The sequence below is a fragment of the Paracoccus sp. SY genome (assembly GCF_002901215.1).
In the GTDB taxonomy this organism is placed as follows: domain Bacteria; phylum Pseudomonadota; class Alphaproteobacteria; order Rhodobacterales; family Rhodobacteraceae; genus Paracoccus; species Paracoccus acridae.
On the sequence record NZ_NWMQ01000005.1, the window covers coordinates 1 to 110803 of the forward strand.

The 110803-nt window shown below is 66.6% G+C and carries 111 protein-coding genes and 1 tRNA gene (1 of these 112 cut by a window edge); 66 read left to right on the forward strand and 46 right to left on the reverse strand.

The genetic code is table 11. The features are described 5' to 3' along the window. The 12 genes from CK944_RS05950 to recO all read left to right on the forward strand — a co-directional run. The coding region (locus tag CK944_RS05950) for a tetratricopeptide repeat protein (RefSeq protein ID WP_371411648.1) at positions 1-1816 on the forward strand (1816 nt) is incomplete at its 5' end. A 3-nt stretch (positions 1817-1819) separates the two neighbouring features. Next, positions 1820-2644, forward strand: a complete 825-nt coding sequence (locus CK944_RS05955) for a 4-(cytidine 5'-diphospho)-2-C-methyl-D-erythritol kinase (protein WP_371411649.1) — start codon at positions 1820-1822, stop codon at positions 2642-2644. Between the two features lie 29 nt (positions 2645-2673). Further along, positions 2674-3408: a pyridoxine 5'-phosphate synthase gene (locus CK944_RS05960; protein ID WP_103172300.1), complete on the forward strand. Its 735-nt coding sequence runs from the start codon at positions 2674-2676 to the stop codon at positions 3406-3408. After that, positions 3405-3851, forward strand: a complete 447-nt coding sequence (locus tag CK944_RS05965; RefSeq protein WP_103172142.1) for a hypothetical protein — start codon at positions 3405-3407, stop codon at positions 3849-3851. The genes CK944_RS05960 and CK944_RS05965 overlap by 4 nt, the downstream gene beginning before the upstream one ends. A 28-nt stretch (positions 3852-3879) precedes the next feature. Continuing rightward, complete coding sequence (gene acpS / locus CK944_RS05970) at positions 3880-4290, forward strand: holo-ACP synthase (RefSeq protein WP_103172302.1); 411 nt, start codon at positions 3880-3882, stop codon at positions 4288-4290. A 73-nt stretch (positions 4291-4363) separates the two neighbouring features. Beyond that, positions 4364-5158, forward strand: coding sequence for a signal peptidase I (gene lepB / locus CK944_RS05975; RefSeq protein WP_103172143.1), 795 nt, complete (start codon positions 4364-4366; stop codon positions 5156-5158). Beyond that, positions 5155-5844, forward strand: coding sequence for a ribonuclease III (gene rnc, locus CK944_RS05980; protein WP_103172144.1), 690 nt, complete (start codon positions 5155-5157; stop codon positions 5842-5844). Before lepB ends, rnc begins: the two co-directional genes overlap by 4 nt. After that, the gene (gene era / locus CK944_RS05985) at positions 5841-6761 is read left to right on the forward strand and encodes a GTPase Era (RefSeq protein WP_103172145.1); all 921 of its coding nucleotides are present in this window, start codon (positions 5841-5843) and stop codon (positions 6759-6761) included. The genes rnc and era overlap by 4 nt, the downstream gene beginning before the upstream one ends. Then, positions 6754-7089 (forward strand): DUF1491 family protein, encoded by a 336-nt coding sequence (locus CK944_RS05990; protein WP_103172146.1) that lies wholly within the window; start codon positions 6754-6756, stop codon positions 7087-7089. The genes era and CK944_RS05990 overlap by 8 nt, the downstream gene beginning before the upstream one ends. A 42-nt stretch (positions 7090-7131) precedes the next feature. Continuing rightward, positions 7132-8043, forward strand: coding sequence for an EamA family transporter RarD (gene rarD / locus CK944_RS05995; protein ID WP_103172147.1), 912 nt, complete (start codon positions 7132-7134; stop codon positions 8041-8043). A gap of 52 nt (positions 8044-8095) precedes the next feature. Continuing rightward, entirely contained in the window at positions 8096-8533 is a 438-nt protein-coding gene (locus CK944_RS06000; protein WP_103172148.1) for a VOC family protein, read from the forward strand. Further along, complete coding sequence (gene recO / locus CK944_RS06005) at positions 8533-9270, forward strand: DNA repair protein RecO (protein ID WP_103172149.1); 738 nt, start codon at positions 8533-8535, stop codon at positions 9268-9270. Before CK944_RS06000 ends, recO begins: the two co-directional genes overlap by 1 nt. On the opposite strand, the gene CK944_RS06010 is transcribed toward recO, so the two are convergent. Both CK944_RS06010 and CK944_RS06015 read right to left on the reverse strand, forming a co-directional pair. Further along, positions 9264-9743: an META domain-containing protein gene (locus tag CK944_RS06010; RefSeq protein ID WP_103172150.1), complete on the reverse strand. Its 480-nt coding sequence runs from the start codon at positions 9741-9743 to the stop codon at positions 9264-9266. The genes recO and CK944_RS06010 overlap by 7 nt on opposite strands. A gap of 78 nt (positions 9744-9821) precedes the next feature. After that, positions 9822-11420 carry an acyl-CoA dehydrogenase family protein gene (locus CK944_RS06015; protein ID WP_239985983.1) on the reverse strand — a complete coding sequence of 533 codons (1599 nt, stop codon included), beginning with the start codon at positions 11418-11420 and terminating at the stop codon, positions 9822-9824. A 169-nt stretch (positions 11421-11589) separates the two neighbouring features. On the opposite strand from CK944_RS06015, the gene CK944_RS06020 reads away from it, so the two are divergent. Genes CK944_RS06020 through rnr form a run of 4 tightly spaced genes read left to right on the forward strand, consistent with a single transcriptional unit; the run spans position 11590 to position 16160 of the window. Next, positions 11590-12354 (forward strand): sulfite exporter TauE/SafE family protein, encoded by a 765-nt coding sequence (locus tag CK944_RS06020; RefSeq protein ID WP_103172303.1) that lies wholly within the window; start codon positions 11590-11592, stop codon positions 12352-12354. Position 12355: 1 nt separating this feature from the next. Then, a complete protein-coding gene (gene dapE / locus CK944_RS06025; RefSeq protein WP_103172152.1) occupies positions 12356-13492 on the forward strand; it encodes a succinyl-diaminopimelate desuccinylase in 1137 nt (378 codons plus the stop codon). Then, a complete protein-coding gene (locus CK944_RS06030) occupies positions 13489-13905 on the forward strand; it encodes a GNAT family N-acetyltransferase (RefSeq protein ID WP_103172153.1) in 417 nt (138 codons plus the stop codon). The genes dapE and CK944_RS06030 overlap by 4 nt, the downstream gene beginning before the upstream one ends. 11 nt (positions 13906-13916) lie before the next feature. Further along, on the forward strand, positions 13917-16160 hold the full coding sequence (rnr, locus tag CK944_RS06035) for a ribonuclease R (protein WP_103172154.1): 2244 nt from the start codon (positions 13917-13919) through the stop codon (positions 16158-16160). A gap of 59 nt (positions 16161-16219) precedes the next feature. Here rnr and CK944_RS06040 read toward each other — a convergent pair whose 3' ends face one another. Together CK944_RS06040 and CK944_RS06045 are read right to left on the reverse strand one after the other, a co-directional pair. Further along, a complete protein-coding gene (locus CK944_RS06040; protein WP_371411652.1) occupies positions 16220-17551 on the reverse strand; it encodes an HlyD family type I secretion periplasmic adaptor subunit in 1332 nt (443 codons plus the stop codon). Positions 17552-17724: 173 nt separating this feature from the next. Further along, complete coding sequence (locus tag CK944_RS06045) at positions 17725-19476, reverse strand: type I secretion system permease/ATPase (protein ID WP_103172156.1); 1752 nt, start codon at positions 19474-19476, stop codon at positions 17725-17727. Between the two features lie 132 nt (positions 19477-19608). Here CK944_RS06045 and CK944_RS06050 point away from each other — a divergent pair, with 132 nt between their 5' ends. Together CK944_RS06050 and CK944_RS06055 are read left to right on the forward strand one after the other, a co-directional pair. Continuing rightward, a complete protein-coding gene (locus CK944_RS06050; protein WP_239985978.1) occupies positions 19609-20373 on the forward strand; it encodes a VacJ family lipoprotein in 765 nt (254 codons plus the stop codon). After that, positions 20363-20965, forward strand: a complete 603-nt coding sequence (locus tag CK944_RS06055) for a phospholipid-binding protein MlaC (RefSeq protein WP_103172158.1) — start codon at positions 20363-20365, stop codon at positions 20963-20965. The genes CK944_RS06050 and CK944_RS06055 overlap by 11 nt, the downstream gene beginning before the upstream one ends. 18 nt (positions 20966-20983) lie before the next feature. Here the strand turns inward: CK944_RS06055 and CK944_RS24285 are convergent, their stop codons facing one another. The 5 genes from CK944_RS24285 to CK944_RS06075 form a co-directional block, all read right to left on the reverse strand. Continuing rightward, positions 20984-21961: a calcium-binding protein gene (locus CK944_RS24285; RefSeq protein WP_371411653.1), complete on the reverse strand. Its 978-nt coding sequence runs from the start codon at positions 21959-21961 to the stop codon at positions 20984-20986. After that, complete coding sequence (locus tag CK944_RS24190) at positions 21850-22437, reverse strand: hypothetical protein (protein WP_371411650.1); 588 nt, start codon at positions 22435-22437, stop codon at positions 21850-21852. The genes CK944_RS24285 and CK944_RS24190 overlap by 112 nt, the downstream gene beginning before the upstream one ends. Positions 22438-22815: 378 nt before the next feature. Continuing rightward, positions 22816-25068, reverse strand: coding sequence for a transglycosylase domain-containing protein (locus CK944_RS06065; protein WP_103172160.1), 2253 nt, complete (start codon positions 25066-25068; stop codon positions 22816-22818). Positions 25069-25227: 159 nt separating this feature from the next. Continuing rightward, positions 25228-26631 (reverse strand): ammonium transporter, encoded by a 1404-nt coding sequence (locus CK944_RS06070; protein WP_205049010.1) that lies wholly within the window; start codon positions 26629-26631, stop codon positions 25228-25230. 241 nt (positions 26632-26872) lie between these two features. Further along, positions 26873-27874: a polyprenyl synthetase family protein gene (locus tag CK944_RS06075; protein ID WP_103172162.1), complete on the reverse strand. Its 1002-nt coding sequence runs from the start codon at positions 27872-27874 to the stop codon at positions 26873-26875. Positions 27875-27949: 75 nt separating this feature from the next. Between CK944_RS06075 and CK944_RS06080 the strand changes: the two genes are divergently transcribed. Genes CK944_RS06080 through CK944_RS06090 form a run of 3 tightly spaced genes read left to right on the forward strand, consistent with a single transcriptional unit; the run spans position 27950 to position 29135 of the window. Beyond that, positions 27950-28159, forward strand: a complete 210-nt coding sequence (locus tag CK944_RS06080; protein WP_103172163.1) for a DUF2007 domain-containing protein — start codon at positions 27950-27952, stop codon at positions 28157-28159. Next, a complete protein-coding gene (locus CK944_RS06085; RefSeq protein WP_103172164.1) occupies positions 28152-28910 on the forward strand; it encodes a tRNA1(Val) (adenine(37)-N6)-methyltransferase in 759 nt (252 codons plus the stop codon). Before CK944_RS06080 ends, CK944_RS06085 begins: the two co-directional genes overlap by 8 nt. A gap of 60 nt (positions 28911-28970) precedes the next feature. Then, positions 28971-29135 (forward strand): YdcH family protein, encoded by a 165-nt coding sequence (locus CK944_RS06090; RefSeq protein ID WP_103172165.1) that lies wholly within the window; start codon positions 28971-28973, stop codon positions 29133-29135. A 72-nt stretch (positions 29136-29207) separates the two neighbouring features. Here the strand turns inward: CK944_RS06090 and CK944_RS06095 are convergent, their stop codons facing one another. The 3 genes from CK944_RS06095 to CK944_RS06105 form a co-directional block, all read right to left on the reverse strand. Next, the gene (locus CK944_RS06095) at positions 29208-29933 is read right to left on the reverse strand and encodes a beta-ketoacyl-ACP reductase (RefSeq protein ID WP_103172166.1); all 726 of its coding nucleotides are present in this window, start codon (positions 29931-29933) and stop codon (positions 29208-29210) included. Positions 29934-30019: 86 nt separating this feature from the next. Then, a complete protein-coding gene (locus tag CK944_RS06100) occupies positions 30020-31192 on the reverse strand; it encodes an acetyl-CoA C-acetyltransferase (protein WP_103172167.1) in 1173 nt (390 codons plus the stop codon). A gap of 100 nt (positions 31193-31292) precedes the next feature. Next, positions 31293-32063, reverse strand: coding sequence for an EAL domain-containing protein (locus CK944_RS06105; RefSeq protein ID WP_103172304.1), 771 nt, complete (start codon positions 32061-32063; stop codon positions 31293-31295). Between the two features lie 150 nt (positions 32064-32213). Here CK944_RS06105 and CK944_RS06110 point away from each other — a divergent pair, with 150 nt between their 5' ends. Beyond that, on the forward strand, positions 32214-32792 hold the full coding sequence (locus tag CK944_RS06110; protein WP_103172168.1) for a DNA-3-methyladenine glycosylase I: 579 nt from the start codon (positions 32214-32216) through the stop codon (positions 32790-32792). Here CK944_RS06110 and CK944_RS06115 read toward each other — a convergent pair. Next, positions 32767-33315, reverse strand: a complete 549-nt coding sequence (locus CK944_RS06115) for a TlpA disulfide reductase family protein (protein WP_103172169.1) — start codon at positions 33313-33315, stop codon at positions 32767-32769. The two genes, CK944_RS06110 and CK944_RS06115, sit on opposite strands and share 26 nt — an antisense overlap. Positions 33316-33338: 23 nt before the next feature. Here CK944_RS06115 and argH point away from each other — a divergent pair, with 23 nt between their 5' ends. The 4 genes from argH to CK944_RS06130 are packed head-to-tail and all read left to right on the forward strand — an operon-like array spanning position 33339 to position 38694. After that, positions 33339-34742: an argininosuccinate lyase gene (gene argH, locus CK944_RS06120; RefSeq protein ID WP_103172170.1), complete on the forward strand. Its 1404-nt coding sequence runs from the start codon at positions 33339-33341 to the stop codon at positions 34740-34742. Further along, on the forward strand, positions 34739-34888 hold the full coding sequence (locus CK944_RS23605) for a hypothetical protein (RefSeq protein ID WP_188713847.1): 150 nt from the start codon (positions 34739-34741) through the stop codon (positions 34886-34888). The genes argH and CK944_RS23605 overlap by 4 nt, the downstream gene beginning before the upstream one ends. Next, positions 34889-36154 (forward strand): diaminopimelate decarboxylase, encoded by a 1266-nt coding sequence (lysA, locus tag CK944_RS06125; protein WP_103172171.1) that lies wholly within the window; start codon positions 34889-34891, stop codon positions 36152-36154. After that, entirely contained in the window at positions 36145-38694 is a 2550-nt protein-coding gene (locus CK944_RS06130) for a DUF4175 domain-containing protein (RefSeq protein ID WP_239985979.1), read from the forward strand. The genes lysA and CK944_RS06130 overlap by 10 nt, the downstream gene beginning before the upstream one ends. Here CK944_RS06130 and CK944_RS06135 read toward each other — a convergent pair whose 3' ends face one another. Further along, complete coding sequence (locus CK944_RS06135; protein ID WP_103172173.1) at positions 38695-39408, reverse strand: zinc-ribbon domain-containing protein; 714 nt, start codon at positions 39406-39408, stop codon at positions 38695-38697. Between the two features lie 83 nt (positions 39409-39491). On the opposite strand from CK944_RS06135, the gene CK944_RS06140 reads away from it, so the two are divergent. The 3 genes from CK944_RS06140 to CK944_RS06150 are packed head-to-tail and all read left to right on the forward strand — an operon-like array spanning position 39492 to position 41865. Further along, positions 39492-40166 (forward strand): cell division ATP-binding protein FtsE, encoded by a 675-nt coding sequence (locus tag CK944_RS06140; protein ID WP_103172305.1) that lies wholly within the window; start codon positions 39492-39494, stop codon positions 40164-40166. Continuing rightward, positions 40163-41089 (forward strand): ABC transporter permease, encoded by a 927-nt coding sequence (locus CK944_RS06145; protein ID WP_103172174.1) that lies wholly within the window; start codon positions 40163-40165, stop codon positions 41087-41089. Before CK944_RS06140 ends, CK944_RS06145 begins: the two co-directional genes overlap by 4 nt. Further along, positions 41086-41865, forward strand: coding sequence for a 1-acyl-sn-glycerol-3-phosphate acyltransferase (locus tag CK944_RS06150; protein ID WP_103172175.1), 780 nt, complete (start codon positions 41086-41088; stop codon positions 41863-41865). The genes CK944_RS06145 and CK944_RS06150 overlap by 4 nt, the downstream gene beginning before the upstream one ends. Positions 41866-42292: 427 nt before the next feature. On the opposite strand, the gene CK944_RS06155 is transcribed toward CK944_RS06150, so the two are convergent. From CK944_RS06155 to CK944_RS06165, 3 genes are all read right to left on the reverse strand, one after another. After that, positions 42293-43255 carry an acetyl-CoA carboxylase carboxyltransferase subunit alpha gene (locus CK944_RS06155; RefSeq protein ID WP_103172176.1) on the reverse strand — a complete coding sequence of 321 codons (963 nt, stop codon included), beginning with the start codon at positions 43253-43255 and terminating at the stop codon, positions 42293-42295. Positions 43256-43388: 133 nt separating this feature from the next. Then, a complete protein-coding gene (locus CK944_RS06160) occupies positions 43389-43928 on the reverse strand; it encodes a murein L,D-transpeptidase family protein (RefSeq protein ID WP_103172177.1) in 540 nt (179 codons plus the stop codon). Next, on the reverse strand, positions 43925-45124 hold the full coding sequence (locus CK944_RS06165; protein WP_103172178.1) for a MalY/PatB family protein: 1200 nt from the start codon (positions 45122-45124) through the stop codon (positions 43925-43927). Before CK944_RS06165 ends, CK944_RS06160 begins: the two co-directional genes overlap by 4 nt. Before the next feature lie 76 nt (positions 45125-45200). On the opposite strand from CK944_RS06165, the gene def (CK944_RS06170) reads away from it, so the two are divergent. From def (CK944_RS06170) to fmt, 3 genes are all read left to right on the forward strand, one after another. Then, the gene (gene def / locus CK944_RS06170; protein WP_103172179.1) at positions 45201-45725 is read left to right on the forward strand and encodes a peptide deformylase; all 525 of its coding nucleotides are present in this window, start codon (positions 45201-45203) and stop codon (positions 45723-45725) included. After that, positions 45722-46222: a peptide deformylase gene (def, locus tag CK944_RS06175; protein WP_103172180.1), complete on the forward strand. Its 501-nt coding sequence runs from the start codon at positions 45722-45724 to the stop codon at positions 46220-46222. Before def (CK944_RS06170) ends, def (CK944_RS06175) begins: the two co-directional genes overlap by 4 nt. Positions 46223-46286: 64 nt before the next feature. After that, entirely contained in the window at positions 46287-47195 is a 909-nt protein-coding gene (gene fmt, locus CK944_RS06180; protein WP_103172181.1) for a methionyl-tRNA formyltransferase, read from the forward strand. 41 nt (positions 47196-47236) lie between these two features. Here the strand turns inward: fmt and secA are convergent, their stop codons facing one another. Then, positions 47237-49954 (reverse strand): preprotein translocase subunit SecA, encoded by a 2718-nt coding sequence (secA, locus tag CK944_RS06185; RefSeq protein WP_103172182.1) that lies wholly within the window; start codon positions 49952-49954, stop codon positions 47237-47239. A 195-nt stretch (positions 49955-50149) separates the two neighbouring features. Here secA and CK944_RS06190 point away from each other — a divergent pair, with 195 nt between their 5' ends. The 3 genes from CK944_RS06190 to mutT are packed head-to-tail and all read left to right on the forward strand — an operon-like array spanning position 50150 to position 52634. Further along, complete coding sequence (locus tag CK944_RS06190) at positions 50150-50986, forward strand: peptidylprolyl isomerase (protein ID WP_103172183.1); 837 nt, start codon at positions 50150-50152, stop codon at positions 50984-50986. Beyond that, complete coding sequence (argJ, locus tag CK944_RS06195) at positions 50986-52239, forward strand: bifunctional glutamate N-acetyltransferase/amino-acid acetyltransferase ArgJ (protein WP_103172184.1); 1254 nt, start codon at positions 50986-50988, stop codon at positions 52237-52239. The genes CK944_RS06190 and argJ overlap by 1 nt, the downstream gene beginning before the upstream one ends. Continuing rightward, a complete protein-coding gene (gene mutT, locus CK944_RS06200) occupies positions 52236-52634 on the forward strand; it encodes an 8-oxo-dGTP diphosphatase MutT (protein WP_103172185.1) in 399 nt (132 codons plus the stop codon). The genes argJ and mutT overlap by 4 nt, the downstream gene beginning before the upstream one ends. Before the next feature lie 332 nt (positions 52635-52966). Here the strand turns inward: mutT and infB are convergent, their stop codons facing one another. From infB to pip, 5 genes are all read right to left on the reverse strand, one after another. Continuing rightward, complete coding sequence (gene infB / locus CK944_RS06205) at positions 52967-55546, reverse strand: translation initiation factor IF-2 (RefSeq protein ID WP_103172306.1); 2580 nt, start codon at positions 55544-55546, stop codon at positions 52967-52969. A gap of 8 nt (positions 55547-55554) precedes the next feature. Further along, complete coding sequence (locus tag CK944_RS06210) at positions 55555-56175, reverse strand: RNA-binding protein (RefSeq protein WP_103172186.1); 621 nt, start codon at positions 56173-56175, stop codon at positions 55555-55557. An 18-nt stretch (positions 56176-56193) separates the two neighbouring features. Next, positions 56194-57813, reverse strand: coding sequence for a transcription termination factor NusA (nusA, locus tag CK944_RS06215; RefSeq protein WP_103172187.1), 1620 nt, complete (start codon positions 57811-57813; stop codon positions 56194-56196). A 3-nt stretch (positions 57814-57816) separates the two neighbouring features. Further along, positions 57817-58443: a ribosome maturation factor RimP gene (gene rimP / locus CK944_RS06220; protein ID WP_103172188.1), complete on the reverse strand. Its 627-nt coding sequence runs from the start codon at positions 58441-58443 to the stop codon at positions 57817-57819. Between the two features lie 124 nt (positions 58444-58567). Continuing rightward, entirely contained in the window at positions 58568-59554 is a 987-nt protein-coding gene (gene pip, locus CK944_RS06225) for a prolyl aminopeptidase (RefSeq protein ID WP_103172189.1), read from the reverse strand. A 48-nt stretch (positions 59555-59602) separates the two neighbouring features. Between pip and ubiG the strand changes: the two genes are divergently transcribed. Beyond that, a complete protein-coding gene (gene ubiG / locus CK944_RS06230) occupies positions 59603-60331 on the forward strand; it encodes a bifunctional 2-polyprenyl-6-hydroxyphenol methylase/3-demethylubiquinol 3-O-methyltransferase UbiG (RefSeq protein ID WP_103172190.1) in 729 nt (242 codons plus the stop codon). On the opposite strand, the gene CK944_RS06235 is transcribed toward ubiG, so the two are convergent. The 3 genes from CK944_RS06235 to CK944_RS06245 all read right to left on the reverse strand — a co-directional run bounded on the left by CK944_RS06235 (position 60328) and on the right by CK944_RS06245 (position 61956). Then, positions 60328-60801: a MarR family winged helix-turn-helix transcriptional regulator gene (locus CK944_RS06235; protein ID WP_103172307.1), complete on the reverse strand. Its 474-nt coding sequence runs from the start codon at positions 60799-60801 to the stop codon at positions 60328-60330. The two genes, ubiG and CK944_RS06235, sit on opposite strands and share 4 nt — an antisense overlap. 114 nt (positions 60802-60915) lie before the next feature. Then, positions 60916-61185 (reverse strand): glutaredoxin 3, encoded by a 270-nt coding sequence (gene grxC, locus CK944_RS06240; protein ID WP_103172191.1) that lies wholly within the window; start codon positions 61183-61185, stop codon positions 60916-60918. A 33-nt stretch (positions 61186-61218) separates the two neighbouring features. Then, positions 61219-61956 carry a double zinc ribbon domain-containing protein gene (locus CK944_RS06245; protein WP_103172308.1) on the reverse strand — a complete coding sequence of 246 codons (738 nt, stop codon included), beginning with the start codon at positions 61954-61956 and terminating at the stop codon, positions 61219-61221. A 31-nt stretch (positions 61957-61987) separates the two neighbouring features. On the opposite strand from CK944_RS06245, the gene CK944_RS06250 reads away from it, so the two are divergent. The 3 genes from CK944_RS06250 (at position 61988) to CK944_RS06260 (ending at position 64515) form a co-directional block, all read left to right on the forward strand. Beyond that, positions 61988-62827, forward strand: coding sequence for an SAM-dependent methyltransferase (locus tag CK944_RS06250; RefSeq protein ID WP_103172192.1), 840 nt, complete (start codon positions 61988-61990; stop codon positions 62825-62827). Beyond that, on the forward strand, positions 62824-63852 hold the full coding sequence (gene hemH / locus CK944_RS06255) for a ferrochelatase (protein ID WP_103172193.1): 1029 nt from the start codon (positions 62824-62826) through the stop codon (positions 63850-63852). Before CK944_RS06250 ends, hemH begins: the two co-directional genes overlap by 4 nt. A gap of 93 nt (positions 63853-63945) precedes the next feature. Next, the gene (locus CK944_RS06260; RefSeq protein WP_103172194.1) at positions 63946-64515 is read left to right on the forward strand and encodes a hypothetical protein; all 570 of its coding nucleotides are present in this window, start codon (positions 63946-63948) and stop codon (positions 64513-64515) included. Positions 64516-64605: 90 nt separating this feature from the next. Here CK944_RS06260 and CK944_RS06265 read toward each other — a convergent pair whose 3' ends face one another. Further along, positions 64606-65268 (reverse strand): L,D-transpeptidase, encoded by a 663-nt coding sequence (locus CK944_RS06265; protein ID WP_103172195.1) that lies wholly within the window; start codon positions 65266-65268, stop codon positions 64606-64608. A 221-nt stretch (positions 65269-65489) separates the two neighbouring features. Here CK944_RS06265 and CK944_RS06270 point away from each other — a divergent pair, with 221 nt between their 5' ends. Continuing rightward, positions 65490-66002: a CAP domain-containing protein gene (locus CK944_RS06270; RefSeq protein WP_103172196.1), complete on the forward strand. Its 513-nt coding sequence runs from the start codon at positions 65490-65492 to the stop codon at positions 66000-66002. 57 nt (positions 66003-66059) lie between these two features. Here the strand turns inward: CK944_RS06270 and CK944_RS06275 are convergent, their stop codons facing one another. The 6 genes from CK944_RS06275 to CK944_RS06300 form a co-directional block, all read right to left on the reverse strand. Continuing rightward, on the reverse strand, positions 66060-66575 hold the full coding sequence (locus tag CK944_RS06275; RefSeq protein WP_103172197.1) for a murein L,D-transpeptidase family protein: 516 nt from the start codon (positions 66573-66575) through the stop codon (positions 66060-66062). A 62-nt stretch (positions 66576-66637) separates the two neighbouring features. Continuing rightward, positions 66638-67876, reverse strand: coding sequence for a class I SAM-dependent RNA methyltransferase (locus CK944_RS06280; RefSeq protein WP_103172198.1), 1239 nt, complete (start codon positions 67874-67876; stop codon positions 66638-66640). Continuing rightward, entirely contained in the window at positions 67873-69717 is a 1845-nt protein-coding gene (locus CK944_RS06285; RefSeq protein ID WP_103172199.1) for an ABC transporter ATP-binding protein, read from the reverse strand. The genes CK944_RS06280 and CK944_RS06285 overlap by 4 nt, the downstream gene beginning before the upstream one ends. Then, entirely contained in the window at positions 69714-70847 is a 1134-nt protein-coding gene (locus CK944_RS06290) for a CCA tRNA nucleotidyltransferase (protein WP_103172200.1), read from the reverse strand. The genes CK944_RS06285 and CK944_RS06290 overlap by 4 nt, the downstream gene beginning before the upstream one ends. Further along, positions 70844-71437, reverse strand: coding sequence for a CoA pyrophosphatase (locus CK944_RS06295; RefSeq protein ID WP_370463821.1), 594 nt, complete (start codon positions 71435-71437; stop codon positions 70844-70846). The genes CK944_RS06290 and CK944_RS06295 overlap by 4 nt, the downstream gene beginning before the upstream one ends. Further along, complete coding sequence (locus tag CK944_RS06300; RefSeq protein WP_103172201.1) at positions 71434-72447, reverse strand: Hsp33 family molecular chaperone HslO; 1014 nt, start codon at positions 72445-72447, stop codon at positions 71434-71436. Before CK944_RS06300 ends, CK944_RS06295 begins: the two co-directional genes overlap by 4 nt. A gap of 144 nt (positions 72448-72591) precedes the next feature. Here CK944_RS06300 and CK944_RS06305 point away from each other — a divergent pair, with 144 nt between their 5' ends. Continuing rightward, entirely contained in the window at positions 72592-73035 is a 444-nt protein-coding gene (locus CK944_RS06305; RefSeq protein ID WP_103172202.1) for an NUDIX domain-containing protein, read from the forward strand. Here the strand turns inward: CK944_RS06305 and CK944_RS06310 are convergent. Continuing rightward, positions 73032-74333, reverse strand: a complete 1302-nt coding sequence (locus CK944_RS06310; RefSeq protein ID WP_103172203.1) for a PP2C family protein-serine/threonine phosphatase — start codon at positions 74331-74333, stop codon at positions 73032-73034. The genes CK944_RS06305 and CK944_RS06310 overlap by 4 nt on opposite strands. A 40-nt stretch (positions 74334-74373) precedes the next feature. Further along, positions 74374-75648 carry a threonine ammonia-lyase IlvA gene (ilvA, locus tag CK944_RS06315; RefSeq protein WP_103172204.1) on the reverse strand — a complete coding sequence of 425 codons (1275 nt, stop codon included), beginning with the start codon at positions 75646-75648 and terminating at the stop codon, positions 74374-74376. 114 nt (positions 75649-75762) lie between these two features. Between ilvA and CK944_RS06320 the strand changes: the two genes are divergently transcribed. The 3 genes from CK944_RS06320 to CK944_RS22845 all read left to right on the forward strand — a co-directional run bounded on the left by CK944_RS06320 (position 75763) and on the right by CK944_RS22845 (position 78391). After that, positions 75763-76989 carry an argininosuccinate synthase gene (locus tag CK944_RS06320; protein ID WP_103172205.1) on the forward strand — a complete coding sequence of 409 codons (1227 nt, stop codon included), beginning with the start codon at positions 75763-75765 and terminating at the stop codon, positions 76987-76989. Between the two features lie 100 nt (positions 76990-77089). After that, a complete protein-coding gene (gene mog / locus CK944_RS06325) occupies positions 77090-77626 on the forward strand; it encodes a molybdopterin adenylyltransferase (protein ID WP_103172206.1) in 537 nt (178 codons plus the stop codon). A gap of 306 nt (positions 77627-77932) precedes the next feature. After that, positions 77933-78391, forward strand: a complete 459-nt coding sequence (locus tag CK944_RS22845; RefSeq protein ID WP_146038613.1) for a hypothetical protein — start codon at positions 77933-77935, stop codon at positions 78389-78391. 123 nt (positions 78392-78514) lie between these two features. On the opposite strand, the gene CK944_RS06330 is transcribed toward CK944_RS22845, so the two are convergent. Further along, entirely contained in the window at positions 78515-79231 is a 717-nt protein-coding gene (locus CK944_RS06330) for an LrgB family protein (RefSeq protein ID WP_103172207.1), read from the reverse strand. After that, complete coding sequence (locus CK944_RS06335) at positions 79224-79604, reverse strand: CidA/LrgA family protein (protein WP_103172208.1); 381 nt, start codon at positions 79602-79604, stop codon at positions 79224-79226. Before CK944_RS06335 ends, CK944_RS06330 begins: the two co-directional genes overlap by 8 nt. Before the next feature lie 141 nt (positions 79605-79745). Between CK944_RS06335 and CK944_RS06340 the strand changes: the two genes are divergently transcribed. From CK944_RS06340 to CK944_RS06355, 4 genes are all read left to right on the forward strand, one after another. Next, positions 79746-83198: a chromosome segregation SMC family protein gene (locus CK944_RS06340; RefSeq protein WP_103172209.1), complete on the forward strand. Its 3453-nt coding sequence runs from the start codon at positions 79746-79748 to the stop codon at positions 83196-83198. A gap of 48 nt (positions 83199-83246) precedes the next feature. Further along, positions 83247-83702 carry a RidA family protein gene (locus tag CK944_RS06345; protein WP_103172210.1) on the forward strand — a complete coding sequence of 152 codons (456 nt, stop codon included), beginning with the start codon at positions 83247-83249 and terminating at the stop codon, positions 83700-83702. After that, positions 83702-84454 carry a glycerophosphodiester phosphodiesterase family protein gene (locus tag CK944_RS06350; RefSeq protein ID WP_103172211.1) on the forward strand — a complete coding sequence of 251 codons (753 nt, stop codon included), beginning with the start codon at positions 83702-83704 and terminating at the stop codon, positions 84452-84454. Before CK944_RS06345 ends, CK944_RS06350 begins: the two co-directional genes overlap by 1 nt. A 142-nt stretch (positions 84455-84596) precedes the next feature. Then, positions 84597-85724, forward strand: coding sequence for a GNAT family N-acetyltransferase (locus CK944_RS06355; protein ID WP_103172212.1), 1128 nt, complete (start codon positions 84597-84599; stop codon positions 85722-85724). A 28-nt stretch (positions 85725-85752) separates the two neighbouring features. Here CK944_RS06355 and CK944_RS06360 read toward each other — a convergent pair whose 3' ends face one another. Beyond that, positions 85753-86238: a peroxiredoxin gene (locus CK944_RS06360; protein ID WP_103172213.1), complete on the reverse strand. Its 486-nt coding sequence runs from the start codon at positions 86236-86238 to the stop codon at positions 85753-85755. Between the two features lie 89 nt (positions 86239-86327). On the opposite strand from CK944_RS06360, the gene CK944_RS06365 reads away from it, so the two are divergent. From CK944_RS06365 to CK944_RS06375, 3 genes are all read left to right on the forward strand, one after another. Beyond that, on the forward strand, positions 86328-87530 hold the full coding sequence (locus CK944_RS06365) for an NAD(P)/FAD-dependent oxidoreductase (RefSeq protein WP_103172310.1): 1203 nt from the start codon (positions 86328-86330) through the stop codon (positions 87528-87530). Positions 87531-87600: 70 nt separating this feature from the next. Then, on the forward strand, positions 87601-88167 hold the full coding sequence (gene rsmD / locus CK944_RS06370) for a 16S rRNA (guanine(966)-N(2))-methyltransferase RsmD (protein ID WP_103172214.1): 567 nt from the start codon (positions 87601-87603) through the stop codon (positions 88165-88167). An 89-nt stretch (positions 88168-88256) separates the two neighbouring features. Next, positions 88257-88619, forward strand: a complete 363-nt coding sequence (locus tag CK944_RS06375; RefSeq protein ID WP_103172215.1) for a DUF305 domain-containing protein — start codon at positions 88257-88259, stop codon at positions 88617-88619. 101 nt (positions 88620-88720) lie between these two features. On the opposite strand, the gene CK944_RS06380 is transcribed toward CK944_RS06375, so the two are convergent. Next, complete coding sequence (locus tag CK944_RS06380) at positions 88721-89893, reverse strand: alanine--glyoxylate aminotransferase family protein (RefSeq protein WP_103172216.1); 1173 nt, start codon at positions 89891-89893, stop codon at positions 88721-88723. 213 nt (positions 89894-90106) lie between these two features. Between CK944_RS06380 and CK944_RS06385 the strand changes: the two genes are divergently transcribed. Both CK944_RS06385 and CK944_RS06390 read left to right on the forward strand, forming a co-directional pair. Next, positions 90107-91774 (forward strand): ABC transporter ATP-binding protein, encoded by a 1668-nt coding sequence (locus tag CK944_RS06385; RefSeq protein WP_103172311.1) that lies wholly within the window; start codon positions 90107-90109, stop codon positions 91772-91774. Further along, entirely contained in the window at positions 91771-92490 is a 720-nt protein-coding gene (locus CK944_RS06390; protein ID WP_103172217.1) for a folate-binding protein YgfZ, read from the forward strand. The genes CK944_RS06385 and CK944_RS06390 overlap by 4 nt, the downstream gene beginning before the upstream one ends. Here the strand turns inward: CK944_RS06390 and CK944_RS06395 are convergent. Beyond that, positions 92487-93044, reverse strand: a complete 558-nt coding sequence (locus tag CK944_RS06395) for a hypothetical protein (RefSeq protein ID WP_103172218.1) — start codon at positions 93042-93044, stop codon at positions 92487-92489. The genes CK944_RS06390 and CK944_RS06395 overlap by 4 nt on opposite strands. Before the next feature lie 59 nt (positions 93045-93103). Continuing rightward, positions 93104-93667: an elongation factor P gene (efp, locus tag CK944_RS06400; protein ID WP_103172219.1), complete on the reverse strand. Its 564-nt coding sequence runs from the start codon at positions 93665-93667 to the stop codon at positions 93104-93106. Positions 93668-94017: 350 nt separating this feature from the next. Here efp and CK944_RS06405 point away from each other — a divergent pair, with 350 nt between their 5' ends. Beyond that, positions 94018-94344 carry a DUF6280 family protein gene (locus CK944_RS06405; RefSeq protein WP_042251710.1) on the forward strand — a complete coding sequence of 109 codons (327 nt, stop codon included), beginning with the start codon at positions 94018-94020 and terminating at the stop codon, positions 94342-94344. A 107-nt stretch (positions 94345-94451) separates the two neighbouring features. On the opposite strand, the gene CK944_RS06410 is transcribed toward CK944_RS06405, so the two are convergent. Both CK944_RS06410 and CK944_RS06415 read right to left on the reverse strand, forming a co-directional pair. Beyond that, a complete protein-coding gene (locus CK944_RS06410) occupies positions 94452-95405 on the reverse strand; it encodes a 1-phosphofructokinase family hexose kinase (RefSeq protein ID WP_103172220.1) in 954 nt (317 codons plus the stop codon). Beyond that, positions 95402-95809 (reverse strand): metallopeptidase family protein, encoded by a 408-nt coding sequence (locus CK944_RS06415; protein WP_103172221.1) that lies wholly within the window; start codon positions 95807-95809, stop codon positions 95402-95404. The genes CK944_RS06410 and CK944_RS06415 overlap by 4 nt, the downstream gene beginning before the upstream one ends. A 78-nt stretch (positions 95810-95887) precedes the next feature. On the opposite strand from CK944_RS06415, the gene gltX reads away from it, so the two are divergent. The 4 genes from gltX (at position 95888) to CK944_RS06435 (ending at position 99028) form a co-directional block, all read left to right on the forward strand. Further along, the gene (gene gltX / locus CK944_RS06420; protein WP_103172222.1) at positions 95888-97213 is read left to right on the forward strand and encodes a glutamate--tRNA ligase; all 1326 of its coding nucleotides are present in this window, start codon (positions 95888-95890) and stop codon (positions 97211-97213) included. A gap of 112 nt (positions 97214-97325) precedes the next feature. Further along, positions 97326-97402: transfer RNA gene (locus CK944_RS06425), tRNA-Met, on the forward strand. 69 nt (positions 97403-97471) lie between these two features. Further along, entirely contained in the window at positions 97472-98020 is a 549-nt protein-coding gene (locus tag CK944_RS06430) for an acyltransferase (protein WP_103172223.1), read from the forward strand. Between the two features lie 420 nt (positions 98021-98440). Beyond that, on the forward strand, positions 98441-99028 hold the full coding sequence (locus CK944_RS06435; protein WP_103172224.1) for an outer membrane protein: 588 nt from the start codon (positions 98441-98443) through the stop codon (positions 99026-99028). A 56-nt stretch (positions 99029-99084) separates the two neighbouring features. Here CK944_RS06435 and CK944_RS06440 read toward each other — a convergent pair whose 3' ends face one another. Next, complete coding sequence (locus CK944_RS06440; RefSeq protein ID WP_103172225.1) at positions 99085-99543, reverse strand: Rrf2 family transcriptional regulator; 459 nt, start codon at positions 99541-99543, stop codon at positions 99085-99087. 164 nt (positions 99544-99707) lie between these two features. Here CK944_RS06440 and CK944_RS06445 point away from each other — a divergent pair, with 164 nt between their 5' ends. After that, a complete protein-coding gene (locus tag CK944_RS06445) occupies positions 99708-100370 on the forward strand; it encodes an alpha/beta hydrolase (RefSeq protein WP_103172226.1) in 663 nt (220 codons plus the stop codon). 7 nt (positions 100371-100377) lie between these two features. Then, positions 100378-101505 carry an HD domain-containing protein gene (locus tag CK944_RS06450; protein ID WP_103172227.1) on the forward strand — a complete coding sequence of 376 codons (1128 nt, stop codon included), beginning with the start codon at positions 100378-100380 and terminating at the stop codon, positions 101503-101505. A 3-nt stretch (positions 101506-101508) separates the two neighbouring features. On the opposite strand, the gene CK944_RS06455 is transcribed toward CK944_RS06450, so the two are convergent. Further along, the gene (locus tag CK944_RS06455) at positions 101509-102654 is read right to left on the reverse strand and encodes a Hint domain-containing protein (RefSeq protein WP_103172228.1); all 1146 of its coding nucleotides are present in this window, start codon (positions 102652-102654) and stop codon (positions 101509-101511) included. A gap of 234 nt (positions 102655-102888) precedes the next feature. Between CK944_RS06455 and CK944_RS06460 the strand changes: the two genes are divergently transcribed. The 4 genes from CK944_RS06460 (at position 102889) to CK944_RS06475 (ending at position 108176) form a co-directional block, all read left to right on the forward strand. After that, positions 102889-104100 (forward strand): NADP-dependent isocitrate dehydrogenase, encoded by a 1212-nt coding sequence (locus CK944_RS06460; protein ID WP_103172229.1) that lies wholly within the window; start codon positions 102889-102891, stop codon positions 104098-104100. Positions 104101-104303: 203 nt separating this feature from the next. Continuing rightward, positions 104304-104972 (forward strand): phosphoribosylformylglycinamidine synthase subunit PurQ, encoded by a 669-nt coding sequence (gene purQ, locus CK944_RS06465; protein WP_103172230.1) that lies wholly within the window; start codon positions 104304-104306, stop codon positions 104970-104972. A gap of 141 nt (positions 104973-105113) precedes the next feature. Then, on the forward strand, positions 105114-106829 hold the full coding sequence (locus CK944_RS06470) for an ATP-binding protein (RefSeq protein WP_103172312.1): 1716 nt from the start codon (positions 105114-105116) through the stop codon (positions 106827-106829). Between the two features lie 21 nt (positions 106830-106850). Beyond that, complete coding sequence (locus CK944_RS06475; RefSeq protein ID WP_103172231.1) at positions 106851-108176, forward strand: sigma-54 dependent transcriptional regulator; 1326 nt, start codon at positions 106851-106853, stop codon at positions 108174-108176. Positions 108177-108304: 128 nt separating this feature from the next. Here the strand turns inward: CK944_RS06475 and CK944_RS06480 are convergent, their stop codons facing one another. Next, the gene (locus CK944_RS06480) at positions 108305-108556 is read right to left on the reverse strand and encodes a hypothetical protein (RefSeq protein ID WP_146038614.1); all 252 of its coding nucleotides are present in this window, start codon (positions 108554-108556) and stop codon (positions 108305-108307) included. 234 nt (positions 108557-108790) lie between these two features. Between CK944_RS06480 and metZ the strand changes: the two genes are divergently transcribed. Together metZ and folE2 are read left to right on the forward strand one after the other, a co-directional pair. Further along, positions 108791-109978 (forward strand): O-succinylhomoserine sulfhydrylase, encoded by a 1188-nt coding sequence (gene metZ / locus CK944_RS06485; RefSeq protein WP_103172233.1) that lies wholly within the window; start codon positions 108791-108793, stop codon positions 109976-109978. Between the two features lie 102 nt (positions 109979-110080). Beyond that, a protein-coding gene (gene folE2 / locus CK944_RS06490) for a GTP cyclohydrolase FolE2 (protein WP_103172234.1) crosses the window boundary here: on the forward strand, positions 110081-110803 show its 5' portion. Its footprint extends 240 nt past the window's final position; only the first 723 of its 963 coding nucleotides appear in the window; it begins with the start codon at positions 110081-110083; its stop codon lies off the right edge, out of view.

Here is a 110803-nt window from a genome sequence, read left to right on the forward strand (position 1 = left end):
CCGCCCGAACCTGGCCTGGATCGCTGCCTTTCTGGCGGCCCTGTCGCTGCCTGCCGGGGCCCAGGACCGGCCCGAGCCGCGCCCAGACGCGGAAACCACCGATACTGCTGCCGCTGACACTGCTGCCGCGCCATCCCAGCCTGCGCCCCTGACATTCGGCCTGGCGGGACCGTTCCTGGCCGCGCGCATGGCGACGGTGGAAAACGACTTCCAGGCCGCTGCCCGCTTCTTCGTGCAGGCGGTGGCCCATGATCCCGACGACCGCTTCCTGCAGGACAGCGCCCTGGTCGCATTGGTGTCGGCCGGAGAGATCGACCGCGCCGTGGCCCTTGCGACCCGCATCGGGTCCGAGGGCGAGCCGACCGAGTTGTCGCACCTGATCCAGCGCGCCAACCTGGTCCATTCCGGCGATTGGGCCGGGCTTTTGGCCGATGTGGGCACCCCGTCCGATGCGGAAGCCCAGGCCGACCTGCTGGCCGGGATGCTGCGCGGCTGGGGGCTTCTGGGCGCAGGCAAGGCCTCCGAGGCCCTGGCGGAATTCGAGCGCCTTTCGAAGATCGGCGGCGTGGCGCCGATGGTGAACTATCACCTCGCCCTGGCGCGTGCCCTGGTCGGCGATTACGAAGGGGCCGAGGCGCTGCTGGCCGACGACATGACCGGGGCGCATATCCTGGGCTTCACCGCCCGCGCGCAGATCCTGGCCCAGCTTGAGCGTCGGGACGAGGCCGTCGCCATGATCGAAGCCGTCCCCGGCGTCGAGGCCGAGCCGCAGCTTCTGGCCCTGCGCGACCGCATCAAGGCGGGCCAGCCGGTGGCCTTCGACGTGGTCAAGACCCCGGCAGACGGGATCGCGCAGGTCTTCCTGACCTTCGCATCCGCCCTGCTGTCCAGTCCCGATCCCGAACCGCTGTCGCTGATCCATGCCCGGCTGGCCGCCTGGCTGTCGCCCGACACCGCCGAGGCGCGGCTGATGGTGGCCCAGATCCTGCAGGAACGTCAGCAGTTCGACCTGGCCGAACCCGAATATGACGCGCTGCGCCGGATGGGCCAGATGCGCCCTGCCGCCGAACTGTCGCGCATCGACACCCTGTCCCGCGCCGGTCGCACGGACGAGGCGGGCAAGGCCGCCCTGTCCCTGACCGCCGCCTATCCCGACCTGCCCCAGGCCTGGATCGCGCTTGGCGACCTCCTGCGCCAGCAGGAGAAGTTCGCCCAGGCCGTGCCCGCCTATGACAAGGCCCTGGTGCTGCTGGACGACGCCCCGGCGGATGCCCGATGGTTCCCCCTTTACGCGCGCGGCATCGCCCTGGAACGGTCCGACCAGTTCGACCGGGCCGAGGCCGATTTCCTGGCCGCCATCGAAATCCGCCCGGACCAGGCGAGCCTGCTGAATTACCTGGGCTACAGCTGGATCGACCGGAACGAGAACCTGGACCAGGCGCTGGAGATGATCCAGAAAGCGGTGCAGCTTTCGCCCGATGACGGCTATATCCTCGATTCGCTGGCTTGGGCCTATTACCGCCTGGGCCGCTATGACGAGGCGGTCGCGCCGATGGAACGCGCGATCCTGACCATGTCCCAGGACCCTCTGGTCAACGACCATCTGGGCGACATCTATTGGAAGGTGGGCCGCCAGCGCGAGGCCGAGATCCAGTGGCAGCGTGCGCTGTCCCTGGACCCGACCGAGACGGACGATGTCGATCCCGACCGCATCCGCGCCAAGCTGGAGCGTGGCCTTGACGCCGTTCTGGCCGAGGAAGCGGCAGCCCCCGTCGATGCCCCGGCACCCGCCCCGCAGGCCGCCGCGAACAACTAGGGCATGCCTATCGTTCAGGCTGCGCCGGCCAAGCTGAACCTTGCCCTGCACGTCACGGGTCGCCGTGCCGACGGCTATCACCTGCTGGATTCGCTGGTGGCTTTCGCCGGGCTGGGCGACGTGGTGGTGCTGGAACCCGGACCCTTGTCCTTGCGGATCGAGGGGCCGTTCGCGGCGGGCTTGCCTGTCAGCGACGACAACCTGTGCCTGCGCGCGGCGCGTCTGGCGGGGGCAGCGGCCGCGATCCGGCTGACCAAGAACCTGCCGGTGGCGTCGGGCATCGGCGGCGGGTCGGCGGATGCGGCGGCGGTCCTGCGCGGGTTGGCCCGCATGGGCCATGCGCTGCCCGCCGAAACGGAACGGCTGGGCGCGGATGTGCCGGTCTGCCTGGCGTCACGCCCCGCGCGGATGCAGGGCGTGGGGGAAATCGTCACCCCGCTGGATCCCTTGCCGCAGGTGCCGCTGGTGCTTGTCAATCCGGGCGTCGCCGTTTCGACGCCCCAGGTCTTTGCCGCGATGGAACCGCGGGACAATCCGGGCCTGCCCCCCATCCCGCGCTTTGCCGGGCTTGCCGATCTGGGGGGCTGGCTGGCGCAGACGCGCAACGACCTGGAACCTGCCGCCCTGACCATTGCCCCGGTGATCGGGCAGGTGCTGGACGCCCTGCGCGCCACCGGCGCCGCTTTCGCCCGCATGTCCGGGTCGGGGGCCACCTGCTTTGGCCTCTATGACAGCGCGGAACGTGCCCGGATTGCCTCCAGCGCCTTGAAACAGCATGGCTGGTGGGCGGCCGCGACGGAACTGGCGCCCCCGCTGACGCCCGGATAGACTTGCGCGAAACTGCCTTTGGGGGAACCATGCTGCGTCTTGGCGTCAACATCGATCACGTCGCAACCATCCGCAATGCCCGCGGCACGCCCTGGCCCGACCCCCTGCGCGCCGCCCGCCTGGCCGAGGAGGCGGGCGCCGACGGCATCACCGCCCATCTGCGCGAAGATCGTCGCCACATCAGCGACGCCGACATCGACGCCCTGATGGCGAACCTGACGCTGCCCCTGAACCTGGAAATGGCCGCGACCCCGGAAATGCAGGCCATCGCCCTGCGCCACCGCCCCCATGCGGTCTGCATCGTCCCGGAAAAGCGAGAGGAACGCACCACCGAAGGCGGTCTGGACGTGGCGGGAAACGAGGCGATGCTGGCCGATTACATCGCCCCCCTGCGGGATGCCGGCTGCCGCGTGTCGCTGTTCATCGGCCATGACCCCGCGCAGATCGAGGCCTCGGCCCGGATCGGTGCGGCAGTGGTGGAACTGCATACCGGCGCCTATTGCGATTACGACACCGAGGGCCGTCGCGCCGACCGCGACCGCGAACTGGCGGGCTTGGTCGAAGGCGCGAGGCTTGCCGACAGCCTGGGGCTGGAGGTTCACGCAGGCCACGGCCTGACCTTCGACACCGTCGGCCCCATCGCCGCCATCCCGCAGGTCAGGGAACTGAATATCGGCCATTTCCTGATCGCGGAATCGGTCTTCATCGGGTTGGACGGTGCGATCCGTGAGATGCGGCGCAGGATGGACGAGGCGCGCGCATGATCCGGCTGGCCGCAGCCCTGATGCTGCTTTCGGGCGCGGCGCAGGCCCAACAGGTCGAGGTGATGCCTTGCGGCGACGCCGACCGCGTCGATACCATCGCCGAACCCTGGGATCAGAACACCGCCACCTATGCCAATGGCGACGTTCGAGTGGCGCTGCTGGACATGGTGGAACCCGCCGGTGGCGCCTGGAAGCTGGCCGTCATCAGCCCGCCGCGCGACGAGTTGGGGCTGCGGCAATGCCGCGTCATCGGCGCGGACGGGATCGGCTTCTATGGCCTGGATTTTGCCTCGCGCCGGGCGGACTATGATCGCCAGCGGGGGCTGGTGCTGACCTTTCCCGCGACCCGCTATTCCGATGCCGCGCCCGAAGGCGAACCCTACAGGCTGGTCGTGACGATCAACCAGCAGACCGGAGAGATCGCGACCGAGGTGCAGGAATGACGGTCCCTTTCAGCATCGGATGGGCGCCATGATCCTGGGCATCGGCACCGACCTTGCCAATATCGACCGCATCGCCGGTACGCTGGACCGCTTCGGCGACCGCTTTCGCCATCGCGTCTTCACGCCCACGGAACTGGCCAAGGCCGCGCGGCGCCGGGACGAGGCCGGGACGCTTGCCAAACGCTGGGCCGCGAAGGAAGCCTGTTCCAAGGCGCTTGGCACCGGGCTTGCCATGGGGATCAGCTGGCGCGACATGGCGGTCAGCAACCTGCGATCCGGGCAGCCGGTGATGGAACTGACCGGATGGGCCGCCGAACGGCTGGCCGCGATGACGCCGCCGGGCCATCATGCCGTCGTTCACGTCACCTTGACCGACGATCACCCCTGGGCGCAGGCTTTCGTGGTGATCGAGGCGCGGCCCGGCACGCCGCAACCTTGACTTTGCGTCCCGCCAATGGCCTAGAACGCGCGAAGCGGCCAATCGCCCGCGCAAGTTGACGAAGGACGAGACCATGGCCGACAGCACGGCGGGCAAGAAAAAGGAAGGCATCTGGGAAACGGTCAAGACCGTGTTCTGGGCGCTTGTCATCGCGGGCATCTTCCGCACGCTGTTCTTCCAGCCGTTCTGGATCCCCTCCGGGTCGATGAAGGACACGCTGCTGATCGGCGACTTCCTGTTCGTCAACAAGATGGCCTACGGCTATTCCCGCTATTCCTGCCCCTTCTCGGTCTGCCCGATCAGCGGCCGCATCCTGGGGTCGGAACCCGAACGCGGAGATGTGGTGGTGTTTCGCCATCCGACGCGCGGCGTCGATTTCATCAAGCGGCTGATCGGCCTGCCGGGCGACACGATCCAGATGCGCGATGGCCGCCTGTGGATCAATGGCGAGGAAGTGCCTGTCGCCCCCGCAGGCGATTTCGTCGAGGTCAAGGAACTGCAGGGGCCGCAGGGACTGATCCCGCGCTGCGTCAATGATCCGGTGGCCGAAGGCGGTGATTGCATCAAGCAGCGCTTCACCGAAACCCTGCCCGGCGGGCGCAGCCATGACATCCTCAATATCACCGACGGATCCTTCGCCGACGACACGCCCACCTTCACGGTGCCCGAAGGCCAGTATTTCTTCATGGGCGACAACCGCGACAATTCCGAGGATTCTCGTTTCCCGCAGGAAATCGGCGGCTTGGGCTTTGTGCCCTCGGAATATCTGATCGGGCGGGCCGACCGGATCATGTTCTCGTCCGCGGGGCGGTCGCTTCTGTATTTCTGGACTTGGCGGGCTGACCGCTTCTTCAAGGCGGTGGAGTGAAACCCGGCGCCGACATCCGCGCCTTCATGGTCCGGCTGGGGCACGACTTCGCACGGCCCGAACTTCTGGTGCGCGCGCTGACCCACGGATCCATTGCCAGCGCGACCCGGCCCGACAACCAGCGGCTGGAATTCCTGGGCGACCGCGTGCTGGGCCTTGTCATGGCCGAGGCGCTGTTCGACGCCGACAAGTCCGCCAGCGAAGGCCAGCTTGCCCCCCGCTACAACGCGCTTGTCCGGGGCGAGACCTGCGCCGCCATCGCCCGAGAGATCGGGTTGGGCGAGGTCCTGAAGCTGGGCCGGTCCGAGATGATGTCGGGCGGCCGCCGCAAGGAAGCCGTGCTGGCCGACGCGATGGAGGCCGTTCTGGCCGCCGTCTATCTGGACGCGGGCTTCGATGCCGCGCGGCGCATCGTGCTGCGCCTGTGGGCCGGCCGGCTGGACACGCTCGAGGACGATCCCCGCGACGCCAAGACCGCGTTGCAGGAATGGGCGCAGGCCAACGGGATGCCGCCGCCTCTTTACGAACAAACCGAACGCAGCGGGCCGGACCATGCGCCCGTCTTCCTGATCACCGCACGGCTGGCCGATGGGCGCGAAGCGCAGGCCAGAGGTGCCGGCACGAAACGCAGCATCGAACAGGCCGCCGCGCAGGCGCTGCTGGACCGGCTGGAGGGCCGCGAATGACCGACATCACCCAAACCCGCGCGGGCTTCGTCGCCCTGATCGGCGAACCCAATGCCGGGAAATCCACGCTTCTGAACCAGATGGTCGGCGCCAAGGTCAGCATCGTCACCCACAAGGTGCAGACCACCCGCGCCCGCATCCGGGGCATCGCCATTCATGACGCGGCGCAGATCGTCTTCGTGGACACGCCGGGCATCTTCCGCCCGCGCCGCCGGCTGGACCGGTCCATGGTCAAGGCCGCCTGGGGCGGGGCGGCCGACGCCGACATCATCCTGTTGCTGGTCGAGGCGCATCGCGGACTGACCGAAGGCGCCAAGGCGATCATCGAATCGCTGAAGGGACTGGACAGCCAGACTCCCGTGGGGCTTGTCATCAACAAGATCGACCGCGTGAAGGCGGAAACCCTGCTGGCCCTGTCGGCTGAACTGAACGCGGCCTTCCCCTTTGTGCAGACCTTCATGATCAGCGCCGAGAAGGGCTATGGCTGCGACCAGTTGCGCGACTGGCTGGCCGCGACGCTGCCGGAAAGCCCCTGGCTTTACCCCGAGGACCAGATCGCCGACCTGCCCATGCGCATGATCGCGGCGGAAATCACCCGCGAAAAGCTGACCCTGCGCCTGCACGAGGAAATCCCCTATCAGCTGACGGTCGAGACCGAGGCATGGGAGGAACGCAAGGACGGATCCGCCAAGGTGGACCAGGTCGTCTATGTCGCGCGCCCCGGCCACAAGGGCATCGTCTTGGGCAAGGGCGGTGAGACGATCAAGGCCGTGGGCCAAGCCGCCCGTGCCGAGCTTGAGGAACTCATGGGCCGCCGCGTCCACCTGTTCCTGCAGGTGAAGGTGCGCGAGAACTGGCTGGACGAGGCCGAACGCTATAACGAGATGGGCCTCGATTTCCGCGACGGCGATGCCTGAAGCACGGCTTGCGACCGGCATCTGGGTTTCGGCCTATCTGGCGCGTCTGGGGCTTGCCAATATCCCCGCCTATGTGACCGCGCGGGGCGACGAGACGGCGGGCGCGGTGCTGGTCAAATGCGCGCATCTGGACGGCACCGCCGCGCTTTACGGTCGCGAATGGGACTTCGACACCGACAGCCGCCCGTGGCAGGTGCTGGCCCAAGGCCCGGAACGCGAGGTGGACCAGGCCATCGCCCGGCAGCGCGGCTTCGACCCCGACCTGTGGGTCATCGAGATCGAGAGCCGCGACGGACGCACGCTGCTGGACGAACCGGGGCTTGCGTGATCCATCTGGCGCGGACGGCCTTTGCAGCCTATGCAATCAGGCATGAAAAACGCGTCCCCATCGGGTGATTCCCTGCCGGGCCTGATCCTGGCCATTGCGACCTATGTGATGTGGGGCTTCCTGCCGCTGTTCATGAAGCAGCTTGCCCATGTCCCCCCGTCCGAGGTGATCGCCCATCGCGTGCTGTGGTCGCTGCCCATCGCGCTGGCGGTCCTGGTCTGGCAGCGCCGGTCGGCCGAGGTGATGGCGGCGCTGCGCCAGCCGCGCCTTCTGGGCATGGCGCTGATCACCGCCGCGCTGATTTCCGTGAACTGGATGATCTATGTCTGGGCGGTGGGCAACAACCACGCGCTGGACGCGGCGCTTGGATACTACATCAACCCGCTGTTCAGCATCCTGATGGGCGCGACCCTGCTGCGGGAAAAGATGAGCCGGGCACAGATGGTGGCGGTCGCGCTTGCCTCGCTGGCGGTGGTGGTGCTGACGGTGCAGTTGGGGCGGCTGCCGATGGTGGCGATCGGACTGATGCTGACCTGGGGCTTTTACGCCTATTGCAAGAAAAGCCTGCCGCTGGGCCCGACCCAGGGCTTCACGCTGGAGGTGCTGCTGCTGACGCCCTTCGCGCTTGCCTATGTGGTCTGGCTTACGGCCAGCGGCCAGTCGCATTTCGCCGCAGGCAGCACCTGGGACACGATCCTGCTGATCGGTTGCGGTCCCGTGACCGCCGTGCCGCTGATCTGCTATGCCACGGCGGCCAAGCAGTTGCGGCTGTCCACCATCGGCATCCTGCAATATATTGCGCCGACGATGATCTTTTTGACGGCGGTCCTGATCTTCGGCGAGCCCTTCGGCGCGGCGCAGATGGTCGCCTTTCCGATGATCTGGGCGGCGCTTGTGATCTATACCCTGTCGATGCTGCGCGGGGCAGGGGCGCGGCGGCGGGCGATGACCTGACTTGGCAGCCGCCCCGTCCCGTGCCAATCTGCCCCCCGTTCCCGGAGGCGCCATGTCCGCAAACCGCCAGCGCATCACGCTTGTCACCCTGGGCGTGGCCGACATGGACCGCGCGCGGCGCTTTTACGAAGCCTGGGGCTGGGCGCCCCATGCCAGTTCGCAGCCGGGCGTCACCTTCTTTCAGATGAACGGCGCGGTGCTGGCCCTGTTCGGGCTGGCCGATCTGGCCGCCGACCAGGGACGGCCCGGCGCGGCCCTGGGCACAGGGGCTGTCACGCTGGCGCAGAACTGCGCGGATGACGCGGAAACCGATGCGGTCTTCCAGTCGGCTGTGGATGCCGGGGCGACCGTGCTGAAACGCCCCGAAAAGGTCTTCTGGGGCGGCTATTCGGGCTATTTCGCCGATCCAGACGGCCATGTCTGGGAAATCGCGACCAATCCCTTCTGGCCCCTGTCCGCCGACGGGTCGCTGACCCTGCCCGGCGCTTGATGGAGTGGCAGGCCGAAGGCACCGTCCTGGCCCGCCGCACCCACGGCGAGACGGCGGTGATCCTGGACGTGCTGACCGACCTGCACGGCCGCCATTCGGGGCTGGTGCCCGGCGGCGTGTCGCAAAAGCGCGCGGCGATGCTGCAACCCGGCTCGCGGCTGGATCTGCGATGGCGGGCTCGGCGCGACGACCAGTTGGGCACCTTTTCCGTCGAACCGCTGCGGCTGCGGTCGGGGCTGATGGCCGATCCGCTGGCCCTGGCGGGGTTGAACGCGGTCTGTTCGCTGCTGGTCTTTGCCCTGCCGGAACGCGACCCGCATCCTGCCCTTGCACGCGACACCGAACGCCTGCTGGACCTGATGGAGAGCAGCCGAGACTGGGGCGACGATTACCTTCACTGGGAAATGCGCCTGCTGGACGAGATGGGCTTCGGCCTGGACCTGACATCCTGCGCTGTGACGGGCGCGCAGCATGGATTGGCCTATGTCAGCCCCAGGTCGGGCCGCGCCGTCAGCCGCCAAGGGGCAGGCGAATGGGCCGACAGGTTGCTGCCCTTGCCGGGGATCCTGGGCGGGGCAGGCGACAATCGCGGGCATGGACTGGCCGAGGGACTGGCCATAACCGGGCACTTCCTGACGGCACGGATCGCCGGGGAACTGGTGGGCCGCCCCGTTCCTGCGGCCCGCCATCGTCTTGTGGAACGGCTGACGCGCGGCCAGCCGACAGGGGATTACTGACCGGCCCGTGCCTGGTCCACAGCGGTGACCTGCGCCTGCGCCCCGGTCACGCCGCGTTCGAAGATCAGCCAGGTCAGGGGCGATTTCACCTTCAGGACGCCGCCATAATATTCCATCTCGGTCGCCGATTGCAGAACCTCGAAGAAGCGGTTCTCGATCGTGGTGTTCTTGCCGCAGGGCACGTTGGTCTTTTGCAGCGGCGACAGCGCGACAAGCGGCAGTTCCGCATTGTTGATGGCGCCATAGCCGTTGCAGGGGCCACGGCCCGACACGCTTTTCTCGCCGATGGTCAGGGTCATGTTGCGCAGCGGCACGGTCGCGCCGTCCATGCCCACCAGTGCATAGTCGCCGCCCGGAATAAAGCCCCGGTCGTTTGCGGGATCCACGGCCGGCGTGGCCGGTTCGCAGGCGGCAAGGGCAAAGGCTGCGGCGGTCAGCGCGCCGAACGTGCCAAATCGGGCAAGGCGGGACATGTCGGGTCTCCTGTGGGCGATCGTCGAAAGGGAATGCGGCAAAACCGCTTTGGTTGCAGCACCCTAGACGAAAGGCGATCAGCCTAACAGACGCCGGGCGATCACTTGCGCCTGAATTTCGGCGGCACCTTCAAAAATATTCAGGATGCGTGCATCGCACAACACCCGGCTGATGGGGTATTCCAGCGCAAAGCCGTTGCCGCCGTGGATTTGCAAGGCATTGTCGGCCGATGCCCAGGCCACGCGGGCGCCCAGCAGCTTGGCCATCCCGGCCTCCAGGTCGCAGCGGTGGCCGTGGTCCTTTTCCCAGGCGCTGAAATAGGTCAGCTGCCGCGCGATCATGATCTCCACCGCCATCATGGCCAGCTTGTCGGCGACGCGCGGAAAGGCGATCAGCGGCTTGCCGAACTGCTTGCGGTCCAGCGCATATTGCAGGCCCAGTTCCAGGGCGTTCTGCGCCACCCCGATGGCCCGCGCCGCCGTCTGGATGCGGGCGGATTCGAAGGTCTGCATCAACTGCTTGAAGCCCTGGCCGGTCACGCCGCCCAGAAGGTTTTCGGCGCTGACCTTGAAGCCGTCGAAGCCAAGCTCGTATTCCTTCATGCCGCGATAGCCCAGCACCTCGATCTCGCCTCCGGTCATGCCGGGGGTGGGGAAGGGATCCGCATCCGTGCCGGGGGTCTTTTCGGCCAGGAACATCGACAGGCCCCGGTAATCGGTGGTGTCGGGATCGGTGCGGGCCAGCAGGGTCATCACATGGGTGCGCGCGGCATGGGTGATCCAGGTCTTGTTGCCGGTGATGGTCCAGCTATCGCCATCCAGAACCGCCCGTGTGCGCAGGCTGCCCAGGTCGCTGCCGGTGTTTGGCTCCGTGAAGACCGCCGTGGGCAGGATTTCCCCCGATGCCAGGCGCGGCAGCCAGTGGGCCTTCTGCGCGTCCGTGCCACCGCCCAGGATCAGTTCCGCCGCGATTTCGGACCGCGTGCCCAGCGAACCCACGCCGATATAGCCGCGCGACAGTTCCTCGGACACGACGACCATCGCCGCCTTGGACAGGCCCAGGCCGCCGAACTCCTCGGGGATGGTCAGGCCGAAGACGCCAAGCTCGGCAAGCTCCTGGATGATCTCCATCGGGATCAGCTCGTCCTTCAGGTGCCAGCCATGGGCATGGGGGACCACCTTGTCATCGGTCCAGCGGCGGAACTGGTCGCGGATCATTTCCAGATCCTCGTCCAGGCCCGAGGCGCCGAATGTCGCGCTGCCCTTGTTCTCGGCGATCAGGGCGGCAAGGCGGGCGCGGGCCTCGGGCGTGTTGCCGGCCATCAAGGCGCGGGCCGCCGGGGACGGCTGCCAGTCCAGGCCCAGGTCGGACAGGCGGGCGAATTCCGTCTGGCTCATCGGGATGCCGCCCATGATCTGGGTCAGGTATTCGCCAAAGCCGATTTGGGTGATCAGGCCCTCGATTTCTCCGCTGGCGCGGGCGGACCAGGCGGCAAGCTGGCGCAGCGATTCGACATAAGTGGCAAGCCAGGACAGCGCATGGGCCGCGCGCTGGTGGCGTTCCAGGGCCTCGGCATCGACCTTGCCCGCGGACGAGACGGCGGCCCGCAGCCCCTCGGTCGCGCGGGACTGGAGATCGGCAAGCTCGGACAGGACGGCGTCGAACTGGTGCGGCATGTCTTTCATGGATTCGGCCCCTTTTGCGGCATTGCAGCATGGGTAGCGTCTTCGCATCCGCAGCGCAAGATTAATGCGATTATACACTCTGCATTGAACTAATATGTCGGATCGCATCGCGTCGGATGTGGCATTTCCATTCCCTGCGCGGGCCGCTAGCTTGCCCGGCATGTTTGGACTGGATCCCTGGCAATTCTGGACGATCTTCGCCGTCACGGCCTTTGCGGGCTTCGTGAAGGGGGCCATTGGTTTCGCCATGCCGCTGGTGATGGCTTCGGCCTTCGCATCCATTCTGCCGCCGCAGGTGGCCCTCGCGGCCTTGATCCTGCCGGTGCTGACCACCAACGTCCACCAATCCCTGCGCCAGGGACCGGCCGCTGCCATCCAGTCGATCCGCAATTTCCGCTGGCATATCGGCATGGTGCTGGTTTTCCTCATGCTGTCGGCGGGCTTGGCCCGGCAGATCCCGCAGGGGCTGATGTATGCGTTGCTGGGCTTGCCGATCCTGGCCTTCGCCTTGTGGCAGCTTGCGGGCAGGCCGATGACCCTGCCCATCCATCACCGCCGCCGGGCCGAGGTCGCGACCGGCATCGTCGGCGGGCTTTACGGCGGCGTTTCGGGCATCTGGGGGCCGCCGCTGGTCGTGCTGCTGCTGTCGCTGGGCGTGCCCAAACAGGAACAGGTCCGCGTCCAGGGCGTGGTCTTCCTGCTGGGGGCGGCGGGGCTGACCGCCGCGCATCTGGCATCGGGGATCCTGAACGCGCAGACGATCCCCTTGTCCGCCGTCCTCTGCATCCCGGCCTTTGCGGGGATGCTGGCGGGCTTTGCCTTGCAGGACCGCATGGATGTCGCGCAATTTCGCCGCTGGACGCTGATCCTGCTGGTCATCACCGGCCTGAACCTTGTCCGCCGCGCCCTTTCAGACTGGATTTGACATGATCGACGCCGCCGACCTGACCGCCCGCCTGATCCGCTGCCCTTCCGTCACGCCAAACGAAGGGGGAGCCCTGGTCCTACTGGGCGGCCTGCTGGCCGATGCGGGGTTCGAGGTCCACCGCGTCGATCGGAACGGCACGCCCAACCTGTTCGCCCGCTGGGGCCGCAAGGGGGCGCGTGCCCTGGGCTTCAACGGCCATACCGACGTGGTCCCGCCCGGCGACGGGGAATCCTGGACCCATCCCCCCTTCAGCGGCCATGTCGAGGATGGCGTCATCTGGGGGCGTGGCGCCACCGACATGAAATCCGGCGTCGCGGCCTTTGTCGCCGCCGCCATCGACTTCGTGCGAGAGACGCCCCCCGACGGCGCGGTGGTCCTGACCATCACCGGGGACGAGGAAGGCCCGTCCCGCGACGGCACCATCGCCATCCTCGACTGGATGGAGGCCCATGGCGAACGCATGGACGCCTGCATCGTGGGCGAGCCCTCGAACCCCGAGATCATGGGCGAGATGATGAAGATCGGCCGGCGCGGATCGGCCACCTATACGGTCGCCGCCAAGGGGGTGCAGGGCCATGCCGCCTATCCGCACCGCGCGAAAAACCCGCTGCACGCTCTGACGGCATACCTGAACGACCTGATCGCCGCCCCGCTGGACGCAGGCACCGACCACTTCGACCCGACCGGGTTGCAGATCACCAGCATCGACTGCGGCAACCCGGCCTCCAACGTGATCCCGGAAACGGCGCGCGCCGTGGTCAACATCCGTTTCAACGACCTGCATACCGGGGCCAGCCTGGAAGCCGAACTGAAGGCCCGCGCCGCCCGCGTGACCCAGGCCACCGGCGTCGCCCTGACCATCGACAGCCAGATCAGCGGAGAGGCTTTCCTGACCCAACCCGGCCCCTTCGTGGATCTGGTCCGCAGCGTCGTCACCCAGGAAACCAACCGCCAGCCGGTCCTGTCCACCAGCGGCGGCACGTCCGACGCGCGCTTTGTCAAGAACCACTGCCCGGTGGTCGAATTCGGCCTTGTCGGTGCCTATATGCACCAGGTGGACGAACGCGTGCCCGTGGCGCAGGTCCGGCAGCTCAAGACCATCTACCAGCGGATCCTGGAAAAATATTTCGAATGAAGATCGAACAGACGACCGACCTTGCCGCCTGCCTTGCCCTGCGCCGCACCGTGTTCATCGAGGAACAGGGCGTCCCCGAGGATCGCGAGATCGACGGGATGGACGACGGCGCCCTTCACCTGCTGGCGACCCAGGACGGCCAGCCCATCGGCAGCGCCCGCATCCTGCTGGACGGCGAGACGGGCAAGATCGGCCGCGTCTGCGTTCTGCCCCAGGCACGAGGCACGGGCCTGGGCGCGGCGCTGATCCGGGCCGCGCTTGACGTGCTGCGCGTGCAGCCGGGCATCACCCGCGCCAAGCTGGGGGCGCAGACCCACGCGCTCGGCTTTTACGAAAAGCTGGGCTTCACCGCTTATGGTCCCGTTTACGACGATGCCGGAATCCCGCATCGTGACATGACCCGCGACCTTTGAAGGACCGACACATGGCCCAGCTTCCCAGCAAGGAACAGATCATGGAATGGGTCGCGGAACATCCCGACGCCAATTCCAAGCGCGACATCGCCAAGGCCTTCGGCATCAAGGGCGCCGAACGGATCGAACTGAAGCGGCTGCTGAAGGAACTGGAGGGCGAGGGCCATCTGGAACGCCGCCGCCGCCATTATCTGGACGCCGAGCGCCTGCCGCCCGTCACGGTGCTGGAACTGCTGCCGCCGGACGGGTCGGGCGATCTGTTCGCGCGGCCGATGGAATGGCATGGCGACGGGCCGATGCCGCGCATCCTTTACGCCCCGCGCGACAGCGACCCGGCACTTGGCCGGGGCGACCGCTTCCTGGGCCGCCTGGTCGAGGTGCAGGGCGAGGATTACCAGTACCAGGCCCGCCTGATCCGCCGCATCACCGCAGCCCCTCACCGCATCACCGGCATCTTCCGCAAGGAGGCCGAGGGCGGCCGCATCATCCCCATCGACAAGGGTCAGGACAAGGAATGGCGCGTCCGCCATGACGCCACGCAGGGCGCGCAGAACGGCGAACTGGTTCAGGCCGAACAGGTCGGACCCAAGGGCCGGCTGGGCCTGCCCAGTGCCCGGATCATCGAACGGCTGGGCGATCCTTCCGCCCCCCGCGCGGTCAGCCTGATCGCCATCCACCAGCACGGCATTCCTGACGATTTCTCTGATGCCGTGATCGCCGAGGCCGAGGGCGCCAAGCCCGCCACCATGAAGGGTCGCGAGGATCTGCGCGACCTGCCCCTGGTGACCATCGACCCCTCGGATGCGCGCGACCATGACGACGCGGTCGCCGCCCATATCGAGGATGACGGCGGCGCCACCATCTGGGTCGCCATCGCCGATGTCGCCCATTACGTCACCCCCGGCAGCGCCCTTGACCGAGAAGCCTGGCTGCGCGGCAATTCCACCTATTTCCCCGACCGCGTCGTGCCGATGCTGCCCGAGGCGCTGTCGGCCGACCTGTGTTCGCTGCACGAAGGCCTGGACCGCCCGGTGATCGCCGTGCGGATGCGGCTGGATTCGCAAGGCAACAAGATCAGCCACAATTTCCATCGCGGCATGATGAACAGCCGTGCATCCCTCGCCTATGAACAGGCGCAGGCGGCGGCAGACGGCAAGCCCGATGCGCAGACCGAACCGCTGCTGGACAGCGTGATCCGTCCGCTGTGGCACGCCTACGGGCTGCTCAAGGATGCCCGCGCCCGTCGCCAGCCGCTGGATCTGGACCTTCCGGAACGCCGGATCGAACTGACCCCGGACGGCCGCGTCAAGTCGGTCAACTTCCGCGAACGCTTCGATGCCCACCGCCTGATCGAGGAATTCATGGTCCTGGCAAACGTCGCCGCGGCCGAGGAACTGACCCGCCGCCAGCGCCCGCTGCTGTTCCGGGTGCATGAGGAACCCAGCCTTGCCAAGATCGACGCGCTGCGCGAGGTGGCCCAGGCCTCGGGCTTCACGCTGGCCAAGGGGCAGGTGCTGCATACCAGCCACCTGAACCGCCTGCTGGCGCAGTCAGAAGGCACCGATTTCGACGAACTGATCAACATCAGCACGCTGCGGTCCATGACGCAGGCCTATTACCACCCGGAAAACTTCGGCCATTTTGGGCTGGCGCTGAAAAGCTATGCCCATTTCACCTCGCCCATCCGGCGCTATTCCGACCTGATCGTGCATCGGGCTCTGATTTCCGCGCATGGCTGGGGCAAGGACGGCCTCAGCCCCCAGGACATGGACCGCCTGTCCGAGACCGCCACCCATATCAGCGAAACCGAACGCCGCAGCATGGCGGCCGAACGCGACACGACCGACCGCTATCTGGCCGCCTTCCTGTCCGAACGCGTCGGATCCGAGATGACGGGGCGGATCAGCGGCGTCCAGAAATTCGGCGCCTTCGTCAAGCTGGACGAAACCGGGGCCGACGGCCTGTTGCCGATCCGGGCCATCGGGAACGAATATTTCCACTTTGATCCCGACGCGCAGATGCTGATCGGCAGCGATACGGGCCTGGAGATCGGCCTGGGCCAGCGGGTCACCGTGCGCCTGGCCGAGGCGATCCCGATGACCGGTGGCCTGACCTTGGACCTGCTGGAACTGGATGGCCAGCCGCTGCCGCGCGGCCCGCAAAAGGGCAAGCGCGGGCGCGGCCCCCGACCCATGTCCACCAAGTCGCGCCTGGCCGAGATCAAGCGCGCGACCAAACGGCGCCGCAAGCGCTAGGCGCCTTTCATTCTGGCGGAAATATCCCGGGGGGTGTGGGGGGCAGGCCCCCCACGCCGTCAGCTTTCCCGGAATGCCCGGTTGAAGTAATCGGCCAGCGGCTTGACCAGATAGGCCATGGGGCTGCGTTCGCCCGTCTGGATGAAGACCTCGACCGGCATCCCCGGGATCAGCGCAAGATCGCCCAGCTTTTCAAGCTGTTCGGCCGGGATCGTCACTTCGGCGCGGTAATAGGGCATCCGCGTCGCCTCATCCATCAACGCATCCGCCGACACACGGCCCAGCACGCCGTCTATTTCCGGCGTCGTGCGCGATGAAAAGGCCGAAAAACGCAGCACCACCGGCTGGCCGGCCTGCACCTCGTCCACGTTGATCGTGGCCAGGCGCGCGCTGACGACCAGGGGGCGGTCCTGCGGGATCACATAAAGGACCGGATCGGCCGGACGGATCACCGACCGGGGCGTCGTCACCTGCATGTTGTAGATCACGCCCGCCGCCGGCGCGCGGATGTCCAGGCGGTTGATCTGTTCGATCAGGCTGCGGCGCCGTTCGGCAAGCTCCAGTTCGCGATAGCCCAGGTCGCGCAACTCGGTTTCCGCTTCCTCGCGCCGTTCCGCGCCCAGGCGAAGCCGCTGGATGTCCAGTTCGGTTTGACGGGTTTCCGCAGCGGCCCGGCTGGCCTTCAGTTCGCCCACCTGGCCGTCCAGGCTTGCAGCCTCACGTTCCAGGGCCAGCACCCGCGACGCCTGCGCCAGGCCGCGATCCAGCAGGGATTGCTGGTCTTCCAGTTCCTCTCCGATCAGTTCGCGCTGGCGGTTGAGCGCCACGATCTGCGCGTCGATGCCCTCGACCTGCTGGCTGACCTGTTCGGATTGCTTTTCCAACTGCTCGATCGACTGGCGCAGGGTGTCGCGGCGGGTGGCGAAAAGGCTGCGCTGGCCCTCGATCAGGGCTTGCAGATCGGCATCGCCTTCGGCGGCGGTCAGCAGTTCCTCGGGGATTTCCATGGTTTCCGCATCGGCGCGCTCGGCCTCAAGCCTGCCTCGGCGGGCCAGGATCTCGAAATACTGGCCTTCGACGATGGCATGTTCGGTCCGCAACAGGCTGCCGTCCAGGCGGATCAGGGGCTGGCCCGCCTCGACCGTCTCGCCGTCCTTGACCAGGATATCCTCGACCACGCCGCCGTCCGGGTGCTGCACGATCTGGCGCTGCTGTTCGACCTCGACCTGGCCGCTGGCCACGACCGCGCCCGAGATGCGGCTTTGCATCGCCCAGACGGTGAAGCCGCCCAGCAACACGAGGATGGCGATAAGCCCGGTCCAGAGCGCGCCTCGAACCGACCAGCGGGACGGATCGGGCGGCGCGATCGGCCGGGGCGGCGCCGGGGGCATCGGCGGCTCGACCGGGGGGGCGGGCTCGGCCTGCGTGGGCGGGCGGGATGCGGCGGGGCCGGGGATCGGTGTGTCGGTCGGGGGGGCGATGCGGCTGGACAGGATGCCCGTCTGGATGCCTGACGGACGCGGGGCGGGATTTTGCCCGCCTTCGGGCCTTTGGTTCTCGTTGCTCATGATACGCCCCCTACGCGGCCGGCTTCCTGGGATTTCAGGATCTGCGCTGAATTCTGTACCATTTCCTGCAAGACCTTGTCGCGTGGCCCGAAGGCGCGGCGGATACCCTGTTCCATGACCAGAAGCAGGTCGCATTCGTTGATGGCGGCGGGCCGGTGCGCCATGATGATGACGCAGCCGTTCTGCGCCTTGACCCGCCGGATCGCCGCGTTCAGCGCCAGAGAGCCTTCGTTGTCCAGGTTCGAGTTCGGTTCATCCAGAACCAGCATCACCGGGTCGGGATACAGGGCACGGGCCAGGCCGATCCGCTGGATCTGCCCGCCCGACAGGCGGCCGGCGGCCTGGCTGATGCGCGTGTCATAGCCCCGCGGCAGATCCAGGATCATCTGATGCGCCGCCGCCGCTTGGGCCGCGCGCACCACGCGGGCCGGATCCATGTCGGGCGACAGGCGGGCGATGTTTTCGGCAATCGTCCCGTCGAACAGCGTCACCTGCTGCGGCAGATAGCCGATCATGTTGCCCAGCACGTCGGGGTCGTATTGATCCAGCGTCGCCCCGCCCAGCCGGATCGACCCGGCGCCCACCGGCCAGGAACCGATCAGCGCCCTGGCAAGCGTCGATTTCCCCGCACCCGATGGTCCGATGACCCCCAATGCCTGTCCCGGCGCGATGGCAAAGGACACGCCGCGCACGGTGGCGACATTCTGTCCCGGAGGCGCGACGGAAAGCTGACGCACCTCGACCACGGCCTCGGGGCGGGGCAGGGGGGTGTGGTTGACCTGCGCGGGCTGGCGGGACAGCAGGCGGGCCAGGCGTTCCCAAGCATCCTGGGATGCCTGCACCATGGGCCAGCCGCCGACCAGCTGTTCGACCGGCGCAAGCGCGCGGCCCATCATGATCGAACTGGCGATCATCGCGCCCGGGGTGACGGCCTGCTGCAGGACCAGCCAGGCCCCGGCGGCAAGCATCGCGCTTTGCAGGAACAGCCGGAAGGTCTTGGAAAAGACCGTAAAGCCCGATTGCAGGTCGGCGCCCTTGACGGATTGCTCCTGCGCCTCGGCCCTGGCCTTGCGCCAGCGGGCAAAGGTGGCCCCGCGCATCCCGAGGGCGCCGATCACCTCGCCTTCGTCGCGATAAAGGTCGGCCATGCGCTGCGCCTGGGCCGAAGCCGAGGTGGACTGCTGCAAGGGTGCCTTGGTCAGCGTGCGGTTGGCCAGGGTGGACACCACCAGGATCGCCCCGCCGACGGTCGCCACGACCCCCAGAAGCGGGTGGAAGATATAGACCGCCGCCAGGAACAGGGGCGCCCAAGGCAGGTCGAAGGCGGCCAGCAGCACGGGCGAGGCGATCAGCCGCTGGACCGTGTCCAGATCGCGCATCCCGCTGGCGGCCACGGCCGATTCGTCGCCGGAAATCGCCCCCTCGCGCAGGGCTGCGGTGAAGACCCGACCTTCCAGCCGGTCCTGAAACCGCGCGGCGATGCGCTGCATGACGCGGGCCCGGATGAAATCCACGAAGCCCATCAGCACGAACAGGAACACCACCAGCACGAACAGGGCGGTCAGCGTCTCAACCGACCGGGATGCCAGAACCCGGTCATAAACCTGCAGCATGAACAACGGCCCGGTCAGCATCAGCAGGTTCACGACGGCCGAAAACAGCCCGACCGCGCCGAACAGGGGCAAGCCCGTGGCGCGCGCCTTGCGCAGTTCCTTGGCGCCTTCCTGAAATGCGGGCGACTTGCTCATTCCATTCATCCTTCATGTTCCGCCGTCGGGGCGGCCTTGCCGCAGGGCCTGCACGCCAGTATGCGATCCTTGCTGGCCTACTGTCATGCCCCTTGTAGTATTCCGAAAAGGTTAGGAGATCCTTTGCGTCCCTTGTCCCTTGTCGTTCCGCTGGCCCTCAGCGTGATTCTGGCGGGCTGCGCGTCGGAACCTGTGATGCAGGACGGCATTCGCGTCAACGACCCCTTCGAACGGCAGAATCGCCGTGTTCATGCCTTCAACAAGGCCTTCGATGAACGGGTGGTCGCCCCCGTGGCGCGGCTTGCCTCGCCAGGCGACGGTGCATCGGACAGCCCGGGTGCGATGGATCTGGTCATCAATGCCGGATCGAACCTGTCGCTGCCGGGCAAGGTCGTGAACAGCGTGCTGCAAGGCCGCCCTGAACCCGCGATCAAGAATTTTTTCCGCTTTGCCGTCAATACGACGCTTGGAATCGGGGGGTTGTTCGATCCCGCCGGCCGGGACTTCGGCCTGCCCGAACAGGACACCGATTTCGGAGAGACCCTGGCCGTTTGGGGCGTCCCCGAAGGGGCCTATCTTGAGCTGCCGATCCTGGGTCCATCGACCCAGCGGGACGCGGTGGGCAAGGTGGTCGATCTGGCTATCGACCCCCTGAATCATGTCCTGCACCGGGATGGGGCATGGGCGGCTTTTGGCCTACGGGTGGCCTCAAAAGCCGGTGATCGGGCGCGCTTTGGCGATACGGTGGATAGTGTTCTGCAAGGCAGTGCGGATAGCTATGCCCAATTGCGGCTGATCTATCTGATGCACCGCCGCCATGAACTGAACGAGGAGGGGACCGAGATTGACCCATATGCCGAGACTGCGGATGACGCCATCGACCCCTATGCCGAATAGCAGGCGCGGTGTCCTGATGCTGCTGGGCGGTGCCGCCGCGCTGAGCGTGGCACCCCTGCGCGGGGCTTGGGCGCTGGATTCGAACCATGCCCATGCCCTGATCGACACCGCCCTGGGCGAGGTTTACGGCGTCATCAATTCCGGCAAGCCGACGGCGCAGATGTATCGCGACTTCGAATCGATCTTCGTCCGCTATGCCGATGTGGACGTGATCGCCCGGTCCGCCCTCGGCCCCGCCGCGCGCCAGGCTGATCCCGCCGCGCTGGCTGCCTATACCCAGGCGTTCCAGGGCTATATCGGCCGCAAATACGGCAAGCGGTTCCGCGAGTTCATCGGATCGAAGATCGAGGTGACGGGCGCGCGTCCGCTGAAAAGCTTTTATGCCGTCACCTCGGTCGCCTATCTGAACGGCCGCGCCCCGATGGAGGTCGAATGGCATGTGTCGGACAAGTCGGGCCGCGACAGGTTCTTCAACATCATCATCGAGGGCGTGAACATGCTGGCCAGCGAACGCGCCGAGATCAGCGCCATGCTGACCGCCCGGCGCGGCGACCTGGCGGCGCTGACGGCGGATTTGCAGGCGGCGGGATAGCACCGCCTGCGAGGGCCATCACAACAGGAAATCGCCCGCGCTCAGGGCGCTTTGCCCCAGAACCGCGATTTCGAAATCGGCCAGCTTGTCGCCGTTGACATCGGCCCGGACCACAAGGTTCGCGCCCGCCTTGAGATACCAGACCGAATTGGCGGCCGCCGCCGTGCCCGAGAAATCAAACGCCTGGTTGCCCGCGATGCGGGTATTGGCGTCCAGGGCGCGCAGGTCGATGTCGTCCACGCCCGTGCGGAAATCCGCGATCCGGTCGCGGCCCGCGCCCACCGCGCTGTCGGACAGGGTGTTGAAGATGAACACGTCCCGTGCTGCATCCACACCGCCGGCCAGTTGATCGGTGCCCGCGCCGCCGTTGATCGTGTCCTGCGCGGCCCCGCCGTTCAGGATGTCGTTCCCGGCCCCGCCGATCAACTGGTTGGCCGCGGCATTGCCGGTCAGGCTGTTGTTCAGCGCGTTCCCGGTCCCGCTGATCGCGACGTTGCCCGTCAGGATCAGGTTCTCGACCTCGCCCCACAGTTTGAACGAGGCGCTGGCCCGCACAAGATCGATGCCCTGTCCCGCAGCCTCGGCCACCTGGTCGCCGGAATTGTCCACGATATAGATGTCATTGCCCGTCCCGCCGCGCAGCAGGTCGATGCCCGTCCCGCCGTCCAGCCAGTCCGCGCCGTCGCCGCCCGTCAGGGTGTCGTTGCCTGCCCCGCCCTCCAGCCGGTTCGCGCCGACAGTCCCGGTCAGGATGTTGTTCAGGCCATTGCCCGTGCCATTGAGATTGCCGGTGCCCAGAAGGGTCAGGTTCTCAAGCTGGTATCCCAGGGTCGTGCTGAACGTGGCGCGGACCGTGTCGGTCCCTTGGCCCATGGCTTCGGCAATCACATCCGCCGCGCTGTCCAGGACATAGACGTCATTGCCCGCCCCACCGCGCAGGGTATCGGTCCCGGCACCGCCATCCAGCCAGTCATTGCCGATCCCTCCGTCCAGCAGGTCATTGTCGAGCCCGCCCAAGAGGGTATCGTTGCCGCCATTCCCAGCAGGGTGTCCGCCCCCATGCCGCCCACCAACTGGTTCGCCGCCCCGTTCCCGGTCAGGCGATTGGCCAGCAGGTTGCCCGTTCCGTTGATCGCGGCACTGCCGGTCAGGGTCAGGTTCTCGACATTCGCGGCGAGGGCGTGGGTGAAGCTGGCATTGACGGTATCGACGCCTCCGCCCGCAAGCTCGACCACCGTGTCGCCCAAGGTGAGGTGATAGGTATCGTTGCCTGCCCCACCGGTCAGGACTTCGGCTGCGCCTGTGCCGCGAAGGATGTCATTCGCGCTTCCGCCCGTGGTCAGGTTGTCGTCGAGAATGCGGATTTCTATCGTCTTATAATTACTTCCGTCCTCGAATGAAAAGCCCCCCGTGCCGGCGACTTGAACGACCAGATACGCAGTTTCGACGGCTTCCTGAATGTCGTCCTGCATTGCAGAAATTGAAAAAGCCTCTCTCTGTCTGGGGGAAGCTGCTGACGATCATCATCGAGCCGCTGCCTGACGCTCCACCAATATCAGAGTTCTGCGCCGTTCCACCGCCAACCGTGGTGTAATAGGACCAACTGATCTGATGATTGAACAGCCCTATGAGTTCGAGGCTGAGAGAACGTGTCTGACCTTCCCGAATTGTGATAGTGTCAGGAACTGTAAGTCTAGCATAAGCCACGAGAAGTCCTCACTAAAATATCGCGATTAAACAGTGTCGCAGGATATTCAGTAAGAGCTTCTCGGTTTGAGGCAAGTCCCGGCGCGCATCTTGGTTGCAGAGTTGCAGGATGTAGCCCATCCGCCACAGGAAGGCAGAAGGGGTCAATTCCCCCCCAATATCCCGTTCAGCGCCCGGCTCAGCGCATCGTCCGAACTTGCCGTGCTGCTGTCGCCCGGTGTCTGCGGTGCCGTCACGGGCGTTGGCGCCCCCGCACCCGGATTGGCCGAGTTTACCGCACCTGCCAATGCCGCCGCCAGCGGATCGTCGGCCGACCCCGAGGTCACGACCTTGGGCGCGCCGTCGTTCGACAACAGGATCCCGCTGCCGTCGGGCGAAACCGTGGACAGCGGCAGTTCCGGCAGGCCCTCATGGATGTCGGTCATCACGGCCTGCCAGATCTCGGCGGGCAACCCGCCGCCCGTGACGCCCTTCAGGGGCGTGTTGTCGTCGTATCCCATCCAGACGCCGACCACGTATTGTTCCGAAAAGCCCACGAACCAAGCGTCGCGATAGCTGCTGGTGGTGCCGGTCTTGCCCGCCACGGGGCGCGAGCCCATCTTGGCGCGTCCGCCGGTGCCGCTTTCGATCACCTGCTGCATCATGTAGATCAACTGGCCCGCAGAACGCTGGCTGATGACCCGCGCGCCCATGCCGCCGGACTGGCCCATCAGCGGCTGATCGTCGCCCGCGATGCGCAGTTCGACCAGGCCGTAGGGCGCGACCGAGGTGCCGCCGTTGCGGATGCCCGCATAGGCGCCGGTCAGTTCCATCAGCGTGGCTTCGGACGCCCCTAAGCCCAGGGACGGGCTGGTGGTCAGGTTGCTGACGATGCCGAAGTCATGGGCGATGCGGCGAACCTCGTTGCGGCCCGCGGCTTCCTGCAGGCGGATGGTGGCGGTGTTCAGCGACTGTTTCAGCGCCGTGGTCAGCGTCACCGCGCCGGAATAGCGGCGGCTGTAGTTCTGGGGCGACCAGGGCTTGCCGCCGGGGATGCGGATGGTCAGGGGCCCGTCCTCGACCCGGTCGCCGGGGCTGTAGCCCGCTTCCAGTGCGGCGGCGAAGACGAAGGGCTTGAAGGCCGACCCGGTCTGGCGCTTGGCCTGGACCGCGCGGTTGAAGGCGCCGTTCACGATGCTGTCGCGCCCGCCGATGATGGCGCGCACCGCGCCGTCGGCGGACATCACGACCACCGCAGCCTCGGCCTTGGAGTTGTCGCTGACCTTTTCGTCGAAGATCCGCTTCATCGCCCGTTCCGCCGCCGTCTGGATACGCGGGTCGAAGGTGGTGCGGATGGTCACATCCTCGGTCGTTTCGCTGGTCAGGAAGCCGGGGCCGGATTCCATCACCCAGTCGGCGAAATACCCGCCCGCACGGGCTTGGGCGGCCTGCGACAGCCGGGCGGGATTGGCGCGGGCCTGCTCGGCCTCGGCAGGGGTCAGGTAGCCTTCCTCGGTCATCAGGCCCAGGACGACGCTGGCGCGGTTCTGGGCGCGCTGCAGGTTCGCGGTGGGCGCGAAATAGCTGGGCGCCTGCAGCAGGCCCGCCAGCATCGCGGCCTCGGAGGCGTTCACATCGGATGCGGGCTTGTTGAAATACCGCTGGCTCGCGGCCTCGAAGCCGCGCGCTCCGCCGCCCATGTAGGACCGGTTCATGTAGATGTTGAGGATGTCGTCCTTGGAATACTTGGCTTCCAGGGCGAAGGAGTAGGGCACTTCCTTGATCTTGCGCCACAGCGACGTGACGCGGCAGTCCTGTTCGAACTCGGCCTCGTTCTTCCAGCGGATCGGGTCGAAGGTATCGCCCAGGCACAGCAGTTTCGCGACCTGCTGGGTGATGGTCGAACCGCCATGGCCCTGCAGGGCGCCGCGACCTTCGGACAGGTTGATCTTGATGGCGCTGGCGATGCCGATGGGATCGACCCCAAGGTGCCAGTTGAAGCGCCGATCCTCGGTCGCCATCACGGCTTCCTTCAGGACGGGGGCGATCTTGTCGCTGGTGACGGCGCCATAGGTTTCGCCGCGCCAGGCAAAGACCTTGCCGTCATTGTCAAGCATGGTGACAGAGCCGCGCGCGCGGGCGTCGAACAGGGCCTCGGGCTCGGGCAGGCTGGCATAGAAATAGGCGGTGGCCCCGCCGACGATCAGGACCATGACCATGGCCAGGCGCCACAGGGACCCCCACAGGATGCGCCAGATCAGGCCGACGGTTCCCGCGATGGTGCGCATGACCACATTGCCGCGCCGGGCCGGAGCCTTGTGGCGGCGCACCGCCGGTTTCTGTTCCGGTGCGGAGGCGCGCTTGTCGGCAACAGGGCTGCGGCCCGTGCGCTTCGGGGTGCCGGTCGGTCGTTTCATGCGTAGGTGCCCGCGTTTCTGCCCAGGCCGTTCACCGGCCAAATTGTGCGGCACCCTACACGAAGAATCGCCGAAGGGGAATTGCCCGCACCAATTGGTGATCTGCGCATGGAAAAAGGCCCGGCGATTGCCGGGCCTTTCCTGGATCGCGGCCGAGCCTCAGTTATAGGCGTTCTCGCCATGCGTGGTGATGTCCAGGCCCTGGCGTTCGTCGGTATCCGTCACCCGCAACCCGATCAGCGCCTTGACGATGTGGATGGCGACAAAGGACACCAGTCCCGACCAGACGATCGCGATCACCACGCCCAGGGTCTGCGCATAAACCTGGCTGCCCATCGAGAATTCGGCAACCGCGTTCGCGCCATAGTCGAAGACGCCGGTGCCCCCCAGCGACGGCGCCGCGAAGACACCGGTCAGGATCGCGCCGACGATGCCGCCGATGCCGTGGATGCCGAACACGTCCAGGCTGTCGTCGATGCCCATGCGGGGCTTAATGCTGATGACGAACCACATGCACAGAAGGCCCGCGATCAGGCCGATGGCGATGGCGCCCATCGGGCCCACAAAGCCCGCCGCGGGGGTGATGCCCACCAAGCCCGCGATGGCGCCCGAGATGCCGCCCAGAAGGCTGGGATGGCCGCGAAAGGCCCATTCGCCGAAGGACCAGGCCAGCACGCCCGCGGCGGTGGCGACGGCGGTGTTGATCATCGCCAGCGCGGTCAGGCCGTTGGCTTCCAGGTTGGACCCGGCGTTGAAGCCGAACCAGCCGATCCACAGCAGGCAGCCCCCGATCAGCGTGAAGGTCAGGTTGTGGGGGGCCAGCAGTTCCTTGCGGTAGCCCAGGCGCGGACCGGCGACCATCGCGGCGACCAGGCCCGCGACACCCGCGTTGATGTGGATGACCGTGCCGCCCGCGAAATCCAGCGCGCCATGCCCGAACAGCAGGCCCGAGGGCGCGTCATAGGCACTCGGCCCGCCCCACCACCAGACCATATGCGCCATCGGCAGGTAGGAGAAGAAGAACCAGATCACGATGAACATTAGGATCGCGCTGAACTTCAGCCGTTCCGCCGTCGCCCCCACGATCAGGGCGGATGCGATGCAGGCGAAGGCCATCTGGAAGATCACGAAGGACAGTTCGGGGATCACCACGCCTGCCGTGAAGCCCTCGACCACAGAGTCTGTGCCGACGCCCCCCAGGAACATCTTGGACAGCCCGCCGATATAGGGGGTGAAGAAGGTCACGTTCTCGGCCGCGCCCGCGCCGGTGAAGGCCAGCGAATATCCGAAGGCCACCCACAGGATCGCCATCATGCTGAAGACCGTCAGCACCTGCATCAGCACCGACAGCATGTTCTTGGCCCTGACCAGCCCGCCATAAAACAGCGCCAGCCCCGGCAGCGTCATCATCATCACCAGAATGGCCGAGACCAGCATCCAGGTCGTGTCGCCCTTGTCGGGCACCGGCACGGCAGCTTCGACCGCGACCGCAGCGTCCTGCGCGAATGTTGGCGCCGCAAGCAAAAGCGCGGCTGTGGCAATAAAGGGAGCAGCCCTTTTCATTATCGAATCCCCTTCCATGCGGCACCGGACGCCGCCGACGCCCCTTGATTGGGCGGCTTTGACACGCTTGCACAGGCATCAAGCAGGGCGGCGCAGGGGTCAGACGGGGAATGCCCGGCAAATGGGCGATCCAGGGGGATCAAGCCTGCCTATCGGGCAGACCATGGTTGCTCGATACTCGCACGCGTTGCAGAGCCGGGGGCGAAGCCCCTGATTTGGCGATCAAACCGGGTGGTGGACCTCAGGCGACGCGGCTGACCACGAAATCAGCCAGATCCGACAGCATGTCGCGGATCGGATGCGGCGGCAGCTTGGCCAGGGCGGCCTTGGCGGTGGCCGACCACAGCAGCGCGTCGGTGCGTGCGGCTTCCATCGCGCCGTGATGGGCCAGAAGGGACAGCACCTGTTCCAGATCGCCGTCCCGCTGGTCGCCCTTTTCGATGGTGCGGGACCAGAAGGCGCGTTCCTCGGGCGTGGCGCGGGCCACCGCCTTGATGACCGGCAGGGTCAGCTTGCGTTCGCGGAAATCGTCGCCCACGTTCTTGCCGATGGTTTCCGTGGCGCCGCCGTAATCCAGCAGGTCATCGACGATCTGGAACGCGATGCCCAGGGCGTCGCCATAGTCGAACAGCGCCCGCACCTGGTCGGCCGGAGCGCCGGCAATGACGCCCCCGACCTCGGTCGCGGCCGAGAACAGGGCGGCGGTCTTGCCGCGCACGACCTTGAGATAAATGTTCTCGTCGGTCCGCAGGTCCTGGGCGGCGGTCAGTTGCAGCACCTCGCCCTCGGCGATGGTGGCGGCGGCGTTCGACAGGATTTCCAGGGTGCGCAGGTTTCCCGGTTCGACCATCAGCTGGAAGCTGCGCGCGAACAGGTAATCGCCAACCAGGACGCTGGACTTGTTGTCCCACAGAAGGTTCGCGGTCGGGCGCCCGCGGCGCTGGCGACTTTCGTCCACCACGTCGTCATGCAGCAGCGTCGCCGTGTGGATGAATTCGACCGTCGCGGCCAGATGGATGTGGAAGGGGCCGTCATAGCCCATGATCCGGGCAGCAGCCAGGGTCAGCATCGGCCGCAGCCGCTTGCCCCCGGCCTCGATCAGATGGGCCGTCACCTCGGGGATGCGGGGGGCGTTCTCGCTGGACATGCGGTCGCGGATCAGGGCGTTCACCGCCTCCATCTCGGCGCCAAGCGCCTCGGACAGCCGATCCAGCGGTTTCTGGACGTTTTCCTTCACACCCATCGCCTTATTCCCCTTGCCGCGTCGTCCCTTGCCATGCCCTCGACAATTGCGCAACCGCCGCCTAGCGTTCCGACCATGAAAGAACTGTTCCGCAGCAACGATCCCGTCCGCATGTCCCGCGCCATCGGCCTGCTGGAGGACGAGGGGATCCCGGCCTTTCCGATGGACCAGCACATGAGCGTGCTGGAAGGTTCGCTGGGCATCCTGCCGCAGCGGCTGATGGTTGCGGATCGCGACGAATTCATGGCCCGCGCCATCCTGCGCGATGCCGGCCTGGATGAGTGACCTGACCTGCGACGGCTTCCTGGGCGGCCGGTTGCGGATTGCCCAGCCCCGGCGCGGATTTCGGTCGGGCGCGGATGCGGTGATGCTGGCGGCGGCCTGTCCCGCGCAGGCCGGGCAGGCGGTGCTGGAACTGGGCTGCGGGGCAGGGGTGGCAAGTCTGTGCTTGGGATGGCGCGTGCCAGACCTGCGGCTGGTGGGCCTGGAGGCCCAGGGGGATTATGCCGACCTGGCGCGGCGCAATGCGGCCGCGAATGGCATTAAGATGGAGGTCGTCACGGGCGACGTTGCCGGGCTTCCCGTGGACCTGCGGTCGCAGGTCTTCGACCATGTGATCGCCAATCCCCCCTATTTCCTGGGTGGCACGGCCGCACCCGACGGGGGCCGGGCCATCGCGCGGCGCGAGGAAACCCCCCTGGCCGCCTGGATCGACGTGGCCCTGCGCCGCCTGGTGCCCCGCGGCATTGTGACGCTGATCCAGCGGGCTGACCGGCTGGACGCGATCCTGGCCGCCCTGACGGGCCGCGCCGGGACCGTGATGGTCCTGCCCGTTGCGGGGCGCGCCGGGCGCGAGGCTGGGCGCGTGATCGTCCAGGCACAGAAGGGCGCGCGCGGGCCGCTGCGGCTGCTGGCGCCTTTCGTCATGCACCGCGAAGCGGCCCATGGGGGCGATCGCGAGGACCTGACGGAGGCTGCCTCGGCGGTGCTGCGCGAGGGTTCGCCGCTGACGGCTTTGTTTGCAAAAGTCTCGTGACAGAATCACAGGCCTGTGCTGCAATCCCCCTGTTCGACTCAACCTATACAGGAGGACGCGATGTCGGTTGCTTCCCACGTCGAGGAACTGCGCAAGAAACACCAAGTGCTTTCCGAGGCCGTTGAAAGAGAACAAAGAAGCCCTGGATCCAGCGATATTCAGATCAAGGCAATGAAGCGCGAGAAACTTCGTCTCAAGGAAGAGATTTCCCGACTGACCCACTGACCTGTTGAACGGTGACAGATTTGAAGCGGCCCGCGCGATCAGCGCGGGCCGTGGTCGTTTCGGGCGGGTGGATCAGACGAAATACTGGCCGCCATTGGCGCTGATGGTCGATCCGGTGATGAAGCCCGCATCGTCGGATGCCAGGAACACCACCGTCCGGGCGATTTCCTCGGGCTCGCCCAGGCGGCCCACCGGGATCTGCGGGATGATGCGTTCGTTCAGCACCTTTTCGTCGATGGCCTTGACCATCTCGGTCGCGATATAGCCGGGGCAGATCGCGTTCACGGTGATGCCCGCGCGCGCGCCTTCCTGGGCCAGGGCCTTGGTGAAGCCCAGGTCGCCCGCCTTGGCGGCGGAATAGTTGGCCTGGCCCGCCTGTCCCTTCTGCCCGTTGATCGAGCTGATGTTGATGATCCGCCCGAACTTGCGGTCGCGCATTCCCGACCAGACCGGATGGGTCATGTTGAACAGCCCGGTCAGGTTGGTGTCGATGACCTCTTTCCACTGCTGCGGAGTCATCTTGTGGAACATCGCGTCCCGCGTGATGCCCGCGTTGTTGACCAGAACGGCGATGGGGCCGACCTCTTCCTCGATCCGCTTGATGCCTTCGGCGCAGGCGTCATAGTCGGCGACCGACCACTTGTAGGTCTTGATCCCGGTTTCTTCCGTGAAAGCCTTCGCGGCCTCGTCATTGCCCGCATAGGTGGCGGCGACGGTATAGCCAGCCTCTTGAAGCGCCTTGGAAATCGCCGCGCCGATCCCGCGCGAACCACCAGTGACAAGTGCAACCTTGGACATAGATCTTCCCCCTTAAGTTTGGTCGTTCCGGCAATATTGCTACAAGGCAAGGAAATGGCGCGCAACATCATTGCGCGCCAAGATCGTCACCGTTCGACGCAAAGGGCGACGCCCATGCCGCCGCCGATGCACAGCGTGGCAAGACCCTTCTTCGCGTCGCGGCGCTTCATCTCGAACAGAAGGGTGTTCAGCACGCGGCAGCCCGAGGCACCGATCGGGTGGCCGATGGCAATGGCGCCGCCGTTCACGTTCACGATGTCGGGGTTCCAGCCCATGTCCTTGTTGACCGCGCAGGCCTGGGCGGCAAAGGCCTCGTTCGCCTCGACCAGATCCAGGTCCTGGACGGACCAGCCGGCCTTTTCCAGCGCCTTGCGGCTGGCGGGGATCGGGCCGGTGCCCATGATCGCCGGATCAAGCCCCGCCGTGGCCCAGGAGGCGATGCGCGCCAGCGGCGTCAGCCCGCGGCGGTTCGCCTCGTCCTCGGTCATGACCATGACCGCCGCCGCGCCGTCGTTCAGGCCCGACGCATTGCCTGCCGTGACCGAGCCTTCCTTGGAAAAGGCGGGGCGCAGCTTCTGCATGGCGTCGATGGTCGCGCCGTGGCGGATGTATTCGTCCTTGTCCACCACCGTGTCGCCCTTGCGGGTCTTGACGGTATAGGCCACGATTTCATCGTCGAAGCGCCCGGCCTTCTGCGCTGCCTCGGCCTTGTTCTGGGAGGCAAGGGCGAATTCGTCCTGCTGGTCGCGGCTGATCTGCCATTTCTGGGCGACGTTTTCCGCCGTGGTGCCCATGTGGTAATTGTTGAAGGCGTCCCACAGCCCGTCGCGGATCATGGTGTCGACGAACTGCATGTCGCCCATCTTCTGTCCCGCGCGCAGATAGGCGGCGTGGGTGGACATCGACATGCTTTCCTGCCCGCCGGCCAGAACGACCCTGGCATCGCCCAGGATCACATGCTGCGCGGCAAGCGCCACGGCACGCAGGCCCGACCCGCAGACCTGGTTGATGCCCCAGGCCGCCGATTCCTGCGGCAGGCCCGCCTTGATATGCGCCTGCCGGGCAGGGTTCTGGCCCTGGCCCGCGGTCAGCACCTGGCCCAGGATGGTCTCGTCGACCTCAGCCGCGTCGATGCCCGCGCGGGCCACGACCTCGGCCAGGACGGCCGCGCCCAGGTCATGCGCCGGGGTATTGGCGAACGAACCCATAAAACTGCCGACCGGGGTCCGGGCGGCGGAAACGATAACGGCTTTGGTCACGATAAGCTCCTTCCCTTGAGCCAGATGACTGGCGAATCAGGAACAGGATGCGGGTTCGTGCCGTGGCGTCAAGCAGATCGCCCGAAAGTCGTAGACAGGACTAGCGCAACACGACCGAAGGCGGGGACTTCCACGGCGGCGCAATGGTCGGCGCCCCGAAGTAATAGCCCTGCAGACAGTCGATGCCGTTGTCGATCAGGAAGCTGGCATCATCCGCCGTCTCGACCATCTCGGCCACGGTGAACATGTCGAAATGCTGCGCAATCGACATCAGCGCCCGTGTCAGGACCTGATTGTCGGGATGATCGGAAATCTCTCGGATGAACTGACCGTCGATCTTGATCATGTCGAAGCAGAAGTCGCGCAGATAGCGGAACGAGGTATAGCCGGCCCCGAAGTCGTCAAGCGCCAGGCTGATCCCGTATCGCTGCACCTCGCGCATGAAGGTTTTCACCTCGTCCGGCATTCCCATGGCCGAGCTTTCGGTGATTTCCAGGATCAGCCGTTCGGCCGCCTGCGGATCGGCGGAAACGCCCCGGCGCAGGCTGTCCATCCAGGCGGGATAGCCGATGGACCGCGCCGACATGTTGATGGACAGGCGCAGGGACGGTTCCTCGGACAGGGCCTTCAGTCCCAGCGACAGCGACAGGCAGTCGATCTGGCGGCCCAGTTCGGTGGTTTCCGCCACCGGCATGAAGTCGCGCAGGGGCACCATCCGCCCCGAATCGTCGATGATGCGGATCAGGCCTTCATAGAAGGCGGGGCGGTTGGTCCGCTGGGCCTGCACGACCGGTTGAAAGGCCAGGACGCCGTTTCCCCGTTCGACGGCAAGCCTGACCAGCGGCAGGGTCAGCCTGCTTTGCTGATCCATCGCATATTCCAGCGGAGAGCCTTTTTCAGGCAGCTTTGCGTCGGTCACGTCTGGCCCCTTGTGCCGCAATCATTCCGTGTTCTGTTGTGGCAATAATCGCCTAATTTGCGGTAAACGCGCAGGGATTTCTGGATTAAGGGTTAATGCTTCATGACCGACCGCTGCCCCTGGTGCGGGACCGATCCGCTGTATGTCGCCTATCACGACACCGAATGGGGCGTGCCGGAAAGCGATCCGCGCGCCTTGTGGGAAAAGCTGGTGCTGGACGGGTTCCAGGCGGGCCTGTCCTGGATCACCATCCTGCGCAAGCGCGATGCCTTCCGCGAGGAATTCGACGGCTTCGACCCCAAACGCGTCGCCCGCTGGAACGATGCCCGCATTGATCGGGCGCTGCAAAACCCCGGCATCATCCGCCATCGCGGCAAGATCGAATCAGCGGTGAAGGGCGCCCGGCTGTTTCAGGAGATCGAATCGCAGCAAGGCTTTTCGCCCTTCCTGTGGGACTTTGTCGGCGGCCAGCCGATCCAGAACCGCTTTGCCAGCGCGGCCGAGGTGCCGACCGCGACAGCCGAATCGACGGCCATGTCGAAGGCGCTGAAGAAGCGCGGCTTCACCTTCTGCGGGCCGGTCATCACCTATGCTTTCATGCAGGCAACGGGCATGGTGAACGACCATCTTACCACTTGCCACCGCCACGCCCCGCTTAGTCAGCCACAAGCTGGCGGATGACGTCCTTCGCGGGTTCGCTGCTCCAGTCGGCCTCGCCCAGCAGGCGGGCGACCTCGCGGCCTTCGCGGTCGATCAGCACGGTGACCGGCAGGCCCACCACGCCCATGGCGCGGGCAAGCTGCTGGCGCGGGTCCAGCAGGACGGGCAGGTTCTGCAACCCGGTTTCCTCATAGAACTTGTCGATGCGGTCGGGGGCGTTGCGGCCCGTCGCCACGGCCACGACCTCGAAATCCTCGCCGCCCATCTCGGATTGCAGGGCATCGAGATAGGGCATCTCCTCGCGGCAGGGGGCGCACCAGGTGGCCCAGAAGTTCAGCAGCACGACCTTGCCCTTGTAGTCGGCAAGGGTATGGGTGCCGCCCTCGGGGTCGGTGAATTCGACATCTGATACCGGCGCCGGTTCCTCGGCAGGGACCAGCTTCACAAGGCCCGCGTCCTTGGCGGCCTGCCAGTCCACCGCGCCCGCGAAGGCGGCGTTTGCACCGAAAAGCAGTGCCGTATAAAGCAGGGCGGAACGCAGCATGAAGACCTCCGAAGGACGCGCCTATGACCGACCGGCCGCAACAGGATTCCGCCAACAGCATGTGGGGCGGGCGCTTCGCTGCCGGGCCCGACGCGATCATGGAGGCGATCAACGCCTCGATCGGCTTCGACCGGCGGCTCTACGCCCAGGATATCCGGGGCAGCCGTGCCCATGCCGCCATGCTGGCTGCACAAGGCATCATCAGCGATACCGATGCCGAGGCGATCAGGGAAGGCCTGCTCACCGTCTTGTCAGAGATCGAAGGGGGCAATTTCCCTTTCCGCACCGAATTGGAAGACATCCACATGAATGTCGAGGCGCGGCTGAAGGAGGTCATCGGCGAACCTGCGGGACGCCTGCACACGGGCCGGTCGCGCAACGACCAGGTGGCGACGGATTTCCGCCTGTGGGTGCGCGACCAGTGCGACGCGGTCATCGAGGCATTGCAGGCGCTGATCCGCGTGGCCCTGGCGCAGGCCGAGGCGGGGGCTGATTGGGTGATGCCGGGCTTCACCCATCTGCAGACCGCCCAGCCGGTGACCTGGGGCCACCACATGATGGCCTATGTGGAAATGTTCGGCCGCGACCTGTCGCGGTTCGGGGATGCGCGCAAGCGGATGAACGAATCGCCCCTGGGCGCCGCCGCGCTGGCCGGGACCGGCTATCCCATCGACCGCCATGCCACCTCGCAGGCGCTGGGCTTCGACGCGCCCATGGCCAACAGCCTGGATGCCGTGTCTGACCGCGATTTCGCGCTGGAGTTCCTGTCGGTGTCCTCAATTTGCGCCGTCCACCTGTCGCGTCTGGCCGAGGAACTGGTGATCTGGTCCTCGGCCCAGTTCCGCTTCGTGTCGATGTCGGACAAGTGGTCCACCGGGTCGTCGATCATGCCGCAGAAGCGCAACCCGGATGCGGCCGAACTGATCCGCGCCAAGATCGGCCGCATCCTGGGGGCGACGGTCGCGCTGTTCACGGTGATGAAGGGCCTGCCCTTGGCCTATTCCAAGGACATGCAGGAGGACAAGGAACAGGTCTTCGATGCCGCCGACAGCCTGATGCTGGCCCTGGCCGCGATGACCGGGATGCTGTCCGACCTGACCGCGAACCGCGACAGGATGGAGGCCGCGGCATCCGCAGGCTTCTCGACCGCGACGGATCTGGCCGACTGGCTGGTGCGCGAACTGGGCCTGCCCTTCCGCGATGCCCATCACGTCACCGGATCGCTGGTGGCCCTGGCCGAGAAGAAGGGCTGCGACCTGCCCGACCTGACGCTGGACGACATGCAAGGGGTCCATGCGGGGATCACCGATAAAGTCTTCGGCGTCTTGGGCGTTCACAATTCGGTCGCCTCGCGGCAAAGCTATGGCGGCACGGCGCCCGATCAGGTGCGCGCGCAGATTACCCGCTGGAAGGAGAAGCTGGCATGAAGTGGATTGCAATTCTGGCGGTGGCAGCCGTGGCGGCCTGCGGCGTGGACGGCCCGCCCGAACGTCCGACGGCGCCCAAGACCGCGCCGAAATCCAACGTCTCGATTTCCGGCCACGCCACGATGGGCGTGATCACGGAGCTGTAGGTGGATCACTTCAACTACCAGGGCGGCCAGCTTTGTGCCGAGGACGTGCCTTTGTCGCGCATCGCGGCAAAGGTGGGGACGCCCGTCTATGTCTATTCGGCAGCGACCTTGACGCGGCATTTCGGGCTGTTCCGCCAGGCGCTTGACTGGACCGATCACCTGGTCTGCTTTGCCGTCAAGGCCAACAGCAACCTGGCGGTCCTGAAGCTGCTGGGGGATCTGGGCGCGGGGATGGATGTCGTCTCGGGCGGCGAATATGCGCGGGCCAGGGCGGCGGGCGTTCCCGGCGACCGCATCGTCTTTTCCGGCGTGGGCAAGACCCTGGCCGAGATGCGCATGGCGATCGAGGGCGGCATCCGCCAGTTCAACCTGGAATCCGAACCCGAGATGCACGCCCTGTCGGCGCTGGCCGCCAGCATGGGCGCGACCGTTCCAGTGGCGGTGCGCGTGAACCCCGACGTGGATGCGAAGACGCATGAGAAGATCGCGACCGGCAAGTCGGAAAACAAGTTCGGCATCCCCATCGCCCGCGCGCGAGAGGTCTATGCCGAGGCGGCGTCGTTGCCGGGCCTGCGGGTCGTGGGCGTGGACGTGCATATCGGCAGCCAGTTGACCGATCTGGACCCTTATCGCGCGGCCTATGCCAAGGTTGCCGACCTGACCCGGGCCTTGCGCGCCGACGGGCACGCCATCACCCGGCTGGATCTGGGCGGCGGCCTGGGCATCCCTTACCGGCGCGACAACAACGCCCCGCCTCTGCCCATCGAATACGGCCAGGTGATCCGCGAGACGGTAGGCGATCTGGGCTGCGAGATCGAGATCGAGCCGGGCCGCAACATCGTCGGCAATGCCGGGATCCTTCTGTCGCAGGTGATCTATGTGAAGAAAGGCGAGGGACGCGATTTCCTGATCGTGGACGCGGCGATGAACGACCTGCTGCGCCCGGCCATGTATGGCGCGCATCACGACATCGTTCCCGTGCGCGAACCTGCGGTCGGCGCAGCGGTGCGGCCCTTCGACGTGGTGGGGCCGGTCTGCGAATCGGGGGACACCTTCCAGAAGGGCGCGGATCTGCCCGAGATGGCGGCGGGCGACCTGATCGCCTTCAGGTCCGCCGGGGCTTACGGCGCGGTGATGGCGTCGGAATATAACTCGCGCCCCCTGGTGCCCGAGGTTCTGGTCAGCGGCGATCACTTCGCCGTCATCAGGGCAAGGCCGACGTTTGAGGAAATGCTGGCTCGGGATAGCATCCCGGAATGGCTTTGACGCGGCACCCCGTTGTGACGTCGCAGCCGGGGGCTGTCGGCCCCCGGACCCCCGAGGATATTTTCGCACAGAAGAGGGGGCCCGTCGCCCGTGCCCTGCACCTGACCCGCTGGGGCATGGTCTGGGAGCAGGCGGCGCGGGCCTTCTGGCCGCTGGCGACCGTGCTGGCCTTGGTCTTCGCCGCCTTTTCGCTGGGCCTGGTGGCGGCGGTGCCGCTGCCGGTGCTGCCCTGGCTTGCCGGGGCCGTGCTGTTGCTGCTGATCTGGGTCGCGATTCGGGGCGGGATGCGGTTCCGCCGCGTCCGCATGGCCGATGCGATGGGGCGGCTGGACCGGACCCTGCCGGGCCGTCCGCTGGCCGCCTTGACCGACAGTGCGGCGATCGGGGGCGAGGGGGCCTTGTGGCAGGCGCATCTGGCCCAGATGCGGGCGCGGGCATCGCGCGCGCGGGCGGTGCGCCCCGATGCGGGCCTAACGCGGCGCGATCCCTTTGCCTTGCGGCTGGCGGGGCTGGTTGCCCTTGTCATGGCGCTGATCTTCGGCGGTGCGGCGCAGATGGGGCAGGGGATCGAGGCGCTGGCCGCAACCGTGTCCCGTCCCGTGGCGACCGATGCGGTGCCGACCGGCCCCAGTTGGGAAGGCTGGGCGGAACCCCCCGCCTATACCCGCCGCCCGACGATCTATCTGAACGCGCTTGAGGAAGGCCAGCCGCTGGAACTGCCCAAGGGCAGCGAGGTGACCTTCCGCCTGTACGGGCAGGGCGCGGCGGTCACCCAGGACATCGGCCCCGCGCTGGGCGAGGATCCGCAGGCGCCGGGCTTCCGGGCCGAAAGCTCGGGCACCATCGAGGTTGCGGGGAGGCGTTTCGACGTGACGGTGCTGCCCGACAATGTTCCTGTGATCCAGGCAGGCGCGGCCCCCGTCAGGCGTGCCGACGGCAAGATGGTCCAGGATTTCAGCGCCCGGGACGATCATGGCGTCATGTCCGGCCAGGCGGTGATCGCGCTTGATCTGCCTGCCGTGGATCGCCGCTTTGGCCTTGCCATCGACCCCGAACCCCGGCCTGCGGTCGAACTGGTCCTGCCCCTGCCGCGGGGCGACCGCCGCGAGATCCAGGGCCAGCTGACCGAGGATCTGTCCCGCCACCCCTGGGCGAACCTGCCGGTCAGCGTATCCTTGCGCGCGGTGGACGGGATCGAGCAGGTGGGCGAGGCCCAGCCGATGCGGACCGTCCTGCCGGGGCGGCGTTTCTTCAACCCGCTGGCCGCCGCCCTGATCGAGATGCGGCGCGACCTGCTGTGGTCGCGCGACAATGCCGGGCGCAGCGCCGAGATCCTGCGTGCGGTGACATGGCAGCCCCAGGGCTTCGTCGAGCAGCCGCTTTACCTGGAACTGCGCGGCGCGGTGACGCTGCTGGAGGGCGACCGGCTGACCGACAAGGCCCGCGACGATCTGGCCGAGGCGCTGTGGCAGGCGGCCGTCAAGTTGGAGGATGGCGGGCTGTCGGATGCCCTGGAACGGATGCGGCAAGCCCAGGAAAAGCTGTCCGAGGCGATCCGCAACGGCGCCAGCCCCGACGAGATCCAGCGCCTGATGGACGAGCTGAAGGCCGCGACGGACGCCTATACCGAGATGCTGGCCCAGCAGGGGCAGCAGCAGGATCCGGCGGAACGGTTCACCGGGGAACAGCAGGGCCAGCAGATCACCGGCGACCAGATCCAGCAGATGATGGACGAGATCCAGCGCCTGATGAACGAGGGCCGCATGGCCGAGGCCCAGGAACTGCTGGAACAGTTCAACCGCATGATGGAGAACCTTCAGGTCCGCCAGTCCCAGGGCCAGGGACAGGGCCAGGAAGGCAGCAGCGGCAACCAGCCGATGAACCGGCTGGCCGATACGCTGCGCGAGCAGCAGCAGTTGTCGGACGAGGCGTTCCGCGACATGCAGGAACAGTTCGGCCAAGGCCAGATGGGTCAGCCATCCGGCAATGCGCAGGGGCTGGCCGACCGTCAGCGGCAGCTGCGCGAGGAATTGGGCCAGCAGCAGGGCTTGTTGCCGGGCCAGGGATCGCCCGGCGGCGATGAAGCGCGGCGCCAACTGGACGAGGCGGGTCGGGCCATGGAGGATGCCGAACAGGCCCTGCGGGACGGCGACACCGGCGGCGCGCTGCAACGCCAGGCCGATGCCATCCAGTCGATGCGGGAAGGAATGCGCGCCCTTGGCGACATGATGGCCCAGCAGCAAGGCCAGCAGGGCCAGCAAGGGCAACAAGGTCAGCAAGGACAGGACGGCCAGCAGCCCGGCGCGGGTGACCGGGCAGGGCAGGGTCAGAGCATGGGTCAGCGTCCCGCATTGGACCCCCTGGGCCGACAGCGCGACGGAAACGGCAATGTCATTGCAGGGGGCGATCCCTTGGCCGAAGGCGTCGATCCGGCGCAGCGTGCGCGCGATCTGCTGGATGAAATCCGCCGCCGCAGTGGCCAGGCCGAACGTCCCCAGGACGAGCGCGATTACCTCGGCCGGCTGCTGGACCGGTTCTGATCAGCGGATCAGGGCAGCCGCGCGGTCCTGCAACCACAGGCGCGCCTGGTCCATGCCGGCGCGCAGATCCATCAGCCCTTCGCCGAAGTCGCCCTGGCCCGCCAGCGTCGGCGCCGCCAGATACAGCGCCACGACACCCACGGCCAGCTTCAAGGCAAGACCGAACCCCGCACGGTAACCACCTCGCTTTCGCGCGGGCCGTGGCTGCGGCGCGGCTGCCTGCCGGACAGGTTCCGGGGCCGGTTTTTCAACCGCCACCGGGACGGGGCGGAGCTTGACCCGCTGGACGGGTGCCGGGCGTGCGGGTTTTGGTTCGGGCAGGGCGGCCTGCGGCGGCTCGAGGGGCTTTGGATCGAAATGCCGGGTGATGGTCGTTGCGGGCCATTCGGGATCGGCGGCCGGACGAGGCGCGGGCTTGGGTTCCGGGGCGGCGGTTTCGCCGTCCTCGGACGCGCGGGCGCGGCGTTCGTGTTCGACCTCATCGCGCAGGATGTCCAGCACGCTGTCGGGCAGGCGGCGGCTCAGGCGGGGCAGGTCGCCGGACGGCAGGGCGGCCGCGGGGGGCTGGAATTCGGCCAGGGCCAGCGGCGCCGTGGCGTGCCAGACCTTGCCGCAGGCGCTGCACTCGACCTCTCGCCCCTCGGGGGGGACGGCACTGTCGGGGACGCGATATTCTGCAGCACAACCGGGACAGATCAACCGTATTTCCGCCATGCCGGCCCTCGCATTCGCCTTTTGGCTGTTCTATCAAGCGCAGGGCCGGCTTCCAAGCCGGACTGGAACGAACGGGGGTGCGCGTGATCGAGATGCGGGATGTCGGCTTCGGCTATCACGGGGGGGCCGAACTGCTGTCGAACATGACGCTGACCTTGCAGCCGGGCATGTTCCATTTCCTGACCGGCCCGTCGGGGTCGGGCAAGACGACGCTTCTACGGCTGTGCTATGCCGACCTGCTGCCCACCTCGGGGCAGATGGTCGCCTTCGGCGAGGATCTGCGGCAACTGACGCGCGACGGCATCGCCGATCTGCGCCGCCGGGTGGGCGTAGTCCATCAGGACACGCAGTTCCTGGATCACCTGCCGGTGGCCGAAAACGTCGCCCTGCCGCTGTCCGTGTCGGGACAGCCCGTCGATATGGAGGCGCTGCGCGACCTGCTGGGCTGGGTGGGCCTGACCCATCACGCCCGCGCCATGCCGCCGTCCCTGTCAGGGGGCGAAAGGCAGCGCGCGGCGCTGGCGCGCGCGGTGATCCTGTCGCCCGACCTGGTGCTGGCGGACGAACCGACGGGCAACCTGGACTGGGACATGTCGGTCCGCCTGATGCAGTTGCTGATCGAGCTGAACAAGTCGGGCAAGACGGTGCTGGTCGCGACCCACGACCTGAACCTGATCCGCGCGACCAAGGCGCAGGTCGCCGCGCGCGTGCTGCGGATCGCGAACGGGACATTGAATCTTGCGGGGGCTGATCTGTGATGCGGGCTGATTTCCGGGGCTTGAACCTGAGGGCGCTGTGGCAGGGCCTGATGCGCGATGGCGGATCGGGCGACCGGATCGTGCCGCCCACGGGATTTACTGCGCATCTGACGCTGTTTTCGGCGGGTGCCATGGCCTTTCTGGCGGTCTTTGCCCTGGCCCTGGCGCTTGCGACGGGGCGGCTGGCGGATCGCTGGGCCAGCGAACTGGCGGGATCGGTGACGGTCCGGGTCAGCGCGCCATCCGGCGAACAGGACGCGGCGACACGGGCGGCGATGCAGGTGCTGTCCACCACGCCAGGGGCGGGCCAACCCCGCCTGCTGCCCGCGGACGAGGTTGCCGGCCTGCTTGCCCCCTGGTTCGGCCCGGACATGCCGGTCGATGCCCTGCCGGTTCCGTCCCTGATCGACCTGCCCATCGCGGGCGAGGATTTCGATGCCGAAGGATTGCGCCTGCGGCTTGAGGCCGAGGCACCGGCCGCGACGCTTGACGACCACACCGAATGGCGTCGCCCGCTGGTAACGGCGGCGAACCGCCTGCGGATGCTGGGCATCGTGTCGCTGTTGCTGATCGCGGCGGCTTCCGCATCCATGATCACGCTGGCCGCCAAGGCGGCGCTGGCGGCGAACGGGCAGGTGATCCGGGTGCTGCGCCTGATCGGCGCGCGCGACATCACCATCGCCACGGCCTTCGTGCGCCGCTTCACCAAGCGTGCCGCCGTGGGCGCGACGGTCGGCACGCTGTGCGGCATGGCGGGGATCGCCATGCTGCCGGGCATGAATGCCGCGGGCGGGTTCCTGACCGGGCTGGGCTTTCAGGGCTGGGGTTGGCTGCTGCCGCTGCTGATCCCGGTCGTGGCCGCCGCCGTGGGCTTCTTTGCGACACGCTGGGCGGCGCTGAAGATGCTGGGGGCCGTTCGATGAACAGCCGGGCGGCGTCGCCGGTGCCCGGTCCGCTGTCGGTCTGGCAACATGTGCAGAACGCCCTCTATTATCTGCATGTCGCGCTGGCGACGGTCGTGATCGGTCTCTTCGGCCTGCCCTTGCTGCTGCGGCATGGCCGGGCGGGCGCCAACCGGGTGGCGACGCGCTGGATCGGATATATGCTCTGGGCCGCCAAGCTGCACCTAGGCGTGACCTGCGAAGTGCGCGGCACGCCGCCCACGGAAGACTGCATCATCGCCGCCAAGCACCAGTGCTTTCTGGATATCCTGGTCATCGCCCATGCCGTCCCCCGCCGCGCCTTCATCATGAAGAAGGAAGTGATGCATGTGCCGATCATGGGCTGGTATGCCCGCAAGGTCGGCTGCATCCCCATCGACCGCGCAAAGGGCCGGGACGCCATGCGCGCCATCTCCAGCGAGATCAACCAGAGGATCGCGGGCGACGGGCTGGGCCAGTTGATCATCTATCCCGAAGGCACGCGCACAAGGCCCGGCGAACGCCGCCCCTACAAGCACGGGGTCAGCACGATCCGGGGTGCGACCGGGCTGCCGGTGGTTCCGGTGGCGGTCAACACGGGGCTGTTCTGGCCGCGCAAGGGATGGGGCATCCGCCCCGGCCGCGCCGTGGTCGAGTTTCTTCCCGTTGTCCCCCCCGAAGTCCCGGCCGAGGGTTTCGTCCCCCGGCTGGAGGCCGAGGTCGAGACCCATTCCGACCGGCTGATGGCCGAGGCGGGATTTCGCGCCCCGGCCATCTGAGGATCGGGCAGGCCTTATCGCCACGCACCGTCCGGGCGCCCCCGGTCGATCTCTGTGCAGGCGGCGGGCAGTCCTTTGCGGCGCCGGATGGCGTTGCGGCATTGGCTTGGCCGGAACTTGTGGAACGCGGACAATGCGGCGCGGTGCCGAGGCCGCAGGGACACGACGTGCTGGCACAGGCGCGCAAGGATCCTTGAGGAGGCAGAGGCGTCGCGCAGCCTGGCGCGCGGCGCGCAGGGCGGGACCAGCGGCACGATCAAGCTTGATTCCACCCCGATGATCCGGCCTTACATCATGCCCCATGTCATGCGGCGGCCTTCGCCCCACGGGGCGATGATCGGCCGCATTGGGGGAATTATCCGCGCCGTCGCGCAGGATCGGTTCAGCGGGCCAGTCAGCGTGGAACAGGCTGGATGCCGGTCGCCAATCAGGCGACCAGGCTTTTCGATCCCATGTCCAGGAATTTCTGCCGCCGGTCACGGATCAGGTCGGCCGGCTTCTTGCCCTTCAGGTCCGCCAGCATCGCGGCGATTTCCTGGCCCACGGCCTCGATGGCGACGGCAGGGTCGCGCTGCGCGCCGCCCACGGGTTCCGCGATGATGCGGTCGATGACGCCCAGCTTCTTCAGATCCTGGGCGGTCAGTCGCAGCGCCTCGGCCGCCTCGCGCATCCGTTCGGCGTCCTTCCACAGGATCGAGGCGCAGCCCTCGGGCGAGATCACCGAATAGATCGAATGTTCCAGCATGGCGATCCGGTTGGCCGTGGCGAAGGCCACCGCGCCGCCCGATCCGCCTTCGCCGATGATGACGCTGACCAGCGGCACGCCGATTTCAAGGCATTTCTGGGTGCAGCGGGCGATGGCCTCGGACTGCCCGCGTTCCTCGGCGCCCTTGCCGGGATAGGCGCCGGGCGTGTCCACAAGCGTGATGACCGGCAGATTGAAGCGATGCGCCAGATCCATCAGCCGGATCGCCTTGCGGTATCCCTCGGGGCGGGCCATGCCGAAATTGTGGTGGATGCGCGTCTTGGTATCGTTACCCTTCTCGTGCCCGATCACCACGCAGGGCGCGTCGTTGAAGCGGGCAAGGCCGCCCATGACCGCATGGTCGTCGCCGAATGCCCGGTCGCCCGCAAGAGGCGTGTATTCGCTGAACAGCGCGTCGATATAGTCGCGGCAATGGGGGCGGTCGGGATGGCGGGCGACCTGGGTCTTCCGCCAGGGGTCCAGGGTCTTGTAGAGGTCGCGCAGCAGTTCGCCCGACTTCTTGTCCAGTGCCGCGGCCTCTTTCTCGACGTCCACGGTGTTTTCGGATTTGCGGGCCAGGGCGCGAAGCTCCTCGGCCTTGCCCTCGATGTCGGCAAGCGGCTTTTCGAAATCCAGATAGACCATGCGGGGTGTGCCTTCGGGTGTGTTCGGGTGTGCGCCCCTATATGATCGCGCGGCAACGGGATTGCAACGCGGCACCGGGGGTTTCACACCCCCGGACCCCGTGGGATATTTGAACCATAGTGAAAGCGCTGCGTCAGGGCAGGATCTCGACGGTCGTGCCAATGCGGGCGGCGGCGTAGAGTTCGCGGATTTCCGCGTCGCTGACGGCGATGCAGCCCGCCGTCCAGTCGCCGGGCAGGGTTTCGCCGTCGGGCCGCTGATTGGGCTGGCCGTGGATGAAGATGTCGCCGCCCGGGTCGATGCCGGACGCCGCGGCGCGGGCGCGGTCCTGCGGGCGCGGGTAATCGATGCCCAGCGACAGGTGATAGGCGCTTGCGGGGTTCACGCGGTCGATGGTGAAGCGGCCTTCGGGCGTCCTGCCGTCGCCCTGCCGGCGCTTGTCGCCATCCGGTTCGAAGCCGAGCGCGATGCGATAGGTTTTCAGCGGCTGACCGTCGCGGAAGGCGGTCATGCGGCGGGCGGACTTGCGGATCTCGATGTGATCGACGGGTCCGACCAGCGGCGCCGTGACCGGCGGGACGGGCGCAGGACGCTGCGGCGCCAGCATGATCCAGGCTGCCGCCAGCAGGAACAACGCCGTCAGCGCGGAAAAGAGGCGCCCGAGCAGCCTCATTGCAGGTCGGCGAAGGCCTGTTTCAGCCGTTCCACGGCCTCGGCCACGCGGGCGCGGGGGGTGGCGAGGTTGAAGCGCAGGAAATCCTCGCCCCCGGTGCCGAAGGTGGCGCCGTGGTTGGCCGCGATGCGGGCGGCCTTTTCGACGCGGGCGGTGAATTCCGCGGGCGTCATGCCGGTGCCCGAGAAATCGACCCAGGACAGGTAGGTTGCCTGCAGGGGCATGGACCGCAGGCCGGGGATCGCGTGGATGCCCGCGTCGAAGATCCGCCGGTTGCCGTCGAGATAGTCCACAAGCGCGTCGACCCAGGCCGCGCCCTCGGGCGAATAGGCAGCGGTGACCATGTCCATCCCGAAGAGGCCCGGAGAGATGCCGCGCGCCATCAGCGCCGCCTTGAAGCGGTCGCGCAGCGCCTTGTCCGCGATGATCGCGTTGCCGATATGGGCGCCCGCGATGTTGAAGGTCTTGGTGGCGGCGGTCAGCGTGACCAGCCGGTCCGCGATGTCCGGGCAGACGGTGGCGGTGACGCTGTGCCTGTAGCCGGGCATGACCAGGTCGCAGTGGATTTCGTCCGACACCAGGATCAGGTCGCGGCGGATGCAGAAATCGGCGACCTGGCGCAACTCCTCGGGCGTCCAGATGCGGCCGCCGGGATTGTGGGGCGAGCAGAGGATCAGCAGACGCTCGCATCCCGTCAGGCGGCTTTCCCAGGCGTCCCAGTCCATGCGGTAGAGGCCGTCTTCCTGCGCCAGCGGCAGTTCGACCAGTTCGCGGCCCGAGGCACGGATGACGCGGCCAAAGGCGTGGTAGACGGGCGACATCACGATCACGCCGTCGCCAGCTTCGGTATAGGCGTCAAGCGCCATCGCCACGCCGTTCACCAGGCCCGCGCAGGTCAGGATCCAGTCGGTGTCGATCTTCCAGCCGTGGCGGTTTTCCATCCACCAGCGGATCGCCTCCAGATAGGGCCGGTTCGCGCCGGGATAGCCGTAGACGCCGTGGGCCGCCACATCCTCGACCGCCCGCTGCACGGCGGCAGGGGGGCGGAAGTCCATGTCGGCCACCCACATCGCCAGCCCGCCATCATCGGGCGACACGCCATAGGCCCCTTGCATGTCGTCCCATTTGGAACAGCGGGTGCCCACGCGGTCGATGATCTCGTCAAAGTCGGGACGGGGATGGCTGTGCTGGTTCATGGTCCTGCCTGTCGCTGTTTCCCCATGCATATGCCGGTTGTTGCTTATGGTGAAGCCTTGCCCTAAATCGCGGGACATGAGCAGCCTGCGCCCCATCCTGATCCATCCCGACCCGCGCCTGAAGAAGGTCTGCGAGCCGGTGGCCCGCATCACGCCCGAGATCGAGACGCTGGCCGCCGACATGCTGGCCACCATGTACGACGCGCCGGGCGTGGGTCTGGCCGCGCCGCAGGTGGGCGTGCTGTCCCGCGTCTTCGTGATGGACGCCACCCGCGACCCCGAGGCCGAGCGCCGCCCGTTGGTGCTGGTGAACCCCGAGGTGACCTGGGAATCCGATGAGCTGAACACCTATGAGGAAGGCTGCCTGTCCATCCCGGATCAATATGCCGATGTGACCCGACCGAAACAGGTGCGGCTGCGCTGGCTGGGCCTGGACGGCAAGACGCATGAGGAAGAGTTCGACGGGCTGTGGGCGACCTGCGCGCAGCACGAGCTGGACCACCTGAACGGCGTGCTGTTCATCGACCACCTGTCCGCCATCAAGCGCCAGATGATCACGCGCCGCATGGTCAAGCTGAAGCGGGAAAAGGGCCGCGCGTGACCGTCCGGCCCTTCCTGCCCTATTCCGACCGCCGCCTGCACATCCCGGCCGATCCGGTCGAGGCCGTGACCGAGACGGTGCGGATGATCTGGGACGACATGGTGGACACAATGGAGGCGATGCCGGGCGTGGGCCTTGCCGCGCCGCAGATCGGGATCATGCTGCGGCTGGCGGTCGTGGATGCGTCCGAGAAGCGGGGGCAGGCGGTGCGCATGGCCAACCCCGAGGTCTTGCACGCCAGCGTCCAGTTCCGCAGCCATGACGAGGCCAGCCCCAACCTGCCCGGCGTCTTTGCCCCGGTCAGCCGACCGCGCGCGGTGACGGTGCGCTTCCTGAACGAGGCGGGCGAGGTCGAGGAGCGCGATTTCGTGGGCCTGTGGGCCACCAGCGTGCAGCACCAGATCGACCATCTGGACGGGCGGATGTATGTCGATCACCTGTCGCCCCTGCGGCGCAAGATGCTGGTCGCGAAATCGGCGAAGCTGGCGCGGCGGTGACCGCCGGGGGCGCTTCGCCCCCCGGACCCCCCGAGGATATTTGGACACAGAAGATGAGGGCAGGATGCGCGTGATCTTCATGGGAACGCCCGAGTTTTCGGTGCCGGCCTTGCGGGCGATCGCCGCGCGGCATGAGGTCGTGGCGGTCTATTCGCAGCCGCCGCGGGCCGCAGGGCGGGGGCAGAAGCCCCGGCCATCAGCCGTCCATCGTGCTGCCGAGGAACTGGGGATCGAGGTACGAACGCTGCTACGATTGCGCGATGCGGCGGATCAGGCGGATTTCGCGGCCCTGCGGGCGGATGTGGCGGTGGTGGTGGCCTATGGGCTGATCCTGCCGCAGCCGGTGCTGGATTCGCCGCGGTTGGGATGCCTGAACATTCATGCCTCGCTTCTGCCGCGCTGGCGGGGGGCGGCGCCGATCCATCGGGCGGTCATGGCAGGGGATGCGGAAACCGGCGTTGCCATCATGCAGATGGAGGCGGGGCTGGATACCGGGCCGGTGCTGGCCGAGGCGAGGACCGTGATCGGGGCCGAGGAGACGACTGCCGACCTGCATGACCGTCTGGCGGCGATGGGGGCGGACCTGGTCGTGGATGTGCTGGATCGGCTGCCGCTGCCCGCCGTACCGCAGGCCGCCGAAGGCGTGACCTATGCCGCCAAGATCGACAAGGCCGAGGCGCGGGTGGACTGGACCCGCCCGGCCGCCGAGGTGGACCGGCTGATCCGGGGCCTGTCGCCCTTTCCCGGCGCCTGGTGCGAGATCGCGGGCGAGCGGGTGAAGCTGCTGCGCAGCCGGGTCGTTGCGGGGCAGGGCGCGCCGGGAGAGGTGCTGGAAGGATTTACCATCGCCTGCGGCACTGGCACGGACGAACTGGGTGCGGTCGAGGTGCTGGAGGCGCAGCGGTCGGGGAAAAGGCCGATGTCGGCCCGGGAATTGCTGCGCGGATGGGAGCTTCCCACACGGTTGGATTAGGCCGGGCGGGGTAGAACCCCATCCGGCCGGAACAGAGCGCGTCAGATCGCGCCGTGGCAGTGCTTGAACTTCTTGCCCGATCCGCAGGGGCAGGGATCGTTGCGCGACGGGTTGCCCCAGGTGGCGGGGTTCTGTTCGTCAAAGCCCGCGACCACGGGCTGGGGCTTGTCCGCATCGTCGTCGGACTGGCGCTCGGCCCCATGCTCCATCGTCAGGTGTTCCTGCGCGGCCTTCTGCTGCTCGGCCATCTGGCGCAGCATTTCCTCGCGCTCGGCCTCGGTCAGGGGGCGGATCTGCGCAAGGCGCTGCGTCACGTCGAACCGCAGCCCGTCCAGCATGGTCTCGAACAGCTGGAAGGCTTCGGTCTTGTATTCCGACAGCGGATCGCGCTGCGCATAGCCGCGGAAGCCCACGACCGAGCGCAGGTGTTCCAGCGTCAGCAGGTGGTCGCGCCATTTCTGGTCGATCATCTGCAGCAGCACCTGCTTTTCGATGTTACGCATGTTTTCCGGCCCGAAGGCCTGCGCCTTGTCGGCCATATAGGTATCGGTCGCCTGCTCGATCCGTTCGCGCATCGCGTTCTGGTCCACGCCTTCCTCGGCCGCCCAGTCGGTGACGGGCAGGTTCATGTTCAGCCGTTCACGGATGGCAGTTTTCAGGCCGTCCAGGTCCCATTGTTCGGGATAGGATTTCGGCGGCATGAATTCATCGACCAGATCGTCGATGACCTGGTGGCGCATGTCGGCGGCGATCTCGTCCACCTCGGCGCTGTCCATGATCTCGCGGCGCTGGCTGAAGATCGCCTTGCGCTGGTCGTTCATCACGTCGTCGAATTTCAGCAACTGCTTGCGGATGTCGAAGTTGCGGCCCTCGACCTTGGCCTGGGCGCGTTCCAGGGACTTGTTGACCCAGGGGTGGACGATCGCCTCGCCTTCCTTCATGCCCAGGGTGGACAGGACCTTGTCCAGCCGTTCGGATCCGAAGATCCGCATCAGGTCGTCGTCCAGCGACAGGAAGAACAGCGACCGGCCGGGATCGCCCTGGCGGCCCGAGCGGCCGCGCAGCTGATTGTCGATCCGGCGGCTTTCGTGGCGTTCGGTGCCCAGCACGAACAGCCCGCCCGAGGCCAGCACCTTTTCCTTGTCCGCCGCGTGTTCGGCTTCGATCCGGGCCCGGATTTCGTCGGGGTTCGCCTCGGGGTCGGCGGCAAGCGCCGCCAGCACCTTCATTTCCACGTTGCCGCCCAACTGGATGTCGGTGCCGCGGCCGGCCATGTTGGTGGCGATGGTGACGGCGCCGGGCTTGCCCGCGTCGGCCACGATCTGGGCCTCGGCCTCGTGCTGGCGGGCGTTCAGGACATTGTGGGGGATGCCCTGCTTTTTCAGGATCTCGGACAGCATCTCGGACTTCTCGATGCTGGTGGTGCCGACCAGGGTCGGCTGGCCCTTGGCATGGGCTTCCTTGATCGCCTCGACGACGGCTGCGTATTTTTCCTGCGCCGTGCGATAGACGCGGTCATGTTCGTCCTGGCGCGCGATGCCGCGGTTCGTTGGAACCTCGACCACGCCCAGCTTGTAGATTTCGGCGAATTCCTCGGCCTCGGTCGCGGCGGTGCCGGTCATGCCCGCCAGCTTGTTGTAAAGGCGGAAGTAGTTCTGGAAGGTCACGCTGGCCAAGGTGACGTTTTCCGGCTGGATGGTCACGCCTTCCTTGGCCTCGATGGCCTGGTGCAAGCCATCGGACAGGCGGCGGCCCTTCATCATCCGGCCGGTGAATTCGTCGATCAGCATCACCTCGCCGTCGCGGACCATGTAGTGCTGGTCCTTGTTGAACAGCTTCCAGGCGCGCAGGGCCTGGTTCGCGTGATGGACGATGGTGGTGGATTCCGGGTCATAGAGCGTCTGGCCCTCGGGCAGGATGCCGTCGGCTTGTAGGCGGGTTTCTAGGAACTCGTTGCCTTCCTCGGTGAAGGTGGCGTTGCGGGCCTTTTCGTCCAGCTTGTAGTGTTCTTCGGTCAGCAGCGGGATGTACTGGTTCAGCGTGACATACAGTTCGCTGCGGTCCTGGCTGGGGCCGGAGATAATCAGCGGCGTCCGCGCCTCGTCGATCAGGATACTGTCCACCTCGTCCACGATGGCGAAGTTGTGACCGCGCTGGACCATTTCCTCGACGCTGCCCTTCATGTTGTCGCGCAGATAGTCGAAGCCAAGTTCGTTGTTGGTGGCATAGGTCACGTCGGCGGCATAGGCCTGACGTTTTTCGGGTTCCGCCTGGAAGGGATAGACGACGCCCGTGGTCATGCCCAACTGGCGGAAGACCTTGCCCATCCAGTCGGCGTCGCGTTTCGCCAGATAGTCGTTGACCGTGACGACATGGACGCCCTTGCCGGTCAGGGCGTTCAGATAGGCGGGGAAGGTCGCGACAAGGGTCTTGCCCTCGCCCGTCTTCATCTCGGCGATGTTGCCCTGGTGCAGGAAGATGCCGCCCATCAGCTGCACGTCGAAGGCGCGCAGGCCCAGGGCGCGGCGCGCGCCCTCGCGGCAGTTGGCGAAGGCTTCGGGCAGGATGTCGTCCAGGCTTTCCCCCTGGGCCACGCGTGACTGGAACTCGCGGGTCTTCTCGACCAGCTGCTGGTCGGTCAGCGGGCGGAACTGATCCTCCAGCGCATTGATGCGGGCCACCAGCCCGCGCGTTCCCTTGACCTTGCGGTCATTGGGGCTTCCAAAGACCTTCTTCGCCAGATTTCCGATGCCGAGCATGTTACCTTCGCAATCACGTTGTTGGGAAAGGCGGTGTCTGCCGGGCTATTGCCGCGACCTGCCGCATTGCCGTATCAGGGGCCTGAACGAAAGCGGCGGCAGCGCCTTCCACGGAGTTGGTCCGGGATCTATGCGCCGCCCGCCCCACTGTCAACGCTGGCCCGTGCCCTGGGCCGCACGAGCGAAGGGATCCCCATGCTGAAGACCTCGATTCTGGCCGCCTTGCTGGCTGCTGCGCCGCTTGCCGTCCTGGCGCAGGACAAGGGCGCCGACACGGTCGTCGCGACCGTCAACGGCACGCCCATCACCCTGGGCGAGATGATCGTGATGAAGCAGGCCGCAGCCCAGGATCCCCAGATGGCCGAGATGGGCGACGGCGCCCTGTACGAGATCATGCTGGACCAGTTGATCCAGCAGACCGCCGTGGCCGATGCCGGCCAGGAAAACGCCGGCGTGCGCGCGCAACTGGAAATCCAGCGGCGCAACACCCTGGCCGCCGCTGCGATCACCGAGGTCACCAAGAACCAGCCGACCGACGAGGAAATCCAGGCGGCCTATGACAACCTGTTCGCGGCCGAGGAACCTGCGACCGAATATTCCGCCGCCCATATCCTGGTCGATACCGAGGAAAAGGCGCGTGAGATCAAGACGCAGCTTGATGGCGGCGCGGATTTCGGAACGCTGGCCGAACAAAGCTCGACCGGGCCCAGCGGACCGAACAAGGGCGATCTGGGCTGGTTTTCCGCCGACCAGATGGTCAAGCCCTTCGCCGATGCCGTCAGCGCGATGGAAAAGGGCCAGATCTCGGATCCCGTGCAGACCGAATTCGGCTGGCACGTGATCAAGCTGAACGACACCCGCCTGCGCGAGGCCCCGGCGCTTGACGAGGTGCGCGACCAGATCAGCCAGATGGTCCTGCGCGACAAGGTCCAGGCCGAGATCGAGCGCCTGACCTCGGAAGCGACGGTCGAGAAGGTCGAGGGCATCGACCCCGCCCTGATGAACAAGACCGAACTGCTGGAGGCGCAATAATGGGCAAGGCCGGGCTTCCCGTTTCACCCCTGGCCCCAGCCCGCTTTCCCGACCTGCCGGTGATCGAGGGCGTGGAATTCGCCAGCGGTGCCGCAGGTGTGAAATATCAGGGCCGCACCGACGTGACGCTGATGCGCATCGCGCCCGGATCGACGCTGGCGGGGGCCTTCACCCGGTCCTCGACCCGCGCGGCCTGCATCCTGGACAACCAGGCGAAGCTGGCCGGGGGCGGCGATGCGCCGCAAGGCGCGGCGATCATCGTCAATTCCGGGAATGCCAATGCCTTCACCGGCGCGCGGGGCCAGGAATCCGTGGATGCGGTGACGGGCGCAGTGGCTGCCGCGACGGGCGTCCCGGCGGATCGGGTCTTTTCGTCCTCGACCGGGGTGATCGGGGAACCGCTGCCCCATGACCGGATCATCGCCATCGTCGATGACCTGGCGGCATCGCTGGAGGCCGGCGGCATCGCAGACGCGGCCCGTGCTATCATGACGACCGACACCTTTCCCAAGGGCGCCTCGGCCACGGTGGCGGGCGAGGGTGGAGAGATCCGCATCGCCGGCATCGCCAAGGGATCGGGCATGATCGCGCCCGACATGGCGACGATGCTGGTCTATGTCTTCACCGACGCCACCATCGCGGCCCCGTTGCTACAGCAGGCGCTGTTGTCGGGCCTGGACAGGACCTTCAACGCCATCACCGTGGACAGCGACACCTCGACCTCGGACGCGCTGATCCTGGCCGCGACCGGGCGCAGCAAGGCCGCGCCGATCACCACGCTGGACAGCGGGGCAGGCGCGGGTTTCGTGACGGCGCTGCATGGGGTCATGCGCGAACTGGCGCAGCTTGTGGTCCGCGATGGCGAGGGCGCGACGAAATTCGTCGAGGTGCAGGTGACGGGCGCGGCATCGGATGCCGATGCCCACAGGGTCGCCATGGCCATCGCCAATTCGCCGCTGGTCAAGACCGCCATCGCGGGCGAGGACGCCAACTGGGGCCGCATCGTCGCCGCCGTCGGCAAGTCCGGTGCGCAGGCCGACCGCGACCGGCTGACGATCCGCTTCGGCGACATGGTCCTGGCCGAGAACGGCTGGCGTTCGCCGTCCTATGACGAGGCAAAGGCCAGCGCCTACATGAAGCGGCAGGATCTGGTGATCGCCGTCGATCTGGGACTGGGGCAGGGGGCGCGGACCGTCTGGACCTGCGACCTGACCCACGGCTATATCGACATCAACGCCGATTACCGGTCGTGAAGACGGTTCTTGTTGCCGCCGTCGCGCTGATCGACGCCGACGGGCGCGTGCTTCTGGCACAGCGCCCGGAAGGCAAGTCCATGGCGGGCCTGTGGGAATTTCCGGGCGGCAAGGTCGAACCCGGCGAAACCCCCGAGGCCGCGCTGATCCGCGAACTGCACGAGGAACTGGGCATCGACACCTGGACCTCCTGCCTAGCGCCGCTGACATTTGCGAGCCACGCTTATCCCGATTTCCACCTGCTGATGCCGGTCTTTGCATGTCGCCGCTGGCAGGGAATTCCGCATCCTCGGGAAGGACAGAAACTGGCCTGGGTCAGGGCCAGGGATTTGCGGGATTACCCCATGCCGCCTGCCGATGTTCCGCTGATCCCGATGCTGCAACTGTGGCTTTGAGGTCGCAGATCGGCGGTCATCTTTGCATTTTGCCCGCAAAATGCCGCGGCTCGCTGCTTCGTTAAACCAATGGTAACCATTTTATGGCAATATAGTTCCAGAGGGTACAAGAGGGCTTGACATGATTCGGACAATTTCGATCGGCAGCCACATCCTCGTTCAGGGGCTTTTCGAATGTCTCGCCCCTAACGGGAACATGGTGGTCCGCATTGGCACACGCACCTTTGAAGGGAAACCGGTCACGCGCTGACCTGGGTTCAAAGGCACCACGATGAATGCAGAAGGGGCGGCCAACAGGCCGCCCCTTTTCTGTTCCGGGTCCGGGCGCCGCCTTACAGCGTGCGCTCGACCTCCTCGCGTTCGAAGATCTCGATGACGTCGCCCTGGCGGATGTCGTCATAGTTTTCGAAGGCCATGCCGCATTCCTGGCCCGAGATGACTTCCTTCACCTCGTCCTTGAAGCGCTTCAGCGTCTTCAGCGTGCCTTCGTGGATCACCACGTTGTCGCGCAGCAGGCGCACGCCCGCCGAACGGCGCGCCACGCCTTCGGTAACCAGACAGCCCGCGACCTTGCCGACGCCCGTGACCTTGAAGACCTCGCGGATCTGGGCATAGCCGATGAAGTTCTCGCGCACCTCGGCCGACAGCAGGCCGCTGGCCGCTGCCTTGATGTCGTCCACCAGGTCATAGATGATCGAGTAATAGCGGATCTCGACACCCTTCTGGTTGGCCGAATTGCGGGCCGGGGCATTGGCGCGGACATTGAAGCCGATGACCGGGGCGCGGCTCGCCTCGGCCAAGCCGATGTCGGATTCGGTGATCGCGCCGACGCCGTAATGCAGGACGCGGACGCGCACTTCCTCGTTGCCGATCTTTTCCAGCGCCTGGACGATCGCCTCGGCCGAACCCTGCACGTCGGCCTTCACGACCACGGGCAGTTCGGCCACGTTCTCGTCCGCCTTGGCCTTGGCCATCAGCTGTTCCAGCGTGGTCGCGGCACCGGCTGCGGCGCGCTTGTCCTTGGCGGCCTGGCTGCGGTAATCCGCGATCTCGCGGGCCTGGGCCTCGGTCTCGACCACGTTCAGCACGTCGCCCGCTTCGGGCGTGCCGTTCAGGCCCAGAACCTCGACCGGGACCGAAGGACCGGCTTCGTCCACGCGATCGCCCTTGTCGTTGATCAGGGCGCGCACCTTGCCCCACTGCTCGCCCACGACAAAGATGTCGCCGCGCTTCAGCGTGCCGTTCTGCACCAGGACGGTGGCCACGGGGCCACGGCCCACGTCAAGCTGCGCCTCGATCACCGCACCTTGCGCGGCGCGGTCGGGATTGGCCTGCAATTCCAGGATCTCGGCCTGAAGCGCGATGGCTTCCAGAAGCTCGTCCAAGCCCTTGCCGGTCTTTGCCGATACCTCGACGTCCTGCACGTCGCCGGACATCTTTTCGACCACGACTTCCTGATGCAGCAGCGCGGTGCGCACGCGGTCGGGATCGGCCGTGGGCTTGTCGATCTTGTTGATCGCCACGATCATCGGCACGCCTGCGGCCTTGGCGTGGTTGATGGCCTCGACGGTCTGCGGCATCACCGCGTCGTCTGCGGCAACCACCAGCACCACGATATCCGTGACCTGCGCGCCTCGCGCCCGCATCGAGGTAAAGGCGGCGTGGCCCGGCGTGTCCAGGAAGGTCAGCACGGCGCCGGATTCGGTCTTCACCTGATAGGCGCCGATATGCTGGGTGATGCCCCCGGCCTCGCCCGACACGACGTTCGCCTTGCGGATCGCATCCAGAAGCGATGTCTTGCCGTGGTCCACATGGCCCATGATCGTGATGATCGGCGGACGCGGCCGCAGATCCTCGTCGCGGTCCTGGACCGTGTCGATGACCTGTTCGACGTCTGCATCCGATACACGGACGGCCTTGTGGCCGAATTCCTCGATCACCAGTTCGGCGGTGTCGGCGTCGATGGCCTGGTTGATGGATACCATCATGCCCATCTTCATCAGCGACTTGACCACGTCCGCAGCGCGTTCCGCCATGCGGTTGGCCAATTCGGAAACCACGATGGTTTCGGGCAACTGCACGTCGCGCACCTGCTTTTCGGTGCGCACGTTGCCCATCGCCTTCTGCCGGGCACGGTCCTGCTTGCGCTTCATCGCGGCCAGCGAACGCTGACGCCCGCCTTCGCCGTCAAGCGCCTGGTTCAGCGACAGGCGGCCAGTGCGGCGGCTGTCCTCGGCCTTGGCCTTGGCCTTGGCGTCGCTGTCGCCGCCGCTGTCGCGGCGGTCGCGGTCGGTGCGGCGCGGGCCGGTGGCGATGCCGGGCTTCTCGGCGCGGGACGCGGCGGCCTCGATCGCGGCGCGGTCGGGCGCGGCCGGACGGGCGCCAGCCGGACGGGCGGCAGGGGCGGCGGCACGGGCCGGGCGTTCCGCGGGTTTGGGTTCTTCCTTGCGCTTGGCGGCCTCGGCCGCCTCGCGGGCGCGGCGCTCGTCTTCTTCGGCCTTCAGGCGCAGGGCTTCCTCGCGTTCGCGGTCCTCGCGCTCCTTGGCCTCGATCTCGGCCCGGCGGCGTTCGCGTTCTTCCTCGCGCGCCTTCTCGTCGGCGGCACGCTGGGCGGCTTCTTCGGCCTCGCGGGCCTTGGCGGCGGCAAGCGCCTTCAGCCGGCGCTCCATCTCGGCGTCGGAAATGCCCGCCGGGCGCTTGGAGGGGTCGCCCGCCATCCGCGCCGTCAGCGGGTTCTTTTCCTTCTGGGCATCCGTCATCTGCGTGGCGCCCGGCTTGGGCACCACGACGCGCTTGCGCTTGGTTTCCACGACAACGCTCTTGGTGCGGCCATGGCTGAAGCTTTGCTTGACCTGGCCCGAACGGCCGCTGCCGCCGAGTCCCAGGGTCGATTTTCCGTCTTTGTCGCTCATCTGCGTCTTCATTCCTTCCCGGCCGCCGTATTGCCGCCGTCATGCCCGCGCAGACCCGTCAGTCTGCCGGCTTCCAAGATCACCTTGTCCGTCAGTCCACCCGCCGCAAGCGCGCCGTGTATGACATGATCGCGCCCGAAGGACAAACCCAATTCTGATGCGGTCAGGCAACCGAACCAGCGTCCGCCCGTAGGCGTCCACAGCTTGCCCTTGCCGCGATCCGACCCGTCGCTGGCCTGCAAAAGCACCTTTGCGCGCCCTTCGGCCAGCCAGCCCTTGACCTTTTCGAACCCGGCCACCGCACGGCCCGACTTGCGCGCCAGCGACACAAGTTCGACCAGCCGACGTGCCACGCCCGCCTCGACCAGATCGGCCAGGCCTTCGGGGGCCTTGACCGGAGCCTTCGCGGCACGGGAGAACAACCCCTTGGCCGCCGCCTTGTCGATGGCCGCGCGATCCGCGCTGACCCAGATGCCGCGACCCGGCAGCTTTTCCGCCAGATCCGGCACGACCTGGCCATCCGGCCCGGCCACGAAACGGATCAGTCCAGCCTTGGGCTGGACTTCCCCGGTGACGATGCAGCGCCTTTCGGGCTGATCGTTATCCTTGATGCGACCACCGCGACTCAAGCGGGCAAATCCGGGGCATCACGCCCCGGCCTCCTCGTCGATGTCGTCGCCGGCTTCGGCGTCGTCACTGCTGTTCAGTTCCTCGGGATCGACCCAGCCCAGCATAACGCGGGCGGTCATCACCATGTTCTGCGCTTCTTCCAGCGTCACCTCGAACGGTTCCAGCAGTCCTTCATCCTTGACGCGCTGACCGTTCACGGTGGTCCAGCCACCGGCCAGTTCCCAGTCGGCGCAGGTCGCGAAATCTTCCAGCGTCTTGACGCCGTCCTTGGCCAGTGCCTCTACCATCTGGGGGGTCAGCCCCTCGAATTCAATAAGGCTGTCCTCGGCCCCCAGGGCACGGGCGCTTTCAAGCGCGGCCTTGTTCCGGGCCTCCAGGACGTCGCGGGCGCGGGCCTGCAATTCGGATGCCGTGCCTTCGTCCACGCCCTCGATGGACAGAAGCTCGTCCAGATCGACATAGGCCACTTCCTCCAGGTCGGTGAAGCCTTCGGCGACCAGAAGCTGCGCGAAGAACTCGTCCAGATCCAGGGCGTCCATGAACAACTGGGTGCGGGCGTTGAATTCGGCCTGGCGGCGCTTGGATTCCTCTTCCTCGGTCAGGATGTCGATATCCAGGCCGGTCAACTGGCTGGCCAGGCGCACGTTCTGGCCGCGACGGCCGATCGCCAGGGACAACTGCTCGTCGGGAACGACCACCTCGATCTTGTTGGCCTCTTCGTCGAAGACGACCTTGCTGACCTCGGCGGGCTGCAACGCGTTGACCAGGAAGGTGGCCTGGTCGTCGTTCCAGGGGATGATGTCGATCTTCTCGCCCTGCAATTCGCCCACGACGGCCTGCACGCGGCTGCCGCGCATCCCCACGCAGGCGCCCACCGGGTCGATCGAGTTGTCATAGCTGATCACGGCGATCTTGGCGCGCGAACCGGGGTCGCGGGCCACGGCCTTGATCTCGATGACGCCGTCATAGATTTCCGGCACCTCCATCTTGAACAGCTCGGCCATGAACTGCGGATCGGTGCGCGACAGGAAGATCTGCGGCCCGCGCGATTCGCGGCGCACGTCCTTGACATAGGCGCGGATGCGGTCGTTCGGGCGATAGCTTTCGCGGCCGATCTTCTCGTTGCGGCGCAGGATCGCCTCGCCGCGGCCCACATCGACGATGATGTTGCCGTATTCCTCGCGCTTGACGACGCCGTTGATGATGGTGCCCGCGCGGTCCTTGAATTCCTCGTACTGGCGGTCGCGCTCGGCCTCGCGGACGCGCTGCAGGATGACCTGCTTGGCCGATTGCGCGGCGATGCGGCCCAGTTCGACGGGAGGCACCTGATCCGTGATCTCATCGCCGACCTGCGGGTTGTCCAGATAGGGGCGGGCCTGCTCGACGGTCAGCTGCGCCTGATAATTCTCGACCGCGTCATCCTCGACCACGGTGCGGACGCGGGTGAAGGTCGCGTTGCCGGTCTTGCGGTCGATCTTGACGCGGATGTCCATCTCGGCGCCGTAACGCGACTTGGCGGCACGGGCGAGGCTGTCCTCCATCGCCTCGATGACCAGCTCGGGCTCGATCATCTTCTCGCGCGCGACGGCTTCGGCGGTCTGCAGCAGTTCCAACTGGTTGGCAGAGGTGATTGCCATCACTCACTCCTTGGCATCGGCGTTCTCGCCGTCGTTGTCTTCGGTTTCGATCTCGTCGAAGGCGCTTTCGTCCAGGTTGTCGATCTGGACGCCGGCCTCTTTCTTCTGGCGCAGCATTTCGCGGATCAGCTCGTCCGTCAGGACCAGCTTGGCGTCGGACAGCCAGTCGAACTGCAGCCCGATGGTCTGGACCTCGCCCGCTTCCTCGATGTTCAGCAGGACCTCGTCGCCGCCCTCGCCTTTCTCGACGCCGGCCAGCACGCCCTTGAACCGCTTGCGCCCGTCGATGGCCTGGTTCGTTTCCAGCCGCGCCTCGTAGCCCTCGAAGGTCTCGAAATCCTTTATCCGGGTCAGGGGCCGGTCGATGCCGGGGCTGCTGACCTCCAGGTGATAGTTGTCCTCGATCGGATCCTCGACATCCAGGGTGGCGCTGACGGCCACGGAAATGTCGCCGCAATCGTCCACGTTGATGCCGCCTTCGGGCCGGTCGGCCATGATCTGCAGGGTCGCGGTCTTGCCGCCCTGAAGACGCACGCGGACCAGTTCGAATCCCAGATCCTCGATCACGGGGGCGATGATCTCGGCCAGACGCCGGTCGATGGCGGTCTTGGCAATCAGATCGTTCGACATGAGATCCCTTCGGATGTGAAAAAGGCCCGTCAAGCGGGCCATGCGGAAAGCGCCGGTGGGCAGGGGGTGGAAGCCTGCGCCGCTGTTGAGGCGGTATTTAGCACAAAAAACGTGATAATCAAGTTTAAAGTGGTTTTGCCCGGTCCTGGGCCGCGATCTCGTCCATCACCCTGACCAGTTCCGCCGAGATCCGCGGCTCGGACAGCGCATGTCCCGAGGCGGGGATCATGCGCAGATCGCAGCCTTTCCATCCATCCGCCAGGCGCCAGGCCGAGAGGGGTGGGCAGACCATGTCGTATCGGCCCTGCACGATCACGGCGGGCAGGTGTTCGATCCGGTGCCGGTCCCGCAGAAGCTGGCCTTCGTCCAGGAAGCAGCGGTGCATGAAGTAGTGATTTTCAAGCCGCGCGAAGGCACGGGCGTAATCGGCCGGCGCATGGCTGATGGCGGCCGATTGCAGACCCGCCAGGGCGTTTTCCCACATCAGCCAAGGCTGGGCAAAGCGGCCTTGGCGCCCCACGTCAGCCGAGAACAGCCGCTTGTGATAGGCGGCGATTAGATCGCCCCGTTCCGCTTCCGGGATCGGGTCCCGGAACTGTGCCCAGAGATCGGGAAAGAACCGCCCCGCGCCGCCGCCATAGAACCAGTCCAGTTCCCCCTGCGTGCCCAGGAAGACGCCGCGCAGGATCAGGCCGGTCACCCGCTTCGGATGCGCCTGGGCATAGGCCAGGGCCAGCGTCGCCCCCCAGCTTCCCCCGAACAGCAGGACCGATTCGAGGCCCAGGGTCCGGCGGATCACCTCGATATCCGCAATCAGGTGCGGGGTGGTGTTGGCATGGACCGAGGCCTGGGGCCGCGACCGGCCGCAGCCCCGCTGGTCGAACAGGATCGCGCGGTAATGGGCCGGGTCGAAGAAGCGCCGCATGAACGGGCTGCATCCCCCGCCGGGTCCGCCATGCAGGACCAGCACCGGCCGGCCTTCGGGGTTGCCGCTTTCCTCGACATAGATCTGGTGTCCGTCGCCCACGTCCAGCATATGCCGGGCAAAGGCCTCGGCGCCTGGGTGAAGGCGGCCATGTGTCGCGGCGTTTTGTCCTGCCAATCGGTCCATCACCTTACTATAAGGCCTGACAGACCCGCCTGCCAGAAGGACCGGACCATGACAAGCATCGACCCCGCCGAGATCGCCAAGTTCGAGTCGATGGCCGCGGAATGGTGGGATCCCAGGGGCAAGTTCCGGCCGCTGCACCTGATGAACCCGGTGCGGCTGGATTACATCGCGACCCAGATCGCGGGCGAGTTCGGGCGGGATAGGCGCGATCTGCGCCCCTTCGGGGGCCTGCGGGTGCTGGATATCGGCTGCGGCGGCGGGCTGGTGGCCGAGCCCATGGCGCGGCTGGGCGCCGATGTCGTGGGCGCGGATGCGGCCGAGGGCAACATCGCGGTGGCTTGTCTTCACGCCCGGCAGCAGGGGCTTGCCATCGACTATCGCGCCACCACGGCCGAGGCGATGGCGGGCGAGGTCTTCGACGTGGTCCTGGCGCTGGAAATCGTCGAGCATGTGGCCGACCCGGCCAGCTTCATCGCCACCTGCCGCGACCTGGTCCGGCCGGGAGGGCTGGTGATCCTGTCCACGCTGAACCGCACGGCCCGCAGCTTCGGCGCGGCGATTATCGGGGCGGAATGGATCATGCGCTGGCTGCCGCGCGGCACGCATGACTGGTCGCGCTTCATCACCCCGGACGAACTTGCGGGGATGGCCGGCGGCGCGGGCCTGTCGGTCCTGGGCCGCCGGGGAATGGTCTTCAACCCCCTCAGCTTCGGCTGGTCGCTGTCGGATCGCGATCTGTCGGTGAACTATATCCTCACGGCGCGGCGAGAGGCCTAGTCGTCCTCGCCCTCCAGCCGGATGCGCAATTCGCGCAGGACGGGCAGGGCGGTGCGCACCTTGTCGGCGCCGATGTCGCGCACCACCTCGGCGATCAGGGGCATGAAGGCGGCGATGGCCGCGTCCCGCGCCGCCCGGCCCGCCGGGCTGATCGACACGAACTTGCGCCGCGCATCGTCCCAATCGGGGCGGATGTGGACATGGCCCGCCCATTCCAGCCGCGACAGCGTGTTGGTCATCGCCCCGCGCGTGACATGAAAGGCCTGGGCCAGTTGGGCGGGGGTGCGTTCCTCGTTCACATGCGCCAGCAGGTTCAGGACCGAGAAATGCGAAATCTGCATCCCGCGCGGCAGGGCCTTGCCGATCAGGTTGCGCGACAACTGCTCGGCGATCAATACCTCGGCGAACAGGCTTGCGGCAAGCCGGTCATTGGCCTTGGGACGGTCGGTATCGGTCGCGGATAAGGGCATGGATCCAGAAGAAGAAAATGTGGGGTTCGCGGGCGGGGCGAAGCCGGGACCGTGCCCCGCCCCATGGCCCTTGGTCAAGTCCGACAATCGCCGGACCTTGCGTCAACCGCGCCGTCAGGCGGCGCCTGCCAGCAGGCCGTCCAGCTTGCCTTGGCGTTCCAGGTCGAACAGGTCGTCGCAGCCGCCCACATGGCGCTCGCCGATGAAGATCTGCGGGACCGTGCGGCGGCCATGGGCGCGCTGGGTCATCTGCGCGCGGACCGCAGGATCGGCGCCGACGTCGATTTCGTCAAACTGCACGTTCTTTTCGCGCAAAAGGCCCTTGGCGCGGATGCAGAAGGGACAGGTGCGCGTGGTATAGATGGTGATCGCAGGTTGGGTCATGGGGTGCGGTTCCTTTCCTTTGTGACCCCATACCTAGTCATCCTTGACCGACCTTGCCAGAACCGCGACCGAAACCGGCCCTGATCCCGCCGCCAGCAGCGCATCCGTCGCCGCGGCCATGGTCGCGCCCGATGCCATCACGTCATCGACCAGCAGCACGGGCCGGTCCCGCAATGCCGCCACGCGCCGGGGGTTCACGGCAAGGGCCCCGGCGATGTTGGCGAAACGGTCCCCGACGCCGCGATGGTCCTGACCGGGCGTATGGCGGCACCGTAGCAGCAGGTCGGGCAGGTGCAATGCCTTGTGGGTCCGTGCCACCCGCGCGGATATCAGCGCCGCCTGGTTGTACCGGCGCTTCAGCAGCCGCCGCAGATGCAGCGGGATCGGCGCCACGATGGTGTCGGCGTCAATCAGGGGCGCCGCCGTGCGGGCCAGCCATGCCGCCAGCGCAGGCGCCAGATCCGGCCGGTCGCCATGCTTCAGCGCCAGCACCAGCTTGCGCCCCGCACCGGAATAGACCATCGCCGCCCGCCCGCGTTGCCAAGGCCGCGCCATCGACAGGCAGTCGTCGCAGGTCAGCGTTGGATCATCCGCGCCCGTCCCGTCGTCCGGCAGCGGCACTCCGCAGCGGGCGCAGGCCGCGCCGGTGATGAACCGCGTTTCGGGAAAGCAGGCCGGGCAAAGCTGCCCCGGTCCTTCGGCCCCGCCGGTCACGGGGGTGCTGCACGCCACGCATTGCGGCGGATAAAGCAGGCGCAACGCGCCTTTCATCGCCCCCTGAAGCACCCTATGTTCCATCCCCATGACCAAACCCGCACAAGACCGTCCGACCCTGACCGACCGCCCCGCGCTGCTGCGCCAGCGGGACCGGGCGAATCGTCGGGGCTTTGCCGATATCCTGCACCGGCTTGCCGCCGACGAGATCCAGGATAGGCTGTCCGAGATTAACAGAAGGTTTACCGCACCCGCCGTGGTGACGGGTTTTCCTGACTTCTGGGCACAGGTCCTTCCCGATGCTCGCGTCGTTTCCGACGAACCCGTGCTTGATCTGCAACCCGGCGCGCATGATCTGGTCGTCCACGCCATGGCGCTGCACTGGGCCGACGATCCGGTGGGCCAGATGGTTCAATGCGCCCGCGCCCTGCGCGAGGACGGGCTGTTCATCGCCGCCTGCTTCGGCGGCCAGACCCTGCAGGAACTGCGCGCCGCCCTGGCCCAGGCCGAGGTGGAGATGACGGGCGGCCTGTCCCCCCGGATCCTGCCGATGGGGGAAATCCGCGACATGGGCGGGCTGCTGGGCCGCGCCGGGCTGGCCCTGCCGGTGGCCGATCTGGTCACCCAAAAGGCCAGCTATCGCGACCTGTTCCACCTGGCCCATGACCTGCGCGCCATGGGCGAGGGAAACGCCATGGCCGCCCGCCTGCGCCGCCCGACGGGACGCGCGGTCTTTGCCCGCGCCGCCGCGATCATGGCGGAACACCATGCCGACCGCGACGATCCGTCCCGTATCGCCACGACATTCGATCTGGTTTTTCTGACCGGATGGTCGCCCTCGGAGACGCAGCCCAAGCCGCTGCGGCCGGGATCGGCCACGACACGACTTGAAGACGCGCTGAAAGAAATCAGGACCAGGAAGACATGAAGCCAGCCCATGCGCCCGCAGACCACCCCTCGATCCCCAGGAAGAAGACGGGGATCCTGATCGCCAACCTGGGAACGCCGGACGGCTATGACTATTGGTCGATGCGCCGCTATTTGAACGAATTCCTGTCCGACAAGCGGGTGATCGACTATCCGGCCTGGAAATGGCAGCCGCTGCTGCAGGGGATCATCCTGACCAAGCGGCCCTTCACCTCGGGCAAGAACTACAAGCTGATCTGGAACGAGGACAAGAACGAAAGCCCGCTGATGACCATCACCCGGTCCCAGACCGAGGCCCTGCGCGAACGCGCCCAGGCCGAATGGGGCGACAGCGTGATGGTCGAATTCTGCATGCGCTATGGCAACCCCTCGACCCCCGACGTGCTGGACCGGATGGTCAAGGCGGGCTGCCAGCGGATCGTGTTCCTGCCGCTTTATCCGCAATATGCGGGCGCGACCTCGGCCACCGCGAACGACCAGCTGTTCCGGGCGCTGATGGCGCAGAAATGGCAGCCCGCGGTCCGCACCTGCGAGCCTTACTTCGACCGGCCCGATTACATCGCGGCCCTTGCGGCGTCGGTCCGCCGGAAGCTGGGCGACAAGGTGCCGGCCAAGCTGGTCGCCAGCTATCACGGGATGCCGAAACGATATCTGCTGGAGGGCGATCCCTATCACTGCCAGTGCCAGAAAACCTCGCGCCTGCTGAAAGAGGCGCTGGGCTGGCCCGACGGTGTGATCGACACGACCTTCCAGTCCGTCTTCGGGACCGAGGAATGGCTGCGCCCCTATACGGTCGAACATGTGGCCGAACTGGCGAAACGCGGCATCACCGACATCGCCGTCATCTCGCCCGCCTTCGCGGCCGACTGCATCGAGACGCTGGAGGAGATAAACGGCGAGATCCGCGAAAGCTTCGAACACGCGGGCGGCAAGGACTTCACCTATATCCCCTGCCTGAACGACGATCCCGCCCATATCGAGGCGATGCTGGAGGTCGTGCGCGAGAACATCGCGGGCTGGATCTGACGTTTTTCCTAAGAAAACGTGATCCTGACGGGTTTATCCTGTCTGGAACCCCTTGGCTGGGGGTCGGTTTGGTGTCCAACACAGGAGGAACGGATGACCAGACTGGATGCCCCTGCAACCCCCGAGGAACAGCGCGCGCTGAGCCGCGATGAAATGGAACTGGCCAACCAGTCCCGCCAGCCCGGACTGGGCCAATTGTCCGACCAGGATCTATCCGATCTGGTGTCTCGCTTGCGCGAACGACGCAACCGGGCGCGTGACATCGGCGACCGTCAGGGTCGTGAGGCGCGAGGCAAGGCAGCCCCTTCGGGCGCGACGGCCGCAGGCGGCAACGAAGGCACGCGGAGCAAGCTGGACTATCTGAACGACGCCCTGAACCGGGCAATGGCCGAGCGTCACCGGCGTCGTGCGGATGGCGCGGCGGATGAACTCCAAGATGCGCAGCCTGATCAGGTCGAGCTGGCGCAGAAGGCGCTTGCCGCAAAGCAGGCGACCGACCGGCCTTCCCCGATGTTGGAGGAGGGCGGGCCGCTGCATCCGAACGATCCCGATGCTGATCAGGGCAAGCAGGCCCTGGCCCATACCGAACGCGACACTGCCCCGTCCGGAGCATTCGATCACGCCGGCGAGCGCCCCGCGCGAGAGCGGTCCAACGCCCGGTAGGGGACGTTCCGAGCCCAAAGAATGCCCAGCGAAAAGGCCGCCGGCTGGACCGGCGGCCTTTCACTGTTCGATGGGGCTGTGCTTGTCGGGTCAGATCACCAGAACCTGCGTCCCGATCTTGGTCAGGGTATACAGTTCCTTGATATGCTCGTTATACAGGCCGATGCAGCCGTTCGACGACTTGCGGCCGATCTTGCGCGTGTCATGGGTGCCGTGGATGCGGTAATACTGCCAACTCAGCCACAGCGCATGGGTGCCCAGCGGATTGTCCGGTCCCGGCGGCACGAAATCCGGCCATTCGGGGTTGCGGGCCTTCATCTCGGGGGTGGGCGACCAGCTTGGGCCTTCGACCTTCTTGATGATCTCGGTCCGGCCGGTGCGGGTCAGATCCTCGCTGACCGGGATGGACGAGGGATAGACGCGGTAGGTGTTGCCGTCTTCAGACCAGTAATGCACCGCACGCGAGGTCAGATCGCACAGGATCGCACCGTTGGTGAGGTTCTGGAAATGCGGCTGCCAGCTTTGCGCCGAAAAGCTGGAAATGTTGTGGCGCTGATCGGCGGCCGGGTCGTACTGGACCGCACCCGCGTCCGGGGTCGCGCCGGGCATCGCGCCGGGTGTCGCGCTATAGATCGGCTGGCCCGTATAAGGGTCGATCTGCTGGCCGAACGACGGCAATGCCAGACCCGCAGCCCCCAAGGCTGCGGCCGAACCCAGGAAGGTCCGGCGATTGATTGCAGATGACTTGCTCATCTTCCCATGTCCTTCGAAGGATGACCGTTCTTGCTGGACGGCCTTGACCACTCCGCCTCATGCGGCAGGAGATTTCTATAAGCCGGGCCAGCGATTCCATCAATTCAAAGTGCCGTGGACGCGAAGATGCCACAAAGGCGATTTTCACGAATTCGTGGGTTTGATCGGTCGGGCGCCATTCGATAGATCTGCGCACAAGAAAAACGAGGGATGGCGGAAAAATGCCGAATTTCAAGGTTATCGCGGCCCTGTCGCTGATGGCGCTGGCGGCGTGCCAGCCGCGCAGCCTGCCTCCGGTCGCGCCGGGCGGGCAGGCGATGCCCACGGGCAACCAGATCAGCGCCGCCGAGGAACAGCAAATTCCGATCCGCGTGTTGCAGCAAATCAACACGCTGCGGGCAAACATCGCCGCGCCGGCCCTGACGCTGAACCCGCAACTGTCCGCGGCGGCCTTGGCACATTCGCGCGACATGTCGGCCCAGAACCGGGCCTGGCACTGGGGGTCGGACGGATCCTCGCCCTTGGACCGGGCGCGCCGGGCGGGTTATTTCGGCAATGTCGTCGGCGAGAACATCTCGGAATCCTATGAAAACGACATGCAGACGCTGAGCGCCTGGATGGGCACCCGCGATACGCGCGATGTCATCATGGACCCGGCCGCCACGAATCTGGGCTTTGCCTGGTATCAGGAACCCTCGGGCAAGCTGTGGTGGACGCTGCTGACGGGCAGCTGAATGCAAAAGGCCCCGGATCGTCCGGGGCCTTGTCCATTCCGGGGCAATCCAGCCGGATCAGGGATTGATGACGATCGGCACGCCGGGGCGGAGCATCGCATAGACCTCCTCGATCTCCTCGTCCTTGACGGCGATGCAGCCTGCCGTCCAGTCGCGGTTCTTGGGCGCGAAGCGGTTGCCGTCGGGGCCGCGTCCATGGATGAAGATGTCGCCGCCCGCGTGCCGGCCCAATGCGGCCGCCAAGGCCGTGTCCCGTTCATTCGGATAGGAGACTCCGACAGACAGGTGATAGCGGCTGCGCGGGTTGAAGCGGTCGATGTAATAGATCCCTTCCGGGGTCTTGCCGTCGCCTTCGAACTGCTTGTGGCCCACGGGCACGTTGCCCAGGCCCACGTCATAGGATTTCAGCACGGTCGTCCCATGCAGAAGATACATCTTCCGGGCGCCCTTGTTGACCACGACCTGGGTCACGGCGGGGCCGTTATAGGCCTTGAACTTGCTTTCCGGTTTGCCGCAGGCCGCCACGAAGGCAAGCAAGGAAAAGGCGACGGCGCGGCGCGTTGGCTTGAACATCACTGCCTCTGACATTTTTGGTTTTTTATGGTCGTTTCATATCACAAGCCAGTGGGATCTGGCTAGGTTCTGGCGAATTCCGCCACGGTTTCGACATGGGGGGACCATCGGAACTGATCGACCACCCACAGCCGGGTCAGCGTAAAACCGCCAATGGCAAGAAGCTGCGCATCCCTTGAAAAATTCACCGGATCGCAGGCCACGAAGGCTATCTTGTCGATGCGCGAGGCCGCGATTTCACGGGCTTGCGCCTCGGCCCCCGCACGGGGCGGGTCGATCACGATTACGTCAAACCGGTTCAGTTCATCGGCAAGCATCGGTCGGCGGGCAAGGTCGCGAATCTCGGTCGTGACGCGGTTCAGGCCGGGGGCGCCCCGCCACCCCGCGTCCAGGGCGGTCAACGGGGCTGCCAGCCCCTCGACCGCATGGACCGCTGCCCCCTTGGCCAGGGGCAGCGAAAACGTTCCGCATCCTGCGAACAGATCGACGATTCGCATGGCGCCCGCCGTGACAGCCTGAACCCCGGCCAGCAGCGCGGCTTCTCCCTCAAGCGTTGCTTGCAGGAAGCCCGCCGGAGGCGGCACGACCCGCGCAAGGCCCATGGGAAGGGCAGGCGGACGACGGGTGATCGACTGGCCGTCCCCTGCCTGATCCAGCCAGGTCAGCCGCGCCAGATCGCCTTCATCCGCCAGCGCGGCAAGGTCCTGGAACAGCGCGGGATCCATCGGCTTGCCGCCAGTCACGGCCACATCCAGTCCGGCGGGGCCGTGGATCACCGTCATGGACAATTCGCCGCCGCGCGAGGCGCCGGCCACGGTGATCCGCCGCAGCAAGGGCAGGGCAGCCGTGATCTCGGGCCGCATGACGTGGCATTCGGCCAGATCCACGATCACGTCAGATGCGCGGGCGTGAAAACCGACCAAGGCGCCCTTCTTTGTGCGCCGCCCCGACAGCACCGCCCGCCGCCGCGACCGGGGGGGCGAGACATGGACCCCTTCCACCGGCGCGGGCAAGCCGCGCGCGGCCAGGGCCGTTTCCACCACCTGCCGCTTCCAGGCGGTCGTGAAACCGTCCGAGGCGTGCATCAGCGAACAGCCCCCGCAGGCGCGGTAATGCGCGCAGACGGGCCGCACCCGGTCGGGCGAGGGCGTGACGATGCGGGGCGCGGCGATGCGCCCCCCTTCGGCTTCGCCCTCGATCTGTTCGCCCGGCAGGGTCAGGGGCGCCAGGGCGCGGCCCGCCTCACCAACCGCCACCCCGTCGCCGCGACGGCCCAGGCGTTCGACATGCCAAAGACTCATTCCGCCGCTTCCTCGGTCCCCAGGAAGCCGCCCGATTGCCGGTTCCAGTAGCGCGCGTAAAGCCCGCCTCGCGCCAGCAGTTGCCCGTGGCTGCCCTGTTCGACGATCCGGCCCGCATCCATGACGATGATCCGGTCCAGTTCGGCGATGGTGGACAGGCGGTGCGCGATGGCCAGCACCGTCTTGCCCTTCATCGCGCGGGACAGGGCATCCTGGACCTGGGCCTCGACCTCGCTGTCCAGGGCACTGGTGGCCTCGTCCAGGACCAGGATCGGGGCGTCCTTCAGGAAGGCGCGGGCCAAGGCGATCCGCTGGCGCTGCCCGCCCGACAGCTTGACCCCGCGTTCGCCCAGATGCGCGTCATAGCCCTTGCGTCCCTGATGGTCCTGAAGGGTCAGGATGAAGTCATGCGCCTCGGCCGCCTTGGCGGCTGCCTCGATCTCGGCCTGCGTGGCGCCGGGGCGACCATACAGGATGTTGTCGCGGGCGGATCGGTTGAACATCGCGGTTTCCTGCGTGACCATGCCGATCTGGCGGCGCAGGCTTTCCTGGGTCACCTCGCGCAGGTCGTGCCCGTCGATGCGGATCGCGCCTTTTTCCACGTCGTAAAGCCGCAACAGCAGCGCCACCATCGTGGACTTGCCCGCACCCGAGGCGCCGACAATGCCCACCTTCTCGCCCGCGCGGATATGCAGGTCGATGTCGGCAAGGCCCCCTTCGTCGCGGCCATAGGCAAAGCCCACGTGATCGAAGTCGATGCGTCCCGCGACCCGGTCCAGGGGCAGGGCGTCGGGCGCGTCGGTCAGGGCATGGGCCGGGGACAGGGTCTTCATGCCGTCCTCGACCTCGCCCACGCTGCCCCAGATGCCCATCAGCGCCATGCTGACCCAGCCGGTCATCTGCGACAGGCGCATGGCGATCGCGCCCGCAGCCGCCACGTCGCCCGGCGTGGCCTGGCCCTGCCGCCACAGCATGATCGACCCGCCGACCAGGATCACCGGCAGGATGCCCGCGATCACCATCAGCGACATGCGGAAGGTGCTGCTGACCACGCCGAAATCCAGCGCGCGTTCGCGAAAGCCCGCCATGGCGCCAAGGGCCGCCCGATCCTCGTGTTCGGCATGGGCGAACAGCTTGACGGTCTTGATGTTGGTGATGGTATCGACGACCTGGCCGGTGATCATCGCGCGGGCCGAGGCGCGGGCGCCGGATTTCGCCCGGATGCGCGGCAGGAAGAACCGGATCAGGCCCAGATAGGCCAGCATCCACAGGATCAGCGCAACCGCGCCCCAGGTATCGACCGAGACCAGGAAGGCCGCCGATCCCAGCACGGATGCCAGCGCGAAGGCCACCACGTTCACCATTTCCGAGGCAACGTCGGTGACGGCGCGGGCCGTCTGCATCTGCTTCTGCGCCAGCCGCCCCGCGAAATCGTTGTCGAAGAAGGCGACGGCGTGGCCCATGGTCCAGCGGTGGATCCGGGACAGGACCAAGGGCAGCACGTTCGGTCCGATGATGACGCTGCTGGTCGCGGTGGAAAAGCCGAAGATCAGCGGCCGCAGCAGCAGGAAGAAGCCCACGAAAGCCGCGATCAGCAGGCTGTTCTGGCCCCAGAAGGCGCCCGGATCGCCCGTCGCGATGGCATCCACCACCCAGCCCAGCAGCACGGCGGCCACCACGTCGGCAACCCCGCCCAAGGCCGAGGCGATGCCCGCCAGCCCCAGCCCGCCCCAGGCGCCCGACAGGCACCAGCGGAAGAAGGCCAGCAGCGTGGCGGGTGGAGGGCCGTCCGCCGGGCGGAAGGCGTCGATCAGGCGGCCAAGGCGGTGGTGCAGGGTCATGCGGTCTCTCCGGCCAGCAGGGCGATGTCGATCAACGCGGGCGCGGGCAAAGCGAAGCCCGCGTCGATCCAGGCATCCTCGGCGGCCTTCAGCGCCCGCCCAAGGGCGGGGCCTTGCAGATGCGGTTGCAGGTCGGCGGCGCTGATCGGCAGCGACCGCGCGGCGGTTCGCGCCTCGGCCCAGCCTTCGCGTGGCCCGGCGGTCTGGACCAGGGCGGCGGCGGCATCGGCCAGATCGCCGCGCAGATGATAGGCGATGCGGTTGAAGGACCAGCCCTGCATCAGGGCAGTCACAAGCGCGCGGTGATCGCGCGCCTCATTCCGGGACAGGCGCAAGGCATCCGCAAGGTCCCCCTGCGACAGCGCCGCCAGACGCGCAAGCCAATGCGCGGGGGATTGCAGCGCATAAAGCCTGTCCGGCGTCGCATCGGGCAGGATCTTGTCCAGAACACCCGTCTGCTGCATCAGCCGCACGGCGGGAACGGGGTCGGGGGCCGCAAGCAGCTTGCGCAGTTCCTGCCCGATCCGTTCGCGCGAAATCCCGTCCAGCCCGTCCCGGCCGTCCCGGCAGGCCGCCACGGCAGCGGGATCGGCGTCCCGGCCATACCAGGCCAGGAAGCGGAAGAAGCGCAGGATGCGCAGATAATCCTCGGCAATGCGCTGCGCGGGATCGCCGACAAAGCGCAGTCGCCGGGCGCGCAGGTCGTCCAGTCCCCCGACTGGGTCGATCACCCCGCCATGCCGGTCGGCATAAAGCGCGTTCATGGTAAAGTCGCGCCGCTGCGCGTCCTGGTCCAGATCGTCGGAAAAGGCCACCACGGCATGTCGCCCGTCGGTTTTGACATCATGGCGCAGGGTCGTGACCTCGAACCCCCGGCCGTCCGACACGACCGTCACCGTGCCGTGGTCGATCCCCGTGGGCACGGGCCTGAGGCCCGCCGCCTGGGCCAGTTGCGTCACCACGCCGGGCGGCGCATCGGTCGCCAGGTCCAGGTCGCCCACCGGTTCGCCCAGAAGCGCGTTCCGCACCGCGCCCCCGACCAGCCAGGCACGATACCCGCCCGCCTCGATGGCGTCGAAGACCGATTGCAGCGCAGGATCCTGCATGACCTGTTCGGGAAGCCGGGTCACGCCCGGATCCTTCTGGCCAGGCCCAGCAGGATCCTCGCGGTCGCGCCCCAAAGGTAATAGGGACCGAAGGGCGCCGCGTGATAGCTGCGCCAGCCCTCGCGCCAGCGGCGGCGTTCGACCCGGTAGCGGGACGGATCGGCGACATGGTCGAAGGGAAGGGCAAAGGCCTCCTCGACCTCGCCCGGCTCGGGCAGGGGCTGGAAGGCGCCCCGGACAATCCCGATGACCGGGGTCACGGCAAAGCCCGTCACGGTGCGGTGCGGCGGCAGGGTGCCCAGCAGATCGACCTGGGCGGCATCCAGCCCCACTTCCTCGCGCGCCTCGCGCAGGGCTGCGGCGATCTCATCGGCGTCGGTCGGATCCACCTTGCCACCTGGCAGGGCGATCTGGCCGGGATGATGGCGCAGACCCGAGGCACGCTTGGTCAGGATCAGGCGGCCGTCATCCTCGTGGAACGCGGCCAGCACCCCCGCCGGGCGCAGGGAACCCGGCAAGGGGGCCACGTCCGGGTTCAGGTCGTAATCCGAACTAGGCCCTGCCGGAACCGACAGGGCCTGACGCAGAAGGTCTTCGGACCAGGCCGGGATCACTCGGCCGCCCTGTCGGGCAGAGGCTGGCCCTCGGCATCCACCGTCGCCTCGAACCCCAGGCTGTGGGGGTCGAATTCGTAATGCGCGCCGCAGAACTGGCAATCGGCCGTCACGATGCCCTCATCGGTGGTCATGTGCGCGATGTCCTTGGCGGAATAGATCGACAGCGTTTCCCGAACCCGGTCGGAGGTGCAGGAACAGCCGAATTCCACCCGCTGCGCGTCGAAGACACGGGGTTCTTCCTCGTGGAACAGGCGCAGCAGCAGGTCGGTCGGCCCGACCGAGGGGCCGATCAGCTCCAGCACCTCGACCGTGTCCAGAAGCATGTTGGCGCGGTTCCAATCTTCGGATTCCGCGCCTTGCAGGATGTCGGCGGCCTGGATCAGCCCGCCTTCGCCGCTGCCCCCTTCGCCCTGCATCGGGGTCGCCGGCAGGGTTTGCAGCATCACGCCGCCGGCGCGCCACCGGCTGTCCTGTCCCGACAAGCGCGATGCGCCGCTGGCAAGCTGGAACCGGGTCGGCAGCTGTTCGGATTGCGCGAAATAGGTCTGCGCGCAGGCCGACAGCGATCCGCCCGAAAGCGGGGTGATCCCCTGATAGGGCAACGAGCCCTGGCCCTGGTCGATCAGGATGGCGAAATACCCCTCGCCCACCTGTTCAAAGGGCGGGCGGCCGTCCAGGCGGTCGGCATCGAAACTGGCCCAGGCGCGGATGCGGGCCGGGGCGCCGTCCTGCTGGGGCGCGAAATAATCGGCGGCCAGCGTGCGGATCGCGCCATTGCCGCGGACCTGCAGGCTCAGCTTCCAGCGCAGCTTGACGGTGGGGCCGATCAGGGCCGCCAGCAGCGCCAGTTCGGCAACCAGGGCACCCACCGGCGCGGGATAGTCGTGGCGCGACAGGATGTGATCCAGCACCCCGTCCAGCCGTGCGACGCGGCCGCGAATGTCCGAACGGTCCAGCTGGAACGGCAAAACCGTGTCGTCCCACGCGATCTGGTTGATCTTGCTCATGCGATATTCCTGAAATCGGGGCAGGCCCGCAGGGTGGCGGGCCGGGTCGCGCCCAATATAGGAACTTTGCAGGCGATCCCAAGGGGGTGGCTTTTGCGCGGCGTCCCGCTGCGCTAAGGGAAAGCCATCGAACCCGGAGTCCGCATGATCCGCCGATACGGCCATTCCCCCAGGCGGGGGCAGCCTTACCCCCTGCGACCGGGGGCCTATGGCCTTCTGGTGCGCGAGGGACGGCTGCTTCTGACCCGCCAGGCTGCGCCCGAACCCGAATACCAGTTGCCGGGCGGGGGCATCGACGCCGGAGAGACCGGCCTGCGCGCGCTGCACCGCGAGGTGTTCGAGGAAACCGGCTGGACCATCGGCAATCCCCGCTGGCTGGGCACCTATCGCCGCTTTGCCTTCATGGCCGATTACGGGCGCCATGCCGAAAAACTGTGCCATGTCTGGATCGCACGGCCCATCCTGCGCCTGTCACCCCCGTCCGAGCCGCATCACAGCGCGCATTGGGCCAGCCCGCTTGCGGCCATGACCCTGCTGGCCGATCCGGGCGCGCGGGCGTTCCTGGCCCGGTTCCGGCACCTGGTCTAGCGCCGCGGCAGGGGCACGGTTTCGGCGGGGGCAAGATATTCGATCAGCACGGCCGACATGTCGTCCTGGCGTTCGCCCCGGCAATATTCCGACACCGACCAGGCCATCGATTCCAGAAAGACATGCCCGCCCAGAAAGGCGTTGGTGCGCAGGATCGCCTCGACCCCGTCGTCCCCCAGAAGGCGGCCCGCGGGGTTCGTGGCTTCGGTGATGCCGTCCGAGCAGATCAGCAGCCGGTCGCCCGGTTCCAGGATCACGTCGATCTCGTCGAAGACGGGCCGTTCGAAGACCCCGATCGGCATCCCGCCATTGCCCAGCGGCTGGACCGATCCGTCGGCGCGCTGCAGGACGGGATGGGGGTGTCCCGCCTGGACCATCCGCAACCTGCCGGTCACATGGTTCAGGTCGGCATAGATCATCGTGTAATAGGTGTCGGTCGCCATCTCCTCGAGCATCATGTTGTTGAAGAAATGCGCAAGCGCCGCCGGGCTGACGGCATCGGTTCCGGTCTGGGCGGCGCGCAACGCGACATTCTGGTCGGCCGAGCCGGACAGATGGACCGAAAGCTGCGCGGTCAGCAGCGCGGCCGTCACGCCATGGCCGGAAACGTCCAGGGCATAGATGCCCACCCGATCATCGCCGATGGGAAAGAAGCCCACCAGATCGCCGCCGATATGTCCCGCCGGCCGCAGCAGCAGCGACAACTGGATCGGACCGAAGCGGCCCGATCGCTGCTTGACCAGTCCTTGCTGCAACTTCCGCGCCTCTTGCAGGTCGCGGTCTATCGCGGCCTGGGTATCGCGCAACCGGTCAAGTGCGGCGCGAAGCTGGGCATTGCTGGATCGCAAATCCTCCTCGACCCGCAGGATGCGTTCGCCTGCGGCCAGGCGGGCCAGCAGATCCTGCTTGGTGACGGGCATGGCCAGGAAGTCGTCTGCCCCCGCCTCCAGCCCGCGGGCGATATCCTCGTGATCCTGGGCCGAGGTCAGCAGCACGAAATAGCCGTATCTGCTGCGTTCCCCGGTGCGGAAGGCGCGGCACAGATCCAGGCCGGATTCCATGCCCGCCGCACCGGGAATGATCCAGTCGGACAGCACGATATCGGGTTCGATCCGCTGGCACAGTTGCAGCGCATCGGCGACCGATCCCGCCTCCAGCACCTCATAGCGTGCGCGGCGCAAGGGGACGGACAGGATGCGTCGCTGGGCATCGCTGGGGCTGACGATCAGCACGCGCCGTATCAGCCGGTTGGTGGTCGGCTTGGCAAGAACAGGGGACAGGCGATTCGTGCGTTTCATGCAAATGTGATAACCCCTTGGCAGTAAAGGGGCGGTTAAATCACACCAGCAATTCTGCCAGAATCTCGTCGTTGGTGATGTCGCGATAGACGAAACCGGCGTGGTCCAGTCGCGACTTCAGCGCCATCAGGTTCTGCGGGGCCGAGGTTTCGATGCCGATCAGGATCGAGCCGAAGTTGCGCGCCGATTTCTTGAGATATTCGAACCGCGCCACGTCGTCGTCGGGACCAAGCATCTCCAGGAAGTCGCGCAGCGCGCCGGGACGCTGGGGCAGGCGCAGCACGAAATACTTCTTCACCCCGGCAAAACGCTGGGCGCGTTCCTTGACCTCGGGCAGGCGCTCGAAATCGAAGTTCCCGCCCGAGCAGACGCAGACCACCCGCTTGCCGGTCAGATCGCCCAGATCGCCCAGCACGTCGATGGCAAGCGCGCCCGCGGGTTCCAGCACCACGCCTTCGGTGTTCAGCATCTCCAGCATGGTGATGCAGATGCGGTCCTCGGGCGCCAGATGAACGTCTTGCGGGGCAAAGCGGCGCAGCGCCTCGAAGGGCAGGGCGCCGATGCGGGCCACGGCGGCGCCGTCCACGAAATTGTCCACGCCGGGCAGCGCGACCGGCGCGCCCTGCTGCAAGGCCGCCTGCAGGCTGGCCCCGCCCAGCGGTTCGGCAAAGGCGAACTGCGTGGCAGGCGCAACATCCGCGAAGTAACGCGTGACGCCCGCCGCAAGGCCGCCGCCGCCCACGGGCAGGACCACCAGATCCGGCGCCTCGTCCAACTGCCACAGGATTTCCTGTCCCACCGTCGCCTGGCCCTCGATCACGTCGGCCGAATCGAAGGGCGGCAGGAACTGGGCGTCCTGCTCGGCCGCGAAGACCTGGGAAGCCGCCAGCGTCTGGTCGAAGTAATCGCCCGTCAGCACGATCTCGATCGCGTCGCCGCCGAAGACCTTTGTCTTGTCGATCTTCTGCTTGGGCGTCGTCACCGGCATGAAGATCGTGCCCCTTGCCCCGAAATGGCGGCAGGCATAGGCCACGCCCTGCGCGTGATTGCCGGCACTGGCGCAGACGAAATGCGCGTTCCCGGCCGCCCCCGGCGTCACCCGCTTGCGCATCGCGTTGAAGGCCCCCCGCAGCTTGTAGCTGCGCACGGGCGTCAGATCCTCGCGCTTGAGCCAGATGTCCGCCCCGAACTTGGCCGACAGGTGGTCGTTGCGCTGCAAGGGCGTCGGCTCGAACAGGTCGCGGATCGCGGCCTCGGCCTGGGCGACGCATTCGGGAAAGCTGAGGGCGGGGTCGCGGAGGGCAGGATTTTCCATGCGCCTGCGCATGACGCGAAAGCGCGCGTTTGGCAAGGGGAAGCACAGCCCGGCCCTTGTGACACCGCGCCTTCTGCCGTATTGCCCCGGAAACTTTGCCGAAGGGTTAACCGCATGACCGACGCGCCGAAAAAAGTCGTCCTTGCCTATTCGGGCGGGCTCGACACCTCGATCATCCTGAAATGGCTGCAGACCGAATACGGCTGCGAGGTGATCACCTTCACCGCCGACCTGGGCCAGGGCGAGGAACTGGAACCGGCGCGCCAGAAGGCCGAGTTGCTGGGCATCGCGCCCCAGAACATCCATATCGAGGATCTGCGCGAGGAATTCGTGCGCGACTTCGTCTTCCCGATGTTCCGCGCCAATGCCGTCTATGAGGGGCTGTATCTGCTGGGCACCTCGATCGCGCGGCCGCTGATTTCCAAGCGGCTGGTGGAACTGGCCCATCAGCACGGCGCCGATGCGGTGGCCCATGGCGCGACCGGCAAGGGCAACGACCAGGTGCGGTTCGAACTGTCGGCCTATGCGCTGGATCCGTCGATCAAGGTCATCGCGCCCTGGCGGCTGTGGGATCTGACCAGCCGCACCAAGCTGATCGAGTTCGCCGAACAGAACCAGATCCCCATCGCCAAGGACAAGCGCGGCGAGGCGCCCTTCAGCGTGGACGCGAACCTGCTGCACACCTCGTCCGAAGGGAAGGCTCTGGAAAACCCGGCCGAGGCCGCGCCGGATTACGTCTATCAGCGCACCGTGAACCCCGAGGATGCGCCGGATCAGCCGGAATTCGTGGAAATCACCTTCGAACGCGGCGATGCGGTGGCGATCGACGGCCAGGCCCTGTCGCCTGCCACCATCCTGACCCGCCTGAACGAACTGGGCGGCAAGCACGGCATCGGGCGGCTGGACTTCGTGGAAAACCGCTTCGTCGGCATGAAGTCGCGCGGCATCTATGAAACGCCGGGCGGCACGATCCTGCTGGAAGCCCATCGCGGGATCGAGCAGATCACGCTGGACAGCGGTTCGGGCCACCTCAAGGACAGCCTGATGCCGCGCTATGCCGAACTGATCTACAACGGCTTCTGGTTCAGCCCCGAACGCGAGATGCTGCAGGCGCTGATCGACAAGTCGCAGGAACATGTCTCGGGCACCGTGCGGCTGAAGCTCTACAAGGGGCTTGCCTCCTGCGTGGGCCGCTGGTCGGACCAGTCGCTTTACTCCGAAGCGCATGTCACCTTCGAGGATGACGCGGGCGCCTATGACCAGAAGGACGCGGCAGGCTTCATCCGCCTGAACGCGCTGCGCCTGAAGCTGGTCGCGAACCGCAACGCGCGGAACAGGTAATCCGCCCCATCATGAACCCAGGGCCGCGGCATGTCCCCGCGGCCTTTTCTTTTGCGCAGGCCTGTCCCACAGTGGCCCGGTCCAGCAGAAGGCCCGCTCCATGATTGACCGTCCCGCCCGCATCAGCATCGTCACCGTCAGCGACCGCGCCGCCCGCGGCGAATACGAGGACAAGGGCGGCCCCGGCGCCGAGGCCTGGCTGCGCGACGTGATCACCTCGCCCATGCAGATCGACCGGGTGATCGTCCCCGACGGGCGCGAGGGCGTGGCCGCGACCCTGCGCGAACTGGTCGAGAACGGCGCCGACCTGATCCTGGTCACCGGCGGCACCGGCCCCGCCCCCCGCGACCAGACGCCCGAGGCCGTGATGGACGTGGCCGAAAAGGAACTGGAGGGCTTCGGCGAGGAAATGCGCCGCGCCTCCCTGGCCGAGGTGCCGACGGCGATCCTGTCGCGGCAGACGGCGGTGATAAGGGACGCGACGCTGATCATCACCCTGCCAGGCAAGCCTGCGGCGATCGCGACCTGTTTGAATGCGGTGTTCGCAGCGGTGCCTTATTGTCTGGACCTGATTGGCGCGGCAAGGGTGGAGACGGATCCGGGGAAGGTGAAGGCGTTTCGGCCGGGGAAGGGATGAGTACTACCTAAATTTTCAGTGGTAAAGGTCACTTTGATTACCTTGCGGACGATGTTTTTTCCTGTCAGCTGCCACTTGTAGCGCGAGACGATGTTCTTGTAGCATCAATTGGAACAAGTTACCGATCAGGTTATGATGCCGATATTCGCTACATGTTCCCGGTGTTCGCTAGTCTTTGAGAGTTCATTCGCAGAGTTTTTCGGATTTAGCAGTGCCTATGTTACTTTATCTAAGAATGTTGAAAGTTGCCCCCGCTGTGGCTCTTTAGCCCGGATTGATGATGGGCTGTATCTAATTAGGGGGAGATTGGCTCAGGCGCTGTCTTCTGTTCAAAGAGAGCCCCAACTTCTTGGCATTGTCGCGTCACTTGCAAAGCAAGTAAGTGAAAATAAGTTGACGGCTGAGACTGCTCTGCGGAAAGCATCAGAAATATCACCTGATGCTGCTATTACCTTGAAAGATTGGATGCAATTTGCGCCCAGCCTTCTTATGGTCTTGCTTACTGTAGTTCAGATTTATTTATCGTATATGCAAGGAAGAGATAGTATTTCAGAAAAAGAAATGAAGCAGTATGTTGAGCAAGCTATCTCAGAGGCGCTCGGACAAAATTCGCCTTTGGAGGAAAATGTGTTAATTACTAATTCTTCCAAGAAAGTGAGCAAAATTGGAAATGCTCACACCCAAGAACAGCCCTACACAGAAAATCGTAAGGCGCGACGTGCTCAGAAGGCGAAAAGTAGGAACCAGCCTCGGGGTCAACGTTAGGCTCCAATGTTTATATCTAGCTCTTAGTAGCTGCATGTAAAATAGAATACGTTAAGGATGTGTTAATTTCACGTCCGCTAAATACTTCAACTGCAGGCACTCTCTTTGGGTGGTGCGAACTCCTCACCCCAACCACCCCACCACCATCGGCGCAATCACCGCCGTCAGCACCGCATTCAGCCCCATCCCGATCCCCGAGAACGCGCCCGCCGTCTCGTTCACCTGAAACGCCCGTGCGGTCCCGATCCCGTGCGCGGCGACGCCCACGGCGAAGCCGCGCGCGCGCCAGTCCCTCACGCGCAGCGCGTTCAACACGGGCGTCACGATGATCGCCCCGAAGATGCCGGTCAGCAGGACGAGGGCGGCGGTCAGGGTCGGCTGGCCTCCGATCCGTTCGGCGATGCCGATGGCGACGGGGGCGGTGGTGGACTTGGGGGCCAGGGATGCCAGCACCGGTTCCCCGATCCCGAAGGCGCGGGCGATCAGCAGGGCCGAGACGATCGCCACCCCGGACCCAACGAACAAGCCCGCCAGCATCGGCCAGGCGGCGCGGCGGACGCGGGGCAGGTTGTCATACAGCGGCAGCGCCAGGCAGACCGTTGCGGGGCCAAGCATGAAATGGACGAACTGCGCGCCTTCGAAGTAGGTGGCGTAATCGGTGCCGGTCGCGCCCAGCAGCGCCGCCAGCAGGGCCACCGCGATCAGCACCGGATTGGCCCAGCTTTGCCGCCGCGCCGCGCGGAACAGCGCGTCTCCGATGACATAGGCCACCAGCGTCGCGGTCAGCCACAGCAGCGGCCCCTGCGCAAGATAGGACCAGATCAGCGCCGGATCAGTCATCGCCGCGCCCTTTCAATGCCGAGGGATCGACCGTCCCCGTCCACCGCGCCACCGCCTGGAAGGCCAGGGCGCCTGCCGCGATCGCCAGAATGGTGGAGCCCATGATCGCAAGCGCAAGCCCGATGCCGTGGTCGCGCAGCACCGGCCAATGGGCCACGACACCCACGCCCGCCGGCACGAAGAACAGCGACAGATGCGACAGCAGGCCCTGGGCGGTCGGCCGAAGGCGCGCGGCAAGGGCAGGGCGCAGGATGCAGGCCGCGACCATCAGGCACAGCCCCACGACCGGGCCAGGCAGGGGCAGGTCCAGGGCGCGGGACAGGATCTCTCCGACCAGTTGAAAGGCCAGAATCAGGGACAGGGCGCTTATCATGACGCGATGCTAGCAAGAAACTGCCTGCCGACCATGCCGATCTTGTGGAAACTGCCTTGCCCTGCGCCAGATATGGGGCGGGGCTGTTGACTCGGACCCCTGTCATGCGACAATCCGCAGGGGAACAAAAGGAAACCCCCCTTGCGCTTCGACCGGCTTCGACTGAACGGATTCAAAAGCTTCGTGGACCCGACCGACCTGGTCATCCGCGAGGGGCTGACGGGCGTGGTCGGCCCGAACGGCTGCGGCAAGTCGAACCTGCTGGAGGCGCTCCGCTGGGTCATGGGCGAAAACCGCCCCACCGCCATGCGCGGCGAGGGGATGGAGGACGTGATCTTCGCCGGCACCGCCCGCCGTTCCGCCCGCGCCCATGCCGAGGTCGTGCTGACGGTGGACAATCGCGACCGGCTGGCCCCGGCGGGCTTCAACGACAACGACCAGTTCGACATCGTGCGCCGCATCACCCGTGACGCGGGGTCGGCCTACAAGATCGGCGGCAAGGATGTGCGGGCACGCGACGTGCAGATGCTGTTCGCGGATGCCTCGACCGGGGCGCACTCGCCCGCGCTGGTGCGGCAGGGGCAGATCAGCGAGTTGATCAGCGCCAAGCCCCGGTCGCGGCGCCGCATCCTTGAGGAAGCGGCGGGGATCAGCGGGCTTTACCAGCGCCGCCACGAGGCCGAACTGAAGCTGAACGCTGCGGAAGCGAACCTGACACGCGTCGATGACACGCTGGACCAGTTGTCCACCCAGGTCGTGTCGCTGACCCGGCAGGCGCGCACCGCCGCGCGATACCGAGAGATCGGCGCGGCACTGCGCCTGGCCGAGGGCGCGTTGCTTTACCGCCGCTGGTCCGAGGCCGAGGCGGCGCGCCTGGCCGCAGCCGAGGCGCTGGCCGCGGCCGTCCGCGATGCGGGCACCGCCGAGGCCGCGTCAAGGGAAGCATCGTCCCGGCGCGAGGCGGCCGAGGCTGCCCTGCCGGACCTGCGCGAGGAGGAACAGGTCGCCGCCGCGATCCTGTCGCGCCTGGGGGCCGAGCGAGAGGCCCTGGACGAGGCCGATGCCCGCGCCCTTGCGTCGATCGCCGACCTGCAGGCCCGCATCGCCCAGCTTGCCCGCGACATCGACCGGGAGGAGGCGCTGAACCGCGACGCGGGCGAGGTGGTCGAGCGACTGGCCACGGAAAAGGCGGATCTGGACAGGGCGGCAGAGGGACATGACGCCCGGCTGGATGCGGCGGCCCAGGCAGCGGAAGAGGCCGCCGAGGCCCTTCGGGAGGTCGAGGCACGACTGGCCGAACTGACCGACGAGGCGGCCCGCCTGGCCGCGCGGCATCAATCGGCCGAACGCCTGGTGGCCGATCTGCGCGCCATGCTGGAGCGGTCCGAACGTGCCAGCGCCGAGGCGCGGGAGACCGTGACCCGCGCGGCGGAAACCGGCGCGACAGCCCAGCAGGCGGTGACCGAGGCCCAGCAGGCGCAAGACCTTGCCTTGGCCCGCGTCGAGGGCGCAGAGGACGCCTTGGCCCAGGCCGAAGCCGCGCGCACGGCCGCCGAGGCCGCCGAGGCCCAGGCCCGCATCGCGCGCGCCGAGGCCGAAGGCGAATCCGGGGCGCTTGCCGCGGAAATGGCGGCGTTGCGGCGGCTGGTCGAACGCGGCGGGTCCGGCGGTCAGGCGATCCTGGACCAGGTCACGGTCGCCCAAGGATATGAAGCGGCCTTTGGCGCGGCGCTGGGGGACGACCTCAGTGCCGGGCTGGCGGCCAATGGGGCTGGCGGCTGGCATCTGCTGGCCGGATGGGACGATCCGCAGCCCTTGCCCGGCGGCGCGGCCCCCCTGGCCCCGCATGTCGCCGGTCCTGCCGTTCTGGCACGCAGGCTGTCCCAAGTCGGGCTTGTGGCGGATGCAGGGACGGCGGCGTCCATGCAGGCCGACCTGCGGCCGGGACAGCGGCTGGTGACACAAGCGGGGGATCTGTTTCGCTGGGACGGGATGCGCGTTCTTGCGGGCGAGGCTTCATCGGCCGCAGCCCTGCATCTGCAGCAGGTCAACAAGCTGGCCGAGATCACCGCCCAGGCGGAAGCGGCCACGGTCCGTGCGGAAGCCGCGATCGAGGCGCACGAGGATGCGCGCGCCACCTTGTCCGATGCGGCCGGGGCCGAAAGATCGGCGCGCGACGCGCGGCGCGATGCGGAACGGCATCTGTCGGATGCGGCGCGCGCCCTGACGCGTGCGGAATCCGACCTGTCGCTGGCCCGCAGCCGGGCCGAGGCGGCGCGCGTGGAACTGGCCCGTCATCAGGCCGATGTTGCCGACGCACGGGTCCGCCTGATCAAGGCCCAGGCCGTCCTGACGGAACTGCCCGACCCGTCCCAGGCGGCGATGGCGCTGGATCATGCCCGAACCGGGGTCGAGGCCGCGCGGATCGCCACGATGTCCCGCCGCGCCGCCCTGGACGAGTTGCGCCGCGAGGGCAGCGACCGCGCCAAGCGCCTGAACCAGATCGCCAAGGAGGAAGCCGGCTGGGCGCAGCGCCTGCATCAGGCGGGGACGCGGGCCGCCGAACTGATCGCCCGGCGCGACGACGCCCTGTCGGACCTGGCCCAGGCCGAGGAACAGCCCGCCCTGCTGGCCGATCGCCGCGCCGGCCTGCGCGACCGCGAGGCGCAGGCAACGGCGCGCCTGTCGGCCGCGCGCGAGGCGCTGTCGGTTGCCGAAGACGCTGCCCGCGCCGCTGCCCATGCCGAACGCGAGGCCGAGCGCGCCGCATCCGAGGCCCGCGAAACCCGCGCCCTGCGCGAGGCCCGGTCCGAAGCCGCGCGCGACGCAGAGGCCGCCGCCCGGCTGCGCATCCTGGAGGAGGCGGAAACCACCCCGCAGATGCTGCTGGCCTCGCTTGGCGATGAGGCGGTCGAAACGCCCGCCGCCGCGCTGGAGGACCGGATCGCGCGGCTGCGGACACAGCGCGACGGGCTTGGCGCCGTGAATCTGCGTGCCGAAGAAGACAAGCGCGAGCTTGAGGCCGAGCGCGACCGCATCGCGGCCGAGAAGTCGGACCTTGAGGAAGCCATCCGCAAGCTGCGCCTGGGCATCACCAGCCTGAACCGGGAAGGACGCGAAAGGCTGCTGGCGGCCTTTGACGCGGTGAACGCCAATTTCGCGACGCTGTTCACCACCCTTTTCGGCGGCGGAGAGGCGCGGCTGGTGCTGGTCGAATCCGACGATCCGCTGGATGCGGGGCTGGAAATCATGTGCCAGCCGCCCGGCAAGAAGCTGTCCACCCTGTCTCTGCTGTCCGGGGGGGAACAGACGCTGACCGCCATGGCGCTGATCTTTGCCGTCTTCCTGGCCAACCCCGCGCCCATCTGCGTTCTGGACGAGGTGGACGCACCGCTGGACGACGCCAATGTCAGCCGCTTCTGCGACCTGTTGGATGAAATGACGCGCCGCACCGACACGCGTTTCCTGATCATCACCCACCACGCCGTCACCATGTCGCGCATGGACCGGCTGTTCGGCGTCACCATGGTCGAGCAGGGTGTCAGCCAGCTTGTCAGCGTGGATCTGAAGCGCGCCGAGGCTCTGGTCGCCTGACGCCCGCCTTGCTACGGTGCCGCGCGAATCCAGTCCGAGGAAGACATCATGAGCATCGAAGCGACCCTGGCGGAAAAAGGCATCACCCTTCCGGCGGCCCCTGCGCCTGCGGCGAATTATGTGCCCTTTGTCCAGACCGGCAACCTGGTCTTCGTGTCGGGCCAGATCAGCCAGGATGAAGGCGGCCTGATCAAGGGCCGGTTGGGCGACGGCATGTCGGTCGAGGACGGCGCCGCCGCCGCGCGTCGCTGCGGGCTGTCGCTGATCGCGCAGCTCAAGGCCGCTGTGGGCGATCTGGACCGCGTTCGCCGCGTGGTGAAGCTGACGGGTTTCGTGAACTCCACCCCCGATTTCACGGACCAGCCAAAGGTCATCAACGGCTGTTCGGACCTGATGGTCGAGCTCTTCGGCGATGCGGGCCGCCATGCCCGCGCCGCCGTGTCCGCCGCCGCGCTGCCGCTAGGCGTCGCGGTCGAAATCGAAGCCATCTTCGAGGTCGCGTGATGGGCCTGCATCCCGCCTTCCTGACCACGCCCATCGCGCATCGTGGCCTGCATGGGCCGGGTGTCCCGGAAAACAGCCTGGCGGCGGCGCAGGCGGCCATTGACGCAGGCTATGCGATCGAACTGGACATCCAGCCTGCCAGGGACGGCACGGCTATGGTGTTTCACGATTACGACCTTGCGCGCCTGACCGGCACCCAGGGCCTGATCGCCGAATTCGATGCGGATGCCTTGGCGGCCCGTCGCCTGCTGGGCAGCGACCAGCCGGTCCCGACCCTGCGGCAGTTCCTGGATCTGGTTGCAGGCCGCGTGCCCCTGCTGATCGAGATCAAGGATCAGGACATGTCGCTTGGCCCCGATATCGGCCAGTTGCACCGGGCGGTGGCGGACGACCTGCAAGGCTATGGCGGACCGGTCGCGGTGATGTCCTTCAACCCTCATGTGGTCGCGGGTTTCCACGCCCTGGCCCCGGAGATCCCCGTGGGCCTGACCACCTGCGGATACGATGAAGCCGACTGGCCCGGCATCCCCGAGGATCGTCGCAGCCACCTGGCCGGGATCAACGATTTCGACCAGACCGGATCGTGCTTCGTGTCCCACGACAAGCGCGACCTGGGCAATGCGCGGCTGGACGCGCTGAAGGCGACGGGCGTCCCGATCCTGTGCTGGACCATCCGCAGCCCCGAGGAGGAAGCCGTTGCCCGCCGGGTGGCCGACAACATCACCTTTGAAGGATATCGTGCCGCAGGCTGAGACCGGGCAGGGGGGACTTCGCGTCCCCCATTCGCCTTCGGCTCACTCCCCCTGCGGGGTATTTGGACAAAGGAGAAAAGCCTGCGTGATTATCGGGGCGGGGCCGCTGACAAACCGGCCCTGACCACCTAGCTTGGCTGGAATGAGCACGCTGACCCTTTCCACCCATCCCGGCATCGCTTCCATCCCCGCCCAGACCTGGGACGGGCTTGGCGACGGCAATCCCTTCACCAGCCACCGCTTCCTGCTGGCCCTGGAGGAGTCCGGGTCGGTCGGCCGGGGGACCGGCTGGCAGCCCTTGCATGTCACGCTGGAAGCGGAGGGCCAGGTGGTCGGCGCCGCGCCGATCTATGCGAAATCCCACAGCCAGGGCGAATACATCTTCGATCATGCCTGGGCCGAGGCATATCAGCGCGCGGGCGGGCGCTATTATCCGAAATTGCAGGCAGCGGTGCCTTTCACCCCGGTCACGGGTGCGCGCCTGCTGACCCGTGATCCGGCCATGCGTCAGTCGCTGCTGGCCGGGATGACGCAGGTGGCCGAACGGGGCGGGGCGTCCGGCGTCCACGTCACCTTCTGCACGGAAGCCGAGGCGCAGGCTGGGGCCGGGATCGGTTTCCTGCCCCGCGTCACCCAGCAGTTCCACTGGCTGAACCGGGGCTATGGCAGCTTCGACGATTTCCTGGGGGCGCTGTCATCGCGCAAGCGCAAGGACCTGCGCAAGGAACGCGCGCGCGCGCAGGGCTTTGGCGGCACGATCCGCCACCTGACCGGCGACGACCTGAAGCCGCATCACTGGGACGCTTTCTGGGCCTTCTACCAGGACACCGGCAGCCGCAAGTGGGGGCGGCCTTACCTGACCAGGGCCTTCTTCGACTGCCTGCAGCAGACCATGCGCGACGACATCCTGCTGGTTCTTGCCGAGCGCGACGGCCAGCCCATCGCCGGGGCGCTGAACTTTCTGGGGCCAGATGCGATCTATGGCCGCTATTGGGGCTGCGTCGAGGACCACCCCTTCCTGCATTTCGAACTGTGCTATCACCAGGCCATCGACCACGCCATCGCGCAGGGCCTGTCTCGCGTCGAGGCGGGCGCCCAAGGCGAACACAAGCTGGCGCGGGGGTATGAGCCCGTCGCCACGCATTCCCTGCACTGGGTGGCGGACGAAAGTTTTCAGCACGCCCTGGCCGATTACCTGGGTCGCGAACGCGAGGCGATGGGCGAGGAGATCGAGGCGCTTGCGGACTTCACCCCCTTCCGCAAGGGCTAGGGACCGGCTTCCACCGGTCCCCTTTGGATCAGACCTTTTCCAGAAGCGCTTCGCCCGCGCTGACGCCGCACTGGCCGGGGCTGTCCTCGACGTCCAGAGCCTCGAAGGTGCCGTCCTTCAGAAGCGCGGCATAGCGTTTGGTGCGCCCGTAAAGGCCCGCAGGCGGCGCGTCGAAGTTCAGGCCAAGCGCGCGGGTCAGGCTGCCGTCGGCATCGGCCAGAACCTCGATCCCCGCGTCCTGCGCGCCGGTGGACTTGGCCCAGGCATCCGCCACGAAGGGGTCGTTGACGGTCACGCAGACGATGCGGCTGACGCCCTTGTCGCGGAAGGCGTCGGCATTGCGCACGAAGCTGGGCATGTGGGCGTTGGTGCAGGTGCCGGTGAAGGCGCCCGGCACGCCGAACAGCGCGACGCGGCCCTGGGCCAGATCGGCGGTATCGACGGCCTCGGGGCCATTGGCGCCGACGCGCAGCAGCGTGCCTTGGGGCAGCTTGTCTCCGACGGTGATGGTCATGCGGTTTCTCCTGAATTGCAACGGATTCGCCGCGACTATAGGGTGCGGGCCGATGACAGGCCAGCGGGCCGCAACGGGCAGGAATGGCCATGAAGATCGTGATCGTGGGTGCAGGGCAAGCAGCGGCGTCGATGTCCGCCCGGCTGCGCGCCAAGGGCCATGACGGGGAAATCACCCTGATCGGGTCCGAACCCGTGGCCCCCTATCAACGCCCGCCGCTGTCCAAGGCCTATCTGCTGGGCCAGATGGGGCTGGATCGCCTGGCGCTGCGGTCGCCCGAATGGTGGGTGGACCAGGACATCACCCTTCGGCTGGGCGATTCCGCAACCGCCATCGACCCAGTCCGGCGGGTGGTCGCAACGGACAAGGGAGAGGTGGGTTACGATGCGCTTGCCCTGACGCTGGGCGCGTCGGCGCGTCGCCTGCCTGCCGCGATGGGGGGCGAACTGCCCGGCGTCCATGTCATCCGCAACCTGGCCGACGTGGACGCCATGGCCCCGCAGATGCAGGGGGGGCGCCGCCTGATCGTGATCGGCGGCGGCTATATCGGGCTGGAGGCCGCGGCCGTCGCGCGCAAACTGGATCTGTCCGTCACGGTGATCGAGGCTGCGCCGCGCATCCTGGGCCGGGTCGCGGCGGCTGAGACCGCCGACATGATCCGCGCATTGCATCTTTCCCATGGGGTAGAGGTTCTGGAAGGCACAGGCATCTCTCGCATCACCGGCACCGACCACGCCAGCGGCGTCGCGCTGAACGACGGGCGGGAACTGCCGGCAGACCTGATCGTCACCGGCATCGGCGTGCTGCCGGAAACGGCCTTGGCCCAGACCGCCGGGCTGGCACTGGACAACGGGATCGCCACCGACGTGATGGGCCGGACCTCGGACCCCGCCATCTGGGCGGCAGGCGACTGCGCCAGCTTCCCCTGGCAGGGCAACCGCCTGCGGCTGGAAAGCGTCGGCAATGCCATCGACATGGCCGAGGCTGTGGCCGACAACATCCTGGGGGCGGACAGGCCCTATCATCCGAAGCCGTGGTTCTGGTCGGACCAGTTCGATGCCAAGCTGCAGATCGCGGGGCTTGGCACCGGCCATGACCGGATCGTCAAGCGCCCAGGCGATGGCCAGCATGGCGGGTCCGTCTGGTATTACCGCGACAATCGCCTGATCGCCGTCGATGCGTTGAACGACGCCCGCGCCTACATGATCGGCAAGCGCCTGATCGAGGCGGGTCGCAGCCCCGATCCCGACGCCATCGCAACAACAATCGACCTCAAGGCGCTGCTCGCATGATGCTTCTTCGTTGTCCAAATACCCTGGGGGGCACGGGGGGCAAAGCCCCCCGCCGCCGCGGGACGCAGGCATGAGGATCGTCGGCGGCACCCTGCGCGGGCTGAAGCTGGCGGATGTCGGGACGGGCGATGCCGCAGCCCATCTTCGCCCCACCTCCGACCGGGTCCGGGAAGCGATCTTCAACCTGCTGGTCAACGGCACGCATGGAAACCCGATCCCCGGCGCACGGGTGCTGGACCTGTTCGCCGGCACCGGCGCCCTGGGGATCGAGGCGCTGTCGCGGGGCGCGGCCCATGCCGTCCTTGTCGATGACGGCGCCAAGGCGCAGGCCCTGATCCGCAGCAATATCGCCAAGGCACGGCTGGGCGATGCCACCACGTTGCTGCGGCAGGACGCGGCGCGTCTGGGCGCCAATCGCGATTTGCCCTTCGATCTGGTCTTTCTGGACCCCCCCTATGCGAAGGGCCTGGGGGAACGGGCCGTCGCCTCGGCCCTGGCAGGCGGCTGGATCGCCCCCGGTGCCGTCGTGGTATGGGAGGAAAGCCGCCCGCCGCTGGTTCCCGTTCCCCTGGCCGTCATAGACCAACGGCGCTATGGCGACACGCTGGTCACCCTGGCCCGTGCGCCCGAGGCATAGGGTCGCACTGTCGCGGAAGTGATGCCTGCCCGCTTCCCCGGGCGCCCCGTTTGCGCCAGCCTGCGGGACAACTGCAAAAGGAGGTTTCGATGAGCGCATCCATCCGCCGGGGCTTCGGCCTTTCCCCGATCCTGTTCGCCCTGGCCTTTGGCGCCTATGCGCAGGACGACCATGCCGGCCATGGCGCAGGGGGCGATGCCGCCCAAGCCTATCAGTCGGTCATGGAAAAGATGCACGCCGACATGCCGATGGAATCCACGGGCGATGCGGATGTCGATTTCGTGCGCGGCATGATCCCGCATCACCAGGCGGCCATCGACATGGCCCGTGTCGCGCTGGAACATGGCGACGACCCCGAAATCCGCAAGCTGGCCGAGGAGGTCATCGCGGCGCAAGAGGCCGAGATCCAAGTGATGCGCGACTGGCTGAAGCAGCACGGGCACGAAGAATAAGGACCGTCATCAGCGGTGGTGAAGGTTTCTGCCTTCTCCACCGCAATTCATTGCAGGCTACGGTCCCCTACGGACTGGCTTCGTTTTTTCCTTTGATGAGCTTACGCCGGTTCCGCCAGCACCCGCGCCGCGGCGTCCAGTCCGCCCGGCCCGTGCGGGATGCCAAGCGCCGTCATCCCCGCCTGCATGGCGCCAAGCGCCGCCAGGATCATCCCGGCATTGGCGTGCCCCATATGCGCCACCCGCAGCGCGTTTTCCGGCTGCTCGGCCCCTAGGCCCACGCCCAGCGTCACGCCGCAATGCGCCATCGTCCAGGCCCGCAATGCGTCCGCCCCTGGCACGACCATCGCCGTGACGGATGATGCGCGCGCGGCCGGATCGTCCACCGACAGGCGGATGCCCGTGCCACCCTGGCCCCATTCGTCGGCGGCGGCCCAGACGGCGCGGGCCAGGGCCGCGTGGCGTGCCCAGACGGCGAACAGCCCTTCCTCGTCCAGGATCATCCGCAACGCCTCGTCCAGGCCGAAGATCTGCTGGACGGGGGGCGTGCCGCCCCAGAACCGCCACAGCGCCTCGGCATTCGCGCGGGCGTGCCAATCCCAGTAGGGCGTCGTCAGCCGCGTCCGGCCCCGCGCCGCCGCCTTGTCGGAATACCAGACAAAGCAGGTGCCGGGCGGGCACATCATGCCCTTCTGGCTGGCCGCGATCAGCACATCGACGCCCCAGTCGTCCATCATCATCGGCGCGCAGCCCAGCGACGCGATGGAGTCCACCACCAGCAGGGCCGGGTGATCGCCCATGGCGTCGCGCAGGGCCGGGATGTCGGCCATGATCCCGGTCGCGGTATCGATCTGGCAGACCATCACCGCCTTGATCGCGCCCGCCGCGTCCTGGGCCAGCCGGGCCGCCAGCATGTCGGGGTCGGGGGGCAGGCTGCCGAAATCCAGCCGCTCGACGGCGACGCCCATCTGCTCCATCTGCTGCGCCCAGGACCGGCCGAAATGGCCCGAGGTCAGCGCCAGGGCCTGGTCGCCCGGATTGAACAGGTTGGCGCCCGCAGCCTCCCAGGCGGCATGGCCGTTGCCGATATAGGGGGCCAGATGCGCCTGGGTGCCCGCCAGGCGCTTCAGTTGCGCCATGACCGACAGGTTCAGTTCGGCCAGTTCCTCGCCATAGATGTCGGGCGAGGCGCGGTGACCCGCGCGCAGCACGCGATCCGGCACGGGCGAGGGACCGGGAATGGCGATCACGGGGCGACCAGCGGCAAGACTCATGGCGGTTACATGTCCTTCACATCCTGCAAGATCGCTAGTGCCCGCGCGGGCCAAGGTCAACGGTCCGCTGCCTTGCCGTTGCGGCCCGCGTCGGGCTAAGGCTGGGCGGACAAGCGAAAGGCCTCGCCACCCGTGACAGACAGCCACCATCCCGCCGCCCTGACCCTGCTGCGCCGGTTCTGGACCGACTATCTGCGCGTCCATCGCCGCAGCATGGCGGGCGCCTTCCTGCTGATGACGGCCGAAGGGTCCACGCTGGCCCTGATTTCCTGGATGCTGAAGCCGCTGTTCGACCGCGTCTTCGTGGGCAAGGAAACGGGCGCGATCTGGTGGGTGGGCGGCGCGATCATGGGGATCTTCCTGCTACGCGCAGTTGCCCTGGTGGCAAGCCGGTCGCTGTTGTCGCGGATTTCGCTGGGCATCTCGACCACCATGCAGCGCGATCTGCTGGCGCATGTGATGACGCTGGACGGGCGGTTCTTCCAGCAGAATTCCCCCGGCGCCATGATCGAGCGGATCCAGGGCGACACCATCGCCGTGCAGGGCGTCTGGGCCACGCTGATCACCAGTGCCACGCGGGACGCGATATCGCTGGTCATGCTGTTCGCGGTGGCGGTCACCATCGACCCGCAATGGACGCTGGCGGCGCTGATCGGCGCGCCGATCCTGATCGCGCCCGCCGCGTTGGTGCAACGCTACATCCGCCGCAAGGTGCGCCAGAACCGCACCGACGCCAGCGCCCGCGCCACCCGCCTGGACGAGGTGATGCACGGCATCGTGTCGATCAAGCTGAACCGGGCCGAGGCGCACCAGACCGAACGCTTTGCCCGGATCACCGACCGCATCCAGACGTCCCAAGTCAAGGTCGCCGCGATGGGCAGCCTTGTCCCCGCGCTGACCGATATCGTGACCGGGCTCGGCTTCGTGGCCGTTCTGGCGCTTGGCGGGCGCGAGGTGATGGAGGGGACGCGCAGCATCGGCGACTTCATGTCCTTCTTCACCGCCCTGGCGCTGGCCTTTCAGCCGATGCGTCGCCTTGGCGGGCTGGCGGGCGCGTGGCAGACCGCCGCCGCCAGCCTTGAACGGGTTTATCAGGTCATCGACACCAAGCCGCGCATCCTGTCGGGCGGGCGGGTTCAGCCGCCGTCCGACACCACGATCCGGCTGGACGACGTCTGGCTGACCTATGACGACAAGCCCGTCCTGCAGGGCCTGGGCTTCGTGGCCGAGGCGGGCCAGACCACCGCGCTTGTGGGGCCATCGGGTGCGGGCAAGTCCACGGTCTTCAACCTGCTGACCCGGATGGTCGATCCCGACCGCGGCAGCGTGACCCTGGGCGGCGTCCCGATCCGGGATTTCGACCTGGCCGTGCTGCGCGATCAGTTTTCGACGGTGTCCCAGGAATCGGCGCTGTTCGACGAATCCCTGCGCGACAACATCCTGATGGGCCGGCCCGAAGCGGATGACGCGGCGCTGCTGCGCGCGATGCAGGCGGCCCATGTCAGCGACTTCGTTTCCGCCCTGCCCAAGGGCCTCGACAGCCCGGCAGGGCCGCGCGGAACGGCGCTGTCGGGTGGACAGCGCCAGCGCATCGGCATCGCCCGCGCCATCCTGCGGGATTCGCCCGTCCTGCTGCTGGACGAGGCGACAAGCGCCCTGGACACCGCCAGCGAAAGGCTGGTCCAGGCCGCGCTGGAGACGCTGTCGCAGGGGCGCACGACGCTGGTCATCGCGCACCGCCTTTCCACCATCCGCAACGCCGACAAGATCGTGGTGATCGAACAGGGCAGGGTTGTCGAACAAGGCAGCCATGCACAGTTGATGGCCCAAGGGGGCGCCTATGCGCGCCTTGTCGCCCTGCAATTCGGAGAGAACCCATGACCCGCCAGATCATCCGCATTACCGGCGAGGACCGCGTGGATTTCCTGCAAGGCCTGGTCAGCAACGACGTGCGTCGCGCCCCCTGCTGGGCCGCGCTGCTGACGCCGCAGGGCAAGTATCTGGCCGATTTCCTGATCGTTCCCGATCGCGACGCGCTGTTGATCGACGTGGACGCGCGGCTGGCCGATGATCTGGTCCGGCGGCTGGGGATGTACAAGCTGCGGTCCAAGGTCGCGATCGAGGTTACGGACATGACGGTCGGCCGCGGCACCGGGCCCGCGCCGGACAGGGCGATCGCCGACCCGCGCCATTCCGCGCTTGGCTGGCGGCTTTATGGCGGGGCGGGTGATGACGGGACCGATTTCGACGCCATCCGGGTCGAACACATCATCCCGGAAACCTTGGTCGAACTGATCCCGAACGAGACCTTCATCCTCGAGGCCGGGTTCGAACGCCTGCACGGCGTCGATTTCCGCAAGGGCTGCTATGTGGGCCAAGAGGTGACGGCCCGCATGAAGCACAAGACCGAGTTGCGCAAGGGCCTGGCGCGCCTGCGGATCGAGGGCGAGGCCCCCGTCGGCACGCCGATCACGGCGGACGGGAAAGAGGTCGGGACCCTGTTCACCCAGTCGGGCGGCCATGCCCTGGCGCATGTCCGTTTCGACCGCCTTGGGCCGGACATGCAGGCGGGCGCGGCGCGTCTGGCGGCGATCTAGGCCAGCTTGCGGATCGGGTCGCCCAGGGCGACCTTTCCGTCCTGCTCGATGGAACAAAGGATGCCGCGCAGGCGCAGTTCGGGATGGCCGGGGGCGGTGATCCAGTCCTTCGCAGCCTGGCCATAGCGGACCTTCCACTTGACGCAGCCGTCGTTGAAGACATCCGACACCCGCAGCACGGCCGTGCCGACCTGCAGCAGCGTGCCTGCGGGCAGGTTCGCTTCGCTGGTGTCCAGGTCGCAGATGATCGTGTCGCCGGGATGAAGGGTATTCTCGCGGTCCAGCCAGACGGCATCCATCACCCGGCGCGGCAGGATCGAGACCTGGATCCGCGGGTCGGGCGATCCGTCGGGCAGCTTCAGCCAGGGCGCGGTCATCCAGCGTTCGCCCGGGATGCCCTCGGCCCGCGTAAGGGTCAGTCGGTCGGGAAAGGTCCGCTGGTTGAAGCCGGGGCGAAAGCACAGGCAGTCGGCCCGGGCATCGTCCTTGGGCGCAGCCAGCACATGGGGCAACGCGCGGGCCAGATCGCCAAGGGTGGCGTGAATGGGCGTCATGGCGGGCCGGTCCTTGATGGAAAACGCCCCGGTTCGGGCCGGGGCGCATCGGGCGGAAATCAGGCCCGTTCGCTGTATTCGAAGGCCTCGGTGTTGACGATGATCTTCTCGCCCTCGCCCACGAAGGGCGGGATCATGATGCGCACGCCGTTGTCCAGGATGGCGGGCTTGTAGCTGTTGGCCGCAGTCTGGCCCTTCACGACCGGCTCGGTTTCCGACACGGTGCAGGTCACCTTCTGCGGGATCGACACCGACAAGGCTTCCTCGCCATAGTATTCGATGGTGGCGGTCATGCCGTCCTGCAGGAAGGGACGGCGGTCGCCCAGCAGGTCCGCGTCCAGTTCGGTCTGCTCGAAGGTCTCGCTGTCCATGAAGACCAGCTTGCCGTCGGATTCATACAGGAACTGCTGGTCCTTCTGTTCCAGGCGGACCTGTTCGACCTTGTCTTCGCTGCGGAAGCGTTCGTTCAGCTTGCGGCCGTCGCGCAGGTTCTTCAGTTCGACCTGGGCGAAGGCGCCGCCCTTGCCGGGCTTGACATGGCTGACCTTCACGGCGGCCCACAGGCCCCCGTCATGCTCCAGCACGTTGCCGGGGCGGATTTCGTTGCCGTTGATCTTGGGCATGGAAAACTCTTTGCGATTCGGGAAATTCCCGCCGTCCATGTTGAACGGCGCTGTGCCGCCCCTATATCGGGACCTTGTGTCCGAGGCAACCAAATCGGTTTTGCCGGGTTGTCAAGGCACGAACCGGGCCGAACCCGGTTTAACCATGGGCCGTAATTACAGATTTCACCTGTTTTTTACACGACATGCAGTATCTGCATGGGAGGTATGCGGCCAGAGGAATATCGAATCGGCGGGCAACTGGGCTAAGCAGCAGCACCGTCAGAGAAACGGAAACAATAACGATGGGTTGGCATGATGCCGCCCACACGGCTGCTTTGCCCTTGCAGCCCAGAAGATGGACGAATGGTATGCGCGATTTTGTTGACGGATCGGCTTTCAACTTTGAGCAGGGCCAGCGGGCCCGCAAGCTTTTTGCCGCGGTGGTTCTGGCTGCGCTGGATGATGCCATCGCCGACGACAAGAAATATGGTAACGGCCCCGAACAGATTGCCCGCTGGGCGCGGTCGCGCGACGGCCGAGAGGTTCTGTCCTGCGCGGGCATCGACCCCAACGAGCGCGTCGTGAAGGGCTTGATGGAATTCGTGTCCAAGGGCGTGCGCACCTCCGTCGCGCTGTCGCGCGAGGAAAGCGAACGCCGCATGGCCGCCGAGGCCGAGGAAGCCGAGGCCGCTTGACCGGCCCCACATCGGATGGAAAAGCCGCCCACCCGGGCGGCTTTACTGTTTTCAGGGATCCGCATGTTTCCGTGACCCAGGCGAAGACTGCCAGCGATGCGGGGCCGTCAAAGCCGCGTGATGATCCGTTCGCCATAAAAGCGCTCCACATCCTCGGCCCGGCACAGGTCCGTGGCGGGCGTCATCACGGCGGCGGATGCGGCGGCGGCGCCAAGGGCCAGGGCCTCCTGGACCGGCCAGTCGCGCGCCATGGCCAGGACGAAGCCTGCCACGAAGCTGTCGCCCGCCCCGACCGCGCTGACGACCTTGACGGGGGCCGATGCGGCGTGCCAGGCGCCATCCGCCCCGGCGATGACCGAACCGTCGGCGCCGCGCGCCACGATCACTGAACGCGCTGCGCCGTCCCTGACCAGCCCGGCCGCGAAATCCGCGCTGTCGGTGCGCAGGGGCAGGGGACGGCCTGCCAGCTCCTCGGCCTCGTGGCTGTCCATGCGCAGCACATCGACGGGGGTCGATGATCCCGCCAGCACCCGCAATGCCTCGCCCGAGGTATCGACCAGCAGCCTTGCCCCGCTGTTCTTCAGCCGGACGGTCAGCATCTGTTCGAACCCGGCCGGAACGCCCGGCGGGTTCGATCCCGACACGACCACCCAGCCCCCCGCCTGCGCGTTTTCGGCGATGGCCTGGGTCATGTCGGCCACATGGGCCTTGTGCCATTCCGGCCCCGGCAGGACAAAGCGGAACTGCTTGCCGGTCACGCGGTCAGTCACGGCCAGCGACTGCCGCGTCTCGCCCGGGGCGGTCAGGCGCACCAGGGACAGCCCGTCGGCCTTCAGCATCTCGGCGATGCGCGTCCCCGTGGCCCCGCCAAGCGCCACCATCGCGGTCGATTGCCCGCCCATATGCCCGATCGCACGGCTGACATTGATGCCGCCGCCGCCCGGATCGGCCACCGGCTTGTCGCAGCGCAGCTTCAGTTCCGGGCGCACCTCGTCCGCCGCCGTGGAGAGATCCAGCGCCGGGTTCAGCGTCACCGTCAGGATCGGCGCCTGCGGGGTCATTCCCACCACCGGTCGATGCTGGCGATGTCGTCGTCGGACCAGCCGAAGTGATGGGCCATCTCGTGCGTGACGACATGGCCCACCAGCTCGGCCAATGTCACATTGCCGCGCGATGCCCATTCGTCCAGCAGCGGCCGGCGATACAGCCAGATGATGTCGGGCTGCGCAGGCTGGTCGGACACCGACTTTTCCGTCAGGGGGATGCCGTCATAGATGCCGGTCAGTTCGAACGGATCGTCGATCTGCAGTTCGTCCAGAACCTCCTCGGGCGCGAACTCGGCCACATGGATCGTGATCCCTTCGGCATGGGTGGCGAATTCGGGGGGCAGGGCGGCCAGTGCATCGCGCGCCATCGCCTCGATCCGAGCCGCATCGGGTGCGGTCAGGGTGGTCCAGTCGGTCATCCGCTTCTCCTGCATGGTGGCCCTGATATGGACAAGAATCGCCGTCTGTGAAAGAGCAAGGCGAACAGGAGACGTGCCATGACCACCACCCGCTTCGCCCCGTCGCCCACGGGCCACATCCATGTCGGCAACCTGCGGACCGCGCTGTTCAATTACCTGATCGCGCGAAAGGCCGGGGGAACCTTCATCCTGCGCCTGGACGATACCGACCAGGAACGGTCCAAGGAAGAATATGCCGACGGCATCAAGCGCGACCTGGAATGGCTGGGCCTGCACTGGGACCGCGTGGAACGCCAGTCGGCTCGGCTCGACCGCTATGCCGAGGCGGCGGACCAGTTGCGCGAGGCAGGGCGCCTTTACGAGGTGTTCGAGACGCCCACCGAACTGGACCTGAAGCGCAAGAAGCAGCTGAACATGGGCCGTCCGCCGGTCTATGACCGCGCCGGGCTGAACCTGTCGGATGCCGACAAGGACCGCCTGCGGGCCGAAGGGCGCGAAGGGTACTGGCGCTTCAGGCTGGACCAGGAACGGATCGAATGGACCGATGGCATCCTGGGCGACATCTCCATCGACGCGGCATCGGTCAGCGACCCGGTGCTGATCCGCGCGGATGGGCAGGTGCTTTACACCTTTGCCAGCAGCGTGGATGACACCGACATGGCCGTCACCCATATCGTGCGCGGCGCGGACCATGTGACCAACACCGCGACCCAGATCCAGATCATCCGCGCCCTTGGCGGCACGCCCCCGTCCTTTGCCCATCACAGCCTGCTGACCGGGGCGCAGGGCGAGGAACTGTCCAAGCGCATCGGCGCCCTGTCGATCCGCGACCTGCGCGAGGCGGGCGTCGCCCCCGAGGCGCTGCTGTCGATGATGGCGCGGCTGGGATCCAGCCAGCCGGTCGAGTTGAAGATGACGCTGGACGATCTGGCCGAGGGCTTCGACCTGTCGCAATTCGGCGCCTCGCCCACGAAATTCGACGCCGAGGATCTGTGGCCGCTGACGCGCGAACGCAACCAGGCGCTGCCTTTCGATGCGGTCCGTGACCGCATTGCAGCGCTTGGCGTGCCCGCCGATCTGGCCGAACGCTTCTGGGCCGTGGCCTCGCAGAACATCACGAAGCTGGACGACCTGGCCGACTGGTGGACGATCTTCAGCCAGGGGGCCGAGCCGCAGATCGACCCCGAGGACGCCGATTTCATCGCCCAGGCCATGCCGCTGCTGCCGCCGCCGCCCTATACGGACGCGACCTGGGGCGAGTGGACGGCCGCCGTCAAGGACGCCACCGGGCGCAAGGGCAAGGGCCTGTTCATGCCGCTGCGCAAGGCCGTCACCGGCCAGGCCCATGGTCCCGACATGGCCCAAGTCATGCCGCTGCTGCAGGTGGTCAAGGCGCGCGGGTGATCGGGCGCTTCAGCGAAAAAACAACCGCCGCCCGGCTTGGGCGGCGTTTTCATTTTCGTGACGAATACCGCTTGACGCCCCCCGCGCCACCCCGTAAATCGCCCCCACCCGTGGCGGAGTAGCTCAGCTGGTTAGAGCAGAGGAATCATAATCCTTGTGTCGGGGGTTCAAATCCCTCCTCCGCTACCACGTTTCCCCTTCAATCTTGTCGTGGACCCGTCCTCAGGGATTGGCCCGTCCTTGTCTTAGGCAGATTTGATGACGCAGCATTTTCCGGGTGTTGAAGCCTTTTCAGACAAGGGGCAGGACAATGTTGTCTCTTTGGGCGAAGGGTCGCGGGTCACCCGGATCGTGATCGAAGGTCACCGCAACACGATCAAGATCGGCGCGCGATGCAGACTGGCCGGGCAGATCGTGGTCAGGTGCAACGATGGCCATATCGAGATCGGCGAGGATACGACCTCGATGCGGATCATGCTGCACATGCACGAACCCTCGCGCATTGTGATCGGACGCGACTGCATGTTCTCGGGCGGGATATGGCTGGACAGCAGCGACAACCATTCCATCATAGACCTTGCATCCGGCAAGCGGATCAATCCCAGCAAGCCGATCACGATCGGCGATCACGTCTGGGTCGGTCGGGAAGTGACGATCCTGAAAGGGTCGGTGATCGGCAGCCATTCGATCATCGGCGCAAGTTCGATGGTTCGGGGGGTGATCCCTCCCAACTGCATCGCGGTGGGATCGCCCGCCAAGGTCATCAGAACCGGCGTCACCTGGGACAGGCGCAGGCTGCCGATCTGAACCTGGCTGCCGTCATTCATCCGCCAGGCTGGATGGCCGGGCCATTGCACCCGTCCTGACCAAGGAACCTGCCCGCTTGTCTGCCATCGCGCTTGCAAGCCCGGTTGCGGTTCATTGCCACGAAGGCCTGGCTTGGACTGCGGGGTTGGCCGTCCTGCGGCCGGTGCTGTCCTTCTGATGCCAAGCAACCCTCTCGCCCCATGAAGTCCGGCATCCCTATGCGCGCCTTCGATTTTCTTGCAAGAAGCAGGATGCCAACGGGCAGGGCTGTTTCCTTACTCTTATCAGTCACTTTTCCGCTAGGGTCGCATTTCTGCAACAGTTCTTGCAGTCACTGCAATGTTGGGCTGGAAAGCCCCGCGCTTCACCATATCTAGGGGCCTCGAGACCAAGAAGCTCGAAAAGAATAAGGAGACTGCCATGAAACTCGTTGCCCTTTCGGTTGCCGCATCGCTGGCCACCTCGGCTGCATTCGCCGGCGGCTATGTCGCCCCGGTTGTGGACACCACCCCCGTCGTGGCGCCCGTCGTTCCGGTCGAGGCTGGCACGGACTGGTCCGGCTTCTATGCCGGTCTGCAGTATGGCCAGGGTAATGCAGAACTGTCGGGTACCGATCTCGACAGCGACTATGACGCCTACGGTCTGCACGCCGGTTACCTGTTCGACTTCGGCCAGGTGATCGCCGGTGCCGAACTCGACTACAACAAGGTTGACTTGGACGAGGTCGACGATGATGCCGACCTGTGGCGCCTGCGTGGCCGCGTGGGCTATGATGCCGGCCGCTTCCAGCCCTATGCGACCCTGGGTGTTGCCCGCGTGTCGGCTGACGTGGCTGGGGACGACATCTCGGAAACCGGGATCACCTATGGCCTGGGCGCTGAATACCTGGTCACCGAGAACTTCTCGGTCGGCGCGGAATACAGCCGCAGCGACTTCTCGGACGTCATCAACGATGGTGTCGATCTGGACACCGACCTGGTGCAGGTCCGCGCGTCCTATCGCTTCTGAGACGGCCGACCCTTGTGTCACGACGCGGTCCCGAAAGGGGCCGCGTTTTCGTTTGCTCAGTCGTCCACCACGCTGAGAATGCGGGGCAGGGCGGGGCAGGGCAGCAACTGGTTCCGGGCCACATCGGCCAGCGAATGATTGTGCAGGAAGACATAGACATGCGCCGACAGGCTTTCCCACAGCCGGTTCGACAGCGTCTGCGCCCGCGATCCGGAAACGCCCCCCGACGCCCCCGCGCCGACATGCATGGCGCTGACGGTCTCGTCCACGGCTTCCAGGATCTCGGCGATGCGGATCGTCTCGGGCGGGCGGGCCAGGCGATAGCCGCCGCCCGGACCCCGGACGGATGCCACCAGCCCTGCGCGGCGCAGGCGCACGAACAACTGTTCGAGATAGGGCAGCGAAATGTCCTGCCGGGCCGAAATCTCGGCCAGCGAGGTCAGGTCATCCCCGCGGGCGGTGGCCAGATCGACAAGCGCGATGATCGCATAGCGACCCTTGGTGGACAGTTTCATCTGCTGGTCCTTCTGTTGCGACCGGGTCGGATTGACGACGCGCGCACTGCCGCGCTATGCCGCCGAGGCGCGTTTCTTGCGCAATCCAGACCGACATCCCAGATAGCGGTCTAAAAGCGCCACGCAGATGCGTCAAGAAACCACCGTCATGTCGAAGGAAGACGATGCCAGAGCTGATTTTCCCCGGTCCCGAAGGGCGGCTTGAGGGCCGCTATCACCCCCAGCCGGGCAAGCCCGACGCCCCCCTTGCCATCGTCCTGCATCCGCACCCGCAATATGGCGGGACGATGAACAACCGCGTCGTCTATAACCTGCACTACGCTTTCCACAAGCTGGGCTTCACCGTGATGCGGTTCAACTTCCGCGGCGTGGGGCGCAGCCAGGGCGAATTCGACCAGGGCATCGGCGAACTGTCGGACGCGGCATCCGCGCTGGATTACCTGCAGGCGATGAACCCCAACAGCAAGCATTGCTGGGTCGCGGGCTTCAGCTTCGGCGCCTGGATCGGGATGCAGCTTCTGATGCGCCGCCCGGAAATCACCGGCTTCATCAGCGTGGCCCCGCCCGCGAACATGTACGATTTCAGCTTCCTGGCGCCTTGCCCGTCGTCGGGGCTGATCGTGAACGGCACCGCCGACCGCGTGGCCCCGCCCAAGGACACGCATACGTTGGTCAGCAAGCTGCGCGAACAGAAGGGCATCACCATCACGCATGAAGAAATCGAGGGTGCCGACCACTTCTTCCGCGACGATGAACAGCACATGAAGCCGATGATCGACCTGGTGCAGTCCTATGTCCGCCGCCGCCTGACCGAAACCAGCCGCTAGGGCCTCCGTGTCGGATCGCATCGCCCGCCAGTTCGCCTTCCTGGCCGAGGCTGACCGGCTGAAATCCGTCGATCGGGCGAATGTGCTGCTGGACCTGTCCCGGCCGGAAAACAGCGCCGAACACAGTTGGCACGTCGCCTTGCAGGCGATGGTGTTCGGCGCATCCGACCGCGCCATCCGCATGCTGCTGCTGCATGACCTGGTGGAAATCGACACGGGCGACCAGCCGATCCACCTGGATCACGACGCCCCCGCGCTGGCCTTGGCCGAGGCGCGGGCGGCACGGCGCATCTTCGGCCTGTCGCCGGATTGCGATGCCCTGATCGACCTGTGGCAGGAGTTCGAGGCCGGCACCTCGGCCGATGCAGTTATGGCCAAGCGCATGGATCACAGCCAGCCGCTGTTCCAGGTGCTGCTGGCCCCGCAGCCGTTGCCCGACCATCTGGGGATCGTCCGCGCAAACCTGAACGGCGGACGCGCGGCGCGGCTGGCCGCCGAATGGCCCGAAGCGATGGCCTGGGCCAGGGCGGCCCTGTCTGGTTCACCCGGTGCCGATGATGACCTGTCCCGCCGCCTGCGTTTCCTGGCCGAGGCCGATGGGCTGAAATCGATCCTGCGGGCCAATCTGCTGATCGACGGGTCGCGCCGTGAAAACAGCGCCGAACACAGCTGGCATCTGGCGCTTTACGCCCTGGTCTTCGCCGATCTGGCCGGACCCGGTGTCGATGTGGGGCGGGTCATCCGCATGTTGCTGCTGCATGACCTGGTCGAGATCGACGTGGGCGACGTGCCGCTGCATTCCGCAGGGGGGCAGGCGCATGGCTCGGCCCAGATCCAGGCGGCCGAGGCGGCAGCGGCCCTGCGCATCTTCGGCCTGCTGCCGGACGCACAAGCCCGTGATTTCCTGGCGCTGTGGCAGGAGTTCGAGGCCGCGGCCAGCCCCGACGCCATCTTCGCCAAGGCCCTGGACCGATGCCAGCCCGTGATCCAGAACCTGCGGTCGGGTGGGATCGGCTGGATCGACTATGGCGTCACCTTCCGCGACATCGAGACCCGGGTGGGCAGCAAGATCAGCCTGGGCGCGCCGGACCTGTGGCAATGGCTGCGCGGCGAGGTCGAGGCATTCTTCGCCTGACGCTCAGCTTGCTAAGGGCTTCTGGTTCGCCGCATGGCGCGAGGCAAGCTGCATGGCCTTCTTGCCCGCCACGAAGGGCCGGGCGCCCGGGAATGGCTCGGTCGCGTGGCGAAGCTGCGGGAACAGGGTGAAAATCTCGGCCGCGGCATCGCCCAGTGCCAGAAGGGCTTGCGGTCCGGGATAAAGCGATTCGGTTTCCGCACCGTTCGACACCAGGATTTCATGGGCGTCGAACATCAGATGGACATAGGTGACGCCAGGCGCGTCCGTCACGATGTCGATCCCTTCGATCCCGGTCATGTGCTTGGCCGCGATCAGCAGTTCCTGTGCCCCGAACATCCGCGCGGCAATGGCCGAACGCACCAGGATGCGGTGCTGCTGGGACACCAGCAGATCCTGCGCAGGCACGTTGCGGCCAAGCGCCCCGGCGGCGATGCGGACGGGCGACAGGGCGGAATTGGCCGCGATCTCGGACCCCGTGACCCTGCGGGAGCCGGTCCAGCGGACGGGTTGCAATCCGTTGTCGCGCGTCATCACCAGATCGCCGACCCGAATGTCTTCCACCGGGCGATCGCCCGTGGCGGTGCAGATCAGCGTGCCGCTGGTGAAGCAGCTGATCGGCAGGTCGAAGATCGTCGGCTTGAACGAGATCGTCGCCACATAGGTGTTCTTGTCCAGGGGAGTGGCCGACAGGATCTTGACCCCGCGCAGGGCGTCGATGCCATCCCATTGGCGCAGGGCGTCCTTTGACGGACGGAAGAACATGTCGCCGTTCTTCATCTGGATCAGCACGCCGTCCTGCTGGGCCAGGCTGCCGTCCGGGAAGGTCAGCTGATAGCGCACGGACAGAAAGCCCGTGATCGTCGAACTGACGGGTCGGCCGGTCAGCGGCGCATCATAGGTCATGCGGGAATCCGACACGTCCCGCCCCCAGCCATCCTGGTTGTAGGCGGTCGAGAATGCCTGGGTGGGCTTGCCATCGACGACGATCGAATGGGTGTTGCCCTGGATCGTGACGGGCTTGATTTGCGCGGTGCCGACGGCGCCATATCCCGTCATTCCGTTCGCTTCGGCACTGGTCGAAGGCGTGCCGCCGGTCGCATTCACCTGCGCGTGATTGCCGAGCCACATCCATGTGACTGTCGCCATGAAAACACCTGATACTCGTAACTACTACAGGTGTCGGATATCACCCTATGGTTGAAAAATCATCTATCTTCTTCGGGGCATTTTACGAAAATCCTGCGGCAAAGACGCGCGCTCATGACGCTGCAACAGTGTTCCGGCAAGGGTCTCTGGTTTGCATACCGCTGCATACATTCTTTCCTTTATCCCTCACCCCGGCTATAGCCGCAGCCGAATCCAACGCCGAAGGGAATGCCCATGTCGAAGATCAAGGTAGCCAACCCCGTCGTCGAGCTTGACGGCGACGAGATGACCCGGATCATCTGGGACTTCATCAAGCAAAAGCTGATCCTGCCCTATCTGGACGTGGATCTGAAATACTTCGACCTGGGCATCGAGGAACGCGACCGGACCGAGGATCAGATCACCATCGACGCCGCCAATGCCATCAAGCAATACGGCGTGGGCGTGAAATGCGCGACCATCACGCCCGACGAACAGCGGGTCGAGGAATTCGGCCTGAAGAAGATGTGGAAATCGCCCAACGGCACGATCCGCAACATCCTGGGCGGCGTCATCTTCCGCGAACCCATCATCTGCCAGAACGTCCCGCGGCTGGTGCCGCACTGGACCAAGCCCGTGATCGTCGGCCGCCATGCCTTCGGCGACCAGTACAAGGCCACCGACTTCCGCTTCCCCGGCAAGGGCAAGCTGACGATCCGCTTCGTCGGCGAGGATGGCGAGACCATCGAGCACGAGGTCTTCCAGGCCCCGTCGTCGGGCGTGGCAATGGCCATGTACAACCTCGATGACTCGATCCGCGACTTTGCCCGCGCCTCGATGAACTATGGCCTGCAGCGCGGCTATCCGGTCTATCTGTCCACCAAGAACACGATCCTGAAAGCCTATGACGGCCGCTTCAAGGATCTGTTCCAGGAAGTGTTCGACACGGAATTCGCCGACCAGTTCAAGAAGGCCGGCATCACCTATGAGCACCGCCTGATCGACGACATGGTGGCCTCGAGCCTGAAATGGTCGGGCGGCTATGTCTGGGCCTGCAAGAACTATGACGGCGACGTGCAGTCCGACACCGTGGCCCAGGGCTTCGGCTCGCTGGGGCTGATGACCAGCGTGCTGATGACGCCCGACGGCAAGACCGTCGAAGCCGAGGCGGCGCACGGCACCGTGACGCGCCATTACCGCGAACACCAGAAGGGCAACCAGACCTCGACCAACTCGATCGCGTCGATCTTCGCCTGGACCGGCGGGCTCAAGCACCGCGCCAAGCTGGACGACAACGCGGCACTGCTGAACTTTGCCGAGACGCTGGAGCGCGTGACCGTGCAGGCGGTCGAGGACGGCCACATGACCAAGGACCTGGCGCTGCTGGTGGGCCCGGACCAGAAGTGGCTGACCACGATGGGCTATCTAGAAAAGGTGGACGAATACCTGAACAAGGCGCTGAACTGAGGCGTCGGGACAGAAAAGGGGCCGGGCATTCGCCCGGCCCTTCCTGCCTCCGACGGGGATATTTGGGCACAGAAGATAGGGCCCCCTCTTCTGTGCCCAAATATCCTGGGGGAGTCGCGCGGCACGCGCGGCGGGGGCAACGCCCCCTTTCTTCGGCGGCCAAGCTGCGATAAGGCACGGGCGATCCCAGCAGGAGCTGTCCCATGAAAGCCGCCGTCATCACCTTTCCCGGATCGAACTGCGACCGCGACCTTGCGGTGGCCCTGCAAAACGCCGGGGCGCAGGTGGCGCGGGTCTGGCACAAGGACCAGACCCTGCCCGAAGGCACCGACCTTGTGGCCGTTCCCGGCGGCTTTTCCTTTGGCGATTATCTTCGCTGCGGGGCGATCGCGGCCCATTCGCCCATTGCCGGGGCGCTGCGGCTTCATGCGGAACGGGGCGGCTATGTGCTGGGGATCTGCAACGGCTTCCAGGTCCTGACCGAACTGGGGCTGCTGCCGGGCGCGTTGATGCGCAATACCGGGTTGACCTTCCTGTGCAAGCCCGCCGTCCTGAACGTCGTCACCGCCGACAGCGATTTCACCGCAGGCTATGCCAAGGGCCAGCAGATCACCATTCCGGTCGCCCATCATGACGGGAATTACCAGGCCACGGCCGACGATCTGGCGCAGCTTCGGGACCAGGATCGCATCGCCTTTACCTATGGGCCGGCGATCAACGGGTCCGTGGGCGACATCGCGGGCGTGCTGTCCGCAAACCGCCGCATCCTGGGCATGATGCCGCATCCCGAACGCGCCGCCGATCCGGCGCTTGGCGGTACCGATGGCGCGGCATTGTTCCGCAGTCTTGTGGCCGGAGTTGTCAACGCCTGACTTGAGCATGGCGGCTTCTGCGCCTAGAGTGCGGCAGTTCTGCAACATGGCCGGATTCCATAGGTGATCGAAGACAGGGACAGCATCAGCGCGTCAGAGCGTTCCCGGCCCCGGCTGTCCCAATTCGGCAACCCGTGGTGGCTGCGCGCTGCGGTGGCGTTGATCTTTGCCCTGGCGATCCTGTCCGTCTGGACGACGAATGCCTGGCTGACCACGCGCTTTTCGGAAAACACCCGTGTTCGGTCGGAACTGCGGCTTGCGCTTTATACCGGCAACCTGCTGTCCGAATTGCAGCGCACGGCGGTGGTGCCGCTGCTGCTGGCGCGCGATCCGGCGCTGATCGGGTCGTTGAACAGCAACGATTTCTCGACCACCTCGGCCCGGCTGATCGCGGCGCAAAAGGAAATCGGCGCGGCCTCGATCCGGCTTCTGGATGCCTCGGGGCGCACGGTGGGGGCCACCGACCGGTTCCAGTTGGGCGCGAACAACGTCCTGTCGCCGTTCTATGTCGAGGCGCTGCGGTCGCGCGAAACGGTCTTCACTGTCGCGAACCAGGGCAGCGGCGGGTATGAATTCACCTATTCCCGCGCGGTGGTGTCCGATGGCAAGACACTGGGCGTGATCGTCGTCGGCGCCGATCTGTCGCGGCTGGAACGGTCCTGGGCGGGCATTTCGGACGCCGTGGCTGTCACCGACAGCGAAGGCAATATCATCCTGGCGACGGAACCCCGATGGCGTGGCCTGACCATGCCCGAGGCTCTGGCCGTGCGCGACGCGCCATCCGCCATCCAGCGGGCGTTCCAGGTCACGGCCGACTGGACCGCCATGCCGATCGACGCCTATGTCCAGGGCCGCGCCGTCATGCAGTCCGAGGCGCGCATCCCGTTCCGGGGCTGGCGGATGATCAGCTTCACCACCTATGCTTCGGTGCGCGAACAGGTGAACGCGGTCCTGGCGCTGGAAATCATGGGATTCGCGATCCTGCTGGCCGGGACCTTCTATGTCCTGTCGCGCCGCGCCCGCAGCCAGTCCGTCGCCTATATGCGCGAATCGGCTGACCTGCGCGCGTTGAACCTGCGCCTGACCCGAGAGATCGCCGAGCGCGAACGGATGCAAAAGGAACTGCGCGTCGCCGAACAGACCGTCCAGCAAAGTTCCAAGCTGGCGGCCCTGGGCGAGATGTCGGCAGGCGTCAGCCACGAGTTGAACCAGCCGCTGGCCGCGATGAAGACCTATCTGGCCGGCGCCCGTCTTCTGCTGCAACGCGGCCGGGCCGAGGAGGCGCTGTCCTCCTTCCAGCGGATCGACGACCTGATCGAACGCATGGGCGCCATCACCCGGCAGCTGAAATCCTATGCCCGAAAGGGCGGCGAGGCGGTGGAACCGGTGGATCTGCGCGCCGCCGTCAGCAGCGCCCTGACCATGATGGAGCCGCAGCTTCGCGGGCGGGCCATCCGCGTGACCCGCAACCTGCCGCGCGGCCCGGTGATGGTGATGGCGGACCGCATCCGGTTGGAACAGGTCATCATCAACCTGCTGCGCAATGCCGTCGATGCCGTCCGCGACAGGCGCGATGCCCGGATCGAGATCACGGTGGAAACCGGCGCCAATGCCCATGTGCTGGTGCGCGACAACGGGCCGGGCATATCGGATCTGGAAAAGCTGTTCGAGCCGTTCTGGACCACGAAGAAACCGGGCGAGGGGACAGGGCTGGGGCTGGCCATATCCTCGTCCATCATGGCCGATTTCGGCGGTCGCCTGACCGCGCATAACGCAGACCAGGGCGGCGCCGTCTTCGCGGTCGAGATGCCTTTGCACAAGCCGGGGCAACCCGCGCAGACGCTGGCCGCCGAGTGAATGTTCGAGAGAGGAAGACCTATGTCCCGCAAATTGAAGATTGCGATCGTTGATGATGAACCGGACATGCGGGAATCGATCAGCCAGTGGCTGGTGCTGTCCGGGTTCGAAACGGAAACCTATCCCAGTGCCGAAGACGCGCTGAAGGTCATCGGGTCCGACTGGCCCGGCATCGTGGTCAGCGACATACGCATGCCCGGCATGGACGGGATCGCCTTCCTGAAGCGCCTGATGGGGCTGGATTCGGGGCTGCCCGTGATCCTGATCACCGGCCATGGCGACGTGCCGATGGCGGTCGAGGCGATGCGGATCGGCGCCATGGACTTCATGGAAAAGCCCTTCAATCCCGACAAGATGACGGCGCTTGCCAAGAAGGCCACGCAGATGCGGCGCATGACGCTGGACAACCGCGCGCTCCGTCGCGACCTGTCGGAAGGCCAGCAGGTGATGTCCAAGCTGATCGGCACCAGCCCCGTGATGGAGCGCCTGCGCGAGGATATCCTGGATCTGGGCCAGGCAGACGGCCATGTGCTGATCGACGGCGAAACCGGCACCGGCAAGACGCTGGTGGCCCATGCCCTGCACGCCGTCGGCCCGCGCGCGTCCCGGAAATTCGTGCCTGTGTCCTGCGCCGCCTATAACGACGAGGCGCTGTCGGCCCGGCTGTTCGGCCCGGTCGAGGACGGCATTCCCGCCGTCGAGGAGGCCCGCGGCGGCACCCTTTGCCTGGAAGACATCGAGGCGCTGTCCGAACCCCTCCAAGCCCGCCTGCTGGCCTTCATCAGCGACCAGGGGACGCCCGCCGAAACGCGCATCATCGCCATCTCGAACGCGCGGGGCGAAGGCCGCCGGGCCGAGGATTCGCTTCGGCCCGACCTGTTCTATCGCCTGTCGGCGCTGAAGATCACCCTGCCGCCGCTGCGCGCGCGGGGCGAGGATATCCTGTCGCTGTTCACCCGCATGACCGAGCAGTTCTCCGAGGAATACGGCTGCGAGCCGCCGCAGGTCAGCGCCCAGGAGGCCGCCCAGCTTCTGCAGGCCCCCTGGCCCGGCAATATCCGCCAGTTGATCAACGTGGCCGAACGCGCCGTGCTGCAGAACCGGCGGGGATCGGGGTCCATCGCCTCGCTTCTGATGGCGGACGGGGAAGACAACCAGCAGGCCACCACGACCGAGGGCAAGCCGCTCAAGGAATATGTCGAAAGCTTCGAGAAGATGCTGATCGACAACACCATGCGCCGCCACAAGGGCAGCATCTCGGGCGTGATGGAGGAATTGTGCCTGCCGCGCCGCACCCTGAACGAGAAGATGGCCAAATACGGCCTGCAGCGGGGCGATTATCTTTGAATATAACAGGGGGCGGATTTCTCCGCCCCCATTGTGTCGTATCGGGCCTTCACAAAAAACGATACCAAAAACTTAGCCCAAAATTGGACCGATCCGCAGGGGTTCGGTCAGACGGCAAGTTCCTTCACCTATACACCGACGCATTCACCCAGAAGATCCAATGCGGGATCGTCGGGGGATACGCCGTCAAACACCACTTCTGACTTGCCATTCTTCTTCAAAGCCGAACCTTGAAAAAAGGTGCGGTCGGAAAGGCTTGCACCGCCATTCTTGCGCGGCAGGACATCAGGATATTCGTTTGCATATTCCAATGTCATGATCGCAAACCGGCTGTTCAGGCCGTCCCTTTCTTGCGCAGACTTTCTTGACTGCTGGCTCAACTTACTTTCGCGTCACCCATGGCTCAACCTGTCCATTTGGGCAATTAACATGCGCGTGTTCATAGCGGCATGTTTTGGTTAAGAAATTGCAATCCTTGAAGATATTCATCGACAAGGGACGGGTGTCCCTGCCGCTGGCGCATTTCCGGGCGATCCTTGTGGGACATGGCTTGGCCCTTGCGCCATGATCGCTGGGGCGCTAACCCCGCCGGGGTCAGCAGAAGGCATTCCGACATGAGCGACAGTTCCGCAAAGGGGCTTCACCCGCGCACCCAGGCCGTCCATCACGGCATCCGCCGCAGCCAGTATGGGGAAATGGCCGAGGCGATCTTCCTGACCCAGGGCTTTGTCTATGACAGCGCCGAACAGGCCGAGGCCCGCTTCAAGGGGACCGGCCCGGACGAATTCATCTATGCCCGCTATGGCAACCCGACCAGCCGCATGTTCGAGGATCGCATCGCCGCCCTGGAAGGGACCGAGGACGCCTTTGCCACGGCCAGCGGCATGGCGGCGGTCAATGGCGCGCTGTTTTCCATGTGCAAGCCCGGCGATCACATCGTGGCGGCCCGCGCGCTGTTCGGATCCTGCCTTTATGTGCTGGACCTGCTGGCGAAATTCGGGGTCGAGGTCACCTATGTGGACGGCACCGACCTGGACCAGTGGCGCGCGGCGCTTCGCCCCGGCACCAGGGCCGCCTTCTTCGAGACCATGTCGAATCCGACACTGGAGGTGATCGACATCAAGGCCGTCGCCGATCTGGCCCACGCGGTCGGCGCCCTGGTCGTGGCCGACAACGTCTTCGCCACCCCGGTCTTTTCCCGCGCGGCCGATCTGGGCGCCGATGTCGTCGTCTATTCCGCGACCAAGCATATCGACGGCGGGGGGCGGGCGCTTGCGGGCGTCATCTGCGGCACCCGCCAGTTCGTGCGCGAGGTTGCCGAGCCCTATCTGAAACATACCGGCGGCGCGATCAGCCCCTTTCACAGCTGGATCATGCTGAACGGGCTGACCACCATGGACCTGCGCGTGCGCGCCCAGGCCGACAGCGCCCTGGCAATCGCCCAGGCGCTGCAAGGCCATCCGGCGCTGTCGCGGGTGATCTATCCGGGCTTGGCCGACCATCCCCAGCACGACCTGGCGATGCGGCAGATGGGATCGGGCGGCACCATGATCGCCTTCGAGGTCGCGGGCGGCAAGGACGCGGCCTTCGCCGCGCTGAACCGGCTGGGGATCATCAGCATTTCCAACAACCTGGGCGATGCGAAATCCATCGTGACGCATCCCGCGACGACCACCCATCAGCGCCTGTCCGACGATGACCGCGCCTATCTGGGGATCACGCCGGGACTTCTGCGGCTGTCCGTCGGGCTGGAACATGCCCCCGACCTGATCGACGACCTGCACCAGGCGCTTGCCCCCTGAACCGGCCGGGTCGCGCGCCTGGCCCGTCCTGCCGGATTTATGCTTTGGAATCCGGCCCGGAATCCCCATATTAGGCCGCGATCTTCGTTGAAGGATGTCCGCATGACCGAAGCACGCCCGATGATCCCCGCCTATCCGGCCCTGGCGCGCAGCTATGATGCGGGCTTCAGGGTGGATGATACCTACAAGGCCGGACTGCCCGACCTTCAGAACGGCCCGGCCAGCCTGATCGTGGGCGCGCGCGCGCCGATCCAGCATGTCGGGATTTCCAACTTTCGCCTGCCGATCCGCTATCAGACCCGCGACGGGGGCGAACTGACGCTGGAAACCAGCGTGACCGGCACGGTCAGCCTGGAAGCCGACCGCAAGGGCATCAACATGTCCCGGATCATGCGGTCCTTTTACGCCCATTCCGAACATGCCTTCAGCCTGAAGGTGCTGGAAGCCGCGCTTGACGATTATCAGGCCGACCTGGATGCCTATGACGCCCGCATCCAGATGAAGTTTTCCTATCCGATTCGGGTGGATTCGCTGCGGTCGGGGCTGTCAGGCTGGCAGTATTACGACATCGCGATGGAGATCCTGGATTTCCACGGCCAGCGGCTGCGGATCATGCATTTCGACTATGTCTATTCCTCGACCTGCCCCTGTTCGCTGGAACTGTCCGAACACGCGCGCGAGACCCGGTCGCGGCTGGCGACGCCCCATTCGCAGCGGTCCATCGCCCGGATCTCGGCGGTGATGGTAGGGCCGGAGAAGATCTGGTTCGAGGACATGGTGGAACTTTGCCGCCGCGCCGTGCCCACCGAGACGCAGGTGATGGTC

Excerpts from the sequence above, each read along its gene's own strand:
- CK944_RS06110 (WP_103172168.1), top strand. The coding sequence starts at position 32,214 with ATGACCGACCGCTGCCCCTGGTGCGGGACCGATCCGCTGTATGTCGCC.
- CK944_RS06305 (WP_103172202.1), top strand. The coding sequence starts at position 72,592 with ATGATCCGCCGATACGGCCATTCCCCCAGGCGGGGGCAGCCTTACCCC.
- CK944_RS06310 (WP_103172203.1), bottom strand. The coding sequence starts at position 74,333 with ATGAAACGCACGAATCGCCTGTCCCCTGTTCTTGCCAAGCCGACCACC.
- CK944_RS05990 (WP_103172146.1), top strand. The coding sequence starts at position 6,754 with ATGCCTGAAGCACGGCTTGCGACCGGCATCTGGGTTTCGGCCTATCTG.
- CK944_RS06020 (WP_103172303.1), top strand. The coding sequence starts at position 11,590 with ATGTTTGGACTGGATCCCTGGCAATTCTGGACGATCTTCGCCGTCACG.
- CK944_RS06055 (WP_103172158.1), top strand. The coding sequence starts at position 20,363 with ATGCCGAATAGCAGGCGCGGTGTCCTGATGCTGCTGGGCGGTGCCGCC.
- CK944_RS06245 (WP_103172308.1), bottom strand. The coding sequence starts at position 61,956 with ATGAAAGGCGCGTTGCGCCTGCTTTATCCGCCGCAATGCGTGGCGTGC.
- recO (WP_103172149.1), top strand. The coding sequence starts at position 8,533 with ATGGAGTGGCAGGCCGAAGGCACCGTCCTGGCCCGCCGCACCCACGGC.
- argH (WP_103172170.1), top strand. The coding sequence starts at position 33,339 with ATGACCGACCGGCCGCAACAGGATTCCGCCAACAGCATGTGGGGCGGG.
- CK944_RS06460 (WP_103172229.1), top strand. The coding sequence starts at position 102,889 with ATGTCGAAGATCAAGGTAGCCAACCCCGTCGTCGAGCTTGACGGCGAC.
- CK944_RS06150 (WP_103172175.1), top strand. The coding sequence starts at position 41,086 with ATGAACAGCCGGGCGGCGTCGCCGGTGCCCGGTCCGCTGTCGGTCTGG.
- CK944_RS06030 (WP_103172153.1), top strand. The coding sequence starts at position 13,489 with ATGAAGATCGAACAGACGACCGACCTTGCCGCCTGCCTTGCCCTGCGC.
- CK944_RS05965 (WP_103172142.1), top strand. The coding sequence starts at position 3,405 with ATGATCCGGCTGGCCGCAGCCCTGATGCTGCTTTCGGGCGCGGCGCAG.
- CK944_RS06300 (WP_103172201.1), bottom strand. The coding sequence starts at position 72,447 with ATGAGCAAGATCAACCAGATCGCGTGGGACGACACGGTTTTGCCGTTC.
- efp (WP_103172219.1), bottom strand. The coding sequence starts at position 93,667 with ATGCCCAAGATCAACGGCAACGAAATCCGCCCCGGCAACGTGCTGGAG.
- CK944_RS06395 (WP_103172218.1), bottom strand. The coding sequence starts at position 93,044 with ATGACGCCCATTCACGCCACCCTTGGCGATCTGGCCCGCGCGTTGCCC.
- CK944_RS05955 (WP_371411649.1), top strand. The coding sequence starts at position 1,820 with ATGCCTATCGTTCAGGCTGCGCCGGCCAAGCTGAACCTTGCCCTGCAC.
- CK944_RS06135 (WP_103172173.1), bottom strand. The coding sequence starts at position 39,408 with ATGGCGGAAATACGGTTGATCTGTCCCGGTTGTGCTGCAGAATATCGC.
- secA (WP_103172182.1), bottom strand. The coding sequence starts at position 49,954 with ATGCTCGGCATCGGAAATCTGGCGAAGAAGGTCTTTGGAAGCCCCAAT.
- rnr (WP_103172154.1), top strand. The coding sequence starts at position 13,917 with ATGGCCCAGCTTCCCAGCAAGGAACAGATCATGGAATGGGTCGCGGAA.
- CK944_RS06415 (WP_103172221.1), bottom strand. The coding sequence starts at position 95,809 with ATGACCGACTGGACCACCCTGACCGCACCCGATGCGGCTCGGATCGAG.
- CK944_RS06355 (WP_103172212.1), top strand. The coding sequence starts at position 84,597 with ATGAGCACGCTGACCCTTTCCACCCATCCCGGCATCGCTTCCATCCCC.
- CK944_RS06235 (WP_103172307.1), bottom strand. The coding sequence starts at position 60,801 with ATGCCCTTATCCGCGACCGATACCGACCGTCCCAAGGCCAATGACCGG.
- CK944_RS06265 (WP_103172195.1), bottom strand. The coding sequence starts at position 65,268 with ATGAGCAAGTCATCTGCAATCAATCGCCGGACCTTCCTGGGTTCGGCC.
- CK944_RS06405 (WP_042251710.1), top strand. The coding sequence starts at position 94,018 with ATGCGCGATTTTGTTGACGGATCGGCTTTCAACTTTGAGCAGGGCCAG.
- CK944_RS06000 (WP_103172148.1), top strand. The coding sequence starts at position 8,096 with ATGTCCGCAAACCGCCAGCGCATCACGCTTGTCACCCTGGGCGTGGCC.
- CK944_RS06070 (WP_205049010.1), bottom strand. The coding sequence starts at position 26,631 with ATGAAAAGGGCTGCTCCCTTTATTGCCACAGCCGCGCTTTTGCTTGCG.
- CK944_RS06080 (WP_103172163.1), top strand. The coding sequence starts at position 27,950 with ATGAAAGAACTGTTCCGCAGCAACGATCCCGTCCGCATGTCCCGCGCC.
- purQ (WP_103172230.1), top strand. The coding sequence starts at position 104,304 with ATGAAAGCCGCCGTCATCACCTTTCCCGGATCGAACTGCGACCGCGAC.
- CK944_RS23605 (WP_188713847.1), top strand. The coding sequence starts at position 34,739 with ATGAAGTGGATTGCAATTCTGGCGGTGGCAGCCGTGGCGGCCTGCGGC.
- CK944_RS06115 (WP_103172169.1), bottom strand. The coding sequence starts at position 33,315 with ATGCTGCGTTCCGCCCTGCTTTATACGGCACTGCTTTTCGGTGCAAAC.
- CK944_RS06165 (WP_103172178.1), bottom strand. The coding sequence starts at position 45,124 with ATGAACCAGCACAGCCATCCCCGTCCCGACTTTGACGAGATCATCGAC.
- fmt (WP_103172181.1), top strand. The coding sequence starts at position 46,287 with ATGCGCGTGATCTTCATGGGAACGCCCGAGTTTTCGGTGCCGGCCTTG.
- CK944_RS06090 (WP_103172165.1), top strand. The coding sequence starts at position 28,971 with ATGTCGGTTGCTTCCCACGTCGAGGAACTGCGCAAGAAACACCAAGTG.
- CK944_RS06040 (WP_371411652.1), bottom strand. The coding sequence starts at position 17,551 with ATGCCCCCGGCGCCGCCCCGGCCGATCGCGCCGCCCGATCCGTCCCGC.
- CK944_RS06350 (WP_103172211.1), top strand. The coding sequence starts at position 83,702 with ATGGGCCTGCATCCCGCCTTCCTGACCACGCCCATCGCGCATCGTGGC.
- CK944_RS06285 (WP_103172199.1), bottom strand. The coding sequence starts at position 69,717 with ATGACCCTGCACCACCGCCTTGGCCGCCTGATCGACGCCTTCCGCCCG.
- CK944_RS06330 (WP_103172207.1), bottom strand. The coding sequence starts at position 79,231 with ATGACTGATCCGGCGCTGATCTGGTCCTATCTTGCGCAGGGGCCGCTG.
- CK944_RS06015 (WP_239985983.1), bottom strand. The coding sequence starts at position 11,420 with ATGCCGCACCAGTTCGACGCCGTCCTGTCCGAGCTTGCCGATCTCCAG.
- CK944_RS06075 (WP_103172162.1), bottom strand. The coding sequence starts at position 27,874 with ATGGGTGTGAAGGAAAACGTCCAGAAACCGCTGGATCGGCTGTCCGAG.
- rarD (WP_103172147.1), top strand. The coding sequence starts at position 7,132 with ATGAAAAACGCGTCCCCATCGGGTGATTCCCTGCCGGGCCTGATCCTG.
- CK944_RS06105 (WP_103172304.1), bottom strand. The coding sequence starts at position 32,063 with ATGGATCAGCAAAGCAGGCTGACCCTGCCGCTGGTCAGGCTTGCCGTC.
- acpS (WP_103172302.1), top strand. The coding sequence starts at position 3,880 with ATGATCCTGGGCATCGGCACCGACCTTGCCAATATCGACCGCATCGCC.
- CK944_RS06410 (WP_103172220.1), bottom strand. The coding sequence starts at position 95,405 with ATGACCCCGCAGGCGCCGATCCTGACGGTGACGCTGAACCCGGCGCTG.
- CK944_RS06250 (WP_103172192.1), top strand. The coding sequence starts at position 61,988 with ATGACCAAACCCGCACAAGACCGTCCGACCCTGACCGACCGCCCCGCG.
- CK944_RS06275 (WP_103172197.1), bottom strand. The coding sequence starts at position 66,575 with ATGTTCAAGCCAACGCGCCGCGCCGTCGCCTTTTCCTTGCTTGCCTTC.
- CK944_RS06365 (WP_103172310.1), top strand. The coding sequence starts at position 86,328 with ATGAAGATCGTGATCGTGGGTGCAGGGCAAGCAGCGGCGTCGATGTCC.
- CK944_RS06360 (WP_103172213.1), bottom strand. The coding sequence starts at position 86,238 with ATGACCATCACCGTCGGAGACAAGCTGCCCCAAGGCACGCTGCTGCGC.
- CK944_RS06190 (WP_103172183.1), top strand. The coding sequence starts at position 50,150 with ATGCTGAAGACCTCGATTCTGGCCGCCTTGCTGGCTGCTGCGCCGCTT.
- CK944_RS05960 (WP_103172300.1), top strand. The coding sequence starts at position 2,674 with ATGCTGCGTCTTGGCGTCAACATCGATCACGTCGCAACCATCCGCAAT.
- CK944_RS06085 (WP_103172164.1), top strand. The coding sequence starts at position 28,152 with ATGAGTGACCTGACCTGCGACGGCTTCCTGGGCGGCCGGTTGCGGATT.
- CK944_RS06455 (WP_103172228.1), bottom strand. The coding sequence starts at position 102,654 with ATGGCGACAGTCACATGGATGTGGCTCGGCAATCACGCGCAGGTGAAT.
- ilvA (WP_103172204.1), bottom strand. The coding sequence starts at position 75,648 with ATGGAAAATCCTGCCCTCCGCGACCCCGCCCTCAGCTTTCCCGAATGC.
- infB (WP_103172306.1), bottom strand. The coding sequence starts at position 55,546 with ATGAGCGACAAAGACGGAAAATCGACCCTGGGACTCGGCGGCAGCGGC.
- rsmD (WP_103172214.1), top strand. The coding sequence starts at position 87,601 with ATGAGGATCGTCGGCGGCACCCTGCGCGGGCTGAAGCTGGCGGATGTC.
- nusA (WP_103172187.1), bottom strand. The coding sequence starts at position 57,813 with ATGGCAATCACCTCTGCCAACCAGTTGGAACTGCTGCAGACCGCCGAA.
- era (WP_103172145.1), top strand. The coding sequence starts at position 5,841 with ATGACCGACATCACCCAAACCCGCGCGGGCTTCGTCGCCCTGATCGGC.
- pip (WP_103172189.1), bottom strand. The coding sequence starts at position 59,554 with ATGGACCGATTGGCAGGACAAAACGCCGCGACACATGGCCGCCTTCAC.
- CK944_RS06475 (WP_103172231.1), top strand. The coding sequence starts at position 106,851 with ATGTCCCGCAAATTGAAGATTGCGATCGTTGATGATGAACCGGACATG.
- CK944_RS06375 (WP_103172215.1), top strand. The coding sequence starts at position 88,257 with ATGAGCGCATCCATCCGCCGGGGCTTCGGCCTTTCCCCGATCCTGTTC.
- CK944_RS06380 (WP_103172216.1), bottom strand. The coding sequence starts at position 89,893 with ATGAGTCTTGCCGCTGGTCGCCCCGTGATCGCCATTCCCGGTCCCTCG.
- CK944_RS06065 (WP_103172160.1), bottom strand. The coding sequence starts at position 25,068 with ATGAAACGACCGACCGGCACCCCGAAGCGCACGGGCCGCAGCCCTGTT.
- gltX (WP_103172222.1), top strand. The coding sequence starts at position 95,888 with ATGACCACCACCCGCTTCGCCCCGTCGCCCACGGGCCACATCCATGTC.
- hemH (WP_103172193.1), top strand. The coding sequence starts at position 62,824 with ATGAAGCCAGCCCATGCGCCCGCAGACCACCCCTCGATCCCCAGGAAG.
- CK944_RS06280 (WP_103172198.1), bottom strand. The coding sequence starts at position 67,876 with ATGAGTCTTTGGCATGTCGAACGCCTGGGCCGTCGCGGCGACGGGGTG.
- CK944_RS06010 (WP_103172150.1), bottom strand. The coding sequence starts at position 9,743 with ATGTCCCGCCTTGCCCGATTTGGCACGTTCGGCGCGCTGACCGCCGCA.
- CK944_RS06095 (WP_103172166.1), bottom strand. The coding sequence starts at position 29,933 with ATGTCCAAGGTTGCACTTGTCACTGGTGGTTCGCGCGGGATCGGCGCG.
- CK944_RS06130 (WP_239985979.1), top strand. The coding sequence starts at position 36,145 with ATGGCTTTGACGCGGCACCCCGTTGTGACGTCGCAGCCGGGGGCTGTC.
- CK944_RS06270 (WP_103172196.1), top strand. The coding sequence starts at position 65,490 with ATGCCGAATTTCAAGGTTATCGCGGCCCTGTCGCTGATGGCGCTGGCG.
- def (WP_103172179.1), top strand. The coding sequence starts at position 45,201 with ATGAGCAGCCTGCGCCCCATCCTGATCCATCCCGACCCGCGCCTGAAG.
- CK944_RS06430 (WP_103172223.1), top strand. The coding sequence starts at position 97,472 with ATGACGCAGCATTTTCCGGGTGTTGAAGCCTTTTCAGACAAGGGGCAG.
- lepB (WP_103172143.1), top strand. The coding sequence starts at position 4,364 with ATGGCCGACAGCACGGCGGGCAAGAAAAAGGAAGGCATCTGGGAAACG.
- CK944_RS06155 (WP_103172176.1), bottom strand. The coding sequence starts at position 43,255 with ATGGTCTATCTGGATTTCGAAAAGCCGCTTGCCGACATCGAGGGCAAG.
- CK944_RS06440 (WP_103172225.1), bottom strand. The coding sequence starts at position 99,543 with ATGAAACTGTCCACCAAGGGTCGCTATGCGATCATCGCGCTTGTCGAT.
- CK944_RS06385 (WP_103172311.1), top strand. The coding sequence starts at position 90,107 with ATGGCGGGCGCCTTCCTGCTGATGACGGCCGAAGGGTCCACGCTGGCC.
- CK944_RS24190 (WP_371411650.1), bottom strand. The coding sequence starts at position 22,437 with ATGCAGGACGACATTCAGGAAGCCGTCGAAACTGCGTATCTGGTCGTT.
- dapE (WP_103172152.1), top strand. The coding sequence starts at position 12,356 with ATGATCGACGCCGCCGACCTGACCGCCCGCCTGATCCGCTGCCCTTCC.
- CK944_RS06435 (WP_103172224.1), top strand. The coding sequence starts at position 98,441 with ATGAAACTCGTTGCCCTTTCGGTTGCCGCATCGCTGGCCACCTCGGCT.
- metZ (WP_103172233.1), top strand. The coding sequence starts at position 108,791 with ATGAGCGACAGTTCCGCAAAGGGGCTTCACCCGCGCACCCAGGCCGTC.
- CK944_RS06045 (WP_103172156.1), bottom strand. The coding sequence starts at position 19,476 with ATGAGCAAGTCGCCCGCATTTCAGGAAGGCGCCAAGGAACTGCGCAAG.
- rimP (WP_103172188.1), bottom strand. The coding sequence starts at position 58,443 with ATGTCGAACGATCTGATTGCCAAGACCGCCATCGACCGGCGTCTGGCC.
- CK944_RS06445 (WP_103172226.1), top strand. The coding sequence starts at position 99,708 with ATGCCAGAGCTGATTTTCCCCGGTCCCGAAGGGCGGCTTGAGGGCCGC.
- CK944_RS06345 (WP_103172210.1), top strand. The coding sequence starts at position 83,247 with ATGAGCATCGAAGCGACCCTGGCGGAAAAAGGCATCACCCTTCCGGCG.
- CK944_RS06390 (WP_103172217.1), top strand. The coding sequence starts at position 91,771 with ATGACCCGCCAGATCATCCGCATTACCGGCGAGGACCGCGTGGATTTC.
- argJ (WP_103172184.1), top strand. The coding sequence starts at position 50,986 with ATGGGCAAGGCCGGGCTTCCCGTTTCACCCCTGGCCCCAGCCCGCTTT.
- mog (WP_103172206.1), top strand. The coding sequence starts at position 77,090 with ATGATTGACCGTCCCGCCCGCATCAGCATCGTCACCGTCAGCGACCGC.
- CK944_RS06260 (WP_103172194.1), top strand. The coding sequence starts at position 63,946 with ATGACCAGACTGGATGCCCCTGCAACCCCCGAGGAACAGCGCGCGCTG.
- grxC (WP_103172191.1), bottom strand. The coding sequence starts at position 61,185 with ATGACCCAACCTGCGATCACCATCTATACCACGCGCACCTGTCCCTTC.
- CK944_RS06160 (WP_103172177.1), bottom strand. The coding sequence starts at position 43,928 with ATGAGGCTGCTCGGGCGCCTCTTTTCCGCGCTGACGGCGTTGTTCCTG.
- CK944_RS06335 (WP_103172208.1), bottom strand. The coding sequence starts at position 79,604 with ATGATAAGCGCCCTGTCCCTGATTCTGGCCTTTCAACTGGTCGGAGAG.
- CK944_RS06320 (WP_103172205.1), top strand. The coding sequence starts at position 75,763 with ATGACCGACGCGCCGAAAAAAGTCGTCCTTGCCTATTCGGGCGGGCTC.
- ubiG (WP_103172190.1), top strand. The coding sequence starts at position 59,603 with ATGACAAGCATCGACCCCGCCGAGATCGCCAAGTTCGAGTCGATGGCC.